At 64.9% G+C, this 80,860-nt stretch carries 81 protein-coding genes and 1 pseudogene; 48 read left to right on the forward strand and 34 right to left on the reverse strand.

The window, feature by feature from the left end; translation table 11 throughout:
* The 3 genes from GSQ76_RS00005 to GSQ76_RS00015 form a co-directional block, all read left to right on the forward strand.
* On the forward strand, positions 1–655 hold a 655-nt coding region (locus GSQ76_RS00005; protein ID WP_158741867.1), incomplete at its 5' end, for an amino acid ABC transporter permease.
* Positions 652–1,311: an amino acid ABC transporter permease gene (locus GSQ76_RS00010; protein ID WP_158741868.1), complete on the forward strand. Its 660-nt coding sequence runs from the start codon at positions 652–654 to the stop codon at positions 1,309–1,311. The genes GSQ76_RS00005 and GSQ76_RS00010, both read left to right, overlap by 4 nt.
* The gene (locus GSQ76_RS00015) at positions 1,308–2,063 is read left to right on the forward strand and encodes an amino acid ABC transporter ATP-binding protein (protein WP_158741869.1); all 756 of its coding nucleotides are present in this window, start codon (positions 1,308–1,310) and stop codon (positions 2,061–2,063) included. Before GSQ76_RS00010 ends, GSQ76_RS00015 begins: the two co-directional genes overlap by 4 nt.
* A 24-nt stretch (positions 2,064–2,087) precedes the next feature.
* Here GSQ76_RS00015 and GSQ76_RS00020 read toward each other — a convergent pair whose 3' ends face one another.
* The 5 genes from GSQ76_RS00020 to GSQ76_RS00040 form a co-directional block, all read right to left on the reverse strand.
* The gene (locus GSQ76_RS00020; RefSeq protein WP_158741870.1) at positions 2,088–3,029 is read right to left on the reverse strand and encodes a lipase family protein; all 942 of its coding nucleotides are present in this window, start codon (positions 3,027–3,029) and stop codon (positions 2,088–2,090) included.
* Positions 3,030–3,175: 146 nt separating this feature from the next.
* Positions 3,176–3,700 carry a GreA/GreB family elongation factor gene (locus GSQ76_RS00025; RefSeq protein WP_158741871.1) on the reverse strand — a complete coding sequence of 175 codons (525 nt, stop codon included), beginning with the start codon at positions 3,698–3,700 and terminating at the stop codon, positions 3,176–3,178.
* Between the two features lie 4 nt (positions 3,701–3,704).
* Positions 3,705–5,396 carry a gamma-glutamyltransferase gene (gene ggt / locus GSQ76_RS00030; protein WP_158741872.1) on the reverse strand — a complete coding sequence of 564 codons (1,692 nt, stop codon included), beginning with the start codon at positions 5,394–5,396 and terminating at the stop codon, positions 3,705–3,707.
* Positions 5,397–5,472: 76 nt separating this feature from the next.
* The gene (locus GSQ76_RS00035; RefSeq protein WP_158741873.1) at positions 5,473–6,216 is read right to left on the reverse strand and encodes an SDR family NAD(P)-dependent oxidoreductase; all 744 of its coding nucleotides are present in this window, start codon (positions 6,214–6,216) and stop codon (positions 5,473–5,475) included.
* A gap of 9 nt (positions 6,217–6,225) precedes the next feature.
* Complete coding sequence (locus tag GSQ76_RS00040) at positions 6,226–7,023, reverse strand: IclR family transcriptional regulator (RefSeq protein ID WP_158741874.1); 798 nt, start codon at positions 7,021–7,023, stop codon at positions 6,226–6,228.
* 59 nt (positions 7,024–7,082) lie between these two features.
* Here GSQ76_RS00040 and GSQ76_RS00045 point away from each other — a divergent pair, with 59 nt between their 5' ends.
* Together GSQ76_RS00045 and GSQ76_RS00050 are read left to right on the forward strand one after the other, a co-directional pair.
* Complete coding sequence (locus GSQ76_RS00045; RefSeq protein ID WP_158741875.1) at positions 7,083–7,853, forward strand: SDR family NAD(P)-dependent oxidoreductase; 771 nt, start codon at positions 7,083–7,085, stop codon at positions 7,851–7,853.
* Positions 7,846–9,150, forward strand: coding sequence for an MFS transporter (locus tag GSQ76_RS00050; RefSeq protein ID WP_158741876.1), 1,305 nt, complete (start codon positions 7,846–7,848; stop codon positions 9,148–9,150). The genes GSQ76_RS00045 and GSQ76_RS00050 overlap by 8 nt, the downstream gene beginning before the upstream one ends.
* Before the next feature lie 48 nt (positions 9,151–9,198).
* Here GSQ76_RS00050 and GSQ76_RS00055 read toward each other — a convergent pair whose 3' ends face one another.
* Positions 9,199–9,939, reverse strand: a complete 741-nt coding sequence (locus tag GSQ76_RS00055; protein ID WP_158741877.1) for an SDR family NAD(P)-dependent oxidoreductase — start codon at positions 9,937–9,939, stop codon at positions 9,199–9,201.
* Between the two features lie 120 nt (positions 9,940–10,059).
* On the opposite strand from GSQ76_RS00055, the gene GSQ76_RS00060 reads away from it, so the two are divergent.
* The 3 genes from GSQ76_RS00060 (at position 10,060) to GSQ76_RS00070 (ending at position 11,657) form a co-directional block, all read left to right on the forward strand.
* Complete coding sequence (locus tag GSQ76_RS00060) at positions 10,060–10,962, forward strand: LysR substrate-binding domain-containing protein (protein WP_158741878.1); 903 nt, start codon at positions 10,060–10,062, stop codon at positions 10,960–10,962.
* 176 nt (positions 10,963–11,138) lie between these two features.
* Positions 11,139–11,414 (forward strand): hypothetical protein, encoded by a 276-nt coding sequence (locus GSQ76_RS00065; RefSeq protein WP_158741879.1) that lies wholly within the window; start codon positions 11,139–11,141, stop codon positions 11,412–11,414.
* 81 nt (positions 11,415–11,495) lie between these two features.
* Positions 11,496–11,657: a hypothetical protein gene (locus GSQ76_RS00070; RefSeq protein ID WP_158741880.1), complete on the forward strand. Its 162-nt coding sequence runs from the start codon at positions 11,496–11,498 to the stop codon at positions 11,655–11,657.
* Between the two features lie 40 nt (positions 11,658–11,697).
* Here GSQ76_RS00070 and GSQ76_RS00075 read toward each other — a convergent pair whose 3' ends face one another.
* From GSQ76_RS00075 to GSQ76_RS00095, 5 genes are read right to left on the reverse strand one after another with little or no spacing between them, the layout of a single operon-like run.
* Positions 11,698–13,530 carry a TRAP transporter large permease subunit gene (locus GSQ76_RS00075; RefSeq protein ID WP_158741881.1) on the reverse strand — a complete coding sequence of 611 codons (1,833 nt, stop codon included), beginning with the start codon at positions 13,528–13,530 and terminating at the stop codon, positions 11,698–11,700.
* A 12-nt stretch (positions 13,531–13,542) separates the two neighbouring features.
* The gene (locus GSQ76_RS00080) at positions 13,543–14,559 is read right to left on the reverse strand and encodes a TRAP transporter substrate-binding protein (protein ID WP_158741882.1); all 1,017 of its coding nucleotides are present in this window, start codon (positions 14,557–14,559) and stop codon (positions 13,543–13,545) included.
* Entirely contained in the window at positions 14,556–15,752 is a 1,197-nt protein-coding gene (locus GSQ76_RS00085; RefSeq protein WP_158741883.1) for a CaiB/BaiF CoA-transferase family protein, read from the reverse strand. The genes GSQ76_RS00080 and GSQ76_RS00085 overlap by 4 nt, the downstream gene beginning before the upstream one ends.
* Entirely contained in the window at positions 15,749–16,624 is an 876-nt protein-coding gene (locus GSQ76_RS00090; protein WP_158741884.1) for a CoA ester lyase, read from the reverse strand. The genes GSQ76_RS00085 and GSQ76_RS00090 overlap by 4 nt, the downstream gene beginning before the upstream one ends.
* The gene (locus GSQ76_RS00095) at positions 16,621–17,154 is read right to left on the reverse strand and encodes a CoA transferase (protein WP_216850819.1); all 534 of its coding nucleotides are present in this window, start codon (positions 17,152–17,154) and stop codon (positions 16,621–16,623) included. The genes GSQ76_RS00090 and GSQ76_RS00095 overlap by 4 nt, the downstream gene beginning before the upstream one ends.
* Positions 17,155–17,342: 188 nt before the next feature.
* On the opposite strand from GSQ76_RS00095, the gene GSQ76_RS00100 reads away from it, so the two are divergent.
* Entirely contained in the window at positions 17,343–18,047 is a 705-nt protein-coding gene (locus GSQ76_RS00100) for a type 1 glutamine amidotransferase (protein WP_158741886.1), read from the forward strand.
* 143 nt (positions 18,048–18,190) lie between these two features.
* On the opposite strand, the gene GSQ76_RS30965 is transcribed toward GSQ76_RS00100, so the two are convergent.
* Together GSQ76_RS30965 and GSQ76_RS30970 are read right to left on the reverse strand one after the other, a co-directional pair.
* On the reverse strand, positions 18,191–18,850 hold the full coding sequence (locus GSQ76_RS30965) for a LysR substrate-binding domain-containing protein (protein WP_216850820.1): 660 nt from the start codon (positions 18,848–18,850) through the stop codon (positions 18,191–18,193).
* A gap of 71 nt (positions 18,851–18,921) precedes the next feature.
* Positions 18,922–19,095: a LysR family transcriptional regulator gene (locus tag GSQ76_RS30970; protein ID WP_216850821.1), complete on the reverse strand. Its 174-nt coding sequence runs from the start codon at positions 19,093–19,095 to the stop codon at positions 18,922–18,924.
* Between the two features lie 100 nt (positions 19,096–19,195).
* Here GSQ76_RS30970 and GSQ76_RS00110 point away from each other — a divergent pair, with 100 nt between their 5' ends.
* From GSQ76_RS00110 to GSQ76_RS00185, 16 genes are all read left to right on the forward strand, one after another.
* Positions 19,196–19,792 (forward strand): hypothetical protein, encoded by a 597-nt coding sequence (locus tag GSQ76_RS00110; protein WP_158741887.1) that lies wholly within the window; start codon positions 19,196–19,198, stop codon positions 19,790–19,792.
* A gap of 98 nt (positions 19,793–19,890) precedes the next feature.
* Positions 19,891–20,433 (forward strand): TIGR02281 family clan AA aspartic protease, encoded by a 543-nt coding sequence (locus GSQ76_RS00115; protein ID WP_158741888.1) that lies wholly within the window; start codon positions 19,891–19,893, stop codon positions 20,431–20,433.
* A gap of 72 nt (positions 20,434–20,505) precedes the next feature.
* Positions 20,506–21,444 carry a LysR family transcriptional regulator gene (locus GSQ76_RS00120; protein WP_158741889.1) on the forward strand — a complete coding sequence of 313 codons (939 nt, stop codon included), beginning with the start codon at positions 20,506–20,508 and terminating at the stop codon, positions 21,442–21,444.
* Positions 21,445–21,519: 75 nt separating this feature from the next.
* Entirely contained in the window at positions 21,520–22,944 is a 1,425-nt protein-coding gene (gene leuC / locus GSQ76_RS00125) for a 3-isopropylmalate dehydratase large subunit (protein ID WP_158741890.1), read from the forward strand.
* Positions 22,941–23,546 (forward strand): 3-isopropylmalate dehydratase small subunit, encoded by a 606-nt coding sequence (gene leuD / locus GSQ76_RS00130; protein WP_158741891.1) that lies wholly within the window; start codon positions 22,941–22,943, stop codon positions 23,544–23,546. Before leuC ends, leuD begins: the two co-directional genes overlap by 4 nt.
* A complete protein-coding gene (leuB, locus tag GSQ76_RS00135; protein ID WP_158741892.1) occupies positions 23,543–24,616 on the forward strand; it encodes a 3-isopropylmalate dehydrogenase in 1,074 nt (357 codons plus the stop codon). Before leuD ends, leuB begins: the two co-directional genes overlap by 4 nt.
* Positions 24,617–24,641: 25 nt before the next feature.
* Complete coding sequence (locus GSQ76_RS00140) at positions 24,642–25,664, forward strand: ABC transporter substrate-binding protein (RefSeq protein WP_158741893.1); 1,023 nt, start codon at positions 24,642–24,644, stop codon at positions 25,662–25,664.
* On the forward strand, positions 25,633–26,469 hold the full coding sequence (locus GSQ76_RS00145; protein WP_158741894.1) for an ABC transporter ATP-binding protein: 837 nt from the start codon (positions 25,633–25,635) through the stop codon (positions 26,467–26,469). Before GSQ76_RS00140 ends, GSQ76_RS00145 begins: the two co-directional genes overlap by 32 nt.
* The gene (locus GSQ76_RS00150; protein WP_158741895.1) at positions 26,450–27,307 is read left to right on the forward strand and encodes an ABC transporter permease; all 858 of its coding nucleotides are present in this window, start codon (positions 26,450–26,452) and stop codon (positions 27,305–27,307) included. Before GSQ76_RS00145 ends, GSQ76_RS00150 begins: the two co-directional genes overlap by 20 nt.
* An 18-nt stretch (positions 27,308–27,325) precedes the next feature.
* On the forward strand, positions 27,326–28,462 hold the full coding sequence (locus tag GSQ76_RS00155; protein ID WP_158741896.1) for an iron-containing alcohol dehydrogenase: 1,137 nt from the start codon (positions 27,326–27,328) through the stop codon (positions 28,460–28,462).
* Positions 28,452–29,447: an ABC transporter substrate-binding protein gene (locus GSQ76_RS00160; protein WP_158741897.1), complete on the forward strand. Its 996-nt coding sequence runs from the start codon at positions 28,452–28,454 to the stop codon at positions 29,445–29,447. The genes GSQ76_RS00155 and GSQ76_RS00160 overlap by 11 nt, the downstream gene beginning before the upstream one ends.
* Positions 29,444–30,454 (forward strand): amidohydrolase, encoded by a 1,011-nt coding sequence (locus GSQ76_RS00165; RefSeq protein ID WP_158741898.1) that lies wholly within the window; start codon positions 29,444–29,446, stop codon positions 30,452–30,454. The genes GSQ76_RS00160 and GSQ76_RS00165 overlap by 4 nt, the downstream gene beginning before the upstream one ends.
* 179 nt (positions 30,455–30,633) lie before the next feature.
* Positions 30,634–31,089, forward strand: coding sequence for a (2Fe-2S)-binding protein (locus GSQ76_RS00170; RefSeq protein WP_158741899.1), 456 nt, complete (start codon positions 30,634–30,636; stop codon positions 31,087–31,089).
* Positions 31,090–31,099: 10 nt separating this feature from the next.
* Positions 31,100–33,310: a xanthine dehydrogenase family protein molybdopterin-binding subunit gene (locus tag GSQ76_RS00175; protein WP_158741900.1), complete on the forward strand. Its 2,211-nt coding sequence runs from the start codon at positions 31,100–31,102 to the stop codon at positions 33,308–33,310.
* Entirely contained in the window at positions 33,307–34,647 is a 1,341-nt protein-coding gene (locus GSQ76_RS00180) for a cytochrome c (RefSeq protein ID WP_158741901.1), read from the forward strand. Before GSQ76_RS00175 ends, GSQ76_RS00180 begins: the two co-directional genes overlap by 4 nt.
* A gap of 236 nt (positions 34,648–34,883) precedes the next feature.
* Positions 34,884–36,173 carry an MFS transporter gene (locus GSQ76_RS00185; RefSeq protein ID WP_158741902.1) on the forward strand — a complete coding sequence of 430 codons (1,290 nt, stop codon included), beginning with the start codon at positions 34,884–34,886 and terminating at the stop codon, positions 36,171–36,173.
* Here GSQ76_RS00185 and GSQ76_RS00190 read toward each other — a convergent pair.
* The 9 genes from GSQ76_RS00190 to GSQ76_RS00230 form a co-directional block, all read right to left on the reverse strand.
* Positions 36,162–37,211, reverse strand: a complete 1,050-nt coding sequence (locus GSQ76_RS00190; RefSeq protein ID WP_158741903.1) for an ABC transporter substrate-binding protein — start codon at positions 37,209–37,211, stop codon at positions 36,162–36,164. The genes GSQ76_RS00185 and GSQ76_RS00190 overlap by 12 nt on opposite strands.
* A gap of 10 nt (positions 37,212–37,221) precedes the next feature.
* Entirely contained in the window at positions 37,222–37,998 is a 777-nt protein-coding gene (locus GSQ76_RS00195; RefSeq protein ID WP_158741904.1) for an IclR family transcriptional regulator C-terminal domain-containing protein, read from the reverse strand.
* 3 nt (positions 37,999–38,001) lie between these two features.
* Positions 38,002–38,985 (reverse strand): ABC transporter ATP-binding protein, encoded by a 984-nt coding sequence (locus GSQ76_RS00200; protein ID WP_158741905.1) that lies wholly within the window; start codon positions 38,983–38,985, stop codon positions 38,002–38,004.
* Entirely contained in the window at positions 38,982–39,974 is a 993-nt protein-coding gene (locus GSQ76_RS00205; protein WP_158741906.1) for an ABC transporter ATP-binding protein, read from the reverse strand. The genes GSQ76_RS00200 and GSQ76_RS00205 overlap by 4 nt, the downstream gene beginning before the upstream one ends.
* On the reverse strand, positions 39,975–40,859 hold the full coding sequence (locus GSQ76_RS00210) for an ABC transporter permease (RefSeq protein ID WP_158741907.1): 885 nt from the start codon (positions 40,857–40,859) through the stop codon (positions 39,975–39,977).
* Complete coding sequence (locus GSQ76_RS00215) at positions 40,852–41,799, reverse strand: ABC transporter permease (RefSeq protein ID WP_158741908.1); 948 nt, start codon at positions 41,797–41,799, stop codon at positions 40,852–40,854. Before GSQ76_RS00215 ends, GSQ76_RS00210 begins: the two co-directional genes overlap by 8 nt.
* Entirely contained in the window at positions 41,799–43,343 is a 1,545-nt protein-coding gene (locus GSQ76_RS00220; RefSeq protein WP_158741909.1) for an ABC transporter substrate-binding protein, read from the reverse strand. Before GSQ76_RS00220 ends, GSQ76_RS00215 begins: the two co-directional genes overlap by 1 nt.
* A gap of 110 nt (positions 43,344–43,453) precedes the next feature.
* Positions 43,454–44,314 carry a CoA ester lyase gene (locus GSQ76_RS00225; protein WP_158741910.1) on the reverse strand — a complete coding sequence of 287 codons (861 nt, stop codon included), beginning with the start codon at positions 44,312–44,314 and terminating at the stop codon, positions 43,454–43,456.
* 84 nt (positions 44,315–44,398) lie between these two features.
* A complete protein-coding gene (locus tag GSQ76_RS00230) occupies positions 44,399–45,574 on the reverse strand; it encodes an ABC transporter substrate-binding protein (RefSeq protein ID WP_158741911.1) in 1,176 nt (391 codons plus the stop codon).
* 191 nt (positions 45,575–45,765) lie between these two features.
* On the opposite strand from GSQ76_RS00230, the gene GSQ76_RS00235 reads away from it, so the two are divergent.
* The 5 genes from GSQ76_RS00235 to GSQ76_RS00255 all read left to right on the forward strand — a co-directional run bounded on the left by GSQ76_RS00235 (position 45,766) and on the right by GSQ76_RS00255 (position 51,547).
* The gene (locus tag GSQ76_RS00235) at positions 45,766–46,605 is read left to right on the forward strand and encodes an IclR family transcriptional regulator (RefSeq protein ID WP_158741912.1); all 840 of its coding nucleotides are present in this window, start codon (positions 45,766–45,768) and stop codon (positions 46,603–46,605) included.
* 141 nt (positions 46,606–46,746) lie between these two features.
* Positions 46,747–47,607, forward strand: coding sequence for a branched-chain amino acid ABC transporter permease (locus tag GSQ76_RS00240; protein ID WP_158741913.1), 861 nt, complete (start codon positions 46,747–46,749; stop codon positions 47,605–47,607).
* A gap of 65 nt (positions 47,608–47,672) precedes the next feature.
* Positions 47,673–49,406, forward strand: a complete 1,734-nt coding sequence (locus tag GSQ76_RS00245; protein ID WP_216850822.1) for an ABC transporter permease subunit — start codon at positions 47,673–47,675, stop codon at positions 49,404–49,406.
* 23 nt (positions 49,407–49,429) lie between these two features.
* Positions 49,430–49,858: a nuclear transport factor 2 family protein gene (locus GSQ76_RS00250; protein WP_158741915.1), complete on the forward strand. Its 429-nt coding sequence runs from the start codon at positions 49,430–49,432 to the stop codon at positions 49,856–49,858.
* A gap of 12 nt (positions 49,859–49,870) precedes the next feature.
* Complete coding sequence (locus GSQ76_RS00255) at positions 49,871–51,547, forward strand: dihydroxyacetone kinase family protein (protein WP_158741916.1); 1,677 nt, start codon at positions 49,871–49,873, stop codon at positions 51,545–51,547.
* A 16-nt stretch (positions 51,548–51,563) separates the two neighbouring features.
* Here the strand turns inward: GSQ76_RS00255 and GSQ76_RS00260 are convergent, their stop codons facing one another.
* The 7 genes from GSQ76_RS00260 to GSQ76_RS00290 all read right to left on the reverse strand — a co-directional run bounded on the left by GSQ76_RS00260 (position 51,564) and on the right by GSQ76_RS00290 (position 57,729).
* The gene (locus tag GSQ76_RS00260) at positions 51,564–52,370 is read right to left on the reverse strand and encodes an alpha/beta fold hydrolase (protein ID WP_158741917.1); all 807 of its coding nucleotides are present in this window, start codon (positions 52,368–52,370) and stop codon (positions 51,564–51,566) included.
* Complete coding sequence (locus GSQ76_RS00265) at positions 52,370–53,080, reverse strand: ABC transporter ATP-binding protein (RefSeq protein WP_158741918.1); 711 nt, start codon at positions 53,078–53,080, stop codon at positions 52,370–52,372. Before GSQ76_RS00265 ends, GSQ76_RS00260 begins: the two co-directional genes overlap by 1 nt.
* Positions 53,077–53,844 (reverse strand): ABC transporter ATP-binding protein, encoded by a 768-nt coding sequence (locus tag GSQ76_RS00270; protein ID WP_158741919.1) that lies wholly within the window; start codon positions 53,842–53,844, stop codon positions 53,077–53,079. Before GSQ76_RS00270 ends, GSQ76_RS00265 begins: the two co-directional genes overlap by 4 nt.
* Positions 53,841–54,704 carry a branched-chain amino acid ABC transporter permease gene (locus GSQ76_RS00275; RefSeq protein ID WP_158741920.1) on the reverse strand — a complete coding sequence of 288 codons (864 nt, stop codon included), beginning with the start codon at positions 54,702–54,704 and terminating at the stop codon, positions 53,841–53,843. Before GSQ76_RS00275 ends, GSQ76_RS00270 begins: the two co-directional genes overlap by 4 nt.
* Before the next feature lie 16 nt (positions 54,705–54,720).
* Complete coding sequence (locus tag GSQ76_RS00280; protein WP_158741921.1) at positions 54,721–55,587, reverse strand: branched-chain amino acid ABC transporter permease; 867 nt, start codon at positions 55,585–55,587, stop codon at positions 54,721–54,723.
* A 19-nt stretch (positions 55,588–55,606) separates the two neighbouring features.
* Positions 55,607–56,725 (reverse strand): ABC transporter substrate-binding protein, encoded by a 1,119-nt coding sequence (locus GSQ76_RS00285; protein ID WP_158741922.1) that lies wholly within the window; start codon positions 56,723–56,725, stop codon positions 55,607–55,609.
* A 68-nt stretch (positions 56,726–56,793) separates the two neighbouring features.
* Positions 56,794–57,729: a 3-keto-5-aminohexanoate cleavage protein gene (locus GSQ76_RS00290; protein ID WP_158741923.1), complete on the reverse strand. Its 936-nt coding sequence runs from the start codon at positions 57,727–57,729 to the stop codon at positions 56,794–56,796.
* 158 nt (positions 57,730–57,887) lie between these two features.
* Here GSQ76_RS00290 and gcvA point away from each other — a divergent pair, with 158 nt between their 5' ends.
* Entirely contained in the window at positions 57,888–58,787 is a 900-nt protein-coding gene (gene gcvA, locus GSQ76_RS00295) for a transcriptional regulator GcvA (protein WP_158741924.1), read from the forward strand.
* Positions 58,788–58,843: 56 nt separating this feature from the next.
* The gene (locus GSQ76_RS00300) at positions 58,844–59,725 is read left to right on the forward strand and encodes an MBL fold metallo-hydrolase (RefSeq protein ID WP_158741925.1); all 882 of its coding nucleotides are present in this window, start codon (positions 58,844–58,846) and stop codon (positions 59,723–59,725) included.
* Here the strand turns inward: GSQ76_RS00300 and GSQ76_RS00305 are convergent.
* The gene (locus GSQ76_RS00305; protein ID WP_158741926.1) at positions 59,722–60,945 is read right to left on the reverse strand and encodes an acyltransferase; all 1,224 of its coding nucleotides are present in this window, start codon (positions 60,943–60,945) and stop codon (positions 59,722–59,724) included. The genes GSQ76_RS00300 and GSQ76_RS00305 overlap by 4 nt on opposite strands.
* 345 nt (positions 60,946–61,290) lie before the next feature.
* Here GSQ76_RS00305 and GSQ76_RS00310 point away from each other — a divergent pair, with 345 nt between their 5' ends.
* On the forward strand, positions 61,291–62,742 hold the full coding sequence (locus GSQ76_RS00310) for a hypothetical protein (RefSeq protein ID WP_158741927.1): 1,452 nt from the start codon (positions 61,291–61,293) through the stop codon (positions 62,740–62,742).
* A 7-nt stretch (positions 62,743–62,749) separates the two neighbouring features.
* Here the strand turns inward: GSQ76_RS00310 and GSQ76_RS00315 are convergent, their stop codons facing one another.
* Entirely contained in the window at positions 62,750–63,682 is a 933-nt protein-coding gene (locus GSQ76_RS00315) for a LysR family transcriptional regulator (RefSeq protein WP_158741928.1), read from the reverse strand.
* 109 nt (positions 63,683–63,791) lie between these two features.
* Between GSQ76_RS00315 and GSQ76_RS00320 the strand changes: the two genes are divergently transcribed.
* Genes GSQ76_RS00320 through GSQ76_RS00365 form a run of 11 tightly spaced genes read left to right on the forward strand, consistent with a single transcriptional unit; the run spans position 63,792 to position 73,111 of the window.
* Positions 63,792–65,198: an amidase gene (locus GSQ76_RS00320; RefSeq protein ID WP_158741929.1), complete on the forward strand. Its 1,407-nt coding sequence runs from the start codon at positions 63,792–63,794 to the stop codon at positions 65,196–65,198.
* Between the two features lie 11 nt (positions 65,199–65,209).
* On the forward strand, positions 65,210–65,404 hold the full coding sequence (locus GSQ76_RS00325) for a hypothetical protein (protein ID WP_158741930.1): 195 nt from the start codon (positions 65,210–65,212) through the stop codon (positions 65,402–65,404).
* Between the two features lie 12 nt (positions 65,405–65,416).
* Positions 65,417–66,952: an ABC transporter substrate-binding protein gene (locus GSQ76_RS00330; protein ID WP_158741931.1), complete on the forward strand. Its 1,536-nt coding sequence runs from the start codon at positions 65,417–65,419 to the stop codon at positions 66,950–66,952.
* Between the two features lie 19 nt (positions 66,953–66,971).
* A complete protein-coding gene (locus GSQ76_RS00335) occupies positions 66,972–67,898 on the forward strand; it encodes an ABC transporter permease (protein WP_158741932.1) in 927 nt (308 codons plus the stop codon).
* A complete protein-coding gene (locus GSQ76_RS00340) occupies positions 67,895–68,500 on the forward strand; it encodes an ABC transporter permease (RefSeq protein WP_216850823.1) in 606 nt (201 codons plus the stop codon). The genes GSQ76_RS00335 and GSQ76_RS00340 overlap by 4 nt, the downstream gene beginning before the upstream one ends.
* Positions 68,461–68,766 (forward strand): ABC transporter permease, encoded by a 306-nt coding sequence (locus tag GSQ76_RS30975; RefSeq protein WP_216850824.1) that lies wholly within the window; start codon positions 68,461–68,463, stop codon positions 68,764–68,766. Before GSQ76_RS00340 ends, GSQ76_RS30975 begins: the two co-directional genes overlap by 40 nt.
* On the forward strand, positions 68,767–69,804 hold the full coding sequence (locus GSQ76_RS00345) for an ABC transporter ATP-binding protein (RefSeq protein WP_254070157.1): 1,038 nt from the start codon (positions 68,767–68,769) through the stop codon (positions 69,802–69,804).
* Positions 69,805–69,806: 2 nt separating this feature from the next.
* Positions 69,807–70,886: an ABC transporter ATP-binding protein gene (locus tag GSQ76_RS00350; protein ID WP_158741942.1), complete on the forward strand. Its 1,080-nt coding sequence runs from the start codon at positions 69,807–69,809 to the stop codon at positions 70,884–70,886.
* Positions 70,887–72,272, forward strand: coding sequence for an amidase (locus tag GSQ76_RS00355; RefSeq protein WP_158741933.1), 1,386 nt, complete (start codon positions 70,887–70,889; stop codon positions 72,270–72,272).
* A complete protein-coding gene (locus GSQ76_RS00360) occupies positions 72,269–72,448 on the forward strand; it encodes a hypothetical protein (protein ID WP_158741934.1) in 180 nt (59 codons plus the stop codon). Before GSQ76_RS00355 ends, GSQ76_RS00360 begins: the two co-directional genes overlap by 4 nt.
* A 12-nt stretch (positions 72,449–72,460) precedes the next feature.
* Positions 72,461–73,111 (forward strand): isochorismatase family protein, encoded by a 651-nt coding sequence (locus GSQ76_RS00365; RefSeq protein ID WP_158741935.1) that lies wholly within the window; start codon positions 72,461–72,463, stop codon positions 73,109–73,111.
* 11 nt (positions 73,112–73,122) lie between these two features.
* Here the strand turns inward: GSQ76_RS00365 and GSQ76_RS00370 are convergent, their stop codons facing one another.
* Positions 73,123–74,772 (reverse strand): amidase, encoded by a 1,650-nt coding sequence (locus GSQ76_RS00370; RefSeq protein WP_158741936.1) that lies wholly within the window; start codon positions 74,770–74,772, stop codon positions 73,123–73,125.
* 150 nt (positions 74,773–74,922) lie between these two features.
* On the opposite strand from GSQ76_RS00370, the gene GSQ76_RS00375 reads away from it, so the two are divergent.
* Both GSQ76_RS00375 and GSQ76_RS00380 read left to right on the forward strand, forming a co-directional pair.
* Entirely contained in the window at positions 74,923–76,248 is a 1,326-nt protein-coding gene (locus tag GSQ76_RS00375; RefSeq protein ID WP_158741937.1) for an amidase, read from the forward strand.
* A 75-nt stretch (positions 76,249–76,323) separates the two neighbouring features.
* On the forward strand, positions 76,324–76,644 hold the full coding sequence (locus tag GSQ76_RS00380) for a hypothetical protein (protein ID WP_158741938.1): 321 nt from the start codon (positions 76,324–76,326) through the stop codon (positions 76,642–76,644).
* On the opposite strand, the gene GSQ76_RS00385 is transcribed toward GSQ76_RS00380, so the two are convergent.
* Positions 76,623–78,152 (reverse strand): ABC transporter substrate-binding protein, encoded by a 1,530-nt coding sequence (locus GSQ76_RS00385; RefSeq protein ID WP_158741939.1) that lies wholly within the window; start codon positions 78,150–78,152, stop codon positions 76,623–76,625. The genes GSQ76_RS00380 and GSQ76_RS00385 overlap by 22 nt on opposite strands.
* A 170-nt stretch (positions 78,153–78,322) precedes the next feature.
* On the opposite strand from GSQ76_RS00385, the gene GSQ76_RS00390 reads away from it, so the two are divergent.
* Both GSQ76_RS00390 and GSQ76_RS00395 read left to right on the forward strand, forming a co-directional pair.
* Entirely contained in the window at positions 78,323–79,360 is a 1,038-nt protein-coding gene (locus GSQ76_RS00390) for an amidohydrolase (RefSeq protein ID WP_158741940.1), read from the forward strand.
* Entirely contained in the window at positions 79,357–80,661 is a 1,305-nt protein-coding gene (locus tag GSQ76_RS00395) for an MFS transporter (RefSeq protein WP_158741941.1), read from the forward strand. Before GSQ76_RS00390 ends, GSQ76_RS00395 begins: the two co-directional genes overlap by 4 nt.
* Before the next feature lie 9 nt (positions 80,662–80,670).
* On the opposite strand, the pseudogene GSQ76_RS00400 reads toward GSQ76_RS00395, so the two are convergent.
* Positions 80,671–80,860: pseudogene (locus GSQ76_RS00400) on the reverse strand (ubiquinone-dependent pyruvate dehydrogenase); the annotation flags it as partial.

Raw genomic sequence — 80,860 nt, forward strand, 5'->3', positions numbered from 1 at the left:
TTTCCAGCCCGTCCTGGACGCCTGGGCGTTTCTGCTCAGCGGCGTCTGGGTCACGCTGCTGCTCTCGGTTGCGGCCGCCGGGTGCAGCTTCGTGGCGGGCACGGCCATCGCACTCGCCCGTATCTATGGGCCGCGATGGCTGCACCCGGTGCTGGTGTTCTACATCGACTCCATGCGTGCCCTGCCGGTCCTGGTCGTGCTGGTGTGGATGTATTTCGCCTTCCCCCTCGTCGCCGGCATCAACCTGCCGCCCTTCGTCTCCGCCCTCGTTGCCCTCACCCTTCACCTCGCCGCCTACGTGGCCGAGGTCCTGCGCGCCGGCATCGAGGGCATCCGGCCCGGCCAAACCCGCGCCGGCTTCGCCCTGGGCATGAGCCAATGGCAGGTCATTCGCCAAATCATCCTGCCGCAGGCGCTGGTGCGGATGCTGCCGTCCTTGGGATCCATCCTGTCCGTCACCATCAAGGATACCGCCATCAGCGCCGTCATCGCCGTGCCCGACCTGATGCGCCGCGCCGAATCCGTCGCCGCCAACACCTATCACCCCGTGGAAGTCTTCACGACGGCGATGGTGGTCTATTTCATCATGATCTTCCCCGTCACCCGCGACGTCGACATGCTGTATCGCCGGGTCGCGCATTTGGGCCGCTCATGACCCTGCAATGGTCGGTCGTGTGGGATAACTGGCCCGCCCTGCTGCACGGCGTGCTGCTGACGATCGCGCTCACATTCACCACGATGGCCATCGCCGTACCCGGCGGCATCCTCCTCGCTCTCATGCGCCTGTCGCCCATCCGACCGCTCAACCTCTTCGCCACCTGCTTCGTGGAACTCTTTCGCAACCTGCCGATCATCCTGGTGGTCTACTGGGCATTTTACGTGCTGCCCGTTCTCACCGGGCTCTCGCTCTCCGCCTTCGCCACCGGGCTCGCCGCGCTGTGCTTCAACGTCTCCGCCTACAACTCCGAAACCTTCCGCGCAGGCATCGCCTCCATCCGCGCCGGACAAACCGAGGCCGGGCTCGCCCTTGGCATGAGTCGCAGTACCGCCTTCCGCACCATCGTCCTGCCGCAGGCCTGGCGCCGCGTGCTTCCCGTTCTCGCCAGCACCTGGGTGTCGCTGTTCAAGGACACCTCGCTCGTCTCCGTCATCGCCGTGGGGGAGCTCGCCTATACCGCCCTGCAAATCCGCTCCCAAACCTTCCGCGTGCTGGAAATGCTGACGGCGATGGCCGCGATCTACTGGCTGCTCGGCTACCCGCAGGCCAAGCTGGTGGACTGGATCCACCGCCGCATGGGAGTTCTCGAATGACCGCCGTCCCACCCCGCCCCGTGATCCAATACGAGGGCGTGGTCAAAACCTTCGGCACTTTCACAGCCCTGCGCGGCGTCTCTCTCGAGGTGAACCATGGCGAGGTCGTCTGCCTCATCGGCCCCTCCGGCTCCGGCAAATCGACGCTGCTCCGCTGCACCAACGGGCTGGAGCCGATCGATTCCGGTCGCGTCCTCTTCGACGGCGTCGCATTGCCGGCTCAGCCAAAGGCGCTCTACCGCGTGCGCCAACGCATGGGCATGGTGTTCCAAAGCTTCGAGCTTTTCCCGCACAAAACTGCGCTGGACAACGTCGCCATCGGCCCCATCACCGTGCTGGGCATGCCCCGCACCCAGGCCCGCGAGCGAGCGATGGCCCTGCTGGACAAGGTCGGTCTCGCCGACAAGGCGGGAAGCCTGCCTGCCAAATTATCCGGTGGCCAACAACAACGCGTTGCCATCGCCCGCGCCTTGGCCATGCAGCCGGAGGTGATGCTGTTCGACGAACCCACCTCCGCCCTGGACCCGGAAACGATCGGCGAGGTGTTGAATGTGATGAAGCGCCTAGCCGACGAAGGCATGACGATGGTGGTCGTCACCCACGAAATGAACTTCGCCCGGCGCGTGGCGGATCGGGTGGTGGTGTTCGAGAAGGGGCAGGTGGTGGAGAGTGGCCCGCCCGAGCAGATTTTCGACGCGCCGAAAACGACACGGACGCGGGATTTCCTGGGGCATCTCGGGTGGCAGGGATAACGGGCGAAATCGCGGAACGAGACATTATACTTGGACGACGTCGCCTACGCCTGTGAGGAGTAACTTTGCCAGACTTGGCCGGCCAATTTCGGGCCCCAGCACGCAGGTGGCGCTGCTTTCCTCACCCGGCGGTGGATTGGTCTTGAAGGGCTCGGTCAGCTCGTAGTCAAGCATGGCGCTATAGCAGATGACATGATGGTTGCACCCGACGTCGAGCTCGATCGATGCCTCGGACGTCGCCGGCCGCAGGACCGTGCGCTGCGGCAGATGCGTGTAATCTGGACCGAGTGGTACCCGCGGGACGACATCGAGGATGTAGTTGAAGACGCGGTAGTTCTTGACGGTCTTGTCAAAATACGTCGCGAATGTGGAATTGCCGGGGTGTGGGGATGCGAAGAAGCATCCGGAAACTTGGTTGCCAAGCTGTCGTTGCGCGAGTTCGAGGGCAAGGTATGTGCCAAGCGGCGCGCCGAGGCTGTGGCCGGTGACTGTCACCGAACGGCCCCCGGCTGCTTCTGCTTCAATGGCCTGATACAAGGGCCGATCTGGATCACCGCGCGATGATTTCAGCACCATCGACGCATAGATCGACCAGAAGCCGGATTCTACTTTGGCATCCAACGGGCTGAGCGGGTTGGGAACGATGGGTCGATACAACGTTGGGAGAAACTCGGCGTCTTCGACCCACTCGACGAACCTGTCGGTCCCCCGAAACACAGCGACCACCTCGTTGTTCAGCCTAACCACATACCCGTAACAGACAGGGCCGCCGATTTGGATTGGACCATTTTTCACGGGCAGATGGTCGTTACCGATGATGTAGCCGAGACACTGCCATCCAGCCGCGATGAGTATTGGCGGCAAAGCAGGAGTGAGGTTTGCCGGGTTAACCCGGTAGATATCCATTGCATGCATGACCATGAGGCCGTAGCCGGCCGCGACTGCATTCGAGATGTCTCCCGCCACAACCGTATCCTCCCCATATGGGCAGAATTATCGGACAATGTCGTTCCGGAATCAAACGGATATGCGGCAGGTTTGGGCTTTGCGGCTGATTTCCTGCTCTCGGCAACGACCTATCGTTTCCGAATGGCTGTCGGCGGTGGGTCGCTTTACGCCACGACCGGGTAGTCGATCCGCGTCACTTCCAGCAGTTCCGCCCCGCGCGGCGTCCGGACGGTGACCTCATCACCCACCCGCGCCCGCAGCAGCGCCAGCGCGACCGGGGAGCCGATGCTGATCTTGCCCAGCGCCATATCCGCCTCGTCGACACCGGTAATCGTCACCGTCACCGCCTCGTCGCGCTCGTTCAGGTAGGTCACAGTGGCGCCAAAGAACACGCGGTCGCGTTGCGTCTGTCGGGAGGCATCCACCACCTCCGCGTGCGCCAGGCGTCGGCCGAGGAACCGCAAGCGCCCGTCGATCTGGCGCAGCAGGCGCTTGCCTTCCTTGTAATCGGCGTTTTCGCTGCGGTCGCCATTGCTGGCAGCCCAGGCCACGACCTCGACCGTCCGATGCCGACGCTCCCGCTGCGCCGCCAGTTCCTGGACCAGCCCGGCATGGCCTTCCGGCGTCATGTAGAACTTGCCGCCGGGTAGCTTCGGCGGGCCGTTTTCGTCGTCGTCATCTTCAGTCATAGGCTTAGCGCACGATTTCCGGCCGGAACCGCACGCCGCGCCGCGCCAATCCGCCCCCCAGCGCCACCGGCGTGCCATCGGCCCGCCAGCAGGCCGCGCCCTCCATGGATCGGTCGTCGTGGAACTCGATCGCGCTCATCCCGCCGGCCACGTTGCCGACGCGGATCGCGTCGTGCCCCATATCGCGTAGTGCCTCGAACACAGTGTCGGCGATGCCGCGCTCCACCTCCAGCGAGTGCCCCTGCGTCCACACGCGCGGCGCCTCCACCGCCTCCTGCACGCTCATCCCGTGGTCGATCAGGTTGGACAGCGCCTGCATCACGGCGGGGAAGATGCGCAGCCCGCCGGGAAGGCCCAGCGCATAGGCCGGCTTGCCGTTGCGCAGAGCGATGACTGGCGACATCGAGGACGTCACCCGCTTGCCCGGCATCACCGAACTCGCGCGGTTCGGATTCGGGTCGAACACGAACATGTAGTTGTTGGGGATCATCCCGGTCCCCGGCACGATGTAGCGTGCGCCGAACAGGCTGTTGATCGTCTGCGTGCTGGCAACCACATTGCCAACGCCATCCGCCACCGTGATATGCGTGGTGTAGGCGGAGCCTTCGGGCGCCACTTCCGCGGACCAGCTTTGCGCCCGGCTCAGATCGATCTTCGCCCGCCGGTCCGCCGCGTAATCCTTCGACAGGATCTTGCCGACAGGAACCTTCACGAACGCCGGGTCGGCGGTCGCCGCGGCGCGATCGGCAAACGCGATCTTCAGCACCTCCGCCAGCAAATGCACGGTATCGACGGTGCCGAACCCCAGCGCCCCGATGTCATACCCCTCCAGAATATTCAGCATCTGGATGATGTGCAGCGGCCCGGAGGACGGGGGAGGCGGCCCGATGATCTCCACTCCGCGGTAATGCCCGCGCACGGGTTCCCGCGTCACTGTGGCGACCGCGTCAAGATCGGCCTGGGTGATGTAGCCGCCATGGGCAGCCATATGCGCGACATAGGCCTTGCCCAACGCGCCGTGATACAGCAGCCCCGGCCCCTCGCGCGCGATGTCGCGCAGTGTTTCGGCGTAATCCCCGGTCACCAATCGCGCCCCAGCCGCGATCGGCGAGCCCCCCGGCAAATACAGCTTCGAAATCTCCGCATCCAGCGCTAGGTCTGCCGCGCTGTCCGCTACGCACTCATGCAGATACGGCGTCACCCGGAACCCGCGCGAGGCATGGCGGATTGCCGGTTCCATCACATCGGCCAGCGAGAACGTGCCAAACCGCTCCAAAGCCTCGCACCAGCCCATGAGGTTGCCCGGCGTCGCCACCGCGGTCGGTCCCACCGCGTTCTTGCGGCCCAGCGTATCCATCGCACCCGGCGGCGCCTTGGGGTCGGGGGTGTAGACGGTCGGCCCGGTCGTCAGCGGCGCCGTGCTCTGCCCGTCGATCACGGTGTGGGTGCCGTCGGCCAGGCGAATATGCGCCATGCCGCCGCCCAATATGCCGACCATCATCGGCTCCACCACACTCAGCGTGAACAGCGAGGCCACCGCGGCGTCGATCGCGTTGCCCCCCGCCGCCAGCATTTCCGCCCCCGCGGCCGAGGCTAGCGCGTGGTTGGTGATGACCATGCCGCGCGTCCCGATCGCCGGCTGCTTTTCGCAGTCGAAACCCGCAGCGGCCCTGGTGCGCCAATTGGTGTGCGGCATTGGTAACCCTCCCATCTGGTCTATCCTGCCGACCATCGCGCAGAGCGAGGCACCTGTGAAGCTGAGGCCTTTGACTCTACGGGCCGCCAGACACCGAAATGGTCTGCCCATTGATCATTCCGGCGAACTCGCTGGCCAGGAACATCACCGCATGCGCGATATCCTCCGGCGTGCCGGATCGCCGTGTCGGCGTGCGCTGGATCAGATCCGCCTGCTGTTGCGAGGTGTAGGATTGCCACTGCCGCTCGTAATCCGGGCTGGTGCGCTGGAAGCCCGGCGCCACCGCATTTACCGTGATGCCGAACGGCCCCAATTCCTGCCCCAGTTGCCGCGACAGCCCGATCTCCCCCGCCTTGGCGGAGGCATAGGCCTGGATTCCCGTCAGTGACGTCCGCAACCCGGCGCCACTGGCGATGAACACGATACGGCCGGTCTTCTGAGCCTTCATCCCCGGCACCACCGCCTGCGATGCCAGGAACGCCCCGGTCAAATTTGCATCCACCACGGCGCGCCAATCGGCTTCCGATACGTCCTCCATCGGCTTGGCTGCCTGGCCCAGCACGCCGCCAGCCACGTATACCAGCACGTCCGGACTGCGCCCCGCTACCTGCGTCGCCGTCGCCACCCAGGCGCGCACGGCAGCCGCATCCAGCAAATCGACCAAACTGGTGTGCATCTCCAGCGCGGCCAACTCATCCGCCAACCGGTCGGCCGCGAACACCTGGCCGCCGCGTGCCGCGAAGGCCGTCGCGATCCCGCGCCCGATGCCACGCGCCGCCCCCGCCACCAGGATGCTGCGTCCTTCGAAATTGATGTTCATACCGTGCTCCTACGCCGCCCTATGCTGCTGTGGCCCACTTAACTGCGCGCTCAGCCGCGCCGCCGCCGCCAGCAACGCCGCGATGAACGCCTCGCGATGCCGGTGCCAGCGCTGCGTTAGCGTCGCTAGGTTCAGCGCCGCGACCGGCTGCCCCGTATGGTCGAACACCGGCGCCGCCGCACCCGACCCACTTTCGGCAAATTCGCCATCGATCTCTGCGTAGCCCTGGCTGCGCGCCTGCACGATCAACTTGCGCAGCGCCGTCGGACGAGTCTCCGTACGGTCCGTTCGCCGCGGCAATCGATCGGTGCCCAAAATCTCCGTCAGGTCCTCCGCCGGCGCATAGGCCAGCAGAATACGCCCCATCGCCGTGCAATAGGCCGGGCATTCCACACTGGCGGGCACGTAGCGTACCTCCTGCGGGCTGGGGACCTGCAACAGCGCCCGCACGGTGCCGCCTGGCAACAGCATGCCCAAATTCACGGTCTCCCGCGTTTCCGCCACCAGCGCCTCCACCACCGGGCGCGCCGCGTGCAGCAACCGCCGAGGCAGGCCACCGACCCAGTCGCCCTCCGCTGCGCCATACGGTGCGGCCAGCAAATACCGCTCCGACTCGTTGCGCATCACATAGCCGCGCTGCTGCAGCGTGCGTAGCAGGGCCAGCGCACTGCTCTTCGGGATCGCCAGATTCTGCGACAATTCCGCCAGGGATTGTGGGCGTTCCGCCCCACCTAGCGCCTCCAACAGGCTCAAAACCCGCTCGGCAGACTTGACGCTGTCATTCATTGGGCTGAACGTCGTTTCCATACATGCATCCTGGGATGCCGCGCCCCGCCGCGTCAACCTTGCTGGACAGGACCGAAACGATGTCACAGATCGCCCCCACACCCGCCCGCGTCGCCATCGTCACCGGCGGCGCCCGTGGCATCGGCCGCGGCTGCGCCCACGCTTTGGCCCGCGCCGGTTATGCCATCGCCCTGGTCGACCTGCTGGTGCCGGAGATGGAGCGCACCGCCGCCGAAATCCGCGAGATCGGCCAGGCCGCCATGGTGCTGCAGGCCGACGTCGCCGACCACGCCCGCGCGCGCGAAGTGATTGCAGCCGTGATCGCCGAGTTCGGCCGCATCGACTTCCTGCTCAACGACGCCGGCCGCGCCGCGCCCAAGGGCATCCTGGAAATCACCGAGGCGGAGTTCGACAGCGCCATCGCCGTCAACCTGAAAAGCTGTTTCAACTACATCCAGGCCACCGTGCCGCACATGCAGGCGCAGGGCGGTGGCCGCATCGTGTCGATGTCCTCGCTCAACGCCCATTCGGGTGGCGTCACCGCCGCCGTCAGCCGCTTCGCCTACGCCTCCGCCAAGGCCGGCATCCTCGGCATGACCCGGGCGCTGGCGAAAGAACTTGGCCCCGACATCCTGGTCAACGCCATCTGCCCCGGCCTGATCCAGACCGAACTGGCCAAGAACCCCGTCATCGTCGAACGCGGTGCCGAAATCGCCAGCAAAGGCATCGCGCTACGCCGGGTCGGCACCACCGATGACGTGGCGCAGATCGTGGTGTTCCTCGCAACCTCGCAACCCTGCTTCATCACCGGGCAGGATTTCATCGTAGACGGGTTCCAATACAATGTCTGACAACGCCACGCTGCCCGCCACCGACGCCGAGCTCTCCAAACTACGTGGCCGCGCCGTCGTCGCCTGCCTGGTCGGCCATTTGTTCGAACTGTATGATTTCGGCGTCTACGGCTATTTCGCCGCCGCGATCGGCCACGCAATATTCCCGTCTACCGACCCGGTGGTCTCGATCCTCAGCAGCTTCGCCACCTACGGCGTCGGCTTCTTCATGCGCCCGGTCGGCGCCTTGGTGATTGGCAGCTACGGCGATCGCTACGGCCGCCGCGCCGCGCTCATATTCACCGTCACCATGATGGCGATCGCCACCGGCTTGACAGGCTTAGTCCCTTCCTACGACACCGCCGGCATCTTCGCGCCGATCATGCTGGTGCTGTGCCGCCTGGCGCAGGGCTTCTCCACGGGTGGCGAGTGGGGCGGGGCCGCGTCGTTCATGGTGGAATATGCGCCGGCCAACCGCCGGGGTTTCTTCGGCAGCCTGCAGCAGGTCAGCACCGGGCTGGGCCAATTGTTGTCTATCACCATGGCTTTCACGCTCAGCTCCCTGCTGGATGCGGCGCAGCTCGGCGATTGGGGTTGGCGCGTGGCCTTCCTGTTCGGCCTGCTGCTGGCCCCGGTCGGGCACTATCTCCGCTCCCGCGTGGCGGAAACCCCGGTGTTCCGCCGCGACGCCACCACGCAAACCGTGATGCATTCCCCGGTGCGGGAGGCTTTCGGCAGCTATGGCGGCCGCATGTTTCTGGCTTTCGGCATCACCATCATCTGGACAGTGGGCAGCTACGTCTTTTTCACCTTCATGCCCACCTACGCATCCCAGCAACTGGGGATATCCTCCCGCGCCGCGCTCGGGTCCACCGCGCTGGCCGCCGTGCTCAACATTTGTTGCCTGCCGTTGGTCGGCGCGCTGTCGGACCGGATTGGCCGCAAGATCCCGCTGATGCTGTCCGCGGTCGGCTACTTGTTATTGTCCTACCCGTTGTTCGCCATGGTGGTGTCCGAGCGTAGTTTCACCGCATTGCTCACCGCCCAGATCATCGGCAGCCTCCTCTACGCGCTCATCAACGGCGTCGGCTCTGCCATGATGTGCGAGTTGTTCCCGACCCGGGTGCGCTACACTGCCCTATCGGTCGGCTATAACGGTGCGGTGATGGTGTTCGGTGGCTTCGCCCCGTTCATCGCCACCTACCTCACCCGCGCCACCGGCCAATTGGTGGCGCCCAGCTACTACGTGGTCGCCTGCGCCGCCGTCAGCATCCTGTTCATTCTAAAGCTGAAGGACCGGTCGGGCGAGGCGTTGTAGGCGTGGCGAACGCATGCACCGCCACGCCTACGGCGCCAGGGCCTTCCGTCAGGCGTTGGTGCCACCATCCACTGTCAAATTCGCCCCGGTGATATAGGACGCCTCGGGTCCGGCGACGAACGCCACCAACGCGGCCACATCGTCGACATGGCCGTAGCGCTTCAGCGACGTCAGCGCGATTTGCGGCGTTGCCCAATCCCCAGCGGCTGGGTTCAGATCCGTGTCGATCGGGCCCGGCTGGATGTTGTTGACCGTGATGCCACGATGCCCGACCTCGCGCGACAAGCCCTGGGTGAACATCTTCACCGCCCCCTTCGTCGCTGCATAGGCAACCAGCCCTGGGGTCATCATGCGGTCACCCACGCACGAGCCAATCATGATGATGCGGCCATCATCCCGGATGTGCTTCAACGCCGCCTGGGTCGCGACCAGGGTCCCGCGGAAGTTGATGTTGATCATGCGATCCAGGTCTTCCAGCGACGTCTCCTCGAACGGCTTCGGGACGGCGGTGCCGGCATTGTTCACCAGCACATCCAGGCGTCCGAACGCCGCCACGATCTGCTCGACCGCTGCCGTCACGGCGGCGGCGTCAGCAGCATCCGCCTGGATCGCCAGGGCTTTGCCGCCCGCGTCCTCGACCTGCTTCACGACTGCGGCCGCGGCGTCCGCACCCTTGGTGAACGTAATCGCCACGCTGGCCCCATCGGCCGCCAATCGTCTGGCAATCCCCGCGCCGATGCCCCGCGATCCGCCCGTGACGAACGCTACCTTGCCGGTCAGTCTTGCCATCGTGAAAATCCCCTGCATCCAAGCTCGAGCGAAAAACCTAGGGAGCGAGGTCGTTGCTGTATAAGACTTTGTCGGCCGCCGGATATGCCCGGAAGGCATAGGGCAGGGGGGCAAGGGGCCATGGAGTTACGGCATCTTCGCTACTTCATCGCGGTTGCCGAGGCAGGCAGCTTCAAGCTGGCGGCCGAGACCAGGCTGCACACCGCCCAGCCCTCGTTGAGCCGGCAGATCCGGAATTTGGAGGATGAAGTCGGGGCGCAGCTTCTGCGGCGTAGCGCGCGCGGGGTCGAACTGACGGCGGCTGGCCAGTCCTTCTTGGACCACGCGCGACAATCGGTCGCCCAGGCGGAAGCGGCCGCCGGAGCAGCCCGGCGGGCTGCCACACCGGCCCGGCAGGTCTTCGCCGTGGGGTTCGTCACCGGGCACGAGCTGGACTGCATCCCTCCGACCACGGTGCTGCTGCTGGAAGATCTGCCCAATCTCGAAATACGGGTGTTCAGCGGGTTCTCCACCAAGCTTGCCGACGATCTGCAGCGCGGCAAGCTGGACGCCGCCTTCCTGCGACGGGAACCCAATCCGCAGCTCGACTACCGGCTCGTCATCAGCGAGCCGCTTGTGGCGATCCTGCCGTCCCACCACCGGCTCGCCGGGCACGGGTCGATTGAGCCGCGCGATCTGGTCGATGAAAACTTCATCGGGGTCTCGCCGGTGGCGCCGATCCTGCGCAATACCGTCAATGGCTACCTAAAACAGTCCGGCGTGGCGATGACGCCGCATTTGGAGATCGACAATTTCGCCATGGCAATTTCCCTGGTGGGGGCGACCCAAGGCGTTGCACTGCTACCGGCGTCGATTGAAAGCTATCTGCCGCCATCGATCGTCAGCCGGCCGCTGCGGGGTGAGAGTCCGGTGATCGATCTGGTGCTGGGCTTCCACATGGCGAACCAATCGCCCGTGCTGGCGAGATTCCTGTCCCGATTGGCCGAGCTTTCTATCCAGCTACGGGCAGCAAGACGAACATAACGTTCTCGTGAGGCGATGAACCAACATCTACCCACAATCAACCAGCGCAATGTTGAAGCAGCCTTTCTGCGACTCGGCCAATATTGCCATAGACGAACACGCCTCGTTAACCTCCGAATGTTATTCTCACCCGGAGCCGAGTCGCGGCTACGCAATACCATGCGCCAGAATGGCCAATGAGGAACCAGGGCGAAATGCTCACCGATTGGAACATTCTGTCTGACGAGCTGCAGCTCGCCATCGCCGCCGAGGCGATGCGCAAGGCGGCGGCCATCATCGCCGACCAGGCCGACACGCTGGCGGAGGAGATGGATGACGGTGCCGTGCCGGACGCGGGTGGCCCAGACGCACTGCGCCTGCTGGCGCAGATCATCCGCCTGAACGAGACCCAGTGCTTCGGGGCAAGCAGCCGCAAGCAAGTGTATGGGCAGATGGTTCCGGTGCTCAACTAGCGGTTTGAGGCGCCACGAAACCCTTGCGCCGAAGCCTCCGGGGTGGTCAGACAGCAGCCAAATCAACCCGGAAGACACGTGATGAACGACACCTCGACCGTCCCCGCCACCAAGCCGAGCCGGCCCGCCAAGCAGAAGGTTCCGCCCTTCGCACGCTACAAGGGCACCTCCGCGTGGCGTAAGGACCGCCGTCGCGCCCGCGAATACGCGCGCTACCTCGCCGTAGCCAAGCCGGCTGCCTGAAGCCTTCGTTCGCCCCGGTTCGCACCGGGGCGAACCGCTTTTACCCCAGGAAGCCGACCGACAGCCACGGCACGGCGGCTACGATGATCAGCGCCGCCAACAAAACGGCCATGTAGGGCCAAATCCGCCCGAAAGCCTCGTCGCTGCGCACCTTGCCGATGAGGCAGGTCTGGTAGAACCCCACGCCGAACGGCGGGGAGAACAGGCCGATCCCCATCGCCAGGATAGCCACGATGGCATATTGGACCAGGTGGATGCCCAGTTGCTGGGCGACCGGGAACAGCAGCGGCCCGAACAACACCATCGCCGGCAGCCCCTCCAGCACACTGCCCAGTACGATGAACACCAGGATGGAAATGGCGAGGAAGCCCGCCTTCCCACCCGGCAACCCAACCATGATATCCGTCAGCGTCTGCGCAAACCCGGCCTGGGTTAGCGACCACGCCATGGCGCTGGCGGTGCCGATAATGATCAGGATGGCGCCCGACAGCGCTGCGGTCTCCACCAGGATGCTGCCCAGCCGCCGCCAGTCGAAACAGCGATAGACGCACAGCCCGACCAGGATGGAGTAGACGACGCCGACGGTGGCCACCTCCGTGGCTGTCGTCACGCCGGCCAACACCGCCCACCGGATGATGAACGGCAGGATCAGCGCCGGTATGGCGACCACGAACAGTCGCCCTACGACCCGCGCGCCAAGCTTGGCGCCGGTCGGCACGTCCGAGCGGCTGCGCAGGAACACCAGCAAACACAGTCCAATCGCCGCAATCGCCGCCGGCAGCAATCCGCCGGTGAACAGCGCCGAGATCGACACGCCCGTGACGGCGCCGACAATGATCAGCACCAGGCTGGGCGGGATCGTCTCGGACATGGCGGCAGAGGCGGCCAGTTGCGCCGCCAATTCACCGGGTACCATGCCCCGTCGCCGCATTTCCGGCAGCAGCACCGGTGCCACCGCCGCCTGGTCCGCCGCCTTGGAACCAGAGATGCCGGAGATGAGGTACATCGCCGCGATAAGCACATAGGACAGTCCACCCCGGCGATGGCCCACCAAAGCTGCGAGGAATTCCACCATGGCGCGGGCAATCCCGGTCATCTCCAGCAGCAGCCCCAGCACGACGAACATGGGCACCGCCAGCAGCTCGATGGAAGACATGCCCTGATCCATCTGGCTGATGATGGTAGCCAGAGGGATGTTGCTGGTGAAATGCAGGTAGGCGAATGTCGATATGGCAAAGCTGAACGCGATTGGCACGCCGAGGAAAATGCACGTGCCAACGATGCCGATGAAGAACACCAGCAGGGCGCCGTTACCGATATCGTCAAACCAGTCCTGTAAATAGTACAGCGCGACGAACACCCCGGCGCACACCACCAGCACCCCGGCCAGCTCCGGCCAGTCCACCTCGGTGAGCAATTGGCGCAGCGCCACATACAGCAGCAGCACCAGGGCCACGAGTTGCCCATAGATCTCCACCGAACCCGGCAATTGCATCACCGGGGTGAGGATGGCGGTCTGTTGCGCCGCGTAGGACAGGCCGGGGATCAGCAATCCGAGTGTTACCACGACCACCAGCAGCGCGCCGAAACACGCTGCGATCCGACGGAACCGCGGCCCGGCGCGACCCACCAGCACCGTCATGCGCATATGCTCGCCCCGGCGCAACGCGATCACCGCGCCGAGGCTCACCAGCCATAGGAACAGGATTGCCGCCAGTTCCTCCACCCAGATCAGCGGGTGGTCGAAGCCGTATCGGGCGACCACCCCGGCAAACAGCATGATCGCCTCCACCGCGACCAACCCGCCGGCGATGGTTTCGGACAGCAGCGCCACCACCCGGTCCACCGTCCGGAACAACGCAGACCCGGGCATGTCGGGCGACCCCTAGGCGAGCGAGCCGGTGTAGCCTTCCAGCGCCGACCATAGCGGGGCGCCGAACTTGCCCTCCCAAGTCTTGTAGAAGCCGGACTTCGTCAGCACCGCCTGGAACGCCGTCGTGTCGACCTTGACGAACTCCATCCCCTGCTTCTTCAGCACCTCCTCCAGCGAGGCATCCAGCTTCTGGTTGGCGGCGCGCTGGTCGGTCGCCTGGGCGTCGAACGTGTCGGCGACGATCTTCTGCTGCTCCGCCGGCATGGACGACCAGAACGACCCGTTCATCAGCAACCAGTAACCAACCCACATATGGTTGGTTAGCGAGCAGTATTTCTGCACCTGGTCCAACTTCATCGTCTGGATATTGCCCAGTGGGTTTTCCTGCCCGTCCGCGACCTTGGTCTGCAGCGAGGTATAGAGTTCCGACGCATTGATCGTGATCGGGGAAGCACCGAGCGATTGGAAGATGGACAGCGAAATCGGGCTGGGCGGGACGCGGATCTTGAAGCCCTTCAGATCGTCCGGTGTCTTGATCGGCTTGGTGCCGGACGTGACCTCCCGAAACCCCTCGTCCCAGATGCGGGTCATCGGGTGCAGCCCGGTCTTGGCGATGTCGACGCGCACGATGTCACCCACTTTGCCATCCAACGCCTTCCACGCCGTCTCCGCATCCTTGAACGCGAAGCCGATATTGTTGATGGCGCAAGTCGGCACCAGCGTGGCCAGGATGTTGTCGCCGATCGCCATCATCTGCATCGCGCCGGAGCGCAGGTTGGACAGCATGTGCGTGTCGTCACCCAACTGGCTGTTGGCAAAGATCTGCACCTCGACGTCACCGTTGGTCGCGTCCTTGATCTTCTTGGCCGCCGCCGTGGCATTCACCGTCGTCGGGTGATCGGTGGTCAGGTCCAGCCCGAACTTGATGATGGTGCGCCGGGCCGCCCGCGCAGGGAGGATATTGAACAGCGGCAGGCTTGCGCCGAAGACAGCGCCACCGCGAAGAAATTGCTGGCGGGTGAGGGTCATCGTTGGGTTTCCGTTTCCTGATTATTGAGCGAGCCAAGGATCTCGGCCTCGTGCTGGCCGAGTGTAGGGGCCGCCCGGCGCAGCGCACCCGGCGTGCCAGACAAGCGAGGCACCACGGCGTGCATGGGGAGACTGCCCATCTCCGCATCCACCATCTCCATCAGCACACCGCGGCCTTGAACATGCGGATCGGCCTCGAACCCGGCGGCGTCGTACACCGGGCCGACGGTGACCTCGGCGGCGCCGAAGAACGCCAGGTTTTCCGCCAGCGTGCGCGCCGCGATGAAGCCGCCGACGATCTGGTCCACCTCGTTTACATGCGCCAACCGGTCGGAATTGGTGCGGAAGCGCGGGTCTTCCAGCATGTCCGCCCGGCCGATGGCGCGGAACAGTCGCTCCGTCATCGCCTGGGTCGACGCCGACAACGCCACGAAACCGCCATCCGCGGTCTGATACACGTTGCGCGGCGCGGTGATGGAGGCGCGGTTGCCCGACCGAGGCGGGATCGACCCGGTGATCCGCCAGGCCGCCGCATCGGGCCCCAAGGTCGAATGCAGTGGCTCCAGCAGCGACAAATCGACCACCTGGCCGCGCCCGCCACGGTGCTCCACCTCCCGCAGCGCCACCATCACGGCGAAGGCGCCCTGGATACCCGCCACCATGTCCGCCAGCGCCAGATTTGGCAGGGCAGGCGGTTTGTCGGCGAACCCGTTTTTGGCAGCGAACCCGCTCATTGCCTCCACCAGGCTGCCGAAGCCCGGGCGCTGCGCATACGGCCCGGTCTGGCCGAAGCCGGAGATCCGGACGAACACCAGGCGCGGGTTCAGCTTGGCCACCGCATCCGGCCCGAAGCCGGCGGCTTCCATCGAACCCGGCCGAAAACTTTCCACTAGCACATCCGCTGTCGGGATCAGCCGCGCCAGCAGCGCCTTGCCCGCGGGGTCGCGCAGATCCAGCCGGATGCTCTTCTTATTGCGGCCGTAGACTTTCCAGTAGGCGGAGATACCGTCTTCCCGCCAATGCCGCAGCGGGTCGCCGCTGCCGGGCTCCAGCTTGATCACCTCGGCGCCGAAATCGGCCAGTTGCAGCGTCAGCATATTGCCCGCCACCAGGCGGGAGAAATCCAGCACCCGCAGCCCATCCAGCGGGCATGCCTGCCCCGGCTGGAATGGCTGGGCTGGCGGGATGGTCATGCCCGGCTCCGCTCCAGCGTGCGACGCGCTTTCAGCACCACGGGGTAGTCGACCATGACTCCGTTCACCGACACGGCCGCCAGCCCCGCCGCCTCTGCCTCATCGAACGCGGTGACGATGGTGCGGGCCAAGGCCAGTTCCGCCTCGCTGGGGCTGAACGCGGCGTTCACGGTCTCGATCTGTGCCGGGTGGATGCAGGCCTTGCCGCTGAACCCCATCGCCCGCGCCCGCTTGGACGACACCGCCAGCCCGGCCAGGTCGGCAATGTCTGTGAAGACCGTATCCAGCGGCCCCTCCAACCCGGCGCTGCGCGACGCGAGGGTGAGTGCGAAGCGCGCCTGGTTGATGGCGCCCGCGTCATCCTCGAGGTCCACATCCATGTCCAGCGCCAAATCTACCGCCCCGAACGCCAGCCGCCGGATACGTGGCGATGCGCTGGCGACAGAGGCCGCCGCGGCGATACCCTTGGCCGTCTCCAGGATCGGCGTGAGTTCGATGCTGCCGGGTTGCTTGCCAGCGCGGGTTTCAAGCTGGTGTAGCAGCCAGTCCACGGTGGCGATATCGGCCGCGGATTCTGCCTTCGGCAACACGATGCCATCGATGTGCGCCGCAGCCGCCACCAACAGGTCGTCGTAGCAGAACGGCGTGCTGAGTGCATTGACCCGTAGGAACACCGTCTTGCCCTGCGCCGCCGCCAGAAACCCGGCCGCAAACTGCCGCGCCTGTGCCTTTTCCGCCGTCGCAACCGCATCCTCCAGATCCACGATCACCCCATCCGCCGCGCTCGTCAGCGCCTTTTCCACCTTGCGGGCGCTAGTGGCAGGCACGAACAGGAGGGAGCGGGGAATAGGGGGCAAAATCGTATCCTTCATGCCGCGCCACCATCGGCGCGCGATGCCCGAATGTCGCCTGGCGCATAGCCGACCGAGGCAAGCAGTTCGTCCGTATGTTGCCCCAGCGTGGGGGCGGCCCGGCGCTTGGCATACGGCCCGGTCTGCCCAAAGCCGGAGATGCGCACGAGGATCAGCCGCGGATTACGCGCCAGCAGCAACTCCGGCGCCAGGCCCATCGCCTCCAGCGTGCCGGGGCGAAAATTCTCGATGAACACATCTGCAGTATCGACCAGCCGCAGCAACGCCCCCATTGCTGCGGGCTTACGCAAGTTTAGCGCGATTGACATCTTGTTGCGGCTGTAGGTCTTCCAGAACAACGGCTCCCCGCCATCGCGCCAAGCGCGCAGCGGATCGCCCTCGGGGGGTTCGACCTTGATCACCTCCGCCCCGAAATCGCCGAGTTGCAGCGACAACATGTTGCCTGCTACCAGCCGCGACAGATCCAGGACGCGGAATCCAGCCAGCGGTCCCGACGCCCCGGTATCGAAGCGGATTGGTGCCGTGCTCATGGCGCGGGCCGGGGGAGGCAGTTGGTCATGGGCGTTCGATACTCTGCACGCGCTCAACATCTACACTGTTGCCGGTGGTTCTGTTGGCAAACGCGGGGTAGGTCAATTCGGAAAACATGCTGCACTGCACACAAAGGCGGGGGCGTCGGTGGCTGTTCCTCCAGCCCAAGCCGTGACATCCTAACGCCATGACGATCGGTATCCTGGAGACTGGCCGCCCCCCTGTCGCCCTGCGCGCGCAATGGGGCACCTACGACGACATGGTCCGCAGCCTACTGGGGCGGGACCGCGATTACCGTACCTACGACGTGCAGGCCGGCGAACTGCCTGCTGAGCCAACCGAGTGCGCGGCCTACGTCATCACCGGGTCATCCGCAGGGGTGTACGACGATCTGCCGTGGATCCCGCCGTTCCTCGACTTCCTGCGCCGGGTGCGCGGCCACGCCAAGCTCGTCGGCATCTGCTTCGGCCACCAGGCCATGGCGCAGGCCTTCGGCGGCACGGTGGAGAAGTCGCCCAAGGGTTGGGGGCTCGGCATGCACCGCTACGAGATCGTGGAGCCGCCGCCCGGCATGCGTGAGCCGCTCGGCTTCGCCATTCCCGCCTTCCACCAGGACCAGGTCGTCACCCTACCGCCCGGCGCCCGCGTGCTCGCCGCCAGCGAGTTCACGCCCATCGCTGCAATCGGCTACGACGACAACACGGTTTCGCTGCAGGGCCATCCGGAGTTCAGCCCCGCCTTCTCCGCGGCGTTGATTAAGACCCAGCATCATATTTACGGCGATCTCGCCGCCCCAGCGCTTCTGTCCCTCCTGCAGCCGGAGGATAGCGGCCGAGCTGCCGACTGGCTGCGGACCTTCGTCGATGGCGGCGGGCTTGACACACCGGGCTAGCATTGCCGACTAGGGGTGGCAGCGCATGGCATAAAGGAAATGCCTAATGAGTTGCCCGTGTTTCGATGTGCGCGCCAAGCCTGTCCTTCTTGCTTTGGTAAAAAGCGGTTTTCAGCCGAAAATTGCACACTCTGGAAGGAACGTTATCGCGTTCTGACATACTCTTGCGTTTGCTCGGCCAACGCGTCGATTGCGGCGCGGACCCGAAACGGCAGGGTTGGTGCTCGCGGCCAGACTGCGTGGATGTCGGTGACCAAGGATGGCAACGCCGGCAGCACCTGTCGGAGCACTCCTAACCGAAGCCGGTCAGCGATCAGCCAGCTTGGTAGCCAAGCCAGCCCATACCCAGACAATGCCGCGTCGACGATGGCGCCGAGATCGTCAAACCGCATCCGGGTTGGTGGAATAACCTCCAGCAGCGACGTATCCGGTTGGGGAAACAACCACGCCTGGATGCGTCCACGGCGCGCATAGGTGATCGCATTGTGGTGCCGCAAATCGTCCAGATTCTCGGGCAAGCCGCATCGGTCGATGTAGCTCGGCGCGGCGCAAATTATCGTCTGTTCCTGCATGATCTTGCGCTTCATCAGACCTGCCGCGTTTCCAAGTGGCCCGTTGCGCACGGCGAGATCGAAACCGTCCTCCACCAAGTTGACGACGCGGTCGCTGAATTCGAGTTGCAGTTCCAGCGTCGCGTGCTGTGTTGCTAACCGCATCAACACCGGGGCAGCGCACACGCGCCCGAACAGAAGCGGCATCGAGACCCGCAAGGTGCCGCTCGCCGTCTTGCGCCCTGTCTCCAACGCGGTCTGTCCTGCCTGAAGTTCGGCGAGCGCACGCTGGCAGCGTTCGAAGAAGGCAGCCCCGTCATCGGTCAGGCCAATTGCCGCGTCGTGCGGTGAAACAGGCGCGCCCCAAGGCGGGTTTCGAGCCGGGCCACCGCCTTACCAACGGCTGAGCGAGATTGATTGAGCCGGCGCGCCGCGGCGGAAAACCCGCCCGTCTCCGCGGACGCGACAAACGCATGGACGTCGTTGAAGTCGATCACAGCTATTGTCGAACCCCAGGCACCAATCTGATGCAAATTTAGCGGCACTTGATGCGCCTGCGAAGCTCTATCTGTGGGTTGCCGCTTCCGGAGATGTTCTATGAGCCGACCACTCGTATTCGCGCTGCTTCTGGCAGCTACCATGTCACCCGACGCCGCATGGGCCCAGACCTCAATCCCAACTATTGCACAGATCAGCGCCCTGGGACCCGAGGGCGAGGCGTTATCGCACCGCGCCGGGCGCTGGAACGTTACCGAGAGCGTGTGGGACCATCTGGGCGCCAATCCGGTGGTCAGCACCGCATGGGTCGCCGAACGCCACATGGTCGGTATGTTCCTGCAAGAGACGCTACTTGCCGCCGGTGACGCCGCCGCTGCGCCAAATCGGATCGATTACCTGGGCTTCGATCGCGTCGAAGGGCGGTGGGATTACCTCTCGCTCGACGTCCGGGCGCCGGTCGGCCTCATGCCTGCCTGGAGCTTCGATCGTGGCGAACCCAACCGCATCGTCCTCAGCTTCCTGCCCTTCGCCGTGGCCGGGGGCGGCCCGGCGGTGACAGGCCAGATGCTCCGCATGCAGGAAGTCGTCACCCGCGACGGTCCGGATCACGAGACCAAGGACCAACTCTTCATCCTTGCCGACGGCACTGGCACGCCGTGGCTGGCACACCGCTACGACTATGTCCGGCAGCACTGAAACCACCCGGCCGACAGCGGTAACGGAGCGTAAAGGTAAACGCCGTTAGCATCGCGGCCACACTGATCCGGCCTCGTGCCGCCTGGAGATCCGCTGCCATGCTCAGAATCCCCGCCTTACACTGGGTTCTGTTGCTTGCCGTCATCGCCGTTGGATTGGCAGTCCGCAGCCGGATCAGCCTGCCGCGGGCCGACGCGCAAATCCTATCGGCGCCGGTCGTGCCGCAGCCAGCGATGCCGGCGGTAATCCGGCCCAGCCAGTCTGGCAACGGGGCCACTGCGCGGCGCGACCGCAACGGCAATTTCATCTTCGACGCCCGGGTCAATGGCATGCCGCTGCAAATGGTGTTCGACACCGGCGCCTCCGTGACCAGCCTGCGGGCCGAGGATGCGGCGCGGGTGGGAATCGACACCGGTTCGCTGAACTACTCCGCCACCGTCAGCACTGCCAATGGCCATACCTCCGTCGCCCCCGTGATGATCGAAACGCTGACGGTCGGGGACATCACCCGGCACTACGTAACAGCCGTCGTGGCCCGGCCGGGCGTTCTCGGCATGAACCTGCTGGGCCAATCCTTCATGGCCAAGATCGGCGGCTATCGGGTGGTCGGGCAGGACCTCGTCTTGCAGGGCGAACCATAACCCCACCCGGCGGGTTGTCCTGCGAGGCCAACTCCGGCAGCTTCGACTGCTTCAGCCATTGCCGGGATCACGATGGGCCGTAACCCACTCCTCGCGGGGTTCGACTTGCTCACCCTGCGGCTATTCACCGCAGTCTGCGAGGAGGGCAGCATCAACCGGGCCGCGGCGCGGGAGCACATCGCCCTGTCCGCACTCAGCCGCCGCATCTCCGACTTGGAGGCGGTGCTGGGCCTGACCCTGCTGCGGCGCCACAGCCGCGGCGTGGAGCCGACCGGCGCCGGGCTGGCGCTGGTGCAACACGCCAACATCATCCTGCGCGACGTGCTGCAGATGGAGGCGGACCTCGCCCAGCGCATGGACGGCGTGCGGGGGACCATCCGGCTATACGCCAACACCTGGGCCATCGCGGAATACGTGCCCGCCCATATCAGCGCCTTCCTGGCCGCCCACCCCCTGCTGAATGTCGAGATCGAGGAAGCCGTCAGCGTTGAGACGCTTCGCGCCGTGCGCGACGGCACCGCCGACATCGGCATCGTCATCAGCGAGATGGGGGCCGAGGGGATACACCTGCTGCCCTATGCCGGCGACCACCTGGTGGCCATCATGCCGCCGGATCACCCGCTGGCTGGCACCGGACCGATTGGCCTGGCGGAGATCGCACCCTACGACATCATCGGTTCCAGCAAGGGCAGCGCGCTGGAGCAATTGGTGCTGACGGGGGCGGCCGAACTGGGCGTGGCACTACGCATCCGCGCCCGGATCTCCGGGTTCGAGACGCTATACCGCATGATCCAAGCCGGGCTGGGCATCGGCATCGGCCCGTCGCTCCCCGCGACCCGACACTGCGCGGCCATGAACCTAATGATGCGGCCGCTGAACGAGGCCTGGTCGCATCGCCGGCTCAGCATCTGTCTGTCGGTCGGGCAACAGCCCCCGCACGTCAAACTTTTGGCCGAGCATCTGGTGACGGTCGGCGGAGCTTTCGCGGTTGGCGAAAGCGCCTTGCCGTAAAAAGCTTTCGGCGCGGGCCACCCGTGCGCTAGCGTCCCCGTAATGGCGCAACGACGCCGGTGGAGGAGATGCCGCATGCTGGACGATACGGGTCCGCGCACGCTGTTCGACAAGATTTGGGACCGGCACAAGGTGCTGGAACGCCCAGACGGACAGACGTTGCTCTATGTCGATTGCCACCTGGTGCATGACGGGTCGGCCCCCGCCTTCCAACGCCTTGCCGAGCGCAACCTGGCGGTTCGCGTGCCGCGCCGCACCTTTGCCACGCCCGACCACTACGTCCCCACCTCCAGCCGCGACATCACCACGATCGACAATCCGGAGCATCGGTTCCTGGTGGAACAGTTGGCGGAGAACACGGCGCGCGAGGGCGTCACCATGTTCGGCCTCGGCGACCCACGACAGGGCATCGTCCATATCGTGGGGCCGGAAGAAGGGTTGAGCCAACCCGGCATCCTACTGGTCTGTGGCGACAGCCATACCTCCACCCATGGTGCATTGGGCGCGCTGGCCTTCGGCATCGGCTCGTCGGAGGTGACGCACGTCCTGGCGACGCAAACGGTATGGCAGCGCAAGCCGAAAAGCATGCGGATCACCGTTGAGGGCGATCTCGCGCCGGGTGTGACGGGTAAGGACGTGATCCTGGCCATCATCGCCACCATCACCGCCGCCGGGGCCACCGGACACGTGATCGAATACGCCGGCAGTGCTATTCGCGGTCTGTCGATGGAGGGGCGGCTGACGCTGTGCAACATGTCGATCGAGGCCGGTGGCCGCGCTGGCATGGTCGCCCCGGACGAGACGACGTTCGACTACCTGAAGGGCCGCCCCTACGCCCCCTCTGGCCAGGCGTGGGAGCAGGCGGTGCAGCGCTGGCGTCGCCTGCCGACCGACCCCGGCGCCGTGTTCGACACCGAAGTGACGCTGGACGCCGCCGCGATCGAGCCGATGGTCACCTGGGGCACCAGCCCGCAAAACGCCATTCCCATCTCCGCCGCCATCCCCGACCCGGCGAATGAACCAGACCTGGACCGTCGCCAAGGCATGGAAAAGGCGTTGGCTTATATGGGTCTGCAACCCGGGACGCAGATGACCGATGTCACCGTGGATCGCGTGTTCATCGGCTCGTGCACCAATGGCCGGATCGAGGATCTGCGGGCCGCCGCCGCCGTGGCCCGTGGCCGCCACGTGGCACCCGGCGTGGTCGCCTGGGTGGTGCCCGGCAGCGGTCTCATCAAGCGCCAGGCCGAGGCGGAGGGGCTGGATCGCATCCTAGTGGATGCCGGGTTCGAATGGCGCCAGGCCGGTTGCTCGATGTGCCTAGGCACGAATGGCGATATCGTGGCGCCGGGCCAGCGCTGCGCCTCAACCTCCAACCGTAACTTCCAGGGGCGCCAGGGCCCCGGCGCACGAACCCACCTCATGAGCCCGGCCATGGCGGCCGCCACCGCAGTCACGGGGCGCCTGGCGGATTTCCGCACTCTGGCAGGTGCCGCATGAGCACGCAGTTCACCGGCATCGATGCGGTCGGCCTGCCAGTCCCGGGCCAGAACGTCGATACCGACCAGATCATCCCCGCCCGCTACCTCAGCCGCCCACGGGAGCTGGGGCTGGCTGAATGCCTGTTCCACGACCTCCGCTTCAACACCGATGGTTCGGAGAAGCCGGATTTCGTGCTGAACCAGTTGCCCTTTCGCGACGCGCGCGTGGTGGTGGGGGAGCATAATTTCGCCTGCGGTTCGTCGCGGGAAAACGCCGTCTGGGCTTTTCACGATTACGGCTTCCGCGTCGCAATCGCGCCCTCCTTCGGCGACATCTTCCGCAACAACTGCTTCCAGAACGGCATGCTGCCCATCATCCTGCCGCGGGAAACCGTGGACGATCTGCTGGCGCAACTGCAGGCCCATCCGGGCGTGCATGTGCAGGTGGATCTTCCCTCGCAAACCGTCACCTTTCCCGACGGCTCGCAGCATGAGTTCGAGATCGACGCCTTCCGCAAGCACTGTCTGCTGAACGGCGTCGACGAGATTAGCTTCACCCTCGAACAATCGGCGCAGATCGCCGCTTTCGAAAATCGCTACGGCCGGGAGAATATGGAATGAAGATCGCAGTGCTCGCTGGGGACGGCATCGGCCCCGAGGTAACCGCCCAATCGGTGAAGGTTCTGCGCACCCTGGCCGGCAACCGGCTGGACCTGCAGATGACGTCCGCCCCGATCGGCCAGGCTGGCGTCGATGCCGACGGCGTGCCGCTGCCGGACGCGACGCTGAAGCTCGCCGGTGAGTCGGACGCGATCCTGTTCGGCTCCGTCGGCGGACCCACCGACGAACTGCCAGACCGCAAGAAGCGCCCCGGCGCCGGGCTGCTAAAGCTTCGAAAGGCGCTGACCCTCTTCGCCAACTACCGCCCGGCGGTGTTGTTCGAGGAACTGATCGGCGCCTCCACCCTGCGGCCCGAAATCGTCCGTGGCGTCGACATGCTGATCCTGCGCGAACTGAACGGCGACCTGTATTTCGGCGAGCCGCGCGGCGTGCATATGGAGGACGGCAAGCGCGTCGGCATCAACACGATGCGCTATTCCGAGGACGAGATTGCCCGCATCGCCCATGCAGGGTTTAAGGCGGCACAGGGCCGGCGCGGCAAACTCTGCTCGGTCGACAAGTCGAACGTGCTGGAAACCATGCAGCTTTGGCGCGAAGTGGTGATGGAGGTCGGTCGTGAATACCCGGATGTCGAACTATCGCATTTGTATATCGACGCCGCCTCGATGATGCTGATCCGCAAGCCGACCCAGTTCGACGTGATCGTCACCGGCAACGTCTTCGGCGACATTTTGTCGGACGCCGCCGCCATGCTCACCGGCTCGATCGGTATGCTGCCCTCCGCCTCGATGGGCCCGGGCACCCAAGGCTTGTTCGAGCCGGTGCACGGTTCGGCGCCCGACATTGCTGGGAAGGATATCGCGAACCCCATCGCCTCGATCCTCTCCTCCGCCATGATGCTGCGCTACTCGCTGGGCCTGCCGGAGGAGGCGGACAAGGTGGAACGCGCGGTGCGTACCGTGCTTGCCGCTGGGCTGCGCACCGTCGATATCCAGCAGCCCGGCACGCGCCTGGTTGGCACCGCAGAAATGGGCGACGCCATCGCCGCCGCGCTGGAGATAGCTGCCTAGCTGCACTGCCTAATGGGAGGACACAATGACAACAAAAACCACCTGCCTGGCGCTTATACTTGCTCTATCGCTATCGTTTGGGCCGGCCCGTGCCGCCGAACAGCTTGAAAAGAAGTCACTGGAGATAGGAACGGCCTCACTCGGCCTGACCTACCTGCCGGTGATCATCGCCGACCGGAAAGGCTTCTTCAAGGAAGAGGGTCTGACAGTTGAGATCGCTGCCTTCGCCGGCGGCTCGAAGGCGTTGGAGGCGTTGATGGGTGGCAGCCTCGACATGGTGTCGGGCGCCTATTCCAACACGCTGACTATGGCGGCGAAGAACCAGAAGTTGGTGGAGTTCGTGGAGCAGATCCGCTGCCCGGGCTTCGTACTCGCCGTGTCCAAGCGCAAGGCCGCCACGTTCAAGGGACCGGCGGATCTGAAGGGCTGGAATGTCGGCGTGAGTGCGCCGGGGTCCAGCACGCATATGGTGCTGAACTACATCCTGTCGAAGGGCGGGCTGCAGCCGACCGACGTGTCGGTAATCGGCGTCGGCACCTCCGCCGGCGCGGTGGCGGCAATGCGCGCCGGGCAGATCGACGCCATCGTGAACAGCGACCCGGTGATCACCATCCTGCTGCAGCATGGCGACGCCATCAACGCGATGGACATGCGATCCCCCGCCACCAGCGACGCCGTGTTCGGCGGCCCGTATCCGGAGGCGAGCGTCTACGCCACCGCCGCCTTCGCCGCCAAGAATCCGCACACGATGCAGGCAGTCGCCAACGCCGTGCTGAAGGCGGAACAGTGGATGGCGAAGGCCACGCCGGACCAGATCGCCGATGCGTTGCCGGAGGAATATCTGCTGGGCGATCGTCCCACCTATATCAATGCCTTGAATGCCATGCGCACTTGCTATTCGCCGGACGGGCTGATGAGCAAGGACGCGGCGCAGACGGTGCTAAAAGTCCTCGGCGCCTTTGATGACACCGTGCGTGACGCGAAAATCAACGTAGAGACAACCTATGACAATCACTATGTCGAGCACGCTGCGGCCGCCGCCAAGTAAGGTTGCACCTTTGGCGGCGGTAGAACTGAAGAACGTCACCTGCCAATTCGCCGGCTCCGGCGGTGGCACCTACACCGCCGTGTCCGACGTCGACCTCCGCATCGAGGATGCGGAGTTCGTCGCCGTTGTCGGTCCCACTGGATGCGGCAAGAGCACGCTGCTGAACGTCGCCTCCGGCCTGCTGGAACCGTCCTCCGGTGACGTGTTGGTTTTCGGCAAGCCACTATCCGGGCTCAACCGGCAATCTGCCTATCTGTTCCAGGCCGACGCGCTGATGCCGTGGCGGACGGCGCTGGACAACATCGCCGCCGGGCTGCTGTTCCGCAACATGCGCAAGGCCGAGGCGGAGGCTCAGGCGCGCGACTGGCTCGCCCGCGTCGGTCTGCGCGCCCATGCGGACCGCTATCCACACCAGATGTCCGGTGGCATGCGCAAACGTGTGGCGCTGGCCCAGGCGCTGATCCTGGACCCGCCCATCCTGCTGATGGACGAGCCGTTTAGCGCGCTGGACATTCAGACCCGGCAGTTGATGGAGGACGAGCTGCTGCAGCTTTGGTCCGTCAATCGCAAATCGGTGATTTTCGTGACGCACGATCTGGAAGAAGCGATTTCGTTGGCAGATCGCGTGGTGGTTCTGGCGGCCGGCCCGGGCACCCGCCCCGTGGCGGAGTTCAACATCACCCTGCCGCGCCCGCGCGAGGTGTCCGAGATCCGCATGACACAAGAATTCCTCGAACTGCATACCGCGATTTGGCAAGTGCTGAAGAAAGAGGTGCTGAAAAGCCATGCGCACGCCCAAGGCTAAACCCCGGGGCCCCGTCGCCCCACGCTCGGTCCTGCACTTCCAGATCATCCTGCTGCTGGGCATTTTCGTTGCCTGGTGGGGGCTGGTGAAGCTGGACATCATCCCGCAGTTCTTCTTCGGTGACCCGGTGGGCGTGATGCAGCGCCTGATCAAATGGTTCGTCACGGGCAGCATCTGGACGCACCTGATCAACACGCTGATCGAGACGATGCTGGGCTTCGTCATCGGCACCGTGAGTGGCCTGGTCTGCGGCCTATGGCTGGCATTGAACCCGATGCTGGCACGCGTGTTCGACCCGTTCATCAAGGCCGCCAATTCGATGCCGCGGCTGATCTTCGCGCCGATCTTCGCCTTGTGGTTCGGGCTGGGCATCTGGTCGAAGGTGGCGCTGGGCGTCACGCTGGTATTCTTCGTCGTGTTCTTCAACGTGTTCCAGGGCGTGCGGGAAGTCAGCCCGGTCGTTCTGGCCAATGTGCGACTGATGGGCGCCAACCGGCGGCAGTTGATGCGTTGGGTCTATTTGCCGTCGGCCACCAGCTGGGTGTTCTCCTCCCTGCACAATGCCGTAGGCCTGGCCTTCGTCGGCGCCGTCATCGGCGAGTATCTCGGGTCCGCCCGCGGCGTGGGCTACCTGATCCTGCAGGCGGAAGGCGTGTTCGACATCAACAGCGTGATCGCCGGCATCCTGCTGCTGACGGTATTCGCCCTGCTGCTGGACATCGTCGTGTCACGTGTCGAGGTGCGACTGCTGCGCTGGCAAGCCCCGGTGCAGGCACAAACCGTGCAGGCACAGACCGTGAAAACGCCGGCTGGCCAGGTCCAGGCGGTGCAGGCATGATGATCGTCCGCGCACCGCATGGCTGAGCCGCGTCCGGCCGTCACCACGCTGCAATTCAACACGACGGTCCGCTTCGGCCGCGGCGCCCGGTCGCTATTGCCGGGCGAATTGCGGGCGTTGGGCATCGGCCGGCCATTGGTCGTCACCGACCGCGGCGTCATCGCCGCCGGGGTTCTGGCGCTGGCCCTTGGAGATCTGCGCGGCGATGTCTTCAATGCGACGCCAGCCAACCCGACGGAGGATTCCACCGCCCTCGCCCTTGCCCAGTATCGCGAGGCGGACGCCGACGGCATCATCGGCATTGGCGGCGGCGCGGCGCTCGACCTGGCCAAGGCCGTCGCGGTCATGGCCGGTTCGCCACCGGGCCACGAGGGCACGTTGTGGGAGTATTGCAACCGCCACGCTGCCCCCCGGCCGATCCAATCCCCGCCGCCACTGATCCTGCTGCCCACCACCGCCGGTAGCGGCAGCGAAGTCGGGCGCTCCGCCGTCATCATCTTTCGCAATGGCATCAAGGCCGGAATCGGCTGCCCCCGCATCGTCAGCCTCGCCATCTGCGACCCGGACCTCACCCTCACGCTGCCGCCAGGGATGACCGCCGCGACCGGGATGGACGCGCTGTCGCATTGCGTGGAAACCTTCTGCTCCCCCACCATCAATCCACCCGTGGATGCCATCGTGCTGGACGGCCTCGCTCGCCTATCGGCCGCGATCACGCTAGCAACCGCCAATGGCAGCGATCATGCCGCTAGGTGGGACATGATGATGGGCGCGCTGGAGGGCGCGATCGGGTTCCAGAAAGGCATGGGCGCGGTGCATTCCCTGTCGCACGCGCTGGGCCCGCTCGGCTTTCATCACGGCACGCTCAACGCCGTGTTGCTGCCGCCCGTCATGGCGGCAAACCAGGACGTGCTTGGGGACAAGCTCGGCCGGCTCCGCACGGCGATGCGGCTGCCTATCGATGCGGATATCCCAGAGGCGTTTGCTGCGCTCAACGCATCGCTTGGCCTGCCGTCGGGGCTCGGCGCCATGGGGTTCGATCGTTCCATGATCCCGGCGATCGCCCTGGCAGCCATGGACGACAATGCCCACCGCACCAACCCGCAGCCCCTGGGGCCACTTGATTACGAGGCGATCCTGAACCATGCCCTATAGCCGCGCCCTTCTGGCAACCGCACTCGCCCTGTTGGCGGCTTCATCCGCCGCGGCCGCCGACCTCACCCCCGTGCGTCTCGCCTCGGCCGCCCAGGTCGCCACCTACGCGGCCCCCTACATTGCGCTCACCAAGGGTTATTACCGCGAGCAAGGCCTCGACGTGTCCATCGTCAGTTTCCAAGGCGGGGGCAAGGCGATGGAAGCGATGATGGGCGGCAGCGCCGACGCGGTCATCGGCTCGTACAGCAACACCATAACCCTGGCAGCCCGCGGCCAGAGGGTGCAGACCTTCATCAACTACTTGGTCTGCCCAGGCTACGTCCTTGCAGTTGGCAAAGGCCACCCGGCCAAAACGCTGGCCGATCTGCGCGGTCGCACCATTGGCATCACCTCCCCCGGTTCCAACACCCAGCAGACGCTTAACTACCTGATGAAGACCGCGGGGTTTGGGCCGGACGAATACAGCGCCGTCGGCATCGGCAACACTGCCGGTGCGGTGGCCGCCGTGCGCTACGGTAAAGTGGACGCGCTGATCCTGCCGGAACCCATCATCTCCCTGTTGGAGAACGCCGGCGACGTGACCGACCTGCTGGACATGCGCAGCGCCAAGGGCAGCGAGGCTGCAATGGGCGGCCCCTATCCGGAGGGCAGCCTGCTCGCCCGCACCGACTACATCGACAGCCACCCCAAAATCATCCAGGCGTTGACCAACGCCGTGGTGAAGGCGATGCGGTTCGTCGCCACGGCGTCCCCGGCAGACGTCACTGCCGCGCTGCCGAAGGAAATCGTCGGTGATAACCCGGCGCTGATCGCCGAGAGCATCGCGAAGATTAAAACCTGCTATTCCACCGACGGGTTGCTCACCCCCGCCGGCGTGCAGAAGGTAATGGATGTGTTGACCACCAACGTGTCGGAATTGAAGGATGCCAAGGTCGATCTATCCCAGACCTACACCAACAGCTTCGTTCAGCAGGCGACCCCATGACCTACCTTCAGGAAGCGGCGATCGAACCCGACCTGCCGATCATCGATCCGCATCATCATCTGTACGACCGGCCAACCATCCATTATTTGTTCGAGGAGTTGTTGGCCGACACGCAAGCCGGGCACAACATCCGCAAAACCGTCTACATCGAAACCACCGCCATGTCCCGCGCCCATGGCCCGGCGCCGATGCGCCCGGTGGGCGAAACCGAGTTCGCCAACGGTATCGCCGCGCGCAGCGCCAGCGGCCTGTATGGCGAGGTCCGCCTGTGCGCGGGCATCGTCGGCTACACCGACCTGGCACTCGGCGCCCGTGTTGCCGAGGTGCTGGCCGCCCATATCGCCCATGGCGGCGGCCGTTTCCGCGGCATCCGGCAGGCGGCCTATTGGGACAGCGACGAGAGCGTCTTCAAATACGTCCGCCGTCGGCCGCCGGAAAAACTCCTGCTCGCGCCCCAGTTCCGCGAGGGCTTTGCCGAGTTGCACAAGCAAGGCCTCAGCTTCGACGCGCTCGTCTGGCACCCGCAACTCCCCGAATTGACCGACCTCGCCCGCGCTTTCCCCGAAACATCGATCATCCTGAACCATGTCGGCTCCCCCCTGCTCGTCGGCACCTACGCCGGCAAACAGGCGGAGGTGTTCGAGCAATGGCGCCGCGCCATGCGCACGCTGGCGACCTGCGACAACGTGACGGTGAAACTGGGCGGCTTCGGCATGGAGTCGGCCGGCTTCCCCTTCGCCGAGCACCCCGGCACCGCCACATCTGACGAACTCGCCGACGCCTGGAAGCCTTATGTGGAAACCTGCATCGAACTCTGGGGGCCGGAGCGCTGCATGTTCGAGAGCAACTTCCCAGTCGACCGCGCCACCTGCGGTTACGGGCTGATCTGGAACGCGTTCAAGAAGATCTCCGCCCAATACACGCCGGGCCAACGCGCCGCCTTGTTTCACGACACTGCGGCCCGGATATACCGGCTGATGGATGAAGGCGCCGTTGATCAGGCCTGACGGAGAAATTCATTCACGGCACGCGGGATCTTCACACGCGGTGCAGCGACCTCGTGACCCCAAACTGGACGCTCCGGCCGCCAAGGTGCATGCTTCCATCATGCAACGCGGGTCGCTCGCCGTCCCGGTCGACTGACCCAGTCCGCCGCCCCGGTGCGATCACGGAGGAGTGAAGACCCATGCCAACGCTGCGGATCAACGGACAGTCGCACTTGATCGACGCACCCGACGACATGCCGCTGTTATGGGCGCTGCGCGACATGGTGGGGCTCACGGGCACCAAGTTCGGCTGCGGCATTGCCCAATGCGGCGCCTGCACCGTGCATCTGGATGGCAAGGCAGTGCGGTCCTGCCTTCTGCCGATCGGGTCGATAGGTAACCAGGCAATCACCACGATCGAGGCCATAGGCGACACCGCCACGGGTGCGAAGGTGCAGAAGGCGTGGCTGGACATTGAGGTGGTGCAATGCGGCTACTGCCAGTCCGGCCAGATCATGGCCGCAACCGCCCTGCTGAACGCCACGCCCAAGCCCGATGACAACGACATCGACGCTGCCATGGCTGGGAATATCTGTCGCTGCGGCACCTATGTGCGCATCCGGCAGGCGATCAAAAACGCCGCGGTGTCGGCTTAGGGGTGTGGCCATGACAATGCTTGCCCCCATCGCCCCGTCCCTGTCCCGTCGCGGCTTCCTCACGGCCGGTGCTGCCCTCGGCGGTGGCTTACTGATGGGCTTTCGGATCGACGTCGCCCAGGCTGCGGTACCATCTGCGTTACCATCCGCGCTGCCGCCGGGCGTGCCGCCGGTGCCGAACGGGTACTCGATCAACCCAAACGCCTTCGTCGCCATCGCCCCGGATGGCAAGGTCACGTTCCAGATCCCGCAGGAGGAAATGGGCCAGGGTGTCTACACCTCTCTCTCGCAGCTCATCGCCGACGATCTGGATGTGGCGCTGGACCGCGTCACCCCGGTGCCGGCGCCCCCGGTAGAGGCCCTTTATGGCTCCCCGGGCTCGGGGCGTATGGGCACAGGCGGTTCGCGCTCGGTCCGCAGCTTCTACACAGTGCTGCGCGTCGTCGGCGCCTCGGCCCGCGCCATGCTGGTGCAGGCCGCGGCGGACCGCTGGCAGGTCGACCCCAAGACTCTGCGCACCGACAATGGCGAGGTGATCGACGACGCCAATGGCGGTCGCCGGTTGTCCTACGGCGAGTTGGCCCAGGCCGCATCGGCCCTACCTGTTCCCACCGATGTCGTGCTGAAGGCCGACAAGGACCTGAAGCTGATCGGCAAGCCGGTGCACCGGCTCGACACACCGGCAAAGGTCAACGGCACGGCGCAATACGGCATCGACGTCCGCCTGCCCGGCCTGCGCATCGCCACCCTCGCCGCGTCCCCGGTCGTCGGCGGCAAGGTCGCGCATGTGGATGACGGTGAGTTCAAGAAGCTACCCGGCCTGCAGCTTGTCGTGCTGGATGACATCGTCGCCGTGGTCGGCCCGCATTTCTGGGCCGCCAAGACCGGGCTGGACGCGCTGGACATCACCTGGGATGGCGGCCCGGACGGCAAGATCGACTCGCCGCAGCTTTGGCAGGCCCTCCGCGAGACCAGCGCCAAGCCCGGCGCGCTCGGCACCAACAAGGGCGACACCACGAAGGCGGAGGGCGACCGCTTAGACGTCGCCTACGAACTGCCCTTCCTGTCGCACGCCCCGATGGAACCGCAGAACTTCACCGTCCACGTGAAGGACGGCGGCTGCGAGATGTGGGGCGGTAGCCAGGTGCAGGCCGCCGCCTGGAATGCCGCGGCCAAGGTGCTGGGCATCAAGCCGGAGAAGGTCGTGTTCCACAACTACATGCTGGGGGGCGGGTTTGGCCGCCGCCTGGATGTGGACATGGTGACCAAGGCGGTGCGCATTGCGCAAAAGGTCGATGGCCCAGTGAAAGTCGTCTGGACCCGGGAGGAAGACATCACGCAGGACGTCTACCGCCCGGCCTATCGCAACGTCATGTCCGCTACGCTGAAGGACGGCAAGGTGACGGGCTGGAGCCACCGCATCGCCGCCGGGTCGGTGGCAGTGCGCATGTCCGGCAAGCCGCTGGACGGCGGACTGGACCGCGGCGCGCTGGAGGGTGCCACCGAGAACAATTACGGCGTGCCTAACTTCCACGTCGAGTTCATCGAAGCCAAGCCCCGCGCCATCAACGTCGGCTACTGGCGCGGCGTCGCCCCCAACAACAACGTCTTCGCCAGCGAAAGCCTGATGGACGAACTGGCCCTCAAGGCCGGGCAGGATCCGGTGGCCTTCCGCCTGGCCCACCTGTCCAGCACCCCACGCCTGAAAGCCGCGGTGGAGCGTGTGGCGAAGGAGGCGAATTGGGGCTCCCCCCTGCCGTCCCGCGTCGGCCGTGGCATCTGCGCGCAATTCGCATTTGGCACCTTCATCGCGACCATCGCGGAGGCAGAGGTCGATACCAGCGGCCATGTGCGGGTGCGCCGCATGACTTCCGTCATCGATGCCGGCCGCGTGGTCAACCCGGACGGCATGTTGGCCCAGGTGCAGGGCGGGCTAATCTTCGGCCTCACCGCGGCACTATACGGTGAAATCACCATCAAAGACGGCCGGGTCGAACAGCGCAACTTCAACGACTACCGCATGATGCGCATCAACGAGGCACCCTCGATCGACGTCTACATGATCGAGAACACCGAAGCACCCGGCGGCATCGGCGAACCCGGCGTCACCGCCGCCGCACCCTCGCTGGTGAACGCTATCGCCGCGGCCACCGGGGTACGCCTGCGCCGGCTACCAATCGACCGAGATAAACTGGCCGAGCGGAAAACGGCGTCACTATGAAAAGGCTGCTTCTGGCGGTCCTCGCGGTGATCGTCATCGCCGGGGCCGGCTTGGGCGTGTGGCTGGTCGCGATCCCCGGCCCCACGGCATTTGCCAAGGGCGCTACCGTTGCGCTCGCCGACTACAGAGCTGCCAACCCCACCGGCGTACCAACCGAACTCGCAAGCGCCGATCTGGTGGCGCGCGGCGAATACCTCACCCATGCGGCAGATTGCTTCGCCTGCCATACGGCGAAGGGCGGCAAGGCCTATGCTGGCGGGCTGGCCTTTAACCTGCCCGGCATGGGTACGCTCTATTCCACCAACATCACGCCGGACAGGGCGACCGGGATCGGCAACTACACCGACCAGCAATTCATCGACGCCGTGCGCCGCGGCGTGCGTGCCGACGGGCAGCATCTGTATCCCGCGATGTCGTACGCCGCCTACACCTACATGACGGACACCGACGCGCTGGCCATCAAGGCCTATCTGTTCAGCCTGCCCCCGGTCGCAGCCCCGGCGGTCGACAACAAGATGGCGTTCCCGTTCAATCAACGCTGGCTCATGGCGTTTTGGAACGCCGCCTACAACGCGAACGCGGTCTACCGCCCCAATCCGTCGCAAAGCCCCGAGTGGAACCGCGGCGCGTATCTGGCCGAGGCGTTGGGCCATTGCGGCGAGTGCCACACACCCCGCAATCCTGCCTTCGCCCTGGACAACCGGGATAAATTCGCCGGCACCATCACCGCCGGCTGGCGCGCCTATAACATCACGCCAGACCCCACCTCCGGCCTAGGCGCCTGGAGCGACACCGACCTCGCCACCTACTTGTCCACCGGCCATGCCGAAGGCCATGGCGGCGCCGCCGGGCCAATGGGCGAGGCATCCGACAACAGCCTGTCCTACCTGACGCAACCCGACATCCACGCCCTGATGGTCTATCTGCGCAGCATCCCCGCCACCAGCGGCGGCCTGCCGCAAGTGACGCTCGCGCCCGCACCCGCCTCGTATCGGCAGGGCGTCACCCCAGATGCCAATCCCCGCGGCGCGGCCATCTTTGCCAGCGCCTGCGCCAGCTGCCACAGCTGGACGGGCGTCAGTTCACTCAGCAAATACGCCACCCTCACTGGCGATCGGGCAATTAACGACCCATCCGCGATGAACGTGGCGCAGGCGGTGATCCATGGCGTGCAACGCAAGATCGATGGCAAGGCGGTGTTCATGCCGTCCTTCGGCGCCGCCTATTCCAACGACGAAATCGCCGCCGTCGCCAACTACGTCACTGCACGTTTCGGGGCTGAAGGTGCGGCCTTGAAGGCAAGCGACGTCGCCAAGTTGAAGGACCAATCTGAGTAACCAGCAGAAAGCCTTCTTTTCTAAAGAAAAGAAGCAAAAGACCTCTATCTCATGGGCAGGATGCTGTCCGTCAGAGATCCTTAAAGAGCAAAAGTTTTTGGGTTCTTTTTTGCAAAAAGAACCACTTCTCTGGTCTAACCTCGATCCGAGAGACCTTTCAGATAATGGTTGCCAGACACTCAATTTGGCCGCAGCCTTATCGCATGAGACGCCAAACGGCGCGAAGTGGAGGAAGTATGTCTCACGCGATCAACCCGGCGCTCGCGCCACCCTATGCCGTTGTCGCAGCCTCGCCGATGCGGGTGTTCTGGGCGACCTGGTTCGGCTGGATGCTGGATGGGTTTGACTCGTCGATGTACAGCTACATTCTAGTTGCGGCGCTCACCGACCTGCTGCCGCGCAGTGGCATCCCAGTCACCGCCGCCAATATCGGCTTCTACGGCGGGCTGCTTTTCTCCATCTTCATGCTGGGCTGGGCGTGTTCGATGGTGTGGGGCTGGGCGGCGGACGTGTTTGGCCGCGTTCGCATCATGTGCCTGACGGTGCTGGTCTACTCGATCTTCACCGGGCTGTGCGGCATGGCGACGGGGCTGGTGATGTTCGCGGTCTTCCGCTTCATCGCCGGGTTTGGCATTGGTGGAGAGTGGGCTGCAGGCACACCGCTGCTACATGAATCCGTGCCGGAGCACATGCGGGTTCGGCTAGCTGGCTGGCTGCACACGGCAACCCCGACCGGGCTGTTTCTCGCCGCCTTCGCCACGCTCATCTGCGCCAACACGATCGGCTGGCGCGGGATGTTCTTCCTGGGCATCCTCCCGGCCCTGCTGACGGTCTACCTCCGCCGCCGCATCCCCGAGCCGCTGCGGATCGCCCGCACTGCGTCCACGCCAAAATTCTCCGCGCTGTTCAAGGGCGTGCAGGCGCGGATTACCTGGTCTGCCGCGCTGATGATGTCCTGCATCATCTTCGGCCTGTGGTCGTCCAACTTCTGGGCACCCACCGTCGTCGCTACCAAACTGATCGCGGCCGGTGCCACGCCGGGTCATGCGCAGGCAATGGGCGCCGTGGCCGGGTTGATCACCAATGTCGGCACGCTGACGGGGTGCCTAGCGATGCCATGGATTACCAAGTGGATGGGCGGCCGGCGGCCGGCGGCGGTGCTGTTCTTCCTCGGCTCCATCGTGTCGATCGTCATGTCATATTTCGTCGCCATTCAGCAGCTGAACGACATGACGCTGTTCCTGTGGTTGCTGCCGATCCTGGGTTTCTTCACCAACGGGGTGTTCGCGCTTTACACGATCTGGCTACCGGAAATGTTCCCGATGGCGTTGCGCGGCGCTGGCTCTGGCTTCTCGTTCAGCTTCGGCCGCATCCTGGGCGCCGCTGGACCGACGCTGGTGGGGGCGGTGGCCGCAGTCGCCGGGGGCTATCCCACTGCGATCTCCATCCTGTCGGTCGTCTACGTCCTAGGCCTCGGCTTCATCCTGTTGGCGCCGGAAACCGGGCACCAGGCGCTACAGGAATAGTTCGTTGAATATGCGGGTCCACTCCGCCTCGTGCTGCGCATACAGCATGGGGGAGATGATAGTGCTTTTGAAATGGCCACCCCCCGGCGTCAGATCGGGATCCTTCGGTGTCACATTCGGATGGATGGGCAGGTAGTTCGCATCGCGCAGAACCCCCTGCCCGTCTGGTGACAGAATGAACTCGATCAGCAGCTTCGCCGCGTTTGGATGCTTGGCCGCCTTCAGCAGCGCCACCAGGCTGAAGGAGGACACCACCGGCTCCATCTTCAGCCAGCGGATCGGCGCGCCTTCCGCCTGGCTGATCGCGGCCTGATAATTGTAGATCGACAGCACCACCGGGTATTGCCCGGCGATGTTTTGGTCCAGCACCACGCGCTGCACCGCCGCCACGTTGGCGATCTTCTGCTTGGCCAACGCCTGCAGGTAGCGCATTCCTGCCTCCTGCCCGCGGCTCAGCAGGATGTTGCCGACCAAGCCGATCGGCCCGGTAGAACTTTGATTGTTCGTCCAAGCCATGTGCGACGCCCATCGCGGGTTCAGCAGATCGTCGTAGGTGACGGGGATATCGGCGGGTTTCACCAGATCGGTATTCACGCTGGCGGTCGCGACCTGAAGGTTCGCGGCCGTCCATAGCCCCGATGCATCCTTCAACTCCGCCGGATACGCGGCCGCGGCCTGCGGGATATAGGGCGCGATCATCCCCGCCGCCTGCACCGGCACATATACGGTGCCGCTATCGATGACGTCGGCACGCACATCCCCGGCGCGGTTCTCGTTCAACAGGCGCGTCGTGCCCTCGACCGGGGGCGCCGGCACGGCGCGCAACTTGATCTTCGGATATGTCCGCTCGAACGCCGCGACCATCGGCCGGACCGCGAGGCTGGCAATATAGGTGGTGTACCACACCACCTCGCCCTCACGCTCCGCCGCCGCAACCAGCCCAGGCTCCACCGCCGCACGAGCTGGCAGGGCCAGAGCCGCACTGGCGGCACCCGCAACGAACGTCCGGCGATCGATGCCCGCTCTACGATGTGTCATGTGAAATCCCTCAACCATTGGCCGCAAGATGGGCAATATCGGCTGCGGCCCGCTGCAACCGAGGCAGCAGCGTCGCGATCATCTCCGCCTCCGACACTAGGGCGGACGGGACGCTGGACGCGATGCCCATCCGCGTGCCGGAGGAACCCGGCGGCACCGACACCGCGATAGAGCTTTGCCCGACCACCAGCTCCTCCACGATCGTGGCGAAGCCCTGTTTGCGGATGCTGGCCAGCTTGGCCCGCAACGCCTTCTTGTCAGTGACGGTATGCGGCGTGTAGCCCTCCAGCACTGCCTGCGACAGATAGCGATCCAGCTCGCGTGGGTGGGCCTCCGCCAGTAGGATCTGGCCGATCGCGGTGGCATGCGCCGGGCGACGCAGTCCCGGCCCGGTGCCAACCGGCAGCTTGTTATTCGGGCTCGCCAGCCGGGTGACGTAGATGACGTCCGACTCGATCAGCACCCCCGCAGAGGCCGATTCGCGCGCCTCTTGCGTGTATTGCAGCAGCACGTCTCGCACGATCTCCAACTCCGACATTCCCGCGAGAAAGGTTTGTCCGAATGCGAGCACCGCGGGCGTGAGGCGAAAATGCTTGCCATCGGTCCGCGCCAAACTCATCTCGCACAATGTCAGCAATAGCCGCCTGGCCGCGGCACGGCTGAGTCCGGTGCGGCCCGCGACCTCGCTAATGGTTTGCCGCGGGTGCTCCCGCGTGAAGCTGCGAATGACCTCGATCCCGTGCCGGAAGGACGCAACCGTCTCTCCCCGCTGCGAGGTAGCGCTCATACCTCAGGCAGCCTGGCTGGCAGCGGCGGAATACAAATGACACGCCACCGCATGACCAGGGGTAATCTCCCGCATCGCCGGGACGTCGACCCGGCAGGGCGCGAAGGCGTGCGGGCAGCGCGTGTGAAAGATGCAACCAGCCGGCGGGGACAGCAAACTCGGCATCTCCCCGGCTGCAGCCGCCTCGGCCCGGCGCCCCGGCGTCATCCGCGGCACCGCGGCCAGCAGCGCCTGGGTGTAGGGGTGCGCAGGGGCGCGATACAGTTCCCGCCGCTCCGCCTGCTCTACGATCGCGCCGGCATACATCACCGCGACGTGGGTCGAAATCGTGCGCACCACGGCCAGGTCATGCGCGATGAACAGATAGCTGAGCCCCATTTGTTGTTGCAGATCCAACAGCAGATTGACCACCTGCGCCTGGATCGAAACGTCGAGCGCCGAAACTGGCTCGTCGCACACGATGAAATCCGGCCGCAATGCCAGCGCCCTTGCGATGCCAATGCGCTGCCGCTGACCACCGGAAAACTCGTGCGGGTAGCGGCTGGCGTAGCCGCGTGGCAGCCCTACCGTCTCCAGCAACTCATGTACTCGATCGGTCCGATCCTGCCGCGACATGCCGCCGGCCACGTCCAACGGCTCTGCAATTGCGTCGGCGATCCGCATGCGCGGGTTCAGCGAGCCATGCGGATCCTGAAACACGAATTGCAGCCGATGCCGCACCGCCTGGATCGCGCGCGTGCCATTCGCGCCGGCAATCTCATGCCCGAACAATTTCACGCTGCCACTGCTGGCATTCGTCAGCCCGACCAATATCCGCCCGGTGGTTGACTTGCCTGACCCAGACTCACCCACCAGCCCCAGCGTCATCCCCGCATGCAGATCGAAGCTGACGCGATTGACAGCCCGCAGCATCACCGGCTTGTGCCGCCCCTTGGCTACCGGAAATTCCTTGGTCAGTTCCCGCACCTGGACGATCGGTTCGCTCATGCCGCAAAGCCCAATGCGGCTAGGCGCGGCGGACAGCGCGCCAGATGGCCGGGCTCGGCCGAGCCCATCGCCGGCGGCAGGTTGCGGCAGCTTTCCAGCGCCACGTCGCACCGCGGGCTGTAGCGGCAACCCGGCACGATGGACGCCGGGTCGGGAATACTGCCGGCGATGGTGGGAAGGCGGTCGGTATCCAGTTCCAACCGCGGTGCAGCAGCTAGCAGACCAATCGTGTAGGGGTGCACCGGCCGCTCGAACAACGCACGCACCGGGGCGGTTTCCACCGTGCGCCCGGCATACATCACCATCACCCGGTGTGCGAACTCGGCAATCACCCCCAGATCATGCGAGATCAGCAGAACCGACATCCCCAATTCGTCCTGCAAATCCCGCAGCAACTCCAGGATCTGCGCCTGGATCGTCACGTCCAGCGCGGTCGTCGGCTCGTCCGCGATCAACAATTTCGGGCGGCAGGCGATGGCCATCGCGATCACCACCCGCTGCCGCATGCCGCCGGACAGGCGATGCGGATACTCGTCCAGCCGGCGCGCCGCATCGGGGATACGCACCATATCCAACAGGCGCTGCGCCTGCTGCCGGGCCGCAGCGGCACTTAGCGACTGGTGCAGGATCAGCGTTTCCGTGATTTGGTCAGCAATCGTCAGCACGGGGTTCAACGTCGACATCGGATCCTGGAAGACCATCGCGATCTCCCCACCGCGCAGTTTACGCAACGCCCGCGTCGGCAACCGCAAGATATCCTGGCCGCGATAGGCGATGACGCCGCTGGGGATCCGCGCGGTACGCCGTGCATGCAGGCCCAGGATCGACAGAGCCGTCACGCTCTTGCCGCTACCGGATTCACCAACTAGACCCAGGCATTCCCGCTCGCCCACCTGGAAGCTCACATTCTCCACCGCGCTCGTCCACCCGGCGTCGCCACGAAACTGGACGGTCAGGTTCTGCACATCGAGCAACATTTCGCCGGCCATTCAGCCCTCGACCTTCAACCGTGGATCCAGCACGTCGCGCAGACCGTCGCCTAACAGATTCATCCCCAAGGTCGCGATGCTGATCGCAAGGCCGGGGAAGAGCATGATCCACCACGCCTCCACCGCGTAGTCCCGCCCCTCCGACACGATATTGCCCCAACTCGGCGCAGGTGGCGGCGTGCCGATGCCCAGGAAGCTCAGCGCCGCATCTGCCAATATGGCGTAGGCGAAGACGAAGCTGAGCTGTACCAGCAGCGGCCCCATGCAATTGGGTAGGATGTGCTTCCAAATGATCCGCAGATTACCCGCACCCGAGACCCGCGCCGCCTCGACATACTCCAACTCCCGTATCACCAACGCGGAGGCGCGAACCAAGCGGGCCGTACGGGGCAAATAGGCGACGGCCAGTGCAATGATGACACTGGACGGGCTCGGCCCGAGTGCCGCGCCCAACCCGATCGCCAGCAAGATCGCGGGAAACGCCATCAGCGCATCCATCACCCGCATCAGCAGCGGGTCCAGCCGCCGAAACTGCGCACCCACCACGCCCACCGCCGCACCGCCAGCACCCGACAGCAGCGCCACCGACAGTCCGATCCACAACGACAGCTTGGCGCCGTATAGCACCCGGGTGAACACATCCCGCCCGAACGCATCCGTGCCGAACGGAAACGCGGCGGAGGGCGGCCGCAAGCGAAACCGCACCTGCATCGCCGTGGGATCGATATGCGTCAACAGCGGTGCCGCCATCGCCGCTGCTGTCAGCAACACCATCACCGTGGCGCCGAACAGGAATGACCGGTGCGCCACCAGCTTGCGCAGCGTCCGGAACCGCCGGCGCGGCCGGGCAAACTCGCGGATCGGCAGGGCGGCCACGTCACTCATTGCGCACCCTTGGGTCGACCATGGTGTACAGCACATCGACCAACAGGTTCAGCACCACGAAGGTAATCCCGAACAGCAGCATGACGCCTTGCACCAGTGGATAGTCGCGCGCGAGAATCCCCTGTACCACCAGCCGACCGATACCCGGCAGGGCGAACACCTGCTCGATAATCACCGAGCCGCCGATCAGCAGGCTCAGGATGATGCCTGTTACCGTCACCACCGGGATCAGCGTGTTGCGAAACCCGTGCTTCAGGATGGTGCGCCATTCGCTGACGCCCTTCGCCCGGGCGGTGCGGATGAAATCCTGGTCCAGCACGTCCAACATCGCCGACCTGGTCATCCGCGCCAGAAATCCGATTTGGAACAGCGCCAGCACCGAAGCCGGCTGGATCAGCGCCGCCAGCCATTGGCCCACCCCCTGGTCCATCGGCACATAGCCGGAGGACGGCAGCCAGCCAAGCGTTACGCTGAACAGGATGACCGACAGGATGGCAATCCAGAAACTGGGCACCGACACACCCAACAGCGCCAGCATCATCACGCCCTGGTCGATCCAAGTCCCCCGGAAATACGCCGCCAACACCCCGAACGCGACGCCGAACGGCACGGTAATCGCCAGCGCCACCGCCGACAGCGAAGCCGTGACAGGCAGCCGCTCCATCACCGCCGACAGCACCGTCTGGTCCAATACCAGTGAGGTGCCGAGGTCGCCATGCGCCAACCGCACGAACCACAGGACAAGTTGCGTCACCACCGGCTTGTCCAAGCCCAATTGCACGCGGATGCGATCCACCGCCTCTACCGAGGCATCCGACCCGGCGATGACAGCCGCCGGGTCGCCGGGCAACAGATGCATCAGCATGAACGTCAGCACCGCGACGATCAGGATGATCGGGATCGCACGCACCAGGCGCCGCAGCAAGGGATGCAAAGTCATCAGTCGCGCCAGACGCCCCAGAACCGAATGTTGTACCACGGCACCAAATCATGCACGCGGGTGCGGAACACGTTGATCGACCCGTAATCCCCGACCTTGATGAAATATGCTTCGTCGGTGATGTGCTGCTGGATATCGGTCCAAGCCTTTTGCCGGTCGGCCAGTTGCGGCGACTGGAAGAAACGCTGATACGCCTCCTCCATGAAATGATCGTCTTTCGCCTGCGGCACGGTCAGGATAAACGGGCGCCATTGCTGCGGGCCAAGCAGCGGTTGAGAACAGTAATTGGTAAGGCTGACATTCCAGCCACCCGTGCCGCGCATCCGGTCGTTCGACATGGTGTTCCAATCGACCGTCTGCACGTCGACATTCATTCCAGCCGCCTTCATCTGCTCCGACAGCACCAGCGTGGCGCTCAAGTGCCAGGAGTAGGCGGCGGTGGTCTGCAGCACGATCTTCTCGCCCTTGTAACCGGCCTCCTTGAGCAGAGCCTTTGCCTTGTCGACATCATGCATGTCGTAGTGAAAGTCCGGCGTGCCCGGCGTGTAGTACGTCGTGCCAGGATATGAGAACTGCGCGTTTCGCTTCGTCACCTCTCCCACCGAGTCCATGATGTCATCCACGCCCATCACCGCCTGGATCGCGCGGCGCACCAGCGGATTATCGGTCGGCTTGTTCTGTGTCTGGGTGAAGAACACCTGCTGGCAGCCAGGAAAAACCTGCTGCACGCCAAACTGCGCGTTCCCCGCCACCCGCTTGGACAGGCTCAGCGGGATTTGCGACGCAACATCCGCGTTACCCGCCTGCACCGCGGCCACGCGGGCATTCGGTTCGGGGATGAAATTGTAGCGCACACTGTCGACATAGACGATCTTCTTGCCTGCATACCCGTCCAGCCCAGTCGCCGCCGGGTCGGAAACATAGCCATCGAAACGCTGCAGCGTCAGGTGGCCGTCCTTCACCCACTCACCTAGCTTGAACGGTCCCGTGCCGATCACAGCAGCGGCGCCTGCGGGCTTGTCCCGCTCCTCCGCCGGCAGGATCGAGAACGGGTAGGACGGCGTCTTCAGCACGTCCAGGAAGATAGCGTTCGGGGTCTTCAACCGGATGACGAAGGTATACGGGTCCGGCGTATCATATCCGGCGACCTCCGCCAGCGCTTCCGCATTAGGACTGACCTTCTGATAGCGCTCGAACGAGGCGATCACGTCGGCGGCTGTCATCTCCTTCCCATTCTGGAACTTCACGCCGTGGCGCAGGGCGAAGGTGAAGGTCTTGTTATCCGCCGCCACCTCGACATGCGAAGCGAGTTCCGGCTTGGCCGAATAATCCTCCCCCAATGCCACCAGCGATTCGTAGATCTGGTTCACGACCTCGATCTCGACGGTGTTGTTCACGATGTGTGGGTCTAGTGTGCGCGGGCCGGAGGCGTAGGCGTACACAACGGCGCCGCCCTGTTTGGGCTCGGCCGCTACACAGGGTAGTGCGAGCGCCACGGCGATGGCGGCCGCCGCGGTGCCCATCCAGAATTGGCGTTGTGCCATCATGTTCCTCCGGCCTCATCTCTGCGTATGGGCTTCGTGGAACCTTCCTGCGTTCTCGTCGCGGCGGCAAGGTCAGCATGGCAGTTGTTCGCTCTGCGAACACAGGGCGGTTATGTTCGCAGTGGGGCGAACTGATCTTGTTTGGCTCGGGCCAGCGCCAGGGTCTTGCGCGCCTGTTCCAGGTGCAATCGTTCCACCATCCGGCCACACAGCCCAATCGCGCCCCTCGCCTGGTTGTCCGGTAGGGCGAACGCGTCGACGATCTGCTGCGCCGCCGAGACATCCGCCGCGCTAGGGGTAAAAGCAGCGTTGCACGGATCGATCTGCTTCGGGTGGATTAGCGTCTTGCCATCGAACCCCAGCTCGACGGCCTGCGCGCATTGCGCAGCAAACCCCGCCGCATCGTCCAGGTCGTTGTAGACGCCGTCCAGCACAGCCAGGCCGAACGCCCGCGCGGCCGCGATGGTCAGCGTCAGGATGCCAAGAAACGCGGCCCGGCCGGGTCGCAATTGCGTCCCCATCTCCCGTGCCAAGTCGTTGGTTCCAACGACCAGTGCTTCCAACCCTGCCGACGAGGCAATATCCTCCAACCGTAACAGCGATTTGGCGGATTCGATCATCGCCCACACCGGCACGTCGCCGATATGGTGGCGAACATCGGCTACGTCCTGGCCCCTATTGACCTTCGGCACCACGATTGCGGACGGGTGCGTCGCAGCCATCGCAGCCAAATCCGGCCGCCCCCACTCCGTGCCCAACCCATTCACGCGCACGACGACCTGCGCCGCCCGGAATCCACCTGCACCGATCGCAGCTACCGCGGCCTGGCGCGCCATCAACTTGGCCTCCGGCGCCACCGCATCCTCCAAATCCAGCACGACTACGTCGCAGGCCAGCGTCCGCGCCTTCTCGATCGCGCGAGCGTTGGAGGCGGGGAGGTAGAGTACGCTACGTCGAAGACGAAGGGTCATGGTCGGCAATCTCGCTACGGTCAGGTATTCCGTAGGTTGCTGAACGCCGAAGCTACGCGCAAGCCGCCCATGTCAAATATGGCCTCACGTCGGGGCCAACGCGAAGGCCCCGTCACGTCCGGAATTCGCCTTGGACATCACCAGTTCGGAGTCCGGAAATCCATTATGGTCGCCATCAGTGAAGCGGTAATTGGCGTACAGCGCCGGGTAGGCGGTTTGCTGGTTCCACCATCCCTCGATCTCCGTCGGGGATGACCCGGCGTTGCGCACCGCGTCGGCGATCAGGTTGATCGCATCGGCCCCGGTCAACACCCACCACAGCGTCGTATCCGCCAGTTCGATCTTGCCCTTGATCTCGGCAACGAAGGCCTGCACCCGTTCCGGCAGTTTGCCGTTCGCGTCATACGTCGTGCTTCGGGTGCCGTAGATATAGACCTTGTCCCAATTCCCCGGCTTGTCCAGCAAACGGCCGACATCGCCGGAGCCCATCGTGGAGTGGCCGACAAATGGCACGTCCCACCCAATGGCGGCCCGTGCATTCAGCAGCCTCGCCACCAACCCGGTCGACACGGTCCAGACGATAACGGCCTGCGCCCCAGACTCACGCATTCGAAGCATGTCGGGTGTCAAATCGGGTTGGCCGGCGTCGATCTGGGCGCGGTACGTGACCTTCAATCCATTGGTTTCAACATCGGTGGCGGAATCCGTCACCATCATCGTGCCATACCCGGTGCTATCGCCAATCACGGCGACGTTGGCCGCCTTCAACGTATCGTGGCAGTACCGCCGCGGCACCTCTGCGCATTGCAGATTGTTTGGGGCGATGCGGTAGGCCTGTGGGTATTTCTTGTCGACCAGCGAATTCACGCCGCAAATATGCACGTTCGGGATGTTTCGCCGCGCGACGATCGGCGTGGTGGCCAAACCTTCGCCAGAGTTATTCGGTCCCCATAGCGCGTGCACCTTCGCACTGCTAATCATCTCCTGCACGGCGTTGACCGATTTCGTCGGATCACCCTGAGTATCGCGCGTCACCATCTCGATCTTGCGGCCGTTCACGCCGCCGGCGGCGTTGATCTTGTTGACCACGTAGCCGACACCGCGATTATTGCCGATACTGGGCGCGGAACTGGGCCCCGTCAGCGCCGCCGGGTAGCCGATCAGGATCGGCGAACTATCGGCAAGCGCCGGGCGAGCGAGGCCGCCCGCTCCCGCCAGCGCGATTGAACCTGCGTTGAAGAAGCGCCGTGTGATTGCCATCCCAGGGTTTCCTATCCCGCTGTTTCCGAGCGGTTCTGGACGCCGCCCTATGAATTCGCGTAACCTCGTTACCCATAAGCCAATGATCACGATCTGTCAACGGCGTAACGAAGGCTGGCCCTTATCGGCAATGTTCAAACCGCCTTTGTTCCGCTATGCCGGGATGGCAGATTTGATTTTGCGGAGCATCCATGCCTGTCAACACCAACATCGCAGAGGCACAGCCGGATAACCTGGTGACGGTTCGGCGTACCATGGCAGTCCTGGAAATGCTTGCCGATGCGGTGTCCGGTTTGTCGCTGTCCGATATTGCAAAAGAATTGGACGTCAACAAGAGCATCGCCCTGCGCATCACCGGCACGTTGGAGGAGTTGAACTACCTGTATCGCGACAGCGAAAACCGGCGGTTCTACGCCAGCTACAAGATCAGCAATGTCGGCCTGCGCCTACTGGGTCGCGCCCGGTTGTTGAGCCAGTGCCAGCCCGAGTTGCGGCGCCTGGCGGAGGAGACCGGCGAATTGGTGCTGTTCTCCGTGCTGGATCGCGACCAGCCACGCTGGGTCATGGCCGTCACCGGCAGTCGCCGCCGCTTGCAGGTGGAGCCGATGACGTCGATGGAATTTCATTCGACGGCGACGGGCAAGGCGTGGTTGGCCACGCTGCCCGATGCGGAGGTCAAGCGGATCCTATCCGGCCGTTTGCGCCCCATCGCAACCAACACCATCACCGACATGAAGCAGATGTTGGCGGAATTAAAAGCCATCCGCGCCACTGGTATCAGTTTCAGTAACGAGGAGAACGAGGTCGGCATTGCCTCCGTTGCGGTGCCAATCCGGCCGGCCGGCTCATCCAGCACTGTCGGATTTGTCAGCATCACTGCGCCACTGGTGCGCGCCAACGATGAGGATTTCGAACGCTACCGCGCCCTCCTGCTCAAGGCGGCGCGCGTATTGGGCGATAGCTGGCCGTTGCCGGCAACTGCCGAATTCTCCGACGGCGTGACAATTGGCGAAGGCCTGACGGTTCTCTAGCCCGTGCGTTGATTGACATAGCTCGGCGAAAAGTATTACAGGCAACCAGGTTACATAAAAGCAGCGCACAAGACACTGCGAGCCGATATCAGGGGAAGCGTCGTGAGGTTGAACCCAACTCGACACATCGGGCGCTGACGGGTGTTGGCATCCATCCTCGCCTCCGGCTTGGCCATGGGCGCGGTGTACGCGCTCACCGCGATGGCCTACAACACCATGTTCGCGGCCTCACGGGTAATGAGCTTCACCACCGGCCAACTCGGCATGCTCGGCGGGGTATTTGGTTCGTTGCTGGTGCTGCGGTTTCATATGCCCGTTGCGGTCGGGCTCATTCTCGCCATCGCGGGCTGTGCGGCGATCGGCGTGCTCACGGAACGTGTTGCCGTACGGCCGGTCTTGGCCAAGCTCGATCAGCATCTCTATGTCCTATCGACGCTGGCCCTCGCCATGGCGATTCAGCAACTCGCTGCGATCTTCTGGGGCACGGAACCGCGCCCCTTTCCGCGCCTGCTCGGCACCGCGGTTGGTGGCGTGTTCGACGAGCGATTTTGGCTGCCGTTGATGGCGTGCGTCGCCGTGATAGGCGGGCTGGAATATCTCTACCGTGGCACACTACTGGGGCGCGCCTTCCTGGCGGTCGCGGAAGATAGTGAGGCCGCCCGCGCCCTCGGCCTGCCAGAACGCCGATTGCGTGTGGCGAGCTACGCGCTGGCTGGCGGGATCGGCGGCATCGCCGGATTTTTCGGCGGCGAACTGATGCTGGCGTATTTCGGCAACGGCTCAATGCTCAGCTTCTATGGCTTCATCCCCGTGGCGCTCGGCGGCCTGGGCAATAATCGCGGGGCGATCATCGGCGGCCTGGCATTGGGCCTGCTGCAACAGGCAGCAAATTTCGCGCTGGGCGGGGTGTTCGCCTCCTGCGCGGTATTTGCCGTGTTCATCGCCGCGCTGCTTGCCGTCCCCGGCGGCATGTTTCGCGGCATTGCGGCACGCCGGGTATGAAGATCCAGGCCATTCCGTTGACCGCGGCATCACGCGGAAGCGTTGTCCCAAAAGCCGCGCGGCCGGTGCTGCCTTTCATCGCGGTACTCGCCGCAGCGATTGCATTGCCATTCGTCAGTGACGATTACTGGACACTCATCGCCACCCGGGCCGCAATCTACTGGATCCTGGTGTCCGGGCTGAACCTCGCCGTGGGATTTGGCGGCCAATTGGCGATCGGCTTCGTGGCCGTACTTACGTTGGGCGCCTACGTCGCCAGCGTGTTGGCGGCGGGGACGATCACCCTCGCCTGGCCCGCCTTCGCCGCGCTTGGGGCCGCCGGACTCGCCGGGGCTGTTGCCGGCGGCATCATTGGTTTGCCGGCGTTGCGGCTCGGTTCATTCTATTTCGCCATGACGACCCTGGGCTTCGCCACCATCGTGACGCAAGTGGCGCTGGCCTGGACCTCGGTCACCGGCGGCGGCACCGGAGTTGCCGGGCCCAGTCTGCCGGCACCGTTCGATACCACGCTGGGGTTATACGGGCTATGCCTCGCGCTGGCCGCGCTGTGCACTTGGATGACAGCCAATATCGCGCATAGCCGGTTCGGGCGTGGCCTGGTGGCCATCCGCGACGCCGATGTCGCGGCGGAGGCGGTCGGCGTCGCCAAACCCCGCCTGTTGCTGAGCGTCTTCGTATTGTGCGGCACGCTGGCGGGCGTGGCAGGCGGCCTATTCGCCAGCCTGCAATCCTACATCACGCCCGATGCCTTCACCTTCGACCTATCCGTGCTGTTCTTCATCGCCATCCTCGTCGGCGGCCGCGGTTCCGTGCTGGGCCCGCTGCTCGGTATCATCGTGCTGACGGTGCTGCCCGAATTAGCCGCGCCCTTGGTCGCCTGGTCGACATTTCTCTACGCCATCCTGTTGCTGGTCATCGTGCTCACCATACCCGGCGGTCTGGCGGAATTGCTGGATGTGGTGAACCGCCGCCCCATTCCGGCCGGCAGGGTCATCTCGCCGCAAATGGACTTGGTGCCGGTGATGCTACCGCCGCGATCCGCCGGCGACAGGCTTGAGCTTCGCGACGTCCTCCTACGCTTCGGTGCCGTGCGGGCGATCGATGGGCTGGACTTGCAAATACGGCCCGGCCAGGTGCACGGACTCATCGGCCCGAACGGTTCCGGCAAAACCACTACCCTGAACGTCATCAGCGGTTACGCCGCACCCGAACAGGGACAAATCACTCTCGGCGACACACCGCTGCCCTTCGGACGACCGCATTTGCGCGCCGGGCACGGCATTGCACGCACCTTCCAGCGTCCACGGATTCTCGGCGAAAGCTCCGTGCTGCAGAACGTGGCATTGGGCGGTAGCATCAACGGCCGGGCCAGCTTCTTCGAAACGTTGCTCAGTCTGCCGCGCCATCACCGGGACGAAGCACGATTCCGCGACGACGCCCTGCTGGCGCTGCGGCTGGTGGGGCTGGAGGCGCTGGCTGCGGTGCGGGCCGACCGTCTCCAGCACAGCGAATTGCGCTTCGTCGAAATCGCCCGCGCCCTGATGCAACGCCCCAGCATCCTGCTGCTGGACGAACCCGCCGCCGGCCTCACCCCGGGCGAGATCATCAAGCTGGGGCTGCTGATCAAAGCCGTCAGCCGGCAGGGAATCGGCGTCTTACTGGTGGAACATCACGCCGACCTCATCTTCGACGTCTGCGATCACGTCACCGTGCTGAACCTCGGCCGTGTGCTGGCCTGTGGCACGCCGGCGGAAATACGCTCCCACCGGGAAGTCGTTAGTGCCTATCTCGGTGGCTAATCAATCAACCCAGGGAGAGTGACATGTCGAGTGCGTTGGAAGAAAAGGACGCGATCCGCGATGTGTTGTCGGAATATTGCTTCTGCCTCGATGGCGGCTTGCACGCGGAGATGGCCGCGTTGTTCACGCCAGACGGCGTGTGGGAAACCGCGTTCGGCAGTGGTGAGGGGCGCGAGGGCATCCGTGCCCTCTTGGGCCGCATCGGCCGCCCCAGCGGCACGGAGCCACGCGCCGTTCATCTGGTCGGCAACATCCTGATCAAGCTAGATGGCGACACCGCACAGGTAAAATCCAATTGGGTGGAGCCGCAGAACAGCCGACGGGGCCCGGTGATCGAGGCCGCCGGCGCCTACTACGACCAGATGGTGAAGCTGGATGGCAAATGGATGTTCAAGCACCGCCGCATCGACCGCTTCGTCGCCGACACACGCGGTCCTGCCCATGCAAGCTGAGCTTCGTCGCGCATGAAGAAACTGATCAACGACCCGCGCCATGTGGTGCGGGAGCTGCTGGAGGGCGCCGTGAGCCTGGCGCCCAACCAGGCGCTGCTGGCGGCCGAGAACGTGGTCGTCCAATTTGGATTATCCGAAATGGCTCACCGCCCGGTGGCCGTGATCTCCGGCGGTGGCGCCGGGCATGAGCCTGCCCATGCGGGCTATGTCGGATCGGGCATGTTGGCCGCTGCCGTGGCGGGTGACGTGTTCACCTCCCCTAGCGTCGACGCGGTGTTGGCCGCGATCCACGCCGCCGCCGGGCCAGCGGGCGCGGTGTTGATCGTAAAGAACTACACCGGCGATCGCCTGAACTTCGGCCTCGCCGCCGAATTGGCGACCGCTGCTGGGATCCCGACACGCGTGGTTGTGGTGGCCGATGACGTGGCGCTGCACGACACGGTGGAACCCGGCCGCCGCCGCGGAATCGCCGGGACGGTGTTCGTGCACAAAATCGCGGGCGCCGCAGCCTCGGCCGGGCTGGCGCTGGACCAAGTGGCTGCGGAGGCGACCGCCGCCGCTTCTTCGGTCGCGACGATGGGTGTCGCACTGGGCTCCTGCACGGTGCCCGCAGCGGGTAAGCCTGGCTTCACGCTGGAAGAAACGGAGCTGGAACTTGGCCTGGGCATCCATGGCGAGCAAGGTGTGCGCCGCGCCCCGATGCAGCCAGTGGATGCAATCGTCGACACCATGTTGGACACGATCATCACCCAGGCGGCGTTGACGCGCGACAATCGGGTTGCGCTGCTGGTGAATGGGCTGGGTGGCACACCGCCGATGGAATTGGCGATCGTCGCCCGCCGCGCATTGGCCGTTCTACGCGAACGCGGATTGCGGGTGGAACGTGCCTGGATCGGCAACTTTATGACCGCTCTGGAAATGCCCGGGTGTTCGCTGACCCTACTGGCGCTAGACGATGCCCGGCTCGCGCGGCTCGACGCGCCGACACAGGCCCCTGCCTGGCCTGGCGGCGGGCAGGTCCATCCGCTGACTATCATCCCCGCAACACCAGCGGCTACGGCCACGCCACAACCCGGCGGCCCACCCATCCCCCTGCTACGCGACGTAGCCCTGTCCATCGCCGCTGCGTTCGAGCGGGAGGAGGCCGCACTGACCGAACTGGACAGCCGCGCCGGTGATGGCGACCTCGGCATCAGCATGGCACGCGGGGCCGCGGCAATCCGTTCATTGCCGGGCGCCCCCTGGACCTCCCCGGCCACCGCCTTGACCGCCATGGGTGACGCGTTACGCCGGGCAATCGCCGGTAGCTCCGGCCCATTCTACGCGACGGCCCTGCTGCGTGCCGCGCGCGAAATCGACAATGGCGGCGATTGGGCCGCCGCCTTCGCCGCGGGCGCGGCATCCGTAACCGAGCTTGGCGGCGCGAAGCCTGGCGATCGCACGATGGTCGACGCGTTGGACCCAGCCGCCACCGCCTTCACTGCGGCCATGATGGCAGGATTGGGCGGCCCGGCAGCGTGGCAGCGCGCCGTATCGGCTGCGGAACAGGGCGCCGCGAATACCGCCACCATGCGCCCCCGCCTCGGCCGCGCCGCCTATTTGGGTGATAGGGCGATCGGACATCAGGACGCCGGTGCAGCTGCCGTTCTGGTGTGGATGCGCGCCATCCAGGCAACGCTGAACACATAGCGCCAGGGCGGCCGCGCTAGAAGCGATCGCGATGACGGTCGATGAAGGGCAGCAGCAGCGCGCACAACACCGCCGGGCTTTGGATCGCGGCGAAATGCCCGGTGTCGAGCGTCACATACGTGGAGCCGGACACCTGCGTCGCTATCGCGGCCGTCTGCTCGGGCGGGCGGGCGGAATCAAGGGTGCAGCCGATGAACAGACTGGGCGCGGTGATCGTGCCGAACACGCCCGTCAGGTCGGATGCGACCAACATGCGGAACACCGCGGCGAAACTCGCCGGGTCATTGGCCAGCCAGCGTAGGCGCGTCGCGGCAAATCGCTGCGGGTTCTGTGCGCGCAGGATCTCGGGATAGGACGTGGCAAGGGATACCGCCTCGATCGTCCGCAAACCATCGCACTCGAACTTCGCGATCATTGCCAAAGTGGCCGCTCTGCGGTCGGGCGGGATGCTGGTGGCGGGGCTTGATACCAGCAGCATCGCTGTCCGCGCGCTATGCCGGGCTGCGAAACGCAGGGCGACATTGGCGCCCACGGCACAGCCGACCAATGCCACTGGGGCACGCAGATCCAGCGCGTCCAACAGCGCGCCCAGATCATCGGCAAGTTGGTCGCCGCTTACCTCGCCACGGATTTTCTCCGACAGGCCGGCGCCGCGCATGTCGTAGCGCAATATGCGGTAATGCGGCTGGAGCATCGGAGCCAGTGCATCCCAGGACTCCAGCGTGCCCGCCATTTCGTGCAGCAGCACAATCGTCTCTGGCCCGGCGCCAGACAATTCGTAGCGCAACGACACGCCGCCAGCATCCACCCACGCGATGGCCATCAGAAGAAATGCCAGAAATTGGACTCACGCGCCTCATCGGGCGAGCCGTCGAACACCACGGCGCCGTTGTTCAGGATGGTGACGTGGTCGGCGATCTTCATCGAGGCGGACACGTTCTGCTCCACCAGCACCGCGCCCACCCCGGCGCTGCGACAGACCTCACGAACCATGTCGAACAGCCGCTCCACCAAATTTGGCGCAAGGCCGATCGAAGGTTCGTCCAGCAGGATGCATCTCGGCGAGCCGAGCAGCGCCAAGCCCAGCGCCAGCATTTGTTGCTGCCCGCCGCTCAGGCTGCCTGCCAGCGTGCTCAACCGGCCGGCCAACGCAGGGAACAGCTTCAGCACCTCCTGCACGCCGATCCGGCTGTCCGGCACACGGCAATTTCGGTCGGCGACGACATCCAGGTTTTCGCCGATGGTTAGCGTTGCGAAAATGCCCCGCCCCTCCGGCAGCAGGCGCAATCCCTGCGCCACCCGCGCGGACACCGGCTCCTGATCGACGCGGCGGCCGCCCAGCCAGACTTCGCCTTTTGCCCGGTCGTTCAGGCCCAGAATGGCCTTCAGCGTCGTTGTCTTGCCGCAGCCATTATGGCCCAGCAGCGTCAGCACCTTACCGGGCATCACCTGAAACGACACGTCATGCAACACGGTCTTGTTGCCGTAGCCCGCCACCAGGCATTTCACGTCCAGCAACGCGGGCTCGCTCACAACGCGCCTCCAAAATAAATCTCGCCCAGTTTCGGGTCGGCGACGATGGCGGCGGGTTCGCCCTGGGCCAGCACGTGGCCCTGGTGCAGAAACACCACGCTATCGGCCAGGCGCTGCACGATCCTGGTGTTGTGCTCCACCACCAGAAACGTCCGCCCCGCGGCCTTTAGCCGCAGCACCAGGGCGATCATCGCCTCCAACGCTTGCGCACTGAGGCCGGATGTCGGTTCGTCCAGCAGCAGCAATTCGGCCCCGCTGGCCATCAGCCGCGCGACGCATAACAGCTTCTGCTCGCCGTAACTCAGATTGCGCACGGCGTCGCGGGCGCGGTGCGCCAGCCCCACCTCCTCCAAGATCGACATCGCCGCCGCCATTCGCCGCTTGCGTTCGATCTCGGTACGGATCGGCCGCAGGATCGGGCGGAACGGGTTTTCGTCGGTGCGGCTGGGCAGGTAGACCGTGACGTTATCCAGCACCGACAGATCGGCAAACAGCCGCAGATTCTGAAAGCTGCGGCAAATGCCCAGCCCCACGATCCGTCGCGAGCCCATGCGCGTCAGCACCTGGCCGCGAAACCGCACCTGGCCGGCATCTGGACGGATGAATCCGGTAATAACGTTGAACACGCTGGTCTTGCCCGCGCCATTCGGCCCCACAAGGCAGGTGATTTGCCCGGGTTCGATGGCGAAGCTGCAATCGTCCAGCGCCTGCAACCCGCCGAACCGCTTCGACACGCCGGTTACGTCCAGATATGGCCCGCTCATAGCCGGCGCCCCGCGATGCCCTGGGGCCGGAACAGCATGAACGCGATCAGCATCAGCCCATATAGGATCTGCCGCAACGGCCCCGCCGCGTCCGAGGGGATTGGCAACACGCTCAGCACCTGCGGCAGCGCCGTCAGCAACGCCGGGCCAATCAGCGACCCGGCGAGCGTGCGCGCGCCGCCCACCACAATCATGGTCAGCAACAGGATCGACGCATCGATATCGAACGAGCCGGGATCGATGAAACTGAGGAACCCGGCATACAGCCCACCTGCCAGGCCGACGAACATGCCCGATAGCGCCGACACGCCGACCTTGGCGGCCAGCACGCTTTTACCCGCGGCGGTCACCGCCAATTCGTCTTCGCGGATCGCATTGATCAGCCGGCCGAACGGCGACCGCAACACCAGCCAGAAGAACAACGCCGCCGCCGCCAGCACGATGCTGGATAGCAGGATGAACGCCCCTGGCTCGTCCAGATCACGTCCGAACACGTTAGGCGGCGGCACCCCGGCCAGGCCCGACGCGCCGCCCGTGATGTCTGTCAGGTTCATGAACACCGCCGTCGCCGCGATCTGGATGCCGAAGGAGGTGACGACGAAGTAATCCCCGGCGATTCGCAAGGCTGGGAGCGCCACTGCGAGATTTGTCAACGCGCACAGAATCAGCGCTGCCGCCATCGCCACCGGAAATGACGCCCAGTCGTTCAGCGTCAGGATGCCAACGGTGTAGGCGCCAATGCCGAAGATGGCGCCCTGCGATACCGAGAAGATTCCGGTTACACCCACCAGCAAATTGGTCGACATCGAGGCCAGCGCGTAAATCTCGGCGATTGCCAGATAGCTGAGGAAAAAGTTCATCGGGCGCCTCGCCGAGCTAGCGCGGCCGCCGGGCAAATAGCCCGGTGGGTGCCACGATCATCAGGATCACGAACAACCCGAACGTTGCCGCAATGCTCCATTGCCCGGGGATCACCAGGGTGGAGGTGGTTTGCAACGCCGCCAGGATCACCGACGTCACGAACGCGCCGAACAGATTACCCATCCCTCCGGCAATCATCGCAATCGTCGCTGTCAGCAATACCAGCGTGCCGGTGTAGGGCTGCAATCCATGATCCAGCGCGGTCAGGCTACCCGGCACCGCCAGCACGCCGGACGCTATGGCCATGACCGTGATGTAGACCCGACGCGGCTCCAACCGGGTAATCTCCGCCAGGAATTCGTTCGCCGCCACCGCGCGCGTGCGCTTGCCCAGCGAGGTGTAGCGTGACCAGGCCAACAAGCCAGCAAAGATCACCAGACTGCTCACTGCCAGCAAGATCTGCGGCATGCTCAACCGGATGCTGCCAATTCCTACCGTCAACACTCGCCAATCGGCCGGGATTTGCAGGATGTTGGGGGAAAACAGCGCCGCCATCAGGTTCTGGATCACCACCAGCGCGCCCAGCGAGGCGATCAGCAATACCAGCGGCGGGGCGTCACGCCGGGCAAGCCGGGTGTATAGTTGATGTTGGATCAGCGCCCCCACCGCGGCGCATACCGCGATGGAACAGATGATCGCCAACCAGAACGGCAGCCCGCGCGTGGTGAGGAACCAGGTTGAATACCCGGCGACCGTATAGATGCCCGCGTGCGCGACGTGGAACACGCGGGTGGTGGAGTAGATCATCGTAAAGGTGACCGCGACCACACCGACGGCGCAACCGGTCACCACGCCATCGGCGAGCAGGTCCAGGAACAGCATGGGATAGCCTACGGCGTCGCTATTCGCCGACCCGTCCCTCCGCGACCTTCGTGCCAACCAGGTTCTGCACCTGCAGAATGTCGATGTTGCGCACCGCGGTGTTGGTGTCGAAGCTGATTTTTGCCACACCGTCGAAGGTGCGGATGCGCATCAGTTCGGTGCGAAAGTTCTCGCCCGTCAGTTCTTTCTGGTTGTCGATCAGGCTCTCGGCGACACGGGCCAGGATGCGGGTGTCGTTGTAATATTCGCGGGTGTAGACGCTGACGGATTTGGTGCCGAACTTCTTCATGATCGCTTGATCGGTTTCTGGCGGCAACGCGCCGCGGATGGCGGTGTAATACCAGCCATTGCTACCGGCCAAACCCATCGCGGGCGTCAGGAACGTTGTGCCGACAACGGTGGGGAAGCCGCCATGCTGCGTCACCTGATCGACGAATTGCGGCAGGCTGTCACCCTGGATGACGTTGGTGAACACGACATCCGGCTTCGCCGCCGCAGCCTTTAAGATCATTGGGCGAAAGTTGGTATCGGCCGGCTGGATTGGCTCGTCACTCAGGATCGCGCCGCCGAATTTCTTGAAATTCTCAATGAAATCGTTGCGTCCATCGATCCCGGCGGCGGAGTTCTCGTAGATGATGGAAGCGGTCTTCTTGCCCAGCGTCTTGGTCAGGTAATGCGCCAACACCTCGGTCTCGTCGCGGGTCAATGGCATGGTGTTGAACATGTATGGCGACGCCGTGCCCAGTTTATCCGCCTGCGCCGCCGGGTTCAAGACCAGCACCTTCTTGCGCGTTGCCAGCGGGGCGATGGCCAGGCTGGGGGCGGAGAAGGCGGTGATGACCGCGGGAACCTTGTTGAGGTCGATCTCCCGGTTCAACGCCAGCACCGCCTGGTCCGGCTTGCCCTGCGTGTCGTCGAAGTTGATCCGCAGCATATGGCCGCGGATGCCGCCAGCCGCGTTGATCTCGTCCATCGCGAATTGCACGCCCTGCTGCTCTTCTTGCCCGACGGAGGCGCTGGGGCCGGAGGTCGGCAGCAGCGCCGCCAAGGTGATGTCTTCGGCAGCCTGGGCGTAATTGACCCAACTTCCCGTCAGCAGAACGGCAGCGCAAACCGACACCCGCAATGTGCAACGCATTTGGATAGTCTCCCCGCCTGTTTTTCTGCGTGACTTTGCCACGCAGCTTATTGTCGTGCGACGATAGCCTATTTTGCGGGAATGCCTAGCATGGCGCGGGCCTCGGCCGGGGTTGCGGTGTCGATGTTCAGTTCGTCGAAGATATGCTTGATCTTCGCCACCTGCTCGGCATTGCTCTTGAACGGCTTGCCCGGGCGGTCGAACAGATTGTCCTCCTGGCCGATGCGAATATGGGTGCCCATCATTCCGCCGAACGTCGCCGTTCGAATGTTGCGCATGCCAGTGCCGTGGGTGAACAGCACCAATTGGTCGCCGAACATCCGTTCCGCCGTGTTCTTCAAATGCAACAGGTGGTCGATGTCGGAGGTGATGCCACCCAGGATGCCGGTGAGGAATTGCACGATGATCTTGCCGCCGACTTTGCGACGGTTCAAATGGTGTTCCAGCACCGTCAGGTGGCCGACGTCGTAGATCTCGAACTCCATAGCGATCCCGGCGTCGGTCAGCATCGCAATCATAGCATCGATGGTCTTAAAACTGTTGGAGGTGACGACGTCGTAGCTGCCGGGGCCAAACGAGTCTTTCTCCCACTGGTGCTTGAACCCGGCGACATCGGCCTCGCTGAACCCCTGCTCACGCGCCTTCTTGAAGTTGCCGTAGTTCATCGAGCCGACGATCACGGTCGCGATTTCCGGCCGCAGCGCCAGCACAGCCTCCAGGCGGCTTTCGGCCGTGGCGCCTAGGGAGGCGGACATGTTGATGATGGCGTCGCAGCTCGCCTTGATGGGGGAAATGAAGGCGTCCCAGTCCGCCGTCACGTTGCTGGGGCGGCCGTCCACGGGGCTGCGCGCATGCAAATGCACGATCGCGGCCCCCGCCTTCACACCCTCGATCGATTGCTCGGCGATCTGCTGGGGCGTTATCGGCAGGTAGGGCGACATGGACGGCGTCATGGATGCGCCAGTCGACGCGCAGGTGATGATGATTTTCTTGGCGGCTGCCATGGCCGTGTCCCCCGTATGTTATTGGGCGGAACTCTCGATTGCACCGAGCAGGCGGTCAACATAGTTACGGGAACACTGGGATGAGTTAAACTGATGTGAAGCCGCGGCGATGTGAGGCGAGGCAAAATCGAAACAGGAGCCGGTTGAGGAAATGACAATTGGCTGAGCGCCTACCACCGCTCAACGCGCTGCGTGCGTTCGAGGCTGCTGGCCGCCTTCTCAGCTTCACCCATGCCGCGACGGAGCTGCTCGTTACCCCCAGCGCGATCAGCCGGCAGATCAAATTGCTGGAGGATCATCTGGCGGTGCCGCTGTTCCGCCGCGGTTACCGGGAGGTGACGCTGACCCTCCCCGGTCGCGAATACCTCGAGACGCTCACCGACGCTTTCGCGCGCATCGCTGCCACGACGAGGCGGGTTGCTGGCACGCGCGACCAGCGGCCCCTGCACATCTTCGCCTCGATGATGTTCACCATGCATTGGCTGATGCCACGGCTGGCCAGTTTCGAGGGCATTTCCGCCGGCGGCATTCGGCTCAGCACCTCGATCGCGGCGGTGCCGAACCCGTTCAGCGACGACGAGGTGGATGCCGCCATCTATCTGGGGCAGGCCGAGTGGCCCGGCATGGTGTGCCATCGCCTGCTCAGCGGCCGGGTGGTGCCGATCTGCAGCCCGGCGTTGTTGGGTGCAAAACCGTTGCGCAGCCTGGATGACCTGCCGCAGCACACCTTGCTGCACTCCGCAGTATTCCCGGATAGCTGGGCGACATGGCTGGCGGCGAACGGACGCATGGACATTGCCGGGCTACACAGTATCAGCTTCGGCAGTTCGTCACTGGCGTATCAGGCGGCGATGGAGGGGATCGGCGTGGCGTTGGGCCGCGCGGCGCTGATCCGCACGGATGTGGCCGCCGGACGGCTGGTGACCCCGATTGAGCGGACGGTCGAGGATGGCAACGCATACTACCTGGCCTACCGCGCCAGCACGTCGCGCGATGCCGCGTTACGGCCGTTCCTGCAATGGCTGATGGCGCAGGCCAGCGGCGACACTCCCCCCTAAACAGCTCTGCCGATCGATGGTATAAGCCGCCATCCGCGGCTACAAGCGATGCGTCCATGAGCGAACTCCCCACCCATCAAGTCCCCGGCGTCCACCACCGCCGTATCGGCGATGTCCTCGTCACAGCACTCAGCGACGGGTTCCTGGAGGGCTCGTTGGCCGTGCTGCAGAATATCAGCCAGGAGGATGCCGCGGCCTTACTGGTCGCGTCGTTCCGGCCGGTCCCGCGGCGCACCTCGGTGAATTGTTTCCTCATCCGCAGCGCGGGGCGTGTGGCGTTGATCGATTGCGGATGTGCCGACAGCATGCAGCCGACAGCGGGCAAGCTGTTCGACAACCTGGCCGCGGCAGGGGTCGACCCGGCGGCGATCGACACGGTCTTCCTGACGCATATGCACCCCGATCATTCCAATGCCCTGGCCGACGCGTCCGGCGCAGCCCGGTTCCCCGCGGCCGAACTGCGCATGCACGAGCGCGAACTGGCCTACTGGAACGACGACGCCGAGGCCGCCCGCGTGGCCGAGACGAAGCAGGGTGTCGCCTACTTCCCAAGCGCGCAGGCGCAGATGGCGCCCTATCGGGGCAAGATCCGCACTTTCCAGGATGGAGAGGTCTTCCCAGGGGTCACCGCGGTGCCGCTGCCGGGCCACACGCCGGGCCATACCGGATACCGGGTCGGTTCCGGCAGCGATAGCCTGCTGATCTGGGGCGATATCGCCCACGTGCCGGAGGTTCAGGTGCCCCGGCCAGAGGTGACCATCCTATTCGACGTCGACCCGGCGCAGGCCCAAACCACCCGCCGGGCTATCCTGGCCTCGGTCACGGCTACCCGGCAGCTCGTCGCTGGCATGCACCTGCACTTCCCCGGCTACGCCCATGTCCGCGAAGAGCATGGCGCCTACCGCATCGTGCCGGAGGCGTGGCGGCTGGAGTTTTAACTGACCTGCTGCAGATGCCGGGTTTTGCGGCGGCTCATGAACGGTCGCTCGACATACACGTAGAACACGATGCCGCCCGCGATCGACACCGGGATCAGCACCAGGAACCAGACTCCCCAAATCAGTTCCGGGTTGCGGAACGCGAGACGGCCCAGGAGCTTCTCCGAGACGATTTGGATCGCGACGACATGGGTGAGATAGATCGAGTAGCACATCGTCCCGATAAGGCAGAGCCAGGGTATTCCGAACACGAAACGCCCGATCGCCCCCCGCATCGCGCCCAGGAAGACGCCGAAGATCGCGGCGATGGTGACGACATTCAGCAGCAGCGTCGCCCAGAAACCGCTCGGTTGCGCATCGATCTGCGTCAGCACCAGGCCGACACCAGCCGCAGCGACGAGGCCGACCGCCAGCATGGCGTCATACAGCGCCGGCCGAAGACGCGGATCGGTTGATGGCGTTGCCAGATCCAGGCTGACCGCCAACATGCCACCGACGAACAAATATGCATGCGCCAACAGACCGAAGCGGAAGCGGCCGTCGAACGGCATGTAGAGTTTGAGAAGCGGCGGTATGACGATCATCGCCGCGAGCAGCGCCGATAACGCCGCGACCCGCTTCGTCCGGTCCGGCATATACTTGAAAAACACCCAAATCAGCGGGCCCACCAGATAGAACTGGATCTCGATCTCCAGCGACCACAGAGGCGGATCCAGCAAAGGCGCAGTCGAGAAGACCAGTCCATGAAGATAGAACAGGCTGGCGGCGTAGCTTTCCGGCAGCGAGGCCGCATCTGGATCCAGGGCTGAAATACTGCCAGGGGCGTGGCCGCTCGCATACAGCGCAATGAAGCAGCCGGTGAGCGCAACGAGGTAGGGCGGATAGATGCGCCATAGCCGCCGGGCATAGAACTTCCCAACCTCCAGGCGCTTGTCGGTTCTTGTGGCGAATATTTGCGTGATGACGATGGCACTGATGAAGAAGAAGAAGTCGACGCCGATCTCGCCATGCGGGATGTAGCTGTAGAGATTGGTGATCGCGGGACCTTGCGCCGATAATTCGCTGGCGTGCCGTGCCGCACGCAGCGAGACGTGCCAAACGATCACCAGCAAGATCGACAAGCCGCGCAAACCATCGATCTGTGCGTTGTATTGGATAGCACCCGGCGGCCGACCGATCAGGCTCGGTAGCCGCGCTAGTCGTAACATCCAGGTACTCACTCGCGCCAACTCCTGTCCGCCGCCTTGCCCTCAACCAGAGGTCGCCAAGGGGATCCAACTTCCAACTTTACAGCACTTGTATCATTTATGGCGGCCTTCCTATGGATCGTCGTCGGCCGTCGCCCGGATGACGGGAGACGCAAACTACGCCCGGGCAGTGTTAACCACCCGAGGGCGGGTTACCAGAGCCAAGCAGGGTCTGGCCGCGCCACGCGACGCAGGGTCTGGCCGCGCCACGCGACCTTGGACCGCAGACACCTCAGCATGGTATAGCGGCGCCGGGTTTGCGCAGCGCCTGCCAGGCGGCGCCCCGGCACGCAACAGACGGCGTAGGAAGCCCGGTCCATGCAGATCACCGCCTTCGGGATGCTATTGATCCCCTTCTGCCTGGCCTGCGCGTTCTCGCCTGAGCTGTTGCTCTACCTCACCATCCTGTCGGGAGGGTTCGAGGCCGCTGCCTCGATGATCATCGGTCCGCTCGGGCTGCAGCCCAATATCCTGCCGGCCATGCTGTTCATGGGCCACCTGGTAGTGCTGCGCATGATGGGTGGCCGCTTTGTGGCGAATGCCGAGGTGGTGCGAGGACTTACACCGTTGTTGCTGTTCGTCGCCCTGGCGGTCATTGGCGCCTTCTTACTGCCGACCCTATTCGGCGGGCAGGCGCAGGTTTGGCCGCAGAAATCCGAAGATCACACCCAGGTGCTGCTCAGCTTCTCAAGCGCCAACATCACGCAGACGCTCTATTTGCTGATCGATATCGGCTTTGTCTATTCCTCCGCTCTGTACATCGCGTCCTATCCGGTTCGAGTACGGCGGTTGATGACGATGTATTTCGCGTCTGGCGTGCTGGTACTCGTCGTCAGCGCCTGGCAGCTCGCCAGCCGGCTGACCGGCATTCCCTTCCCCATAAGCTTTTTCTACTCCAACCCCGGCATCGCCGTGCTGTACGACCAAATGATGGGGAGCGTTCCCCGCACCAACGGGCCGTTCAGCGAGCCCTCCTCCTTGTCCACCTTCCTCTCCGGCATGAGCTTCGCGGCCGGGTGGCTCGTGCTGCACGGACGGGGCGGGGCGGCGGTTAAATGGCTCCTGGCGGGCGGGGTGTTCGGTGTCCTGCTCTCGACCGCCACCACCGGCATCGGCACTCTGCTCATTGGCGCGGGCTTGGCAGGCATCTACGTCGTGGCACGGGCGGCGCCGGTGGTGCGCCAGCGCTTCGTTCGGGTTGCCGTCCCCGTGGTGTTCTTCGGCTTCGTGACAGCAATCGCTGCGCCGATCGTGTTCCCCAGCATCGTCCATGCGGTGAACACGGTGGCGGAGGCAACGCTCACCAAATCCGACTCCTCCTCCTACGACGATCGGACGCAGGCGGACACGGCCAGTGTCATGCTGCTGATCCCGACGATGGGGCTGGGCGCTGGTTGGGGCAGCAATCGATCCTCCAGTCTCATCCCAGGGTTGCTCGCCAGTGCAGGCCTGCCGGGGCTTGGCCTGCTCATCTGGGCGGGACTGTCGTTGCGGCGAGAGATTCCGATCATGAGTCCCTTCCTATCCGGCGAGGATGATGCCTGGGCGCTTCAGGCGGCGTCTGCCGGGCTGGTGGGGCTGCTGATTGCGGCGGTCCTGTCTGGCCCGAACATCATCTCGCTCACCTTCTACGGGTTGCTGGGCGCCATGTATGGCATCCTGGCGCGCGCTCGCTTCGCCACGAACCAGCAGTCCCTGCGTCTGCGATCCCAGATGCAGCAGCGGCTGCATGCCGAACCGGCGCGTCCGTTCGGCGCCAACCAGGCCTAGGCGCGGTTCAGACGATGTCGGCTGGGATGCCCGCCTCGCGCAGCCGGGTCACGGCGGCGGCAACCTCGGCCTTCAAATTGGCGACGAAGCGAACCGCCGTGCGCGGTAGAGGCCGCTGGCGCGAGTAAACCATGCACAGCGTCAGTTCGATCGTCGGCTCGAACGGACGCACGACAAGTTCGTCGGCCAGGCCGGACAGCAAGATGATCGGGTCCGTCACCACCAGGCCCAGCCCGTGCCGCACCATCGACAGCGCGGCGAAGGACATGTTTACCTCGATCACCCCGGCGGTCCGCAGCCGCCGGCCGGGCAGGCGTTCGTGCAGCAGCTTGCCAGGGGACACGCTCGGGTCCAGCACGATCAGGGTTTGATCGGCCAGCATTTTGACGTCGATCTGCGTCTGGTTGGCCAGGGCATGGTGTGGCGGCAGCATACAAACCATTTGTGTGCGCAACAGCGGCTCGACAGCCACCTGGTGGTCCTCGACCGGGGCGTAGAGCACGCCCAGATCCGCCTCCTCCCGCAACACGGCCTGCACCACGTCGCGGGCCAAATGCGTGTTGACGCACAGTTCCACCCCGCGACGCTCGATATGGAAGCTCGCCAGCGCCCGCGGCAGGATGGAGCCGGTGACGGTCGCGATGGTGCTGATCGCCAGGCTGCCGGCCGTGGCATCGCGCAGTTCCGCGGCCCTGCTCTCCATCTTGCCCATGCGGACGAAGATCTGCTCCACGTCCTCGATCAACGCCCGCGCCTCGCCAGTCGGGCGGATTCGGTTGCCAGCTCGAACGAACAGGGCCAGGCCCAGCCGCTGCTCCAACTCCTTCAACATCTGGCTCGCGGCTGGCTGCGAGATGTGCAGCAAACGTGCGGTTTCTGTCACGTTGCGGGTCTGCATCAGCAGGCGGAACACCTCCATCTGGCGCAGGCTGACAGGCATAACCCCTCACTTATGGTTGGATGAGAAAACCATATTAGACACGCTCGTGCTGCAGCGCCAAAACTGCTGATGTCACCAGATTTCGGGCGCACGAGGCGGGAATGACAGCATGACCATAGCCGAAGACGTCGATAACCTCACCACCAACGATATTGCCGGAATGGGCGCGCTGCTGCGCCAGGGCGCCACCACGCCGGAGGCGCTGCTGGAGGCCTATCTGGACCGGATCGCGCGACATGACGGCGCCGTGCACAGCTTCCTGACCGTCGACGCGGACAACGCGCGCCAGGCTGCGCGTGGCGCCGGTGAGGAGTTGCGCGCCGGGCACGATCGCGGGCCGTTCCATGGCATCCCGTTTGCGCTGAAGGATAACGTCGACACCGCCGGGCTACGCACCACGGGCCATTCACGACAAGATCTGGAGCGAGTTCCGACAAAGGACGCCACGCTCGTCCGCTACCTGCGGGATGCCGGCGGCGTGCTGGTTGGTAAGACAGCGACCTTCGAATACGCGATCGGCGGCCCGTCCTGGGACCTGCCCTTTCCACCGGCGCTGAACCCGTGGAACACCAATCATCTGCCCGGCGGCTCCTCCAGCGGGTCGGGCGCCGCGGTGGGCGCGCGGTTCGTGCCGGCGGCGGTGGGCACAGATACCGGGGGGTCGGTGCGCTGGCCGGCCTCGATGTGTGGGGTCACCGGGTTGAAGCCGACTTACGGCTTGGTCAGCCGCACCGGCGTGGTGCCGAACACCTACTCGCTGGATCATTGTGGGCCGATCACCGCCTCCGCCCGCGACAACGCCATCATGCTGGGTGCCATGGCGGGACCCGATCCGGTCGACCCCAGCAGTTCCGGCCGCAAGGCGGAGGATTACGTGGCGGGACTGTCCGGCGACATCCGCGGGCTGCGCGTTGGCGTAGTCCGCAATTGGTATGCCGAGGAAGCCGACCCCGAGATCACCGAGGCGACCGACGAGGCCGTCCGCGTGCTCGCCGGCCTGGGCGCCACGATCGAGCAAATCGATCTCGGCGACCTGCAACCCTACCTCGACTGCAAGACGCTGATCTCCACCGCCGAGTTGTATGCGGTTCACGAAAAGAACATGAAGGCGCACCCCGAGTGGTTCAGCAAGAAATTACGCGAACGGGTGTTGGGCGGGGCACTGATGCGGGCCGAGGACTACGTCCACGCGATGCAATGGCGCACCGAACTGGCCCGCAAGCTGCTAGCCCCATTCGCCCGCTTCGACATCCTGGCCACAGCCGGCTGGCTTGGCCTTCCCGTGCTGGCCACTGAAGAGGGCAGCGACTTCTTCAAGCGCCTGCGGCTGATCACCATGCCGTTCTCCCTCTCCGGCAACCCGGCGATCGTCGTGCCATCCGGCTTTTCCAAGAGCGGGCTGCCAATGTCGTTCCAACTCGCTGGCAAGCCGTTCGACGAGGCCACCGTGTTGCGTTGTGCCGATGCGTATCAACGCGTCACCGACTGGCACCGCCGCGTACCGACATTGGCCTGAGGAGCAAAGTCATGAGCATCAATCAGGACGACGCGCTGACCCTGGCCCGCTTGGCCGGGCTGGATCTGCCGGTGGAATTCCACGCGGACCTCTTCGTTGCCTACGAGAAGCTCCAGGGCATGATCGCGCGCATGCCCCGGCGCGAGCGCACCGACGAGCCGGCTCACATCTACGACCCCACGCGGTTCATGCCGCCAACCGTCTAGGATTCAGCAGACATGATCGCTCGTCGGGATGTTGCCCGGTTATTAGGGTTGGGTGCCGCCGCCGCGGCATTGGGCACGTCCAGCGCCGCCCGTGCGGCGCCGACCGGAACCATGCGCGTCCGCATCGCCTCCGATATCGGCAACCTGGACCCGGCGCGGATTTTCCAGATCGAAAACCAAACGGTCGCTGGCAATATCTATAACGGGCTGGTGAAATACGATCAGGCGACGAACAAGATCGTCCCCGACCTGGCCACCGGCTACGAGATCAGCGAAGGCGGCAAGGTTTACACCTTCACGCTCCGCCCTGGCGTCACCTGGCACAAGAACTACGGCGAATTCACCGCCGACGACGTGAGGTTTTCGATCGAACGGGTGAAGAACCCGGCGACCAACAGCGCCTATTCCGGCCAGCTCACCTCGATCCAAAGTGTGGAGGCGCCGGACAAGCTGACGGTGCGGATCATGCTGAGCCGACCCGATCCCGGCATCCTGCAGAAGCTGACAGCCTTCAACCAGGGCTGGATGGTGTCGCGCAGGGCGCTCGAGGCGATTGGCGAGCAACGCTATCCACTGCAGCCCGTCGGCACCGGGCCGTTCAGCTTCGAACGTTGGACGCCGGGTAGCGAGGTGCGGCTGCGCGCCAACCCGACCTATTTCGAGGGCGCGCCGAAGGTCGACACGCTGGTGTTCCGCCTGATCCGCGACGAAACTGCTGCCGCGATCGCCCTGCAAAATGGCGAAATTGACGTATTCTACGCGCTGCAGCAGCCGGAGGTGATTACTCAGTTGAAGGCGGCGAAGGGCATCACCATCCTGCAACGCGCCGCCAACCACACCAACAACCTCGTCCTGAACATGACCGTGAAGCCGTTGGACGACATCCGGGTGCGGCAGGCGATTGCGTACGGCATCAATCGCCAGGCGATCCTGGACGGATTCTTTAAGGGCACTCGCGCCTTCGGCTACAGCGTGCTGACGCCGTCCTTTCCCGAATATACCGAGGACGTGCCGAAATATCCGTACGATCCGGATAAGGCGAAGGCGTTGCTGAAGGCAGCGGGAGCGGACGGGTTTTCGCTCGATCTCTATGGCGTTGCCGCCAACCCATACGACAAACTGACGGTGCCGATCGCCAGCGACCTAAATGGTGTGGGGATCAAGGCGAACATCAAGATCCTCGAGCGCGGCGCCTATCTACAGGCCCGCAGCAAGGGCGACATTCCAACCTGCGTCACCGGCGTGGTCGGGCCGCCTGATCCGGACAGCCCACTGATCACTCTGTTTGCCAAGCAGTCGTTCCCGCCGGGCCTGAACACGGCGCACTACACCGGGATCGAAGATTTGTTGGCCAAGCTGGGCGACACCCAGGCGGCCGATGCGCGGCTGGCGATCTATCACGAGATCCTGGCCAAAACGATGACCGACCTGCCGGCAATTCCGATCTATGCCGAAAACCTGTTCCTGGCACACGGCCCCAACGTCGAGGGCCTGGTGCAGAACTCCCTGTTCACAGTGCAGCTCTATTCCACGTCGCTGAAGGCCTAACCCTTTGCTGCGCTACAGCATGCAGACACTTGTCCAATTGATCGTGATGGTGTTCGGCATCTGCACGCTGGTTTTCTTCCTGATCCGGCTGATCCCCGGTGACCCGGCGACTGCCATGCTGGGCGATTACGCCACGCCCCAGGCGATTGCCGCCTTGCGGGCCGATCTGGGCCTGGATCAGCCGTTGCTGGTGCAGTACGGCCGGTTTCTTGGGCACGCCGTTACGGGCGACCTTGGTGCCTCCGTGGTGACCGGGCAACCGGCGCTGGACCAGATCCTGGACAGCCTGCCGGCCTCTGCGGCGCTGGCGCTGAGTGGTTTGGCGATTGCCGTGCTGCTGGGGGTGCCATTGGGCATCGTCACCGCACGCCGGGCCGGGAGTTGGACGGACACGCTGGTAATGATCGGCGGCTTGCTGGGTATTTCCTTCCCGGTGTTCTGGCTGGGCTTGGTATCGGTGCTGCTGCTGGCGCACGAGATCCACCTATTTCCGGCATTGGGTGCCGCCTCGTCGGATGATCTGCTGGACCAGTTGCAACATCTGGCACTGCCCGCGCTGGTGCTGGGCGTGTCGACCGCCGCCTATATCGCCCGGCTCACCCGCTCGGCGATGCTGGAGGCGCTGATGCAGGAACATATCCGCGTCGCCCGCGCCATGGGCGTGCCAGAGCGCCGGGTGGTATATCACTTGGCGCTCCGCAACGCGATGATCCCCATCCTGGCAATCATCGGCGTTACCTTCGCCCTGTCGCTCGGCAGCGCCATTCTGGTGGAGGCGGTGTTCAGCCGACCTGGCTTAGGATCCACCATCCTCAAGGGCATCCTGGCGCGGGATTACCAACTGGTGCAGGCCGGCGTGCTGGTTCTGGCGCTGGCGGTGGTCGTGGTGAACTCGCTGATCGACGTCGCATACCTCGCGGTCGATCCACGGTTGCGTAGGGCATGAGCGCTGTGTTGCGCCACGAACCCGCGGCCTGGCGGCGCTATGCGGCGCATCGGGGTTTCGCAATCGGCTTCGTCGTTCTGGTGCTGCTGATCATCGTCGCCGTGGCCGCACCTGTGATCGCACCCTATCCGCCGCTGGCAACCGATTTGGCCAATACGCTGGCGCAGCCGAACGGGGCGCATTGGTTGGGCACCGACCAATATGGGCGGGACGTGCTGTCCCGCTTGATCTGGGGCGCGCATGTGTCGCTGGAGGTTGCGGCCGCGGTGGTTGGGATCTCCCTCGTGCTCGGCACCGCCATCGGCGCAGCGGCCGGGTATCTCGGCGGCTGGGTGGAGCGGTTGATCATGGCCGGCAACGATATATTGCTCGCCTTTCCAGGGTTTTTGCTGGCCTTGGCATTGGTCGCGGTGCGGGGCTCGACGCTCAGCTCGATCATCGTGGCGGTGGCGGTGGCGTATACGCCGCGCGTGGCATCCGTCATGCGGTCGGTCGTGCTGACGATCCGGCCGCGCCCGTTCATCGAGGCATCGCACTCCATCGGCAGGGCGATGTCGCCATCGTGCTGCGCCACGTGCTGCCGAACGCGCTGCCGCCGGTGATCGTGGTGGCGACCGTCAGTGCGGCCTCGGCCATTCTGTCGGAAACGGGGCTCAGCTACCTGGGCCTCGGTGTGCAGCCACCGACGCCCACCTGGGGCAACGTCATCGCCGACAGCCAGGGGTTCATCGCCAGCAACCCGTGGATCTCGATCTCCGCAGGCCTATGCATCGCGCTGACGGTGATCGCGCTGAACCTGCTGGGCGATGGGTTGCGCGACACGCTGGACCCGCAGATGCGGCGGCAGACCGGCACGAGGATTCTGTAGGTGCTGGACGTGGCCACCCAACCCAGCCCGGTGACCCTGGATCGTGACGCGCCCATCCTGGAAATCCGCCGCCTACGGACCGAGGTGCCGACCAGCCACGACCCGATCGTGTTGCTGGACGACGTGAGCCTGCAAGTTCACGCCGGCAGGATGCTGGCCGTGGTCGGCGAGTCCGGCTCGGGCAAGTCGATGACGTTTCTGTCCGCCCTGGGCATCGCGCCGCCGCCGTGCCGGGTGGCCGCCGGGTCGGTGCTGTTCGAGGGCAAGGATTTGACCCGGTTCTCGCCGGAGGAATTGCGCCGCCTGCGCGGGGCCGGCATTTCGATGGTGTTCCAGGACCCGCTGACCGCGTTGAACCCCGTATTCACCATCGGCCAGCAGATGGTAGAGGTGATCCGGGCGCATCGCGCGATCGGGCGCCGGGCTGCGTGGGCACATGCGACGGACATGCTGGCGCGGGTGCAGATCCCCGACCCGCCGGGCCGTATGCACGCCTATCCGCATCAGCTCTCGGGCGGCATGCGGCAGCGTGTGCTGATTGCCATGGCCATCGCACTGGATCCTCGGGTCTTGATCGCGGACGAACCCACCACGGCGCTGGATGTGACGGTGCAGGCGCAGATCCTGGAATTGCTGGATGGGCTGCGGCGCGAAACTGGGATGGGACTGGTGCTCATCACCCACGACCTCGGCCTCGTCGCCCGCTACGCCGACCAGGTCGCGGTCATGTATGGCGGCCGGGTGGTGGAGGCCGCCGCCGCCGGGCCGCTATTCGCCACGCCGCGCCATCCCTACACACGGGCGCTCTTCCGCTCGATCCCACGGCTGGACGCCGCGTTGGAGGAGGATCTGCCCACTATTCCCGGCCACCCGCCCAACATTGCCGAACTGCCGCCGGGCTGCGCGTTTGCGCCGCGTTGCTGGTTGCGCGGCGCGCGGGCGGATTGCGAGACGGAACGGCCGCCACTGGTGGCAGTCGGCGAGGCCGGCCACCGCAGCGCCTGCCTGCACTGGCCCGACATGGCGCACGCGGCGTGAGCATGCCCTTGCTGGAGGTGGAACACCTCACTCGCAGCTTCACTCGGCGGCGCGGCATCTTCGGGCCATCCGATGCGGTGCGTGCGGTGGACGACGTGTCGTTCACCCTGGGCCGCGGCGAAACATTGGGGCTGGTGGGCGAAAGCGGCAGCGGCAAGAGTACGCTGGGCCGGCTGGTGCTGCGCCTGATCGCGGCCGACAGCGGCAGCATCCGTCTGGATGGCACCGACATCGTGGGGCTGCCGACCCGCCAGGTGCGCGCCTTGCGCCGACAGATGCAGATGGTGTTCCAAGACCCCTACGGATCTCTTGACCCGCGCATGACCGCCGGGTCGATCATCCTGGAACCCATGCGCGTCCATGGCATCCCGATGGGTGAGCGGCATCGACGCCTGGAGGACACGATGCGCCGGGTCGGACTGGACCCCGCGCAGGCCGGCCGCTATCCGCACCAATTCTCCGGCGGTCAACGCCAGCGCATCGGCATCGCCCGCGCCATGACGTTGGCGCCGAGGCTGCTGGTGCTGGACGAGCCGGTGTCGGCGCTGGACGTGTCGATCCAGGCGCAGATTATCAACCTCCTGCAGAAGCTGCAGCGCGAGAACGATCTATCGTTCCTGTTCATTGCCCATGATTTGGCGGTGGTACGCCACATCAGCCACCGGGTTGCGGTGATGTATCTTGGTCGCATTATCGAAGTGGGGCCGCGCGAAAGTCTGTACGGGACGCCGCTGCACCCCTACACGATCACCCTGCTCTCCGCCGTCCCCGTGCCGGACCCGGTGCTGGAACGCAGGCGGTCGCGCATTGCCTCGTTCGGAGAAATCGGGTCCGCCGCGCATCTGCCCGGCGGTTGCCGCTTCCACCCACGCTGCTACCGCGCCCGGCTGGTGGCCAAGCAGCCCGGCACGACGGCGGCGACTGTTGCCGGCGAAACCCTGCCGCAACGCTGCGTCGAGCACGACCCGGCGCTAACGCCGCTCGCTAGCGGACATGCCGCCGCCTGTCACTTCCCCGAACTGCCCGAAACCCGCTCGCCCATCGCGGAACGGGCGCTGACCCTGACGCAGGAGCTTGCCTGAATGCCAATCGCCGACACGGATCTCTGGCAACTGAGCGTCGCCGAAGCAGGCGGATTGATTGCCAGCCGCGATATCTCGCCAGTGGCGCTGACCAAGGCCTGTCTGGGCCGGATCGCCGCGGTGGATGCGCAGATCCACAGCTATATCCACGTCGCGACCGAGGCCGCGCTGGATGCCGCTCGCGTGGCGGAAAAAGAGGTCGCGGCGGGCGAGTTGCGCGGCCCGCTGCATGGCATTCCCTACGGCGTGAAGGACAATTACGACGTAGCCGGCATGCCGGCGACCGGCGCCTCCCGCGTTCGGCTGGACAATGTGCCAACGCAAGACGCCGCCTTGGTGACGCGGCTGCGCCAGGCTGGCGCGGTGCTGATGGGGAAGCTGGCGACGTGGGAATACGGCACCGGCAATGGCGGCGAGTATTTCGACCTGCCCTTCCCCCCAGCGCGCAATCCCTGGGACGTCTCCCGCTTCACCGGCGGCTCCAGCACCGGCGCCGGCACCAGCGTGGCGGCTGGAACGGCGTTGTTCGCCCTGGGCTCGGACACAACCGGATCCGTCCGGCTACCGGCGGCGGCCACCGGCACGGTGGGGCTGATCGCCACCGCCGGCGTGCTGGACCGCGACGGCATTCTGTCGAATTGCTACTCGCTGGATAAGCCGGGCACCTTCACCTGGACCGTCGAAGACGCGCGGCTGGTGTTCGGCGCATTGCGATCGGGGGACGGGTTACCGCCGCCAACCCAGCAGGGCCTGGCCGAAATGCGCATCGCCTACATCGACGATCCAGGCCCCGGCCTGCCCGCGCCGGACGCGCCGTTGGCTGCCGCCTTCGCCGCCGCGGTGCAGGTGCTGCGGGACGCCGGGGCAATCGTCACGCCGATCGCCCTGCCCGTGTCAGCTGCCGATTGCTTCGCGGTGAGCCGGCTGATTGGTCCACCCGAATCCGCCGCGATCCACGAAAAGGAACTTCGCGAGCGCCCCGGCGACCTTGGCTTCGCGCTGCGGGACAAGCTGCTGGCGGGCTCGCTGGTCAGCGCCGTCGACTATATCGCCGCGCAGCGTCGCCGCCGTCAGATTGCGTTACAGATGGAGGCGATGATGGCGCAGTTCGACGCGCTGGTAACATTCGGCCCGTTGCACGTCGCCCCGCGCCTGGGCGTGGAGCCGGAGATGACGGCCTACACGGTGGAAACCATGCTGACGCCGTTCAACCTGTCCGACCAACCGGTCATCGCCCAATGCATCGGTTACTCTCCTGGCGGCTTGCCGCTGGCCTGGCAAGTCGTGGGACGCCGGCATGCGGAGGCAACCATCCTGCATGTCGCTGCCGCCTACGAAGCAGCGACGGAGTGGCGCAGCAGGCGCCCAGTGTTGGAGGCCGCATGATGGAGTGGACCATGGAACGGATCCAGGCACTGGCCATCGAACGCGGTTTAACCCGGCTGACCCCCGAGCACCTTGCCCGGTGGCTGGAAATCGCCCGCAATCAACGCGACACAACAGCACTGCGCGACGCCGTCGCCTGCAAGACCGACGCGCCAGCCTATGGCCCAGGCATTTAGGGAGACACTGACATGGACAACGACCTAATCGAGAACTACCGCGGCCTTTACGAACACCGCATCGGCTATGGCAGCCGCCCAGCCATTATCGTCATCGATTTCGTTCGCGCCTATACCACCGTAGGCGCGGCCTTCTTCGGCCAGGGCGTGGTCGACGCCGTCGCTGAAACAACGGAGTTGCTGGACACTGCGCGACAGGCTGGCGTGCCGATCATCCACACTCGCCCGATGTATCATCCCTCCGGCGTAGACGGCGGCCTGTTCGTCAAGAAGATCCCCGCCCTGCGCGGCATGGTGCGTGGCGCCGTGCTGGGGGAGTTCGATGTGAAGGTAGCACCCGACCCGGCGGATCTGGTGTTTGAAAAGACCTATCCCAGCAGCTTCTTCGCCACGCCAATGGCATCGACGCTCACCGCGCTGGGCGTTGACACGATCATCCTGGCCGGCTGCTCGACCTCCGGCTGCGTGCGCGCGACGGCAGTGGACGGCATCCAATACGGCTACCGGGTGATCGTACCGCGCGAATGCGTTGGCGACCGGCACCGCGCCCCGCACGACGCCGCCCTCTTCGACATCAACGCCAAGTACGGTGACGTGGAAACCAAGGCGGATGTGTTGGCCTATTTGCGCAAGATCGGCAATCAAGCCCGCAACGCCGCCTGAATTACCCGCGCCTAGGGCACGGCCGGGACTTCATCCGCCCATCCTGTCGCCATCTGATACAGATGGGCCAGGCCGAGCAGGCGCTCCTCCGAGAACGGGCGACCGACGAGTTGAAAGCCGACAGGTAACCCGGCGTCATCCATGCCGCACGGCACGCTGATGGCGGGGACGCCCAGATAGTTGAACGGGCGTGACAGCCGGGTCAGCCCCATGATGACGCGGGCGACGTCGCTGCCGGCGGCTACATCGACAGTATCTATCCGCGGCACGGCGATTGGCATGCTGGGGAGGAACAGCACGTCGGCTTCGCCTAAGACATCGGTGATGAACCGGTCCAGGAAGCGTCCACGCATCGCCAACGCTTCGACATAGCGTGTCGCCGGAATATGGAAGCCAGACATGGTGCGGGCGAACACGAGCGGCGAGTAATCCTGCGGCCGCTCCCGCATCCAGCGCCCATGCAGCGTCGCCGCCTCACACTTCGAAATCGTATCGGCGAGGGCGTAGATCTCGTCCATCCAATCCATGCGCGCGGACACCATGCGCACGCCCAATCGCTGCAGCATTGCGCGCGCAGCCTCGTGCCGCGCAACGAGGTCAGGCGCCATATCGGCCAACACCGCGCTGTCGAGCACGGCGACGGTGAAACTCGCCGGGTCGGCGGCGACGACGCGGGCGGGGTCGGGGATCGGCAGGTCCAACGCACTCGGATCCAGTGGGTCGGGCCCAGCGACGGCGGCCAACAGTAGCGCGCAGTCCAATGCGGTGGCGGCCAAGGGGCCGACCGTGTCCAGCGAGACGGCGCGTGGCATCACCCCGGCGCGGCTGACCCGGCCATAACTGGGCTTCACGCCGACCACGCCGCAGACAGCGGCTGGCAAGCGGATGGAGCCGCCCGTGTCCGACCCTAAAGCTGCGGCAACGATACGTGCCCCGGCAGCCGCGCCCGATCCGCTGGATGAACCGCCGGCGATGTACTCGGTATTCCAAGGATTGCGGATCGCGCCATAATGCGGATTGATCCCGGTGGGCGATGCCGCGAACTCCGCCATATTCAGCCCGCCCAGCCAAATTGCCCCCGCCGCCTCCAGCCTTGCTGCGACGGTGGAGGTGCTATCGGCCACCCGATCCGCCAGGATCTTGCTACCGCCCGTGGCGACCTTGCCCGTGCGGTCGAACATGTCCTTATGCGCCATCGGCAACCCGTCGAGCGGACCCAGCACCCCTCCCCTCGCCCGCCGCGTGTCGGACGCGCGGGCGGCGGCCATGGCCTCCTCCGGCTCGACCGAGATGAAGGCATTGATGTGCGGCTGCCAGGCCTCGTGCCGGGCAAGCGCCGCGTGCACCAATTCCTCGCTGGATAGCGTGCCCGCCTGCAGCGCTTCGGCCTGGGCGGCCAGGGTCAACGGCGCGCCAGAATACGACGCCGCCTTCACCGGCCCGGCCCGCGTGGGCTTGGCCTGCGCCCCGGCCAGCATGGCGCGACGGAAATGCACCGCCTCGTCGAACGGGTCCAGATGCGCGGCCGCCTGCGCACCCACTGCCTGGTTCAGCCGATCGATCTCGGCGATGACGGCTGCGGCGCCGGGCCGGCCGGAACGCGCAGTTCGCAGGCCGGCGGCCGGGTCGCTGTCGAGCAGAGTGGGATCGTTTTCTGCCATCCGGGGATCGCTGGGCATCGCGCTGGGCCTCTTTGCTTAGGGTCCGCCAAAGCGGATATTGTCACCAATTCACGTTGCAAGATCGAGGCCAGCTTTCTAGTTTGTTCGGACAAACGGACCTGGTGTCCGCCGCCGAAGGAGCGATGCTGCATGACCATCCAAGACAAGCTCAACGCACAGATCGCCCAGGCGGAGCAGCATAATCCCCGGCTCAACGCGCTCATCTCCATCATGGCGGGGCCAGCACGCTCCGTTGCCGCCGCGTTGGATGCGGGCGACGAACCTCGCGGCCTGCTGCACGGCATGACGATCGCGGTGAAGGACAATATTGACGTGGTGGGCACCGCCACCACCGCCGGTGCCAGCTTCCGGCGCGATGCGCTGCCCAATAGCGACGCGCCCGTGGTGGAGCGGCTGCGCCGGGCTGGTGCCGTCATCATGGGCAAGGCGAACATGGCGGAACTGGCGTTCGGCATCCGGTCCCGCAGCACGGTGGGTGGGCAATGCCGCAACCCCTGGGCGGAGGACCGGATTCCCGGGGGGTCGTCCGGCGGGTCGGGCGCCGCGGTGGCCGCCGGGTTCTGCGACGCGGCGCTGGGCAGCGATACCGGCGGCTCGGTGCGATTGCCAGCGGCGTTTTGCGGCGTGTCCGGCCTGCGCCCGACTTCCGGCCGGGTCCCCAACCGCGGCAGCGTGCCCGTTAGCGCGGCGTTGGACACGATTGGGCCGCTGGCCCGGCGGGTGGAGGATGTCGCGTTGATCTTCGCCGTGACCGCCGGGTTCGATCCGGCGGATCCGTATTCCGTCGATCAGCCGTTGGAGAACTTCCTGCCGCATTTGCACGACGGGATCGCCGGCTGCCGCATCGGCATTCCACGCAACCATTACTTCAACGATTGCGACCCGGATGTCGTCACCGCCGTCATGGCGGCCGCCCACACCTTGGAAGCATTGGGCGCCATCCTGGTGGAGGTCGATGTACCGGAAGCGGAGCGCGTGCATGCAGCGACCTCCGCCGCCGTGTTCGCCGATGCCTGCACGATCTATGGCGAGCGGCTGAAGAACGCGCCGGAAACCGTGGATTTGGACATCCGCACCCGGATGCTGACCGGCCTGAACGTAACCGGCATGCAATATGCCGAAGCGATGGCGTTCAAGCGACACTGGATGCACACGCTGCGTGGCCTGTTCGGCGGGATCGACATGCTGCTGTCACCCACGGCGCCGGTCGGGGCGCCACCGATCGAGGACGGAGCGTCGCTGCTGAACGTCACGCGTGACATGACGAAGAACACCTATGCCGGCGCGTTTGGCGCGCTCCCCGGTTTGTCGGTCCCATGCGGGCTGACGAGCGCCGGTTTGCCGATCGGGTTGCAGCTAGAGGCGGCCTGGTGGGCCGAGTCGCTATTGCTGCGCGCCGGCTGCGCGTTTCAGGGTCGCACGGATTTCCATCGTGCCCGGCCTAGCCTCGCATAACGTAACCGGGAGGCGTTAACCGCTTTGGCAACTTCATGTGGCGAAAAGGGTTTGGTGCCCCATGGCCACAGCGCAATGACCAGCGACCAGACCGTCGAGATCAGCCTACAGACGCTGCTGTACGCTTTCCCGCGTGCAGCCGGCTGGATGCCCGGCGCTGGCAAATACAGCGCCATGCTAACGACGCTGCTCGATAGCGGCACCACGCTGATCGAGGAGATCCTTATGCCATCAGTGGATGATGCCTCAGTGGAATGGTTGGTCCGGCTGACCCCGAAGGGAATCGTCGAACGCGCTAACGGCGATCGTGATCCCGCCCCGTGCGCGGCCAAAGGCTGGCATACCGCGGACCATGCGCCGGCGCGGTTGCACCGCTACAGCCAGCGCGACAGGTAAAACCGCGGCAGCTCGTCGGGAAACGGCTTGAAGTCCAGGTTCTTTACGAAGGCGTATTGCGTCACCGAGGTGTAGAGCGGCAGCCAGTAAGCCTGATCGGTCACGCGGCGAATGGCGGCGGTGTAGTGCGTCTGCCGCTTCGCCGGGTCGGTCTCGGCGCCAGCCAGTTGCAGCTCCTGCTGGACCTCCGGGTCATGTGCGTAGTCGTTGGAGCCGCCACCGAAATAGTACGGCAAAATGGCCGACACGTCGTTGACCGAGTTGCTGCCCCAGGTGCCGAGATTGGTGGGTGTTTGGCCGGCCATCACCTTTTCGATCTCGGCCCCCACCTGCAATTGCTGGATGTTCAGGGTAATGCCTACGGCCCGCAAATAGCTCTGCACCGCAGCGGGAAAGGCTGGCAGCACGTAGGTGTATAGCGTGGTGGTGAAACCGTCGGCAAACCCGGCCTCCTTCAGCAACGCCTTGGCCTTTGCGGGGTCGTATTCGTAGGCCACGGCGGCAGACTGGTCGCAGCCGAACTGGCTGGGGTAGCATGGGGCGTCCACCGGGTGGCTATCGCCCTGCATCAGGTTGTGGGCGATGGCGTTACGATCGATCGCGTGGAAGATTGCTTGCCGCACCTTCAGGTTGGTGAGCGGATTGTCCTTGCCGCTGCGGCCGGCCGCGTCGAGTTGCATGTAGCCGAGCCGCATTGAGCCCGCGCGCATTGCCAGCTTGCCCGGCAACATTTTCAGGTTGTCGAACTGATCCGGGTTGTAGTTCCAGATCCAGTCGGCTTGCCCAGCGATGAAGGCCGACAACTCGCTTGCCGCATCTAGGAGCTCGGTGATCTTGAGGGTCTTGATCGCCGGGCGAGGTTTGGGGGCGCCGGCATAATATCCCTCGAACCGCTCGAACTCGATGGACGAGCTGCCGTTCACCCGCGTGATGCGATACGGGCCGGCGCCGACCGGGGCTTTGGAATAACCTTCTGGACCAACTTTCTCGCGGTACATCTTGGGATAGATCGGTGTCAGCATCGCCAGGTATTCCAGCGCGGCGGGAAACGGGGCCTTCAGTTTCAGCCGGACCTGCCGGTCGTTGATCTTCTCCGCCCCCGACCAGAAGGCGAAGTTGCTGGGCACCGAAACCTTCGGGTCATTCAGGATCGTCTGAATCGTGTAGACGACGTCATCCGCCCCGAACGCATCGCCGTTATGGAATTTCACCCCGTCGCGCAGGGTGAAGTCGATCGTGGTCGGATCGACCTGCGTCCACGCGGTCGCGAGCGCGGGCACGTTCTTGAATGTCTCCGGGTCGCGGTAGACCAGCATATCCCATGCCTCATGCGACACGATCAGCCCGGTGCGCAGGGAATTGCGATAGGGGTCGACATCCGTCACCGCGTCGCGCCACGTCACCCGCAGTGTATCCTGCGCCTTTTGCGCCCGCGCGGCGCCGGGCAACGCGGCAACGGCTGCAGAGCCGGCGAGGAAGGAACGACGCTTCATTGGATCTCGCAGCATAGGATGCAACTCCTTGGGTGCTTGCAGAACAGTGCGGAGACGATAAGGCAATTACCATACCATCGCCGCTCTCATGGCGTGGTGAATAGGTTTCATGGGCCTGCTTGCCAAACTTGCACTCGCCACGCGCAGGGCATACGCAAAGTGCAAAATTTGGAGAACGGCCAGTTATGGGCACGTCGACAACAGCAGACCCGAACTATTTGCCCGTGCGGCCGGATTGGCTTGCAAGAGAGGCAGAGGCGGTGCTGGAGGCTGATCTGCCGATCATCGATGCGCACCATCATCTGTGGGATCGCCCAGGCTGGCGCTATATGGCCGAAGAATTGCTTGCCGATGCGAATTCTGGTCACCGCATCGTGGCGACCCTGTTCATGCAGGCGCAGACGATGTATCGCGCCACCGGCCCCGTTTCGTTGCGGGACATCGGTGAGACGGAGTTCGTGAACGGCGTCGCCGCCATGGGCGCAAGCGGACATTATGGGCCGACCTTGCTGTGCGCCGGCATCATTGGCCGTGCCGACCTTCGCCTTGGTGCGGCCGTCCGCCCTGTGCTGGAGGCCCATATTCGCGCCGGCAACGGCCGGTTTCGCGGCATCCGGCACACGGTCGCCTGGGACGCGGATACCTCCCTTCTGAACCCGCGGAGTGTCGCTCCGCCCGGCTTGCTATCGGATGCATCCTATCGGGCGGGATTTGCCGAACTCGCCCCGCTGGGGCTGAGCTTCGACGCATGGCTGTTCCACCCGCAGCTGGATGAGTTGACGGCGCTGGCTCGTTTGTTCCCGGATACGCAGATCATTCTAAACCATTGCGGCGGTCCGCTCGGCATCAATGCCTATCGCGACACGACGGTGCTGGCGGCGTGGTCCAGGTCGATCCGGACGCTGAGCGCCTGTCCGAATGTGTGTGTCAAGCTGGGCGGCCTTGGCATGCGGATCAGCGGCTTCGACTTCGAGAAGCAGCCGGATCCCCCGTCCTCGCAGCAATTAGCAGCGGCGTGGCGCCCGTTCATCGAGACGTGTATCGAGGCGTTCGGCCCGGCGCGATGCATGTTCGAGAGCAATTTCCCGGTCGACAAAGGCTCCTACAGTTATCGCGCCTGCTGGAACGCGTTCAAGCGATTGGCCGCCGGCGCCAGCGTGGATGAGAAGACCGCCTTGTTCAGCGGCACTGCCCAGGCGATCTACCGGGTCGAACTTCCATGAGCGCGACCCTGCCGGTGGAGCGACCTGTCGATGCGGCGATCCTGGCGCTGCAGACATCGGCCTTGCGCAAGAACACCTGGCGCCTGATGCCGCTGTTGGTGTTCGCGCTGGTGTTCAACTACGTCGATCGCACCAGCGTCGGCTTTGCCGCGCTGACGATGAACCAGGATCTGGGGCTGACGGCGACCCAATTCGGCTGGGGCGCCGGGCTGCTGTTCGTCGGCTATTGCGGATTCGAAGTGCCGAGCAGCCTCATCCAATACCGGGTTGGCGCCCGTCGCTGGCTGGGGCGCATCATGATCACCTGGGGTCTGGCCGCAGCGGCCACGGCATTCGCGGTGGGACCGAACAGTTTCTACATCATCCGCTTCATCCTCGGCGTCGCGGAGGCCGGGTTCTTTCCCGGCGCCATGTTCTTCCTGTCCTGCTGGTTTCCGGCAGAGCATCGCACCCGCATGCTCGGCTGGCTTGGCGTATCGGTGCCGATCTCGTCAGTGATCGGCGCACCGATGTCGGGCATGTTGTTCCAGATGCAGGGTGTGGCGGGGCTCACCGGTTGGCAGTGGATGTTCATCGTAGAGGGTCTGCCGGTCTGCATTGTCGGCATCGCCACCCTGTTCCTGCTCGCCGACCAGCCGCAGGACGCAAGCTGGCTGACCCAGCCGGAGAAGGACGCGCTGGCAGACATGCTGCGGGAGGAAATCCGCCCGCGGGAACGCAACAAGTTCTGGGCCGCAATCAAGGATATTCGCGTCCTCACCCTCTCGGGCATCAATTTCTCTTTCACGCTGGGCGCCTACGGCATCAGCATCTGGTTGCCGCAGATTCTCAAAGGACACGGGCTGTCCAACCTGACGATCGGCTTCGTGGCGGCGATCCCCTACGTGGTGACGACCGTCGTGATGATTGCCTGGATGGCGGCGCTCAGCCGCGGTGGTGGCAAGATCTGGAGCCTGGTGGCGGCCTGCACGCTGGGGGCGGCTGGGTTGGGGCTATCGGTGCTGACCGGCTCGCTCGTGCTCAGCATGGTGGCGATGACCATTGCGGTGGTGGGTGCGGTCTGTGCCCGGACGATCTTCTGGACCATTCCCACGCGGTTCCTGACTGGCCCGGCAGCCGCGGGCGGCCTGGCGTTTATGAATTCCATCGGGGCGTTCGGCGGCTTCGTCGGGCCGTTCATGGTCGGCTGGCTGAAGGACACCACGGGCTCGTTCACGGCTGGGCTGCTAGGCCTGACGGTGGTGTTGACGCTCTCGGTCGTGATGAGCCTTTCACTCTTTGCGATGGTCAAGACCGAATGAGCCGCACCCTCACCGGATGAGGTTACTGCGGGCGACGTCCAGAAGCTCGTCGCCACGGCCGTTCATCACCGCCCGCATCGCCCACAGACTGAAGCCTTTCACCTGCGCCAATTCGATCTTCGGCGGCATGGCCAATTCCTGCGTGTTGGTCACCACATCCAGCAACGCCGGGCCGTCATGGGCAAGCACGTCCTGGATG

The organism is Acidisphaera sp. L21 (genome assembly GCF_009765685.1).
Classification (GTDB): domain Bacteria; phylum Pseudomonadota; class Alphaproteobacteria; order Acetobacterales; family Acetobacteraceae; genus LMUY01.

Bases quoted from the DNA above. Each gene is read 5' to 3' on its own strand.
- GSQ76_RS00205 (WP_158741906.1), bottom strand. From the start codon at position 39,974: ATGGCCGGCGAAATGTTGCTCGATGTGCAGAACCTGACCGTCCAGTTT.
- GSQ76_RS00185 (WP_158741902.1), top strand. From the start codon at position 34,884: ATGTCTCACGCGATCAACCCGGCGCTCGCGCCACCCTATGCCGTTGTC.
- GSQ76_RS00375 (WP_158741937.1), top strand. From the start codon at position 74,923: ATGACCATCCAAGACAAGCTCAACGCACAGATCGCCCAGGCGGAGCAG.
- GSQ76_RS00160 (WP_158741897.1), top strand. From the start codon at position 28,452: ATGCCCTATAGCCGCGCCCTTCTGGCAACCGCACTCGCCCTGTTGGCG.
- GSQ76_RS00025 (WP_158741871.1), bottom strand. From the start codon at position 3,700: ATGACTGAAGATGACGACGACGAAAACGGCCCGCCGAAGCTACCCGGC.
- GSQ76_RS00180 (WP_158741901.1), top strand. From the start codon at position 33,307: ATGAAAAGGCTGCTTCTGGCGGTCCTCGCGGTGATCGTCATCGCCGGG.
- GSQ76_RS00280 (WP_158741921.1), bottom strand. From the start codon at position 55,587: ATGCTGTTCCTGGACCTGCTCGCCGATGGCGTGGTGACCGGTTGCGCC.
- GSQ76_RS00250 (WP_158741915.1), top strand. From the start codon at position 49,430: ATGTCGAGTGCGTTGGAAGAAAAGGACGCGATCCGCGATGTGTTGTCG.
- GSQ76_RS00290 (WP_158741923.1), bottom strand. From the start codon at position 57,729: ATGGCAGCCGCCAAGAAAATCATCATCACCTGCGCGTCGACTGGCGCA.
- GSQ76_RS00075 (WP_158741881.1), bottom strand. From the start codon at position 13,530: ATGCCCGGGTCTGCGTTGTTCCGGACGGTGGACCGGGTGGTGGCGCTG.
- GSQ76_RS00370 (WP_158741936.1), bottom strand. From the start codon at position 74,772: ATGGCAGAAAACGATCCCACTCTGCTCGACAGCGACCCGGCCGCCGGC.
- GSQ76_RS00260 (WP_158741917.1), bottom strand. From the start codon at position 52,370: ATGGCCATCGCGTGGGTGGATGCTGGCGGCGTGTCGTTGCGCTACGAA.
- GSQ76_RS00395 (WP_158741941.1), top strand. From the start codon at position 79,357: ATGAGCGCGACCCTGCCGGTGGAGCGACCTGTCGATGCGGCGATCCTG.
- GSQ76_RS00330 (WP_158741931.1), top strand. From the start codon at position 65,417: ATGATCGCTCGTCGGGATGTTGCCCGGTTATTAGGGTTGGGTGCCGCC.
- GSQ76_RS00035 (WP_158741873.1), bottom strand. From the start codon at position 6,216: ATGAACATCAATTTCGAAGGACGCAGCATCCTGGTGGCGGGGGCGGCG.
- GSQ76_RS00350 (WP_158741942.1), top strand. From the start codon at position 69,807: ATGCCCTTGCTGGAGGTGGAACACCTCACTCGCAGCTTCACTCGGCGG.
- GSQ76_RS00200 (WP_158741905.1), bottom strand. From the start codon at position 38,985: ATGAGCGAACCGATCGTCCAGGTGCGGGAACTGACCAAGGAATTTCCG.
- GSQ76_RS00010 (WP_158741868.1), top strand. From the start codon at position 652: ATGACCCTGCAATGGTCGGTCGTGTGGGATAACTGGCCCGCCCTGCTG.
- GSQ76_RS00055 (WP_158741877.1), bottom strand. From the start codon at position 9,939: ATGGCAAGACTGACCGGCAAGGTAGCGTTCGTCACGGGCGGATCGCGG.
- GSQ76_RS00065 (WP_158741879.1), top strand. From the start codon at position 11,139: ATGAGGAACCAGGGCGAAATGCTCACCGATTGGAACATTCTGTCTGAC.
- GSQ76_RS00385 (WP_158741939.1), bottom strand. From the start codon at position 78,152: ATGCTGCGAGATCCAATGAAGCGTCGTTCCTTCCTCGCCGGCTCTGCA.
- GSQ76_RS00150 (WP_158741895.1), top strand. From the start codon at position 26,450: ATGCGCACGCCCAAGGCTAAACCCCGGGGCCCCGTCGCCCCACGCTCG.
- GSQ76_RS00170 (WP_158741899.1), top strand. From the start codon at position 30,634: ATGCCAACGCTGCGGATCAACGGACAGTCGCACTTGATCGACGCACCC.
- GSQ76_RS00120 (WP_158741889.1), top strand. From the start codon at position 20,506: ATGGGCCGTAACCCACTCCTCGCGGGGTTCGACTTGCTCACCCTGCGG.
- GSQ76_RS00080 (WP_158741882.1), bottom strand. From the start codon at position 14,559: ATGACCCTCACCCGCCAGCAATTTCTTCGCGGTGGCGCTGTCTTCGGC.
- GSQ76_RS00095 (WP_216850819.1), bottom strand. From the start codon at position 17,154: ATGAGCACGGCACCAATCCGCTTCGATACCGGGGCGTCGGGACCGCTG.
- GSQ76_RS00195 (WP_158741904.1), bottom strand. From the start codon at position 37,998: ATGAGCGCTACCTCGCAGCGGGGAGAGACGGTTGCGTCCTTCCGGCAC.
- GSQ76_RS00300 (WP_158741925.1), top strand. From the start codon at position 58,844: ATGAGCGAACTCCCCACCCATCAAGTCCCCGGCGTCCACCACCGCCGT.
- GSQ76_RS00110 (WP_158741887.1), top strand. From the start codon at position 19,196: ATGAGCCGACCACTCGTATTCGCGCTGCTTCTGGCAGCTACCATGTCA.
- GSQ76_RS00085 (WP_158741883.1), bottom strand. From the start codon at position 15,752: ATGACCATCCCGCCAGCCCAGCCATTCCAGCCGGGGCAGGCATGCCCG.
- GSQ76_RS00380 (WP_158741938.1), top strand. From the start codon at position 76,324: ATGACCAGCGACCAGACCGTCGAGATCAGCCTACAGACGCTGCTGTAC.
- GSQ76_RS00155 (WP_158741896.1), top strand. From the start codon at position 27,326: ATGGCTGAGCCGCGTCCGGCCGTCACCACGCTGCAATTCAACACGACG.
- GSQ76_RS00215 (WP_158741908.1), bottom strand. From the start codon at position 41,799: ATGACTTTGCATCCCTTGCTGCGGCGCCTGGTGCGTGCGATCCCGATC.
- GSQ76_RS00320 (WP_158741929.1), top strand. From the start codon at position 63,792: ATGACCATAGCCGAAGACGTCGATAACCTCACCACCAACGATATTGCC.
- GSQ76_RS00210 (WP_158741907.1), bottom strand. From the start codon at position 40,859: ATGAGTGACGTGGCCGCCCTGCCGATCCGCGAGTTTGCCCGGCCGCGC.
- GSQ76_RS00220 (WP_158741909.1), bottom strand. From the start codon at position 43,343: ATGGCACAACGCCAATTCTGGATGGGCACCGCGGCGGCCGCCATCGCC.
- GSQ76_RS00045 (WP_158741875.1), top strand. From the start codon at position 7,083: ATGTCACAGATCGCCCCCACACCCGCCCGCGTCGCCATCGTCACCGGC.
- GSQ76_RS00175 (WP_158741900.1), top strand. From the start codon at position 31,100: ATGACAATGCTTGCCCCCATCGCCCCGTCCCTGTCCCGTCGCGGCTTC.
- GSQ76_RS00040 (WP_158741874.1), bottom strand. From the start codon at position 7,023: ATGGAAACGACGTTCAGCCCAATGAATGACAGCGTCAAGTCTGCCGAG.
- GSQ76_RS00315 (WP_158741928.1), bottom strand. From the start codon at position 63,682: ATGCCTGTCAGCCTGCGCCAGATGGAGGTGTTCCGCCTGCTGATGCAG.
- GSQ76_RS00285 (WP_158741922.1), bottom strand. From the start codon at position 56,725: ATGCGTTGCACATTGCGGGTGTCGGTTTGCGCTGCCGTTCTGCTGACG.
- GSQ76_RS00335 (WP_158741932.1), top strand. From the start codon at position 66,972: ATGCAGACACTTGTCCAATTGATCGTGATGGTGTTCGGCATCTGCACG.
- GSQ76_RS00015 (WP_158741869.1), top strand. From the start codon at position 1,308: ATGACCGCCGTCCCACCCCGCCCCGTGATCCAATACGAGGGCGTGGTC.
- ggt (WP_158741872.1), bottom strand. From the start codon at position 5,396: ATGCCGCACACCAATTGGCGCACCAGGGCCGCTGCGGGTTTCGACTGC.
- GSQ76_RS00390 (WP_158741940.1), top strand. From the start codon at position 78,323: ATGGGCACGTCGACAACAGCAGACCCGAACTATTTGCCCGTGCGGCCG.
- GSQ76_RS00310 (WP_158741927.1), top strand. From the start codon at position 61,291: ATGCAGATCACCGCCTTCGGGATGCTATTGATCCCCTTCTGCCTGGCC.
- GSQ76_RS00365 (WP_158741935.1), top strand. From the start codon at position 72,461: ATGGACAACGACCTAATCGAGAACTACCGCGGCCTTTACGAACACCGC.
- GSQ76_RS00165 (WP_158741898.1), top strand. From the start codon at position 29,444: ATGACCTACCTTCAGGAAGCGGCGATCGAACCCGACCTGCCGATCATC.
- GSQ76_RS00115 (WP_158741888.1), top strand. From the start codon at position 19,891: ATGCTCAGAATCCCCGCCTTACACTGGGTTCTGTTGCTTGCCGTCATC.
- GSQ76_RS00235 (WP_158741912.1), top strand. From the start codon at position 45,766: ATGCCTGTCAACACCAACATCGCAGAGGCACAGCCGGATAACCTGGTG.
- GSQ76_RS00355 (WP_158741933.1), top strand. From the start codon at position 70,887: ATGCCAATCGCCGACACGGATCTCTGGCAACTGAGCGTCGCCGAAGCA.
- GSQ76_RS00255 (WP_158741916.1), top strand. From the start codon at position 49,871: ATGAAGAAACTGATCAACGACCCGCGCCATGTGGTGCGGGAGCTGCTG.
- GSQ76_RS00060 (WP_158741878.1), top strand. From the start codon at position 10,060: ATGGAGTTACGGCATCTTCGCTACTTCATCGCGGTTGCCGAGGCAGGC.
- GSQ76_RS00225 (WP_158741910.1), bottom strand. From the start codon at position 44,314: ATGACCCTTCGTCTTCGACGTAGCGTACTCTACCTCCCCGCCTCCAAC.
- GSQ76_RS00145 (WP_158741894.1), top strand. From the start codon at position 25,633: ATGTCGAGCACGCTGCGGCCGCCGCCAAGTAAGGTTGCACCTTTGGCG.
- GSQ76_RS00275 (WP_158741920.1), bottom strand. From the start codon at position 54,704: ATGAACTTTTTCCTCAGCTATCTGGCAATCGCCGAGATTTACGCGCTG.
- GSQ76_RS00090 (WP_158741884.1), bottom strand. From the start codon at position 16,624: ATGAAGGATACGATTTTGCCCCCTATTCCCCGCTCCCTCCTGTTCGTG.
- GSQ76_RS00360 (WP_158741934.1), top strand. From the start codon at position 72,269: ATGATGGAGTGGACCATGGAACGGATCCAGGCACTGGCCATCGAACGC.
- GSQ76_RS00270 (WP_158741919.1), bottom strand. From the start codon at position 53,844: ATGAGCGGGCCATATCTGGACGTAACCGGCGTGTCGAAGCGGTTCGGC.
- GSQ76_RS00230 (WP_158741911.1), bottom strand. From the start codon at position 45,574: ATGGCAATCACACGGCGCTTCTTCAACGCAGGTTCAATCGCGCTGGCG.
- GSQ76_RS00070 (WP_158741880.1), top strand. From the start codon at position 11,496: ATGAACGACACCTCGACCGTCCCCGCCACCAAGCCGAGCCGGCCCGCC.
- GSQ76_RS00190 (WP_158741903.1), bottom strand. From the start codon at position 37,211: ATGACACATCGTAGAGCGGGCATCGATCGCCGGACGTTCGTTGCGGGT.
- GSQ76_RS00100 (WP_158741886.1), top strand. From the start codon at position 17,343: ATGACGATCGGTATCCTGGAGACTGGCCGCCCCCCTGTCGCCCTGCGC.
- leuD (WP_158741891.1), top strand. From the start codon at position 22,941: ATGAGCACGCAGTTCACCGGCATCGATGCGGTCGGCCTGCCAGTCCCG.
- leuB (WP_158741892.1), top strand. From the start codon at position 23,543: ATGAAGATCGCAGTGCTCGCTGGGGACGGCATCGGCCCCGAGGTAACC.
- GSQ76_RS00140 (WP_158741893.1), top strand. From the start codon at position 24,642: ATGACAACAAAAACCACCTGCCTGGCGCTTATACTTGCTCTATCGCTA.
- GSQ76_RS00340 (WP_216850823.1), top strand. From the start codon at position 67,895: ATGAGCGCTGTGTTGCGCCACGAACCCGCGGCCTGGCGGCGCTATGCG.
- GSQ76_RS00325 (WP_158741930.1), top strand. From the start codon at position 65,210: ATGAGCATCAATCAGGACGACGCGCTGACCCTGGCCCGCTTGGCCGGG.
- GSQ76_RS00050 (WP_158741876.1), top strand. From the start codon at position 7,846: ATGTCTGACAACGCCACGCTGCCCGCCACCGACGCCGAGCTCTCCAAA.
- leuC (WP_158741890.1), top strand. From the start codon at position 21,520: ATGCTGGACGATACGGGTCCGCGCACGCTGTTCGACAAGATTTGGGAC.